The sequence below is a fragment of the Nocardia glycosmidis genome (assembly GCF_052545115.1).
In genome coordinates, this window is sequence record NZ_JBQWRH010000016.1 from 57,672 (window position 1) to 172,668 (window position 114,997).

Genomic DNA, 114,997 nt, shown 5'->3' on the forward strand with positions numbered 1-114,997 from the left:
GGGGGTACGATCTTCGGATCGTTGGTAGCAGAGCATGGCCCTGTGGCGCAGTTGGTTAGCGCGCCGCCCTGTCACGGCGGAGGTCGCGGGTTCGAGTCCCGTCAGGGTCGCAAGTCGGCGCCGGATTTATCCGGCGTTTGACGTATGGCATTCAATTCGGGTGCCTGCGGCCAGGTAGCTCAGTTGGTACGAGCGTCCGCCTGAAAAGCGGAAGGTCGCCGGTTCGATCCCGGCCCTGGCCACTTCACTCATATTCGGCTCATGCTCGTAGCGGGCATGAGCCGTTTTCGGTTCCTACTGTCTTATAGGGTGCCACCCCCAACGGTCCGCCCGAAGGGTTCGCCGCGGACAGCTGAAGCTCGTGATCGCGGTCGGTTCCGATTCGGGTGTTCACGTCATGGTCGATCCGTATCACCCTGCGCGGGCCCCGTTCAGTGGGCTGCGCGTGTCGGACTACGCGCCGCGGCGTGATTGCGAGATGTGACGAATCATACAGTGCGGCAGAGGGCTTCGAGACTGGGCTGCGGGCCTCGGCTCCGCCCCGAGTAGGCTGGCGCCGCCATGTCGATCCTTCTCCTCGCACTGGCGGGATTCGCCTTCCTCGATTCGCTGGACGTGCTGCTCATCGGTGTCACCACGGCCGTCGTCTACGACAGTCGGCTGGCTCGGCGCTCGCCGCTGGTCGGCGGTCTGAGCTTGCTGGCGGGCGTTTTCGCAGCCACCACCGCCTTCGGTATCTGCACAGTCCTCGGGATCGGCTTTCTGACCGATTTGGTCGACCTCGAGATCACCCCGCTGATGCGGTATTGGGGCGAGCTCATTGTCGGCGCGGCGCTGATCGGCCTCGCCGGCATGCGGATGACCGGACAGACGCACCAGAAGCGGGGAACCGCCATGCGGCGGCAGCCGTGGTTGCTCGCCGTGATCGGCGTGGCGATCGGCGTTGCGCAGGCGCCGACGGCGGTGCCCTATTTGGCCGGGCTCGCGATGATCTCCGCACGTAATCCGCTGCCGTCCCTGTGGCCACTGATCATCGTCGGCTACTGCACGCTCGCATTGCTGCCGCCCTTGGTAATTCTCGGCCTCGCCATGCGGCGCACGGTCGCAGCGCGCCGGGTGTATCGAAAGGTCGTTCGCATTCTCAGCACATATGTGCCGACTTCGGTGCGCATACTCTTCGCCGTGTTCGGTGCGGCTCTGATATGCGACTCGGTGATCCATTATCGGAGTCTTTGGTAGGCCCCGGCCGCGAATTCCGGCCAGGGGCCCGCCGCTATGAACGGCGACCACGAAATGGGGATGGGATGTGCTGTTCGGTGAGATGCTGGAGGCATGGCTGAGCGCTGGTACTACTGCTTGAAGCATAAACGTGCCGAACAAGGTCGCCAGTGCTGGTTCCGCGATCGAATGGGTCCTTATCCGGACCGGGCGACGGCGGAACGGGCGCTGGAAATCGTGCACGCCCGTAACGAGCGTGCGGACGCGCAGGACCGGACGTGGCGGGACGGGGACACCGGCGCATAACTATTGCGTTGTGCGGCAAAGGATTCGGGCAACCATATCGGGATTTGCCGCAGTCGCCGCGCACGCCGTGAAGTCCGCCGGGGCGCGGTGACGGGGCGGCGAAGTGTTCCCCGGATGGAGAAGTTGATCTTGAGCTGCAGGTCGGAGGCTCGAGCGGCATCGCGCCGGGTGCGGCCGCTCGGCCCGCGGTCGGTGCTATCGAGTACGGTTCTGGCAGAACTCGACGAATGCTCGGTGGTCCTGGCGTGGGCTGCGAGCGGACACCAGGATCAGCAGGGAGGGCGACCCTTGAGGGTTACCGTTGTTGTGCCGACCTTCAACGAGCGGGAGAATCTGCCGGTTGCGGTGGAGCGCCTGACCGCGCTGCCCGTGCCCGACCTGCACGTGCTCGTGGTGGACGACAGCTCGCCGGACGGCACCGGCGAGGTGGCGGACAAGCTGGCCGCCGAACTGCCGAACGTGGTCGGTGTGCTGCACCGGACCGAGAAGGACGGGCTCGGTCGGGCATATGTCGCGGGCATCACACGGGCGCTGGACGAGGGCGCGGACGTGGTGATCCAGATGGACGCCGACCTCTCGCATCCCGCCGAAGTCGTCCCGACCATGTTGGAGAAGCTGACGAGCACCGATGCCGGCGTGGTGCTCGGCTCCCGCTACGTCCCCGGCGGCTCCACGGCCGTGGAGTGGAAGTGGTACCGCAAGGCGCTGTCGGCGTGGGCCAACTTCTACGTCAACCTGATCCTGCGCTTGGGCGTCAAGGACGCCACCGCGGGCTTCAAGGCGTGGAAGGCCGACACCCTGCGCACCATCGACGTCGCCTCGATCCGCAGCAACGGATACTCCTTCCAGGTCGAGATGAACTACCGCACGATCAAGCAGGGGATCGCGATCGCCGAAGTTCCCATCCGGTTCGAGGAGCGAACGCTCGGCGCGTCCAAGATGAGCCTGCAGGTGCAGCTCGAGTCGGCGCTCATGCCGTGGAAGCTGCTGTTCGGCCGCGCCGTCTGAGCGTGCGCTCGGCGCCGACCACCGGGATGCGCTAGGGCCAGTTCAGGAGCGTGTCGACGAACAGCTGTCGCACTCGCGCCACATCGTCGTCCATGTCATCCGGGTTCCACCCGCTGACGTCGATGGGCTCGAGGATCGCCACATCCACGGTCCCGGGCCGGGCGACCATCGCATTGCGCCAGCAGATCTCGCCCGCGTTGCGAATGACCACCGGGATCACCGGTACCCCGGCCTGGATCGCGATATGGAACGCGCCCTTCTTGAACGGACCGACCTCGGGAGTGTACGAGCGGGTGCCCTCCGGCGCCATCGCGATCGACAGCCCGCCGCGCAGAGTTTCCACGACCGGTCGTAGCGCCGCCTTCGCCTGCGCGGTATTCGCTCGATCGATGAAGGTCACGCCGACGAAGCGCATCAGCGGCCCGAAGACCGGATTCTTGGTGAGCTCCTTCTTCCCGACGCCGGTCACGCCGCCGCCGAGTACGTGCGGCACGATGATGACGTCGAACTGGCTCTGATGATTGAACAGAAAGACGGCGGGTCGTGGTGACTCGGCATACTCGGCGCCGGTGACTCGCACGTGCACCCCGGCGATGCGCAGCGTATTGCGTGCCGCGTGCGCCATCAGGGCATCGGCCATCTGCCGGCGGTCTCCGGTGGACGCCTTCGACGCGACGCCGCCGAGCGCACCGCCGAGCAGTCCGGCGAATCCGGCGGCGGTGCGCGCGTAATCGCTCACACGCGGCGGTCGGCGCGGTCGAAACGCCAGCTTTCGCCAGCGCCGGCGGTCGGCGATCTCGGCCAGCGCGTCATCGGGATTCACCGCCACCGCATGCCCGACCAGCGACAGCAGGCGCAGGTCGGCAATCGTGTCGGCGTAGGCGTAGCTGCGTCCGAGATCCACGCGGTGGGCCGCGGCGAACTCGCTGACCGCGGCGGCCTTGCCGTCGCGCCACAGCGTCCTTGCGTCCGGGTACCCGGTGAGCGCTCCGTCGCTGGTGGCCATCGGCGTATAGCGCACGTGCGTGATGCCCAGTTGCGTCGCCGCGGGCAGCACCTGGAACCTGGTCAGCGAGGTCACCAGCAGTACCGTGTGCCCGGCTGCCCGGTGGGTGTGGATCAGCTGCCATGCTTCGGGATACAGGTACCCGTAGACGGTGCGCCGGAACAACTTCCGGCCCAGCTCGTCCAGTTCCTGTTCGCGGCGCCCGGCCAGCGCTTCGGGTAGCTGCTGCAGGAATTGGTCGTATCGACTGTCGGTCATGCCGTTGCGGATGCCGCCGAGCAGCACGTCCGCGGGCTTGCGGCGGCGTGACAGGCGTCGCGGCCCTGGCCCGTCGACGACCGTGCCGCCGAAGTCGAACACCGCGGCGACCTCGGGGCCCTGCGGCCCGGAGCGAATGGCGGCGACGGCGGCGGCGAGGTCAGCGCGCGCGTCGGTCATCGAACCTCCTGTGTGGCACGGCATTTCGCGACGATCGCTCACCGGGTGGGTATGTTCGACGGGTCCAGCGCGGCGGCCTGCGCGATGCGGGCACCGATAGCCCGCAGGCGTTCGGCGAATTCCGTTCTGCGCTGGGCCAATTCCACGCGACGTTCGGCCGAGTCGTCCGTAGCCGGCGCCACCAGATCGCGGTTGTCGGCGAGTTTCAGCGCACTGGTGAACAACTCGGTGGAGACCGACTCCGGGCTGTGCAGCCGCTGCTGCAGCATCATCTGCTTGCCGACGGCCACGCATTCGGCGATGAACCTCTTGCGGTCGATCTCGTCGCCCGGGTCCCGCGCGGCGAGCCGCTCCGCCACCACGAGTTGCGCATCGAAGAATGCGCGCAGCACACGGTGGGCCATCATGAATCCGGAGGCGGTGAGTCTCCCCAGGACGTCCGCGCTGTGGGTGTCGCGGCGGGTGTGGCTGTACCAGTCCGGGTCGACCAGGACCATCTCCGCGACGATCTGGTCGGCGAACTCACGGCGCTCCGGGAAGAAGAATTCGAACTTGAGCATGTCACGCAGGCGGAACGCTTCGTCCCAGCCGGCTTCCAGCGCGTCGTCGTCATCGGAGTCGAACCCGGCGAGGATGGACAGCTCGAGGATCGCGCGGTTGACGAACCAGTGCACGGCGCTGTTGCGGTAGAACGCGGCCTCGAGATGCGCGCCCGATTTGATCGAGTACACCGGTTCCAGCCCGCCGCGGTACACCGTGACAACCTTGGCCAAGGAGAGCTGTCCCAGCACGACGGCCAAGCCCTTGTCGTCGCGCAGAGCGTCGAGTTCACCGCCCGGCAGTCCGCGCTCGTCGATGTAGCCCAGCACCGGCGCGAGCACGCTGCGCACCTCGCCGAGGGTGAGGGCGCGCCCGTCCACGCCCAGCAGCGCGAGGGTGACCAACGCGTTGACCGTGATCGGCGTAACCGCGTTGATCCCGACCGCGACGTCGAACGCCAACCGCTGCACGGCTTTGCGTTCCAACTCCGTGGTTTCCGGCGGCTCGTTGTGCTCGGCCGCGCCCGCCTCGGCGCGACGCGGCGGGATCGGCTCGGTCCGGTGCAGTGGGATGCTGAGCGGCGCGACGGTGAGCGGGTCGCCGTGCGCGGCGAGACGCTCACGGGCCGACAGCGGCTGGCCGAAACGCACGTACACATGTCCGGCGGAGTGCTGTTGGCTGCGGATGTAGCGTGCGAGCCAGGCCAGCCCTTCGGGCTTCTTCTTGCCGCCGACCTGTTCGGTGGCAATGGCGCCGAGTTCGTTGAGCCGCTCGTAAGTGATCGAGACCGGGACCAGCATGACGTCGTCGACACGATTCGAGCGCACCGCCGCGGCGAGATAGTTCAGCAAACCGTAGCGCGGCGGGCGCAGCTTGCCGGTGCGGGTGCGGCCGCCCTCGAAGTACCACTCCAGGTTGAAGCGCTTGGCCAGCAGGTAGGCGAAGTACTCCTCGACCACGGCCTTGTACACCTCGTCGTCGCCGAAACTGCGCCGGATGAAGACCGTTCCGGTTCGCCGGGCGATCGGCCCGAGCGGCCAGAAGCTCAGGTTCGCGCCGCCTATCACGTGATTCGGCGGAAAGTCGTTGCGGGCAAGCACGTCACCGAGCACGAACGCGTCGACATACGAGCGATGCGAAGGCAGGAATACCAGTGGATACCGGCGGTTCAGATCGCGCAGCCCGGCGAGCCCGGACCCGTCGCAGTCCACGTTCCAGGTCGAGGCGTGCACCGGCCGCATGGCCTGGGTGAACAGATCCGAGACCAGCCTGCTCTGGGCGGCGACGAGTTCGTTGAGCGATCTCTCCGCACGGCGGTACACCTCGTCCGGGCTCGCCCCGATCTGGTCGGCGATCAGTTCCAGCCGGCGCAGGAAGCCGGGGTGGTCGAGGATTTCCTCGGCGACCAGCCGGGGCACCTTGTACCGGTCGCCGATGATGGTCCGTTCGGCGCGTTCGAGCGCCACCACGGCCGCGCGCACGATGGCGCGGGCCAGTGGCTCGGCGGTGCCCTTTTCGAGCAGCGCCGCCGCCTCCGGCTGGTTGGCTCGCAGCTCGCTGAGCCGGGCGGGCGCGCCGGTCAACACGACGTGCCGGTCCGGCGACTTGGTGAGCAGGCTGCGCTGGGCCAGCCGGTTGGGTTTGCGCGGATTGGTCATCAGGGCCAGGTCGGCGAAGGTGACCCGCCGCACGCCGTCGCGTTCCGGCGGCAGCCACAGCACCCGGATCGGCACCACCAGCGGATCGTCGCGCCTGCTGACCAACTGGGTGGCGACGGCGTCGGTGTCCAGGTCCAACTGGGTAACCGGGGCGTCGGTGCCGAATTCCGCGCCGATTCCGCCATCGGCCAGCCAGGTGCCGACGAGTTGGCGTTCCACCCCCGACGCGGCGTCGATCAGGGCCACCACCGACTTCGGTGTGGTCCCGGGTCGGGCGGTCGCGGGTGCATCGCCGCGGTGATCGATCATCGATGTTCTTCCCTCCGCGTTCTTCTTTCCGCAAATGACGCTCTTTTACTATTCAATCCCCCCGGGTCGATTCCGCGCAGGCAGTCGGCACAGTGAGTTCCGGTCGTGCGGGTGTACCCGATGCGAGGGATTGTCGGTATCCGAGCGCCGCCAAAGCTCTTCGGTCATCGCCCGCGCAGCGATCACAAGCGCGCCACTAGCCGGGTCAGCTGGGCGAGAACTATCGCGATGACGCTGATTGCGTTGTGGCTCAGTGAATTACTGGAATACGGCCTGCTCTGGCGAAGTCGGGCGCACCGTTGACGGGCCCTCGCGGACCGGGCGTCCGACGGCGGAGGAGAGCCGTCGCAGCCAGGTAATGCTAACCTAATTTTTCATTAGTTAGGTCAGGGTAACTCTTGGAGGATCGTTGTCGACCACGGAACGCCTGCGGGTTGAGTATGTGACCGATCCGGCGGCGGCGATGTCCCAGCTGGCGGCGTCGGATCGGTTCGGCGAGTACGTGATGTACGAGCGGCCGGGGGAGTGGGTGTTCGCCGCCGATCCGGTCGGGGGTGTCGAACTGGATGCGCGCGAGTTGCGGGTCACCTGGGCGGGGCAGCGCACCGCCAGCGGCTGGGCGGGCAATCCGGCCGCCGTGATCGACCGCGCGCTCGGCACGTTGCCGCTGGAAGGGCGAAATGCCTACGGCTGGATCGGATTCGAGTTCTGCGCGTGGGCGCTCGACGCGACCGGGCACATCGACCCGAGTGCCGCGCTGGCCCGCCTCATGATTCCCCGCATCGAGGTACGCCTCGGCGAATTCGGTGTCCGGGTGTCCGGCGCGACGCCCGCCGAGACCGGCGACATCCATGATCTGATCGCGCAGTCGCAGAACACCGGACTGCCGACGGCGCATCCGACCGATATCCACGTCGACCCCACCGGCTATCAGGGCCGGGTAGCCGAGGCGATCGGCGAGATCCAGGCTGGTCGGTACCACAAAGTCATCCTGTCCCGAAAGGTCGATCTGTCGTTCCCGGTCGATATTCCGGCCACGTATCGGCTCGGTCGCGCGCACAACACGCCGGCGCGGTCGTTCCTGTTGCGCCTCGGCGGCTTGGCGGCGGCGGGCTTCAGCCCGGAACTGGTCGTGTCCGTGGACGACGAGCGCGTGGTGACCACCGAGCCGCTGGCCGGTACCCGCGCCTTCGGTCGCGGCGCGGCGGCCGATTCGGCCGCCCGCGCGGATCTGGTCACCGATCCGAAAGAGATCGTGGAGCACGCGATTTCGGTACAGACCTCGTTCGCCGAGATCGGGGCGATAGCCGATCCCGGCACGCCGGCGGTGTCGGACTTCATGGCCGTGCGCGAGCGCGGCAGCGTGCAACACCTGGCGTCTACGGTGCGCGGGCGGCTCGCCGCCGACCGGTCCTGCTGGGACGCGCTGGAGATGCTGTTCCCCTCGGTCACCGCTTCCGGCATTCCCAAGCGCGCGGGTGTCGACTCGGTGTTCCGCCTCGACCACGATCCGCGCGGACTGTATTCCGGTGCGGTACTGACTATTTCGCCGACCGGCGCGATGGAGGCGACCCTCGTGCTGCGCGCGGTGTACCAGAACACCGAGGGCGCCTGGCTGCGCGCGGGCGCCGGGATCGTGGGTCAGTCCCGGCCGGAGCGGGAGTTCGAGGAGACCTGCGAGAAGCTCGCCAGCATCGCGCCGTACGTGGTAAAAGCCTGAGCGGCGAAGCGAACGGGCAGGGCGCCGATGCCGCGCTGCCCGCCGGTCTTGCGGCCGGATGCTGTTCACCCTTCGGCGCGCAGCGCTTTCTTGTCGATCTTGCCGACCGCGGTGATCGGCAGCTTGTCGCTGCGACGCAGCACGTCCGGCAGTTTGTAGGTGGCCAGTCCGCGAGCGGCGAGAAAAGTCTTGATCGCGGCGAGGGTCGGCATCTCCCCGTCGACGACCAGGACAGCGCAGACTTTCTCGCCCAGCGCGGAGTCGGGCAGTCCCACGGCGGCGGCATGCCGGACGGCCGGGTGCGCGAGCAGGTGCTCCTCGAGCTCGTCGCAGGAGACGTTCTCGCCGCCGCGGTTGATCACGTCCTTGATCCGCCCGGACACCACGAGATGTCCGCTGGGCAGGCGGCGCACCAGATCGCCGCTGCGGTAGAAGCCGTCCGGGGTGAACGCGCGCGTGTTGTGCTCGGGTGCGCGGTAGTAGCCGCGGATCGTGTACGGACCCCTGGTCAGCAACTCGCCCTCGGCGCCGGGGGCGACGTCGTTTCCCTCGCCGTCCACCACGCGGATCTCGTCGGCGGGCGACAGCGGACTGCCCTGCGTGGTGTGCAGCAATTCGACCGGATCATCGACCCGGGTGTAGTTGAGCAGACCTTCGGCCATCCCGAATACCTGTTGCAGAGTGGCGCCCAGCGCGGGAGTCACCTCCGTCGCGTTGACCTCGGCCAGCCGGGCGCCGCCGACCTGCAGCAGCCGCAGCGTGCTCAGGTCGGCCGCTTCCCATTCGGTGGCGGCGCACCAGAGCTGGGCCAGCGGCGGCACCACCGCCGTGACCGTCACGCCGTGCCGCTCGATGGCGGCGAACGCGTTCTCGGGGCTCGGATCGCTGATGAACACCATCGCGGCGCCGACGCCGACGGCGCCGAGAATGCCCGGGCAGGCGAGCGGAAAGTTGTGCGCGGCAGGCAGTGTCGCGAGATACACGTCGTGCTCGGTCAGTTCGCACACTTCGGCGCTGGCCGTCGCGTTGTAGACGTAGTCGTCGTGGGTACGCGCGATCAGTTTGGGCAGTCCGGTTGTGCCGCCGGAGACCAGCATCAAAGCGATATCACTCGGATCGATCGCAGGCAGCTGACCGCCCTCGCGTGGGATCGAGCTCAGATCTGTGTAGGGGCCCGGCTCGCCGAGCACCAGGATGTGGCGCAGCGAGGGCACGGCGGCACGCACGGTCGTGGCCAGTTCACGGTAGTCGAAGTCGCCGGATCGGTCGGGGACGATATAGCCGACCGCCTCGGAAAGTTCGGCCAGGTGTTCGATCTCGGCGCGCCGGTGCGCGGGCAGGCTCAGGACGGGGATGATTCCGGCTCGCAACAGTCCGAACAGCACGGTCAGGAACTCCGGCACGTTCGGCAACTGGACCACCACCCGGTCGCCGGGGGCGATGCCCAGCGCGAGCAACCCGTGGGCCATCCGATCCGCCGCGGCGTCGACTTCGGCGTAGGTGTGTGCGCCGTTGTCATCGAGCAGCGCCGGCCGCCGCGGATATTTCCGCGCGGAGTGGCGCAGCAGATCGCCGAGTGGTCTTCCGGTCCAGTACCCAGCCTCTCGATATTCTGCGGCGGTGTGCGCGGGAACGGGGACATAGCCGTCGCGATGCGGCGCGGACGGTATCGAAGTCATGGGTCTGCCTCACAAGATAACGAGCCAAGGGTTGCCTTAGGTAGGTTAGGCAACCCTATTTGATGCGATACACTACCGGCCGAGCAGTCTCGAACCGCCGGCTTCGGCGGCGACCAAGGAGTGGCAGCGCCAGATGGAGTCAGCACAGCGACCGGGGGACGGGGCGGGGAATACCGGAAGCGGGGCAGCCGGGCCGGTAGTGGGACGGGACGAAATCCGCGCGGCGATCGCGAGCCAGCTGGATATTCCGGTGGCGACGATCACCGACGACATCGACCTGATCCAGCTGGGTTTGGACTCGATCCGCACGATGAAGCTGGCCGGCGCGTGGCGCAAACGCGGCATCGACATCAATTTCGCACTGCTGGCGGCGCACCCGACTGTGGCGGGCTGGCACGGATTGCTCGGCGCCACGAGCGAGCCGGACGCTGCCGAATCGCGGCCGAGCGAGGCGGAGCCGGACGACGACGTGCCTTTCGCGCTCGCGCCGATGCAGCACGCGTATTGGATCGGCCGCGGCGAGTCGCAAGAGCTGGGCGGCGTCGCGGCCCACCTGTACGTCGAATTCGACGGGACGGGAGTCGATCCCGGGCGCTTGGAGCGAGCGGTCGAAGCGCTGCTGCGGCGGCACCCGATGCTGCGCAGTCGCTTCCGGCCGGACGGCACCCAGCAGACCATGGCCGCGCCGGGGCGCCCGGTCTGGACGCTGACCGATCTGCGCGGCCCGGCGCAGGCGCACGACGCGTTGGCGTCGTTGCGCGAGCGCAGGACGCACCAGCGGATGGCCGTCGAGGACGGTCAGGTCATCGATATCGCCCTGACCTTGCTCGCGGACGGGCGGACCCGGCTGCATCTGGATGTGGACATGCTGGCGGCCGACGCGATGAGCTATCGCGTCCTGATCAGCGACCTGGCGCGCCTCTACCACGGTGAGTCGCTTCCGGATCAGGAGTACACCTTCCGGCGCTACCTCGCCGACCGGCCCAGCGGAACCGGCACCGAACGCGATCGTGACCGCGAATGGTGGCAACAGCGCCTCCACGAGCTGCCGGGCGCACCGGAACTGCCGCAGTCGCAGAGTGTTTCGGGAACGAGCCGGACGGTGCGCTATCACCGATGGCTCGACCCGGAGGCGAAGGAACGGCTGTTCGAGGCCGCGCACGCCCGCGGCGTCACGCCAGCTATGGCACTGGCGTCCGTCTTCGCCGAAACCATCGGAGCGTGGTCGGCGCAGCCGCGTTTTCTGCTGAATCTGCCGCTCTTCCATCGTGAACCGGTGCATCCGCAAGTCGACGGGGTGGTCGGCGATTTCACCTCCTCCGTGCTGCTCGAGGGCGACGTGACCACGTCGGCCACCGTCACCGAGCGGGCCCGTGCCCTGCAGGCGAGTCTGCACGCCGCCGGCGCGCACGCCGCGTATTCCGGCCTCGAGGTGCTGCGGGATCTGGGGCGCCTGCGCGGCGAGCCGGTGCTCGCGCCGATCGTCTACACCAGTGCGCTGAACCTCGGGGAGTTGTTCGCCGACGTCGTCACCGAGACATTCGGCGAGCCGGTGTGGATCATCTCACAAGGCCCGCAGGTGCTGCTGGACGCGCAGATCACCGAGGTGCGCGGCGGGCTGCTGCTGAACTGGGATGTGCGCGAAGCGGCCTTCCCGCCCGGTGTGATCGATGCGATGTTCGCACGGTACATCGATGCGATCACGCGCCTGGCGGGCGAGGACGCCACGCCGGCGGCGGGATGGGATGCCGAGGCGATATCGCGGATTCCGGTCGAACAGGCGGCCATTCGGGCGCGGGTCAACGCGACCTCGGGGCCGGTGAGCGACCGGTTGCTGCACAGCGGATTCTTCGCCAACGCGGCGGCGGACCCCGACGCGACCGCGCTGATCTGGCAGCACGGCACGATTTCCTACGGACAGTTGGCGGCGCAAGCGCTGGCCGTCGCGGGCGCGCTGCGCGAAGCCGGTGTCCTGCCGGGTGATTCGGTCGCCGTGCAGTTGCCGAAGGGGCCGGATCAGATCCTGGCCATCCTGGGTGTGCTCGCCGCCGGATCGGTCTATGTTCCGATCGGATTCGATCAGCCCGCGGCCAGGCGGGCGGAGATTCTGCGCACCGGTGACTGCGTCGCCGCGCTGACCGTCGACGGCGCGGAGATTCCGGGCGTACGGACCGTGGCACTCACCGCGGCACGTCGTCATCCGGAACCTTTGTCGCGTCCGATCTTCGGTTCGCCCGAATGCATCGCGTACGTGCTGTTCACCTCCGGTTCCACCGGCAAGCCGAAGGGCGTGCAGGTACCGCATCGAGCCGCGATGAACACCATCGACGACCTGAACGAGCGGTTTGCCCTCGGTGTCGCGGACCGTTGCCTCGCGCTCTCGGCGCTCGAGTTCGACCTGTCGGTCTATGACATCTTCGGCCTGCTCGGCGCCGGCGGTGCGGTGGTGGCGGTGGACGACGCACAACGCGGCGAGCCCGCGACCTGGGTGGACTTGGTTCGCCGCTATCGTGTTTCGCTGATCAACTGCGTGCCGGGCCTGCTCGACATGCTGCTCGCCGCCGCGGCGGGCGCGCGCCTGGACTCGCTGCGCACCGTGCTGCTCGGCGGTGACTGGGTGGACGTCGGCCTGCCGAGCCGATTGGCGGCGGTGGCGCCGGACTGCCGGTTCGTCGCGCTGGGTGGCGCCACCGAGACTGCGATCCACTCGACGATCTGCGAGGTGGTCGGCGCGGATGTTCCTGCGGACTGGACCGCCGTGCCGTACGGCACGCCCCTGCGCAATGTGCGGTGCCGGGTGGTCGGCGCGACCGGACACGACTGCCCCGACTGGGTGACGGGCGAACTGTGGATCGGCGGCGACGGCGTCGCGGCAGGCTATCGCGGCGATTCCGAGCGCACCGCCGAGCGGTTCGTCGTCCACGACGGTATGCGCTGGTACCGCACCGGCGATCTGGCTCGGTATCGTCCGGACGGTTGTCTGGAGTTCCTCGGCCGCGCGGACCATCAGGTCAAGATCCGCGGTTACCGGGTGGAACTCGGAGAAGTGGAGAGCGCCTTGCGATCCGTGCCGGGTGTGCGGCACGCGATCGCCGCGGTGGTCGCGGCCGCGGCACCGAAGCTCGCTGCCGTTGTCGTATTCGAGACCGGCGTCGAGTTGACCGTGGCGGCGGTGCTGGAAGCCGCCGCGGATCTGTTGCCCGCCTACATGATTCCGGCCCGCCTCGCGATCCTGCCGCAGCTGCCGCTGACCGCGAACGCCAAGCCGGACCGCCAGGCGATTTACGCGCTGCTGGCGGGCGGCGACGAGAATGTCGAATTCGCCGCTCCTCGAACCGATCTGGAGCGGGCGCTGGCGAACCTTGTCGCGACGGTGCTGACCACCGAACGGGTCGGCGTCACCGACGACTTCTTTGCCCTCGGCGGCGATTCGGTGCTGGCCACTGCCGTGATCGCCCAGGTGCGGGAATGGCTGGACGCGCCCGATACGGTCGTCGCCGACCTGTTCGCGGCACGGACGGTGGAGGGTTTGGCCGCACGCATGACCGCTCGGGAACGCGAGCGGGGAACGACCGGGCGACTCGCCACGGTAGCCGCGCTGTACCTGGAGGTCGCGGCGATGCCGGACGACGAAATCCTCGCCCTGACGTAGTGCCGCCCGCGGTGTCCGAACCCCTCGCTCGGCCGTGGTGCGGACTAGACTTTCCGCTATGACCAGGTGGGACACTTCGAATCTTGCCGACCAGAGCGGTCGGACGTTCATTGTGACCGGCGCCAATAGCGGCCTGGGTGCCGAGACGGTGCGCGCGCTGGCCGCGGCGGGTGCGGAAGTGGTGCTCGCCTGCCGGAATCTGGCGAAAGGCGAGCAGGTAGCCGCCGGACTCAGCGGTCGAGCCCAGGTGCGCAAGCTGGACCTGGCCGATCTGGCTTCGGTGCGCGAGTTCGCCGCGGGCGTCGACCGGGCCGACGTATTGATCAACAACGCGGGCGTGATGGCGGTGCCGCAGGGGCGCACCGCTGATGGATTCGAGCGGCAGATCGGCACCAACCATCTCGGCCACTTCGCGCTCACCGGGCTGCTGTTGGACAAGATCGCCGACCGGTTCGTCACCGTCTCCAGCGGTGCGCACCAGCTCGGCACGATCGATCCGGACGATCTCAACTGGGAGCGGCGCAAGTATCAGCGCTGGCCCGCCTACGCGCAGGCCAAGCTGGCCAATCTGATGTTCGCCCGGGAACTGCAGCGCAGATTGACCGCGGCGGGTTCGCGGAAGATCTCGGTGGCCGCGCACCCCGGCTACGCGTCGACCGAGCTGCAGTCGCACACCGAGTCGATCCAGGACAAGCTGATGTGGTTGGGCAACCGGCTGTTCGCGCAGAGTGCCGCGATGGGCGCGCTGCCGACGCTGTACGCCGCGACCACCGACGTCGAGCCGGGCGGCTACTACGGCCCGACCGGGTTCGGCGGCATGCGTGGCTACCCGGGACCGGCCGACTCGTCGAAGGCATCCAGGGATGAGAAGGTGGCGGCGCAGTTGTGGGAGCTGTCGGAGAAGCTGACCGGCGTCACCTACGACTTTCCGAAGTAGCAGACTTTCCGAAGTAGCCGACTTTCCGAAGTAGCCGAGCGTCCGTCTCCGCCCGCGCATCTCGACTGTGTGATGTAGGTCTCATCGCAAGCTGTCACACGTCGGCGCACCGCGTCGTCATCTTTGTGAACCCAACGGTACGAGCAAAGGACGGAACATCATGGAACACCGCTTCGACCTCTTCGAGAACCCGGTCGCAGTCAGCCTCGTCAAACGACTCACCATGGCTTCCAAGGTGGTCAACGAATCCACTCTCCCTGCTGCCACCCACGAGCTGGTGAAGATCCGGGCCAGTCAGATCAACGGTTGCGGCTACTGCACCGATATGCACACCAAGGATGCCGCGCATGCCGGCGAGACCTCCGTGCGCCTGAACCTGGTCGCCGCCTGGCACGAGGCCACTGTTTTCACCGAGGCCGAGCGCGCCGCTCTCGCGCTCACCGAAGAGGCCACCCGCATCGGCGACGGTCGCGCAGTCAGCGACGCGGTGTGGCAGGAGGTCCGCAAGCACTACGACGACGACCAGATCGCCGCCCTGATCGCCGCCATCGCGGTGATCAACGCCTGGAATCGGGTGAACGTCATCGCCCGCACCCCCGCGGGGGATTATGTGCCCGGGCAGTGGGGATAAGACCGGCACGCGAACGTGGTACTGTGCCGAACGTGCAGCGCGTGTATTTCTGGTTTAGCAAGCCGGCCCTGGGTGGGCTGGTCTGCGGCAACCGCGCGCGCTGACAACATTCCACCCCGAGCCGGATGATGGACCGGCTCGACGGGTACGAACGTCCGTGGGTCGGCCTCGAGAAAAGGACACCCACGACATGACAACCGCAGCCGACGTCGACGCTCGGCATTCCGATCTGGACGATCAACGCACCCGCAACATCAGCCCGCTGCGCTCGCCGGCGGAGGTGCGTCGCGTGCATCCGATCACCGATGCCCTCGCCGACACCGTCCGTGCGGGTCGCAAGGCCACCGTGGACGTGCTGAACGGGACCGACGATCGCCTCATGGTGATCGTCGGTCCGTGTTCGGTGCATCACCCCGCCGCCGCCCTGGACTACGCCCGCCGTCTCGCGGCCAAGGCCGCCGAACTCGGCGATCAGCTGCATGTGGTGATGCGGGTCTACTTCGAGAAGCCGCGCACCAGTCTGGGCTGGAAGGGTTTGATCAACGACCCGCACCTGGACGGCTCGTTCGACGTCAACACCGGTTTGGGCTTCGGTCGCAAACTGCTGGTCGACATCACCGCGCTCGGGCTTCCGGTGGCATGTGAGTTCCTCGACCCGATCACCCCGCAGTACATCGCGGACCTGGTGTCCTACGGCGCGATCGGTGCGCGTACCGCGGCCAGCCAGGTACACCGCCAGCTCAGCAGTGCGCTATCGATGCCGGTCGGCATCAAGAACGGCACCGACGGCGATGTCCAGGTGGCGGTGGACGGGGTGCGCGCCGCGGCGGCGAGCCATGTGTTCCCCGGCACCGACCTGGACGGCCGCTCCGCGCTGATCCGCACCACCGGTAACCCGGACTGCCATGTGATCCTGCGCGGCGGCAGCAACGGCCCGAACTACGACGCGGCATCGGTCGCCGAGGCATGCATCCGGCTGGAGAAGTCGTCGCTTCCGCAGCGGATTGTGGTGGACGCCAGCCACGGCAACAGCGACAAGGACCACAACAAACAGGTGGACGTGGTCTCCGACCTCGCGCGGCGGCTGGCCGCGGGCGAGCCCGGTGTGGTCGGTGTGATGCTGGAGAGCTTCCTGGTCGCCGGACGTCAGGACCTCACCCTCGGCCGCGCCACCGAACTCACCTACGGCCAATCCATCACCGACGCGTGCCTGGACTGGGATACCACGGCAGCGCAGCTGGACCGGTTGGCCGACGCGGTGCGGCAGCGTCGCGCGCGCTGAGGCGCATCGGCTTGCTTTCCCGCTTCCCGATGGTGGGTAGCGCGCGGACGCGCTAGTCAGGTCGGCCCGGAGCGATCACCCGATCTACGACATACCGGCACCAGACCGACGTCGTAATAGGCGATGCGCGGGCCGACCAGCTCGCGGGTGAGGATCGGATCGAGTACCGCTCTTCCCGGCGAAGTGCGACTGCGCAGTGTCCATTTCGTGGCCCGGCTCGCGCCTGAGCGGCCTGTCATATCCGGCTGCACTATCGCCGGGTAGTCGCTCAGGCGCGGTCACCTGGTGGCCGCGAATACCCAGCGCGACGATCGACACTGTCGAACTCGGCGGGCCAGCCATCGGCCGGGCCAGGAGGGTCGGTACGCAGCCGGGCGGCGGACCAATGGTCGCGGCGGCGGCCACGCTGCGTGCTGCCCAAGCGGGACATGCCCTCGTACCGGAAGCCGGCGCGGCGCGCGACGGCCGCGGAGGCATAGTTGCCGACGAACGCGCGCCAGCCGATCCGCTCCACGGCCAGTCCGTCGGCGTGGAACCCGAACTCGCACACCAGGTTCACCGCCTGGGTCATCAGGCCGCGCGAGCGTTGAGCCGGGCTGAGCCAGAATCCGATCTCGGCCCCGCGCTCATCGCGTTGGCTGAGGCCGATCATGCCGACCACCGGTCCGTCGGGTCGCCGCCGTAACGCCCAAGTCGGGCTTCGATCCGCCCAGCCGGGGACGACCATCTCCGCGATGAAGGCCACGGCGTTCTCCCGCGTGTACGGCACCGGGATGGTCACCCATTCCCCGATGGACGGCTCCTGGCAGCATTCGGTGATGGTGTCCAGGTCGTCCATCGTCGGCGCTGACAGCCAGATCGTTCCGTTCGACAGCACGTGATGGTCCATCGGGCCATGGTGTCACCTATCGCACCGCCGGATCATCCGGTTTTCCATCGCCGACCCGGATGCCGCGCGGGAGCGTTCCACCATAGGACCGTAGACTTCGCTGTGATGGTTGCCGCGTTGCTTTCCGGCTTGTTCGAGTCACATCGGGCGCATTTGCTCTCGGTCGCCTATCGGCTGACGGGCAGCGTCAGCGATGCCGAGGACGCGGTTCAGGAAAGCTGGCTGCGCCTGGCGGGCGCGCGCCAGTCCGAGATCGAGGACCTGCGGGCCTGGCTGACCACCGTCGTGAGCCGGATCTGCCTGGACCGTTTGCGTAGTGCGGCGGCGCGCCGGGAAATCTATGTCGGCCAGTGGCTGCCCGAACCCGTGGTCACCGCCCGCCCGCCGTCGGCCGCGGCCGATCCGCTGGAGACGGTGGTCCGTAACCAGGAGTGCCGGTTCGCGGCGCTGGTCGTGCTGGACAGCCTGACGCCGCCGCAGCGGGTCGCCTTCGTGCTGCACGATGGACTTTCGGTGCCGTTCGACGAGATCGGCGCCATCCTCGACATCTCCGCCGACGCCGCACGCCAGCTGGCCGTGCGTGCCCGAAAGACGGTGGCGCGGACGCCGCAGCCGGTGGCGGACGCCGAGCACGACGCGGCGGTGCGGCGTTTCCTCGCCGCGCTGAGCACGGGTGACGTCGCCGCCGTCGCCGCGGCGCTGCATCCGGACGCGGTGATGGTCGGCGATGCCAACGGCACCACCGCCACCGCGATCAATGTCCTGCACGGTGCGGATCGCATCGCCCGCTTCTACGTGGGCCTGGTGCGCAAATACCGGCTCGAGGACGCCGCGCAGGTGTACACATTCGTCTCGGTGAACGGGCAATTGGGTCTCAAAGTCGCGGCGCGTCCGGCGGTGGTGGGCCGGGACGGTTATCCCACACGGGTCGTCGGCTTCACGGTTCGGGACGGATTGATCTGGGGCACTTACGATGTGGCGAATCCGGCCAAACTGGGGGGTGTCCGGCTGGGTTGAGCCCGGCCGGGCTCGGTTCACGGTGCCGACGAGCCGAACCAGTTCCCAGTGGCGGACCTCGCGCCCGGGGCGAGGAACGAAGCCATGGGAAAGGTAGCAACTCGCTATCGCGAGGCAACGATTTGGACCGCTGGACTAGTCTCCGATTATGCCCTCGCGACACCCGACCGTTGCCCGTCTGCGCCCCTTCGCGTCCACCATTTTCGCCGAGATGACCGAGCTCGCCGTCCGGCATGACGCGGTCAACCTGGGCCAAGGGTTCCCGGACACCGACGGGCCCGCGAGCATGCTGGAGATGGCCCGCCGTGCCATCGCCGAGGGCTTCAACCAATACCCGCCCGGGCGTGGGGTGCCGCTGCTGCGCCAGGCCATCGCTGACGACCGTGCCAAGCGCTACGGAACCGGCTACGACCCGGAAACGCAGGTGCTCGTGACGGTGGGTGCGACGGAGGCGATCAGTGCCGCGGTCCTCGGCCTGGTGGAGCCCGGCGAGGAGGTCGTGCTGATCGAGCCGTACTACGACTCGTATGCCGCGGCCGTGGCGCTGGCCGGCGCCCGGCGGCGCACGGCGCGGCTGGTGACCGACGGGGATCGGTTCGTTCTGGACCTGGACAGTCTGCGTGCGGCCATCACCCCGGCGACCCGGATGCTGATCGTCAACTCGCCGCACAATCCGACCGGCACGGTGCTCGGGCGCTCCGATTTGCTCGCGATCGCCGAAATCGCATGCGAACACGACATTCTGGTGCTCACCGACGAGGTCTACGAGCACCTGGTCTACGACGGGGCCGAGCACATCAGCCTGGCCACTTTGCCGGGCATGGCCGAGCGGACGGTCGTGGTGTCCAGCGCGGCCAAGACCTTCAGCGTCACCGGGTGGAAGACCGGGTGGGCGTGCGGGCCCGCCGACCTGATCGACGCGGTGCTCGCGGCCAAACAGTTCCTGACCTTCGTGGCGGGCGGGCCGTTCCAACCCGCCGTCGCGCATGCGATCAACCACGAGTCGGAGTGGGTCCGCAAGCTGCGGGAGACGTTGTCGCAGAAGCGGCTTCGGCTCTCCGCCGCCCTTGCCGATACGGGTCTGCGGGTGTATCCGAGCGCGGGCGGTTACTTCGTCGTCGCCGATATCACGCCGCTCGGCGCCGCCGACGGCCTGACGTTCTGCCGTGAGTTGCCGAAGCGGCTCGGCGTGGCGGCGGTGCCGGTCAGTGTGTTCGCCGACGACACGGCCGGCTGGAGTCATCTGGTGCGGTTCACCTTCTGCAAGCGCGACGAAACGCTCGAGGAGGGGGTCCGCCGGTTGCGTTTGGGCTGAGTTGCCAAACCCTGCCGTGAACTTCGAGTTCGCCGGCAACGACAGCGGTATCGGCGACCGTCGCGAGGCCGGACGCCGATACCCGTCACGTCAGGCCGATGCCGCGCCGGCCCGGCCGAGATGCCGAGCGAAGAACCGGGGTCGTCCTGTCGACCTCGAACCTGGGCACATCGCAATGTCCGCCCGCGTTGGCGTGGTTCTACGCCGGTCAGGCGGGCCCAGGCCGGGTGCGGTCGCTAGCCAGTAGGGCGGCGATGGCAGCGAGCATGGTGCCGGTGATGGAGCGTTGCGTGCGCAGCCACAGGGGGCGCTTGGTGAGAAAGGTCGAGAGGCCGCCCGCGCCGAGGACGATCAATCCGTTCACAGTGAGCGCCACGGCGATCTGCACAGCCCCCAGGCACAGGCTCTGCACCCACACCTTGCCGTGCTCTGGCGTCACGAACTGCGGAATCAACGCCATGTACATGATCGCGATCTTCGGATTCAGCAGGTTGGTGACCAGCCCCATCGTGAACAACCGCCGGGTGGGGTCCGCGGACAGTGCCGTGGGGGTGAAGACCGAGACACCGCCCGGCCGCAGCGCCTGCCAGGCCAGCCACCCCAAGTACGCGGCCCCGGCCAACTTCACCGCCAGGTACAGGCCGGGGACCACCGCGAACACCGCCGTGATCCCGGCCGTCGCCGCCGCCAGATACACCCCGAATCCCGCCGCGACCCCCGCCAACGAGACCAACCCGGCCCGCCGCCCTTGTGTCACCGTCCGCGATACCAGATACATCATGTTCGGTCCCGGCGTGACCACCATCCCCAACGCCGCCACCGCCACTCCCACCACCGCTGCCATCTCGATCATGCTCTCGATACTCACCTGCTCTGTTCCGCGTCGTCTCGGTCCAGTTGACGGTTGCTGGTCGTCTTCCGGGATAAGACCTCGCGAGGCATCGCTGTCTTGCGGTAGAACTCGGATGCGGAAATCCGCGGCGGTGGACCGAGCGAGGACTCTCCGCAAGGTGTGCGAGGACGAACATGACGACGCCCGAACCAGTTTCGACCGAGAGGTAACCTGCGATGGCTGATCACGAGTCCATGGATGACCTGCGGCGCGAGCGAGTTGATCGTTCCGATTTCAACGTCGCCGAGTACAGCGCCGGCCGTGCGGAGGCGCGACAGGAAATCGAGGGATTCGGGTCTGAAACCAGCCCATCGGCGGTCCCTTCCATCTGAACGCCGCTACCTCGAGCCATGATCGGAAAACGCCTCCGAAAGCAGGCCGCTTCGGCGAGACCATGGCGCAAATCGCCACCCGGTCGCTCCAGCGTGAGGGATTGGCTGTCGATCTTCTATTCCGCGAGGTCGGTAGGGCCGAATTTCAGTAGAACCCTCTCCCGGAATTGAAGCGCCGTCGTCTCCGACGAAGAGGTTGAATACGGACTGCGCGAGAGAGTTCGCGGGTTTGCGCCGTGGTCGAATTCGCCTATGACGCCCGGGTTGGATGGTCAACTGTATCGGCAAGTGTAATTGCACGGTGGTTTCTGACCTGGGTGTATGGCGGGCGGCGAGTCGGCGCGACATGGCGGGCGAGGCCGGTGACAATGCTGGCCATGACGGCCACGGTCAGCGGGTTGCGAAATCGGCGGGTGGACCGGTTCGGCGGTGCGTCGCCCAGAGCAGGATTTCGGGCCGATATCGAGGGAATGCGGGCGGTGGCAGTTCTGGCCGTCGTCCTTTTTCATGCGGGGGTGCCGGGGGTCGGCGGTGGATTCGTCGGTGTGGATGTCTTTTTCGTTATTTCCGGCTTTCTCATCACGGGAATGCTGTACCGGCAAGCGGCGGCGACCGGCACTGTCGAGTTGGTGCGGTTCTACGGCGCGCGTGCGCGCCGACTGTTGCCCGCCGCGGGCGTCGTCCTCGTCGCCACGACTATCGCCACGGCTGTCCTGCTGCCGCCGTTGCAGGCTCGCGAAGCTCTCGGCGACGGCATCGCGAGCGCACTGTATGCCGGGAACCTCCGGTTTGCACTGCACGGCACCGATTACCTCGCCGCGGATGCGCCGCCCTCACCGTTTCAGCACTTCTGGTCACTCGGCGTAGAGGAGCAGTTCTACGTGCTGTGGCCTGCGCTCGTCATCGTGACGGCCTGGCTCGTGCGGCGGCGGCGAAGCGGTGCGGCTGCTCCGCTGCCGTATCTCATGGTCCTCGCAGTCGTCGCCGCGCTCTCCTTCGCGGTCGAGATGACCTGGACTCGGACCGCGCCACCGTGGGCGTTCTTCGCGCTGCCCGCGCGGGCCTGGGAGCTGGCGGCCGGTGGCATGGTGGCGCTGTCGGCCGTTCTCTGGTCCCGGTTGCCGCGATCGGTATCCAGCTGCGCGGGGTGGGCGGGGGCCGGATTGATCGTCGTGGCCTGCGTCCGGCTCGACGAGAAAACCCAGTATCCCGGCATCGCGGCGCTGCTACCCGTGCTCGGCGCGGTTCTGGTCATCGCAAGTGGCTGCGCCGGAACATGTTTCGGGGTGGGCAAGCTTCTGGCAGTGCCCGAGATGCAGGCCATCGGCAGACTGTCCTACTCCTGGTATCTCTGGCACTGGCCGGTGCTGATCCTGGCCCCGCATGCGCTCGGCCGTCCCCTCGGGTCGGTCGGTGCACTGGGCGCGGTCGCGATGGCCGGTGGGCTCGCCGCTCTCACCCATCTGCTGATCGAGAATCCCGTCCGCTTCGCCGCCCGGCTGCGCGGTTCGGGCAGGCTCAGCCTCGCCAGCGGTGGTGTGAGCACCGCGCTCGCCATCGGTGTGGCGCTCGCGCTGCTCGTGGTGGTGCCGGCTCCGGTCGGGCGCGGCGCGGCGGCGCAGAGCCTCACGCTGACGACGCCGGTCGCGCCGGCCACTTCCACCGCCGACCCCTACGATGCGGCGGTCGACCAGTTGACAGCGCAGACCCGAGCGGCCGTCGCCGCATCGGCAGAGATCCGTGCCGTCCCGTCCAACCTCACGCCTTCGCTGTCGAACGCGCGCGGCGACAGGGCGGAGGTGTTCGACAATGGTTGCTTCCGGTCCTGGTCCGACGTGGGCCAGGGCGAGTGCGCCTCCGGCGATCCGGATTCGGCCAGCACGGTCGCGTTGGTCGGCGACTCCCACGCGGCGATGTGGCAACCGGCGTTCGAGAACCTGTCCGTCGCGCACCATTGGCGGCTGGAGACCATGGCTAAGGTCACCTGCCCGCTGCTCGATCTGCCCATCACCAGTCCATACCTGGGGCGGACCTACACCGAATGCGAGCAGTGGCGCGGGCAGATCATGACCAGGCTGCGGCACGAGCGGCCCCGGCTGATCGTGGTGGGCATGTCCCGCCGCTACGGCGGCGACTTCGGCTTCGTGACCTACGACCCGGCGTGGATCGATAGCGTGCGTCGTCTGGTTGCCCAGCTACGCGAGCTGGGCGCGGCGGTCCTCGTGCTCGGCGGCGTCCCCGATCCCCATGCCACCGTGCCCGCGTGCGTCGCCGAGCACGTCGACGACGCCTCGGCATGCGCCCCCACCCGGGCGGTCGCGGTCGACGCCGCGGGCATCGCCGCCGAGCGCGCGGCCGTGACGGCGGGCGGCGGCCAGTACGCCGACCTGACCTCGCTGTTCTGCACCGCCGCCCGCTGTCCGGTCGTCGTCGGGAACACCCTCGTCTATCGCGACGACAACCACATCACGAGCAGTTACGCCAGGACGCTCGGTCCGGTGATCGGTGCGCTCGCCGATCGCGCGCTCGCGCACGGCTGAGCCGGCCGGGCTCGTCGCCGCCGGGAAGACATGGCACTGTTGCGGTGTTGCATCCGATCGCGGCGTCGCTGCTGCGCCGCTCGGAATCCCAGCCACGCCCGTATGGTGCGGAGAAGCTGCCGGTAACCTGCGGGGTTGTCGGTCGGGTCGGGGACAATGGCGGGGAATCGATACGAGGAGGGACTGTGACCGACGGTCCGCTGATTGTGCAGAGTGACAAAACGCTGCTGTTGGAGGTCGACCACGAGTTGGCGGATGCGGCGCGGCAGGCGATCGCGCCGTTCGCCGAGTTGGAGCGGGCGCCGGAGCACGTGCACACCTATCGGGTGACGCCGCTGGCGCTATGGAACGCGCGAGCGGCCGGGCACGACGCCGAGCAGGTGGTGGACGCGCTGGTCAGTTTCTCCCGGTACGCCGTGCCGCAGCCGTTGCTCGTCGACGTGGTCGACACGATGGCGCGCTACGGCAGATTGCAGCTGGTCAAGCATCCCGCGCACGGGTTAATGCTGGTCAGCCTGGATCGCGCGGTGCTGGAGGAGGTACTCCGGCACAAGAAGATCGCCCCCATGCTCGGCGCGCGCATCGATGACGACACGGTGGTGGTGCATCCGTCCGAGCGCGGTCGGATCAAACAGATGCTGCTGAAGATCGGCTGGCCCGCCGAGGACCTCGCCGGCTACGTCGACGGTGAGGCACACCCGATCGAACTCGACTACGTGACCGACGGCTGGCACCTGCGCGACTACCAGCAGATGGCCGCCGACTCGTTCTGGGCGGGTGGGTCGGGCGTGGTGGTGCTGCCCTGCGGGGCGGGCAAGACCATGGTCGGCGCCGCCGCGATGGCCAAGGCGAAGGCGACCACGCTGATCCTGGTCACCAACACGGTGGCGGGTAGGCAGTGGCGCCGCGAACTGCTCGCGCGCACCTCGCTCACCGAGGACGAGATCGGTGAGTACTCCGGTGAGCGGAAGGAGATCCGCCCGGTCACCATCGCCACCTATCAGGTGATCACTCGCCGCACCAAAGGTGAGTACAAGCACCTGGAACTGTTCGACAGCCGCGACTGGGGCCTGGTCATCTACGACGAGGTGCATCTGCTGCCCGCCCCGGTCTTCCGGATGACCGCCGATCTCCAGTCGCGCCGCCGCCTCGGCCTGACCGCGACCTTGGTCCGCGAGGACGGTCGCGAAGGCGACGTGTTCTCCCTGATCGGCCCGAAGCGCTACGACGCGCCGTGGAAGGACATCGAGGCGCAGGGGTGGATCGCCCCCGCCGACTGCATCGAGGTCCGGGTCACGCTGACCGATGCCGAACGGATGACGTATGCGACCGCCGAGCCGGAGGAGCGCTACAAGTTGTGCTCCACCGCGCACACCAAGATCGCGGTGGTCGAGTCGATTCTGGCCCAGCACCAGGACGCGCCGAGCCTGGTCATCGGCGCCTATTTGGAGCAGTTGGACGAACTCGGCGCCGCGCTCGACGCCCCGGTGATCCAGGGTTCGACGAAGACCAGGGAGCGGGAGGAACTCTTCGACGCGTTCCGGCGCGGGGAGATCCCGGTGCTCGTGGTGAGCAAGGTCGCGAACTTTTCCATCGATTTGCCGGAAGCATCTGTGGCCGTGCAGGTCTCGGGCACTTTCGGTTCGCGCCAGGAGGAGGCGCAGCGTCTCGGCCGGTTGCTGCGGCCGAAGCACGATGGCGGCCAGGCCCATTTCTACTCGGTGGTCGCACGCGACACCCTCGATGCCGAGTACGCCGCCCACCGTCAGCGGTTCCTCGCTGAGCAGGGGTATGCCTATCGCATCACCGACGCCGACGATTTGCTCGGTCCCGCCATCGGATAACCGGAGGAATGCCCTCCGCAAACTGTGCTAGGAATGAGAGCGTGCGACGCTTCGAATTCGCGGTGGACCGCAGACATGCCCATGCGGTCAACGAAGTCTTCGCCGACCTTCGACGCCTGCGCCTCATGGCGATCGCCGCCGCGGTGGTCGCGGCGGCCGCCACGGCGTTGCTGATCTGGCTGAACCACCCCTGGGCGTATCTGCTCGCGATCGCGTTCGCGCTCGGCGCGGTGACCGCGCTGTGGGTGGCACTGTGGACGCCCAGGCATTCCAGCATCGACAAGCTCTATGCGGACGGCGAGCTGGTCCCCGCGGTGGTCTCGCAGACCTGCCGGTCCGGTGTCGTGCTGCTCGCCCTGGTCGACGTGTCCACGCCGGACGCCCCCGATCCGCGCTACGCCCTCGTCACCAGGAAGGTCCGCACACTGCCCGGCCATCAGGCCAAGGCGGGCGAACGGGTGCCCTCGGTCGCGGTGCGCACCGACCGGGCGCCGCGGCAGGTCGGCGAGCGCTGGCTGTCGGTGAACGCTATGCCGATCGCCTGGGGCACCACCGACGGTTCGGTCATCGAACGCGCCCGCGCCGCGATCAGCGAGGTCGAGTGGCGGCTGCTCACCGACAATCTCACCCTCGCCGACAAGGTGCGACGCACCACCACGAAACGGCTGCTGCTCGATCCGCACCAGCTGCCCGGTGGCCTCGGTTCCTGAATCCGGCTGCGAAGCCCGGGTTTTCCGGTTGTGCGCGGGCATACACTCGGAAGATGGTCCCAGCGTCCAATTTGCTGGCATTCGTCGTGGCCGCGATCATCATCATCGTGGTGCCGGGTCCCGGCGTGCTGTTCACCGTCGGTCGCGCGCTCACCCTCGGTCGGCGGGCGGCGCTGTTGTCGGTGCTCGGCCATTCCGTGGGCATCTACGTGGCGTTGGTCCTGGTCGCGATCGGGCTGGGCGCGCTGCTCACGGCGTCGGCGCTGGCGCTGGCCGTGGTCAAGTTCGCGGGCGCGCTGTATCTGATGTATCTGGGAATTCAAGCAATTCGCCGACGCGGGGCGTTGCGTGCGGCGCTGGGCGCCACGATCGAGCCGACATCCGATGCGCGGGTACTGCGCCAGAGCGCGATCGTCGGGCTCACCAACCCCAAGGCGATCGTTTTCTTCTCCGCGGTGCTGCCGCACTTCGCGGACCCGTCCGCGGGCTCGTTGTCCTGGCAATTCCTGCTTCTCGGTACGGTCTTCCTCGGCATCGCGCTCGTGTCCGATAGTGCGTGGGCGCTGCTCGCCGCCTCGGCCAGGTCCTGGTTCGCCCGGTCACCGCGCCGGCTGGAGGCGGTTGGTGGCGCCGGCGGCGTGATGATCTTCGGTGTCGGCGCGTCCGTGGCGTTGACCGGCAGCGCCGACTGAACCGGCTACGCTCCTGCGAGGCCGGTGCGTCGGCATCGAAACAGGGCGGGTAGAGGGGTGGTTGTTCGGATGAGGTTGTCCGGCTGGATGTGCGCCGCGGTCGCCGGTGCGCTCGTCGCCGTGTCGCCGACGCCCGCGAACGCGGACGCGCCAATTGACCCGCTGGTCGGCGCGCCGGGCCTGGGCGACCCCTACTATCCGCTGGATGGCAACGGCGGCTACGACGTCCAGCACTACGACGTCGCCATCGACTACGACCCGCCGACCCACTGGCTCACTGGAACCACCAAGATCTCCGCCACGGCCACCCAGGGGCTGGCCAGGTTCAACCTCGACTTCGCGGGGCCGCAGCTGCGCATGGTGACGGTGAACCAGCTGCCCGCCGCGTTCGAACGCAACGGCGAGCACGAGTTGACCGTGACGCCGCTGCTCCCGCTGCTGCCCGGCCTGCCGTTCATCGTCACGGTCGACTACGCGGGTCCCGCGGTGAACACCGAAGGCGAGGGATGGACCTTCGCTCCCAGCGGCGGCGCATTCGTCGCCGGCGAGCCGCACTCCGCGACGAGTTGGTACCCGCTCAACGACACCCCGCTCGACAAAGCCACCTTCGCGCTGCACGCCACCGTTCCCGCGGAATGGGAGGTGGTGTCCAACGGTGTGCGAACTGAGAACGTGCTGCGCGGGGACAAGCGGGCGGTCAGCTGGGTGAGCACCAAACCCGTGGTCGGCTATCTGACCACCGTCGCGATCGACAAGTTCGACTACCTCGAGCAGCGCCGTGCCAATGGCACCCCGCTGGTCAGCGCGTTCGCACCGGACGCGCAAGAGCAGCGCGAAACCGAGCAGCGTCTGCCGGAGATCCTCGACTTCATCGAAAGCCTTTATGGCCCCTACCCATTCGATACCGCCGGCGGCATCTACCTGGACGCCGATATCGGATTTTCGCTGGAAACCCAGACGCGGCCGCTCTACGCGCCGATGATCGACTTGCAGACCGTCGTGCACGAGATCGCGCACCAGTGGTGGGGTGACTGGGTGTCGGTGCGCCACTGGTCGGACATCTGCCTCAACGAGTGCTTCGCCAGCTATACCGCCGATTACCTGTGGCCGGAGCGGATGGCGGGCAGGAACGTCGACGACGACTACCGCGAGACCATCCGCAGGTCCCGCGACAATGCGAAATTCTGGAGCATTCCGCTGGAAAACCCCGGCGCCGGAAACGAATTCACCTCGGTCTACTACCGTGGCCCGCTGTTCCTGCACGCGCTGCGCAAGCAGATCGGCGATGCGGTGTTCTTCCCGGCTGTTCGAGATTTCCTCGCGGCGCATGCCTATGGCAACGCTTCCATGCCGGAATTCCGCGCGTTTGTGCAGTCCAGGTCGCCCATGAATCTCGTCGGCTTTTTCGACGCGTGGCTCAACCGCACCGAACTACCGCCGGAGGAGTATCTGTTCCCGGGCTGGTCCGCCTCTCCGGGTCTTTAGGCCGTACCGGTCAGGTGGGGTGGGTTCGCGTTCAGGTCCTGCGTGGGGTGGTACTCGGGTTTTGGGCGTTCCCGGTGAGTTACCCATGTACTTCTGAGATCAGTTGTCACGTGGAGCAAACATGTCCGGCTCGTGGCGGAGTGTGTGGCTCGGGTGGAGTTGGTGGCGTCAGCGATGTTTGCGTTGCCGAGTCGTGTGTCCCGGGGCAGTGGTGATTACTCGCCGTCGAGGTGCTGACTGGCCTTTGTCATGCGGCGTTCGGCGTGATCGAGCCGGCGCCGCGCGGCGTGCAAATGCTCCTTCGCCGACCGCTCGGCGGACTTGCGGAACTGGCGCTGCTGCTCGGCGTGTGTGAGTTCCTCGCGCAGTGCCGCTATTCGCGCGTCGATGTCGGCCAGTGCCCGCGTCGCGTCATCGACCGCCTGCTGAGCCGAATCTCGTTCCGCCTGAGCGGCTTCGAGTGCTTCCTCCGCGTCGTCCAGCTCTCGGCGCGCGGTGTCGAGCGCCGTCGACGGCGCTCGATGCGGCGTCGACGGTCCGGGCACGGCGAGTAGATGCGGTCCGCTCGGCCCGAAGCCTTCGTAGCTCGCCGCCGTGGCGAGCGTGCCGGTGCGCAGTCGCTCGGCCACGTCCGGCTCGGCGAGGGCCGCCGTCAACGTCTGGCCCACCTCCCGCAGGACGCCCTCGCCTACCGGGTTTCCGTGCTCGGCGGCCAACGCTCCCGCCTTCTTGGCCAGCGCTGTGACCAGCTGCTGCCGCTGGGCGGTGAGGCTGCGCAGCTGCTCGCCGGACAGCTCCCGCTGTGCCGCGGCCAGCGCCGCGCCCAGCCGCAGCAGCGCGGCTACGTCGTCGGGCGCCGCGCGGGCGAGCAGATTCGCCGTCCATGCGGAGAGGGTGGGTTTACGCAGTTTGCCGATTGCGGCTGCGAGTTGCTTATCGCCCGCCTGCTTCGCCGCGGCGACCCGGTCGGCGCGCGCGGCGACGAACTCAGCGGGAGCGAGTCCGTACAGGTCATGCGCGACGTCCTGGACCTTCATACCGGCCAAGCCTAACGACTCGGGCTGGTACGGCGACAGCATCCGGGTACTGGACAAACGTCCATTCCGTAGGGATGCGAAAGGCGTTGCCAGTGAACTGTAGCGAACCTCACCGCTTCGAGAAACTTGACTTCGCGACCCGAACATCGACGGCGCCACGTGCTGCGACCCGAGCAACGCAGTCGGCTCGAGCACGCAACAGCTGATCTCAGAAGTACATGGGTAACTCACCGGGAACGCCCAAAACCCGACTACCACCCCACGCAGGACCTGAACGCAAACCTACCCCCACCTGACTGATACGGCCTGAAGACCCGGAGAGGCGGAGGGTATCCTCACCGCGTTCACGAGCCCGTGAACGTGTTCGGTGAGAGAGGTTTACAGGTGAAGTTTCCAGCAGCGAGGCTACTGGCGCGGGTTGTGCTCACCCTCGTCGCGGCGGCCGCGGCGGTGGTCGCGGTGGCCGGATGTTCGTTGATCCAGGACGCGGGCAAATCCGACACGGCCAAGGCCAAGGCCGGCGACTGCATCAATGTCATCGAGGGCTCGACGGTCGATTCCAAGACCGAGCCGGTCGACTGCTCGTCGGACAAGGCCGTGTACACGGTCGCACAGTCCTACGACAAGAAGACCGACTGTGCCGCCGACTACACCTCCTACGAGGAGACCCTGGCCGGCGGCACCACTGCGTTCTTGTGCCTGGCGCCGAACTTCAAGGAAGGCCGCTGCTACAACGAGAGCAGTGCGACCGGTTACAAGCACGTCGACTGCGGTTCGTCGGAGGCGACTTTCCGCGTGCTCAAGCGCATCGACGGTCAAGCCGACGAATTGCTGTGCGGCGCGGACGCCGATGGCTTCCGGCTCATCGAAACCGATCCCAAGGCGACCTTCTGCACGGCGAAGCCGAAGAGCTGATCACTCCAGCAGCGCAACCGACGCGATCCGGTGCAGGGTGAAGTGCCGGACCGCGCCGGTCACCGGGTCCAACGCGTCCAACTGACCGTTGCCCACCTTCAACGGCTCCACCACCCGCTGGGTGGCGACACCCTGGGCGTCGACGTATCCGATGTTCACCGATCGTCGCACTCGCGCCGCCAGCTGGAGCAGGGCCAGCGTCGCCGCGGTATTGGTCCGGGTGCCGTCCGGCCGCACCGCCTGACCCGAGCGGGCGCTCGCGGCGCGTTCGCCCGCACGCAGTTCCGCCACCAGCAGTTCCAGCTGCTCAGCGCTGGGCGGTGTCGGGCGATACGGCTGCCGCGCGGCGGGCCGCACCGCGATCCGTGCGCCGCGTGGGCGCAGATCGACGATCGCGCCCGCGGAATCCTCGCCCGCGGGCGCGAAACCGGCCGCCCGTAACTGTTCCAGCACTTCGCTCAGGGGCGCCTGGGCAATGGCCACCGTCGGCGCGATGGACCGCAGCGCCAACGCGTTCGCGACCGGCGCGGAGAGCACCTGGGCGAGCAGCGCCGGGTCGTCGGTGCGGAGGAACGACTGTGCCATACCCGCTCGCAGCTGACCGTGCCGCCGCGCCACGTCATCGATCAGGTAGCTGAGGGCCTGCGGGATCGGCGTCCGGGAATGCTTGGCGAACAAGGCGTGCAGCTCTGCCGCGGTCAAGCCCGCGTCGAGGGCGCGGCGTACCGAGGACTCGCTGATCCGATACACCGTTGCCGCACCGGCCGATTCGACGTCCCCGACGAGAGCGATGCCATGCTGCAGGTCGGTTGTCAGCGGGCCGGGGGCGATCACCGTCAGATCCGCTTGGACCAGGACGTGGTCGACCGGTTCCGGCAGCGCCGCCTCCATCTGCGCCTCGGCGGCGGTCAGGTCGGTCGCCGCCCCGTGCAACAGCGCCCGCGCTGGTGAGCCGAGTGCGCCGCGGCCGACGAAGCCGAGGGCCGCTGCCTCGGCCAGGGTCTGCTCGACCACCTCCGGCCGGAAGTTGCGGCGGCGGCGCGGCTGCCGCCACGCCAGGACCCGGCCGATATCCGCGGGGTCCAGCGCAGTGCCGGAGGGGTGCTCCGCGAGCAGGCCGAGGATGGTGCGCCGGTCCGGCGGTGCGTGCGGGGTGCGCAGCTCCAGCGACAGTGCCGCCAGCGGCTTGTCGTTGGCGTCGCGCATGCCGATCATCCACGGCATCCGGTCCAAGTCGAGCCAGGCGCGGGCGAGGGTGGCCCAGCGCCGCGCCGGCGGCGCTTGCAGCCAAGCATCCACCGCGGGGGTCGGCGCCCAGAAGTCGTCGGTCGAGTCGAACTCCGGTGGTGGGTCCGGCAAACCCTTCTCCAGAAGTTTCGCCGCCGCCAGAAGTTCGACCAGCAAACCGGCCCTCGGCTCGTCGACGCCGGCCTGTTTGGCGATGCGGCGCAGCTCCCGCACACCGAGTCCGCCTGCGCGCAACGCCGGCGCGGGAGCTTGGCCGAGCACGTCGAGCACGCCGGCGCAGTGCCGCAACAGCTCGCCTACCTCGCCCGCGGCGACGGCGTCGACCTCGGCGGGCGAATACTCGGCCGGGCGCGGCTGCGGCGGGGTCAGCGCATGCGGGTGGGTGACCGGTTCCCGGCGCAGCACTTGGCCCACGGTGACGGGCAATTCGACCGTCTCATCATCGATCCAGTGCAGCAGCCTGCTCGCGAGCAGCCGCTGAATCGGGCGGTCGGCGGACGTGCCCGGTGCGGCGTCTCGGGTACGTCCGCGGGGACCGGTCCTGGCCAGCTTGTCCAGCAGGGCGAGTTCGGCGGGCGCGAGGTCGGCGAGGGCGGTGACAACCTCGGGTTCGGTGAGCGCGTCGGGAATCTCGGTCGCGCTGCCGATCGGCCACGGCAGTGCCTCGGCGGCTGCCGGGATCAGATGCCAGCGCTGCTGGTCATCGAGCCACATCAGCGCGCGTGCGGTCAGGCGCTCGAGTGCGTCATCGATCGCGGCGGCGGGCACCCGTTCGCTCAGCCGCGCGTACAGCTCGTCGCCGTGCAGCGGGCCACCGCCCGCGGTGTGCGCCGCGCCGTGCAGCGCAAGGGTTTCCAGAATGGCGAATTCGAGTGTGTTCAGTTCCTCCGTGGTGCGCAGCACCGACGCGCGCTGCTCGGTACGAGCGGCGAGCACAGCCATCGAGGAGGGCAGGGGCACGGCCAGGTCGGGCCGAAGTTGCAGCAGCGTGACGAGCTGGGCATCACTGCGGCCACCGAGCCATCCGGCGAGGGAGTCGGTCGCGGTCATCTCATCTACCCTACGACGCCAGGGCCGGGCGATCGGATCCGTCACGCCACACTTGATTTCGCAAGTACCTGGGCGGCTCGCCGGGAACACCCGAAACCCGAGCTCACCCGACGTACGACCGGCGGTGCGTCTCATGTCACCTGACCAGTACGGCTTGCAGGCCCGCAGAGGCCGGGAAGCTAGCATGGGCCCGTGGTGAACAAATCGAAGAAACCCTATGTCGACAACGGCTGGCCGAAGGTCGCCGACGGTGACCACGCGGTCACCGAGCTCTCCTCGGCCCGCTCCGGTGGTCTCTCGCCCTACGGCGAGGACACCGAGTTTCCGCTCCCCGCCGAGCAACTGCCCTACATGCACCCGAACACGGTGATCAACCGCTGAGCGCGCGATCGGAACGTTCTCGACTACAGCGTTCTCGAGTACGACGTTCTCGAGAACGAAGAAGGGCCCCGCATCCTCGATGCGGGGCCCTTCTGCATGAGCGTGATGGTCAGGACGGGAGCAGACCCTTGTTCGTCTCGTAGAAGTTCACGATCGCCGGGTCGATGATTCCGCTCGCCTTGGCGGCGTTGACGAAGTCGAGGGCCTCCTTGGGCACCTGCACGCCCTGGGCTTGCACGACCTCGAGGGCGCGGTCGACCGCGGTGAAGAGTTGCTGGGTACTGTCCTGCGGCGCGGCCTGCGCGGCCTGCGGGGCGGCGTTCCAGCTCGGGGTTTGGGTGGCGGGTGCGCTGCGCTGGGTGGGCGCACTGCTCAGGCCGAGCTTGGACGAGCAGGCGGGCCAGGCGCCCCAGCCCTGTGAGGCGAGCACCTTCTCGGCGACGGCGATCTGCTGCTCGCGGCTGGCCTGGTTGGCGGAGGCGGCGTACTCCTGGCCGCCGTGGGCGCGCCAGGTGCTCGGCGAGAACTGCAGCCCGCCCTGGAAACCGTTGCCGGTGTTGATTCCCCAGTTGCCGCCGGCCTCGCACTGAGCGAGTTGATCCCAGTCGGAGTCGGGTGCCGCGCTGGCGTTGCCTGCGAACGCTACACCGGCGGTGCCGATGATGGCGCCGGTGACGGCAACCTTGGCTACCGTGCGACCGGTCGAGCTTGGCTTGCGATGGCGTCCACTCATATCTGGTTCGTCTTCCTCTCGGCGCACCTGCGACGTCTTCGGTTCGGGTTCGGACTGAGAGGTCGTCCGTTCCGCCCTCGCCCCTACGTTTCCGTTGGGGTTCCGGTTCCCGCGGGGCGAGGCTCGGTGCGGCGGGCCGGTGGTAGCCGGGTGTCCCGGCTGGGTAAGACGGTACGACGATCGGCGGGAAAAATCACTATTTGGTAACCGGCGTGTACGAACGGGTCTCGACCCGATCTCGAACGCTCGGAACGACTTAGGCGCAGCTAGGCGAGCCGCAACAGCATCAAGTCTCGTACTGTCATTACTTTGTGACCTTCTCGTTATGTGACTAGGATCACAAGACGTCGTGGGTGGGCACCGATTGTTTCGGCTGCTGGTTGACGGGCGGCGCCACACGCCGACCTCCGCGTCAGCGCGATCGCCGACCGGAGCGGAGCGCGAAAAGGAGGGCGAGTATGAATCCCAGCGGCGCGAGCAGGGCGCCGAAATACAGCCACAGCCCCGGTTGGCCGTCGGTCAGCACCGGCGTGGCGAAGATGACAATGATCGCCAGTAATCCCAGTGCGAACAGGCAAACCGCGAGCCGCAGCAACCAATCGCCGGGGCGCCGTTGCCCGCCGCCGGACGGAGTCGGAGTGGAAGAGTTCGTCACGGCTCGACGGTAAAACTCATGTGCTCGCGCTATTCGCGCCGGGGTAGACTCGATGGGCAATCGCGTCCCGCAATCGTGCTGGGCGCGTTCTTTTCGCACAAGAAACGGACTGGTCGCGGCGCCATCGCGGGACCGGACCAGCAGACGGATGTGCTCGGGCCGTAGGGGTCCGAGTTTTCGATGATGAACGGGTGAGCGCAGTGCCGACCGGCAGGGTGAAGTGGTACGACGTCGAAAAGGGCTTCGGCTTCCTTTCCCAGGACGAGGGTGAGGACGTCTATGTCCGCTCGTCCGCACTGCCTCAGGGCGTCGAGGGCCTCAAGCCCGGGCAGCGCGTCGAGTTCGGTATGGCGGCGGGGCGGCGCGGCCCGCAGGCGTTGAGTCTCAAACTGCTGGAGGCTCCGCCGTCGGTGCGGCAGGGCCAGGAACGCAACGCGCGCAAGGAACCTGCCCCGCGCAGGCATACTCCCGACGAGTTGCACGGCATGGTCGAGGACATGATCACCCTGCTCGAAGCGAAGGTGCAGCCCGACCTGCGCAAGGGCAAGTACCCGGATCACAAGACGGCACAGCGCATCTCGGAAGTCGTCCGCGCGGTGGCCCGCGAGTTGGACAGCTAACTGTCGCGACGGTCGAGGTCACCGTCGCAGTGGCGGCGTTGACCCAGCGATGTGCCTCGCGGCCGCCTTACGCCGTACTGATCGACCAGGTGGCGTGCGGGAGGTAGAACTCCTTGCCCGTTTCGTCGCGCGCGAGGATCGGGAGCTGGAATTCGACACCGACGAGGCGCAGGTCGGGCTCGGGTTTCGACTCGATGGTCAGCGCGAGGGCCCGGTCGGGGTAGTCGTTGCGGCTGATCACCCGGTCCACCTTCTCGCCGGACGGGAGGATGTAGACGAGTTCCGCGAGCCAGGGAGCGTCGGCGACCTCCTTCGGCAGCGACAGTTGCAGCGGGTAGCCGGCGGGGACCTCGAGTTCCACGGTGCGGCCGCGGTGGCAGTCCGGGGCATCGGGGGCACAGGGCAGGGTCCCGAAAAGCGTGCCTGCCGCGGTGTCCTCGGGCAGGATGCGGCAGTCCTGCATGGTGACCGCGCAATAGCTGAACGGCCGGACGGTGACTGTCTTGCCGTGCGCGTAGGCGGTCAGGGTGACATCGGGCTGCTCGGCATTGCGGATCAGCACCGCCAGCACGCCTACGAAGGCGACGGTGAGCACGAGCAGTGCGGCCGCGATCAGCGCGACGATCGTGCGTGCGTTGAGCTTGCTCACCAGAGCGGGTCTCCTTGCCCTCGTTGGATGCGTGTGGTGTCGCTGCGCCGCGACGCGTAGCCGTGCCTACGGGGTGTGCTCGCCGGGTGCACGTGTGGCCGGGGCGCCGGAACCTCTTGCTCCGCATGTTGCGGACGGTTGCCGCCGAGGCCGGGCAGCAGCGAGTGCCCTCGGAAGCTGACGAAAGTCTGCACCAAGCCGATCACGACTATCGCGGTGATCACCGCGAAACCCTTCCAGTACGTGGTCGGCAGCAGTACGCCCGCCGCCCCGCCGACAACCCAGCTGAGCTGCAGAACGGTCTCCGAGCGTCCGAAACCGGATGCGATCGACTCGGGCGGCAGATCGTCCTGGATCGAGGCGTCCAGCGACACTTTGGCCAGCGCGCTCATCGCGGCCGCCACCAGGGCGGCGACCGCCGCGCCCAGCAGATTGTCGGTGAACGTCGCGAACAGCGCGACGAACGCGCACGCCGCGGTGCAGCCGAGCACGATCAGCGCGGGCCTGCCGAGTTCGAGGCGCGCACCGGTCGCGTTCCCCGCGAAATTGCCGACGGCCGCTGCGACGCCGACCACCCCGAGCATGGCGGCCTGCTGCACCGGACGATGCTCGGTCGCCTTGGCGACGAACGCGATGTAGAAGGTCAGGAACCCGGTGAGCACGCGGATGGCGCCATTGCCCCATAACCCGGTCACCACCGCACGGCCGAGCGGCTGCCTGCGCTTGCGCGGCGGCACCGCCGACTCTTTGCCGGAGGAGAGCACCTCGGTGTGCGCGTCGGGGCCGTGATAGCTCAACGTCGCGGGGACTTCGCCTTCGGTGACTTCGACCCACGACGGTATGCGCAGGCTCAGATACGTGCCGGCGCAGGCGATCAGCATCGCGAAAACCAACGCGCCGCTGGAGTCCGCGATGACGGCGGCGAGCCCGGCGATCGCGCCCGCGCCGATGGTGCCGCCGACCAGACCGAACACCGTGAGCCGGGAATTGGTGCGGACCAGGTCGATATCGGGCGGCAAGACGCGGGGCGTCACCGCGCTCTTCAGCACGGCGAACGATTTGCTGCCGATCATCATGCACAGGGCGAGCGGGTATAGCGCCCACGTGTCGAACTCGATGATCAGGACCACCGCGACCACCGCGCGCAACGCGAACGACGTGGCCAGCGCGAGTCGGCGGCCGCGCTGCAGACGATCGAGCATCGGGCCGATCAGTGGTGCGATCACGGCGAACGGCGCGATTGTGATCAGCAGGTACAGCGCGACTTTCAGCTTGCTCTCCGCGGTGGCGCTGGCGAAGAACAAGGTGTTGGCCAGTGCCACCGCGATGGCGGCGTCGAGGGCGAAGTTCGCCATGGTCGCGTAGGTGAGCGCCGTGAGTCCCGACTTGTCCGCGCCGTCGGCCTTAGCCGCGCGCTGGAAGGTCGCGATGCCCTTTTCGGTGAGTTCCCTGCCGCGCATAGCGGCGACGCGGGTAACAGTGAGCTTGCGGGGGACGCGTTGCCGGCCGGGCGGAGCCGAGGTCTCGGGTGGTTCGACCTGGTCCTGGACGAGGGTCTCGGGATGGTCGGGCCCCGGGCGGCGCGGCGGTTCGGTATCACCCGGCGGTTGCGGGCGAGGAGGGAACACGCGACCGGAGGACTTCGGCTGATCGCTGTCGTTTCCGCGCGGCAAGCGTTCGGCCTCCGGATGGTCCGGCGCCTGCTCGCCTCGACCTGGCGCCGGGGATGCCGGTTGGCCGTAGCGACCGGAGGCGCGTCGGGTATCCGTCTCCAGCGGTGGCAGCGGCCTGCGGCGACGCGGCGCGTTCGGTGGCGGGTATCGGTCGAAACCAGGGTGCCGTTCGAACGGCATGGACTCCTCGCGTTCCCACCGATCACGGTCGGGACCCGAAGGTTCGCGGGGAGTAGTCACGCCTTCAATTCTGGCGTACTCCTGTCCTGGGCGTTCACCCGCGCTCCGCGGCAGCGCGCCGGATCCGCTATCGGGTCGCGCTCAGGCCGGAGTGAAGCGGACTTCGAACATGGTCGGCCAGTTCTTGCCGGTGATCAGGAACCGGTCGGTGCCGGGCAATTGGGCGAGGCCATTGAGCGCGTCGGCGCCGGCCCGCACGGTCGCGGGGAGCAAACCGGCGGCGTCGATGGCCGCCAGGACGCGGCCGGACTGCGGGTCGATGCGCAGGATGGTGTCGGTGGGCCAATCGTTGGCGTAGACCGACCCGTCCGCCGCGCATTCGAGTTCGTTGAGGCGCGCATTGTGCCGGCTGGTCAGCGTGACAGTGCCGGTTGGTGCGAAGGTGACCGGATCACGGAAGGTGAGCCGGTCGGTGCCGTCGCTCATCACGAGTCGCCCATCCCGCGAGCACACGCCCCAGCCCTCGCCGTCGTAGCTTGCCCTGCCGCGTTCGGCGAGCGTGGCCGGGTCCCTGGCGATCGCTACGCCGTCCCGCCAGGTGAGCTGCCAGACGGTAGCACCGGCGAGGGTGATGCCTTCGCCGAAATAAGGCGCGGGTAATTCCACCCTGGCCAGCTCCTCGCCCGTGGCGAGCCGGTACGCGCGCACGCTCGACACGCCGACGAGGCCGGTGCTTTCGTAAAGAATGTCGCCGTCGACCTCGAGTCCCTGGGTGAACGCCTGCCGATCGTGTGGTCTGGTGCCGACGACCTCGACCTTCATCCTGGGCGTCGGGTCCTCGGGGGCGCCGCATCCGCTCCCAACGAGCAGACCGACCAGCACACCGGTGGCCAACCGACGCCGATTGCGTTCCATACGGCAAAATGTAGGCCGTGAGCGCAGTTTCTGTTTCGGAGTCCGGCGTGCGGCCGATTCTGGCTGATGCCGTAGACCTGGCCCGCCGTGCGCTCCTGGAGTTGGAACCGGTGGCGGTTGGGGTACACCTGGGCGTGATCGCCGAGGACGAGAGTTCGGCGACGCACAGGTTCGAAGCCACGTTGCCCGGCTATCGCGGCTGGCAGTGGGCGGTCGTGGTGGCCGCGCCGCCCGAGGCCGAGTACGCGACGGTCAGCGAGTCCGCGCTGCTGCCCGGCCCCGAGGCCTTGGTCGCACCGGATTTCGTGCCGTGGGAGCGCCGCATTCGCCCCGGTGACCTCGCGCCCGGAGATCTGCTGGCGCCGGCCGCCGACGACCACAGGTTGGTGCCCGGTTATCTCGCGACCGGCGATCCGGTGGTCGACGAAGTCGCCTATGAGGTCGGCCTCGGCCGTACCAAGGTGATGAGCAGGGAAGGCCGCGAAGGGGCCGCCGAGCGTTGGTACGCCGAATACGGCCCCGATTCCGAGATGGCCAAGGCGGCAGCGGGAACCTGCGGGACCTGCGGCTTCTATCTGCCGTTGGCCGGGTCGCTGCGTGCCGCGTTCGGAGTGTGCGCCAACGCCATGGGCGCCGATGGGCACGTCGTGCATGTCACCTACGGCTGCGGTGCCCACTCCGACACCGTGGTGCCCAGCGGCAGCGGGTCCCCGCTCTACGAGGCGTACGACGACTCGGCGATCGAGATGATCTCGCTGGAGCCGGAGCGGGCCGAGCCCGCGTCTCGCGTCACCGAGCACGATCCCACCGGGCCCGCGGCGGATGCGGGCGCAGATCCAGCCGTGCGGATCGCGAGCGAGGTGTCCGCCACCGTCGCCGAGCAGGCCGGAAAGCTGTCGAGCCCAGCTGCGACCGCGGGAGTTGCGGCCACAGCTGAAGGCGAGACGGCTGATACGGCGGCGTCGACCACCGCGCTCGCTTCCGGGGCCGGATCCGGCGCTGCCGAGACTTCGGTCGCCGAGCCGGTCGGCATCGAGGAGTCCGGTGCCGCCGACGCGAGGCCGGAGTTCCCGTCATCGCCGCGGAGCTGACCGAGGCCGCCGATCCGTTCGGCACTGCGACGTTGCGGGCGGCAGTGCTGGCCGCGTGGCGTGATTCGCCGACGCGGTTGCGTGAGGACGCCGCCACCGAGAACGACTTGGTGCGCGCGGGTTATCGCGACCGGTTGCTGACCGAATTGGCGCAGAACGCGGCCGATGCCGCGGGCAAAGCGGGTATCGCCGGCCGCCTGGTCGTCCGGCTCGACGGCCGGGACCTGTATATCGGCAATACCGGTGCGCCGCTGGACATTTCCGGCGTACACGCGCTGACCGCCCTGCGCGCGTCGGCAAAGGCCGAGACCGGCACGGTGGGTCGGTTCGGTGTCGGATTCACCGCGGTGCTCGCGGTGAGCGACGAGATCGAGGTGCGCTCCACCTCGGGCTCACTGCGATTCTCTCGCGAGCGAACCACGGACGCCCTGTGCCGGAACGAGATCCGGGTGCCCGCCGTCGAAACGGGGGAATTCGCGCCGCCGGTGCTGAGGCTGGCTTGGCCGATCGAGGCGGGACCTGCCGATGGTCTGGACACCGAGGTCGTGCTGCGCTTACGCGCGGAGGTGGACGCCGATGCGCTGCTGGCCGCGATGCGCGAGGAAGCTGTCGATTTGCTGTTGGAACTGCCTGCCTTGCAGCGGGTCCGCATCGGCGCCGACGAGTTCGTCAGCAGTGCCGAGGACCTGGGCGACGGCTTGCGCGAGGTGTATGTCGACGGTCCCGGGAACGAACAGCGGACCTGGTGGCAGTACCGTACGCGGCGCGCCCGTTGGCTGCTGCCGGTGCACGACGGCACACCGGTGGCCGCGGCCGCGGATGTGCTTCGCGCGCCCACCAGGTCCGATGAGGAACTGTCGCTGCCCGCGCTGCTCATCGCCGACATCGCGATGCAACCGGATCGGCGCAGGCTGCTGCCCGGCGCTCGGCTCAGCGCGCTGGCCGAAGGCTACGCGGATTTCGCCCGCGCCCTCCCGCCACGCGACCGCCTCCTACTCGTCCCCACGCCGGGATTCGCCCGCAGCGAAGCCGATGGCCTGTTGCGCGAAGCTCTGATCCGCGAACTGCAAACCCACCCTTGGCTTCCGGTTGTGGCCACCGACGAGCCCGCAGACCCCGGCCGGGCGGACTCGACCAGCTACCCGGCCGAGCTGACCCGAGATCGCCTGGCTGCGGCCGAGCGTTTTGCCGAATTCGGCGGCGGGCCTTCCGTCACCGTCACTCCCGGCGAAGCACTGTGGGATGGCGCGGCGTCGGTCACCGAACCGCATGACGTATGCGGCCTGGCTGTCGAATCGGGCGCGGGGCCGCGTGGTGAGCCGGATCCCGCTGTCGGATACGGACTGGAGCTGCCATCTGGCGCCGGACCGGACGAGGTGCCGTTCGAGCCGGATGACCAGCCGAGCACCGGGCTGGACGCGGCCGAGCGCACGGGATCGCATCCCGGGGCTGAAATCGGCCTCACCGCGCCGACCGGGCGGCGGGCCCGCACCATCGATATCGCTGTCCCCACCCGCGCATCCGTCTTCACCGGTCTGACCGCGGAATTGGCCGCACTGCTCACGGATGTAGTGGGCACATTGGTGATCCCCGACCTCTCCGGGGCAGCGCAGGCCGAGGCCATGGGCGTGCTGGACGTGCACCGGATCGGATTGGCCCGCCTCGCGGAGCTGTCGAGTGGGCTGGAGCGATCACCGGCTTGGTGGCGGTCGTTCTACGCGGCGCTGGAACCCTTCGTGATCGACCCGCTCACAGCGGAAGAACTGGGCGCACTGGCGGTTCCGCTGGCCGACGGCAGGCTCGTCACCGGTCCGCGCACGGCGGTGCTGGACGACCAGCTCGAGGTCGCGATCCCGGTGCACTGGGCCAGGCTGGTGCACCCCGAGGCGGCGCATCCGCTGCTGTCGCGGCTTGGTGCGCGATCGGCCACCGCGGAGGATCTGCTGTGCGATCCGGGCCTGTACGCCGATCTGGAAGATCATCCCGGCGATCCCGACACGGCCGACGCCGTCCTGCGTCTCGCGCCGTACGCCGACCCGGCCGCGTTGCCGTCCTGGCTCGGGCTGCTCGAATTGCCCAGCCTCGCGGGGGACGCGCTGCCCGCCGACGAGCTGCTGCTGCCCGGTGCGCCGCTGCGCGAGCTGCTGGTGCCGGACGCGCCGTTCGGGACGGTCGACCCCGAGCTGGTCGATCGCTACGGCGCGGACGCCTTGCGCGCCATCGGTGTCGGCTGGGATTTCAGTGTGATCGTCGAGGCCGATCCGACCGGACCGGAGCACGATCTGGACGACGAGCATCGCTGGTGGTCGTCGCTGCCGGACGATCCGCCCGAGCTGGCCGCGGTCCGCGATCTCGACCTGGTGGACGACGCCGCGTGGCCGCAGGCACTGCGACAGCTGGCGGCAACGCCGCGAACCCGGCGCCTGCTCGGCGACGCCGACGGCTACACCGCGTGGTGGCTGCGCGCAAACGCGCGGATCGACGGCACCCCGCTCGGACTGTTCCGGCATCCCACGGACACCGAATTCGCGGGACTGCTACCGGCTTTCGCCGTATCGGATGTCGATGCCGACGCTTTCCGCGTCGCTCTGGCCGACCCGAACGCGATTACCCCCGAACTGGCCGCCGCACTGCTGGACGCGCTCGCCGACCCAGCCAAAAGTCCGGTACCGGAGGTTGTTTCGCGGACACACGCCCGCTTGTCCGCCGCGGTCGCGGCGGATTTGCTGGATGTCGCCGACTTCGATCCGCCCGATCGCGTGCGTGCGCTTTCCGGTGCCGTCGTCGATCCGGGCGAGGTGTTCGTTCTCGACCAGCCCTGGTTCGGCTTGGCCGTGCCGCCGGACCGCTTGGTGGTGGGTGATACCGAAACCGCCGCGTCCCTAGCGGCTTTGCTCGATCTGCCCATGGTCTCGGAGTCCGTGACCGCCGAGGTCGTCGAGCCGGGTCGTCGGACGACCTGGGCGGCGGAGCCGCTGGGCGTCGTGCTGCGCCAGCTGTTCACACTGCCCGTGCAGGAAGGTGAGCTGGCGCTGCACGACGATCTGCTGGTGCGGTTGAGCGGCGCGATCGAAGCCACGGTCGCCGTGCCTTGGTGGCGCGTCGGTTCGACCGTCCACGTTCGCGCGCCGCGTCCTGGACGCTGAGTCGCGACCTACTCTTCGGCGTAGCCGGTGATCATCTCGCTGAGCAGATCCAGCTGCCCGCGTACGCTTTCGCTGTCGTTGTCCACCAGCCAGCGCAGCACGACACCATCGATGACGTTGAGGGTGAACCGGCTCAGCGTCCGCACCGGGACCGACCACCGGGTACTCGTCGCGTCGCGTGCGTGCTCCAGGACGTCGGCGACGGTGGAGTCGTTGAAGCTGTACTGTTCGCGCGCGATCGCGAGTTTCGCCGGTGTCTGCTCGCCTTCGCGCAGCGCGTAAGTGGTCGTTTCGTACGTGAGCAGCTGTCGTTCCGGAGTGGCTTCTATGTTGCGCCACACGAGTTCCAGTCCGTCACGGACCAATCTTTGAAGGGATTCTTTTCCACTTTCGACGCCCTGCCACACCGCTTCGTTCGCGTCGACAGAATCGCGCAATTCCATAGACAACGCTTTGACCAGCTCGGTCATCAGCGCGTCCTTATTTTCGAAACAGTAATGCACCACACCGAGCGATACGCCGGCCGCCTGAGCGACATCGCGCGTGGTCACGCCCGCAACGCCCTTTTTCTCGGCAAGGCCGATCGCGGCCTCGATAAGGTGGGCCCGTCGTTCTTCGACGCTCAATCGGGAGGACACCCAAGGGAGTTAAGCGCGCACGGCGCGCACAGTCAATTCGCGGGCCGAAAATTCGTACTCGACCAGCAGCCCGTTTCGGTCTCGACGCCTACGCTGCACTGTTCACCGGTACCACCGACGAATTCGATGTGGGTGGACCGTAACCCCGGCCGGCTACAGACCGGTCTGGGCGCCCTTGTCGCCGCGCCGCGCCCCACGGCGCTGGACCAGGTAGATCACGAGGGCGATCGCGCCGACCACGAGGCCCATCAGACAGATCGGGCGTGCGGACGCCCAGCGCTCGCCGGCCACCCACACCACCACTGTGGCCAGCAGCCACAGCGCACAGCCGATCGCGAGGACGGGGCGCGGATCGGTCAGCCGCGGCGGAATTTGCGGGACGTTCTGCGTCACGCGTCCAGCCTAATGGGCGCGGACGGGACGACCTCTTTCCGTCGCGCGGCGCCGGGTCGAACGACAGCCGTGCCTGTCGACCGAAGCTGAACGGAATGGGCGCCGGACCCAGTCCGTTTGTGGTTCTCGCGCTGGACCGTGCAACGGTGAGTAGCCGCTGGCGGCGAGCAGCCGCGTCCGCCGTGCGGCGTATCGTTTGCCACTGTGACAACGCCCTCGGATCTTCGAGCACTCGCTGGTGACCTCTCGCTGGCGGTCGTTCGATTGACGCGACATCTGCGCGGCCGTCGTACCGACTCGCAGGTCTCGCTGACTCAGCTTTCGGCGCTCGCGACGCTCGCGCGGGAGGGCGCGATGACGCCGGGAGCGCTGGCGTCGAAGGAGCGTGTGCAGCCGCCGTCGATGACCCGCGTGATCGCGTCGCTCACCGATCTCGATCTGGTGGTGCGCGATCCGCATCCGACCGATGGCCGTCAGATCATCGTCTCGTTGTCCGCGGCCGGGCGTGCGCTCATCGCCGACGAAACCAGCGCGCGCGAGGCGTGGATGACCGAACAGCTGTCGACACTCAGTGCGGAGCAGCTCGTCGTGCTCAGCCGCGCCGTCGCGATCATGAAGCAGATCGTCGCGGAATCCGAATAGTCCGCACGGCCGCAACGAGATTCGTCGTTGCCGCGACGTCGAGTCAGTGCCCGGTTCGGATGAGCCGGACACTGGTCCTGGTGCCCCACCACAGCAGCCGGGCCGTGGTGGCCAGGTAGACGGCGAACGCCGGATAGACGAGCACGCCGTAGTCGTCGGACCACTCTGGCAAATGGGTGAGCTGGGTGCCCGCGGCTACGAGCAGCAGGAGCCCGAGCACCACCGCGATCGGCGCGAGGGGCGCGGTGTCATTGTCGGCCGGTGGCGCTGGGCGGTCGATCATGTGGACCCTCCTGATGCGGTCGGCTCGGCGCTCCGTCGGGCGCGGGCCACTGGGCCATTCAGTTACCTTCTAGCTAACTTTCGCACGGTGAGGCATTTTCGTTAACAAGTTGTGATATAAATCACTCCCGTGTCGAAATGGAGACAACTCGCGTTCGACCGTCTCCGCGCCGGAATCGGCAGACCGCCGACCTACCGAGCGGCGAACGGCTGGTCGCTGTCCACGATTTCGCGCCCCAGCGGGAACAGTGAGATCGGTATCAATTTGAGGTTCGCCCAGCCGAAGGGAATGCCGATGATCGATACGAACAGCGGAATGCTCGTCAGCAGGTGGCCCAGGGCCAGCCACCACCCCGCAACGATGAACCAGATGATGTTGCCGATCAGCGAACCGGCACCCGCGCCGGGCTTGTCCACCGTGGTCCGGCCGAACGGCCACAGCACGTAGGCCGCGATCCGGAAGGACGCGATCCCGAACGGGATCGTGATGATCAAGATGAAGCAGATGATCCCGGCCAGGATGTAGCCCAGTGCCAGCCAGAATCCGGCGAAGATGAGCCACAGGACGTTGAGAACCAACTGGATCGGCTTCATGACACCAGCATGCCAGCCCAGCGCCGATTCGGACATCGTCTCCCTTTCCCGCGGCGGGGCGGGTGGCCGCTGGTCAAAAGAACCAGCCGAGTTCCGCGTCCCGTTCGGCGCGGAAGGCGTCGTCGAACGCGCGCAGCTGAGCGGAATCCTTGGCCCGCAACCGGTTCGCCGCGGCGAACAGCCGGGCTGGATACGCCCCGAAGTACAGGCTGCCGAGGACGTCGATGCCGAGTTCGATATCGGCGGCACGGTCGGCGCGTTCGCAGACCGCCTGCCCGTCCCGCACCCGCAACGCAAAGATGCCCCCCGCGTCCCGGAAGGGGTCGGTGACCTCCAGCACCACATCCAAGTCGCCCGCGTAAGCGCGGGCGGCCAAGGCGGCGGGAACATCGATGAGGCGCAGCCAGAGTCCGTCGTAACGGGCTGTCGTACGAACGAGCCGCGGGTCGGTGAGCAGATAGGGCAGCGGGTCGTGGTCGGTGAGCACGGCCTCCACCTGCCGCACCAGATCCAGTCCGAGCAGGGCCCGCCACAACGCGGCGTGTGCGTCCGGGGTGACCGCGCGCAATTCGACGACCTCGACCGTTCTCGTCCGCTGCGCGGCGTGGAAGCGATACAGCGCGTAGCCGTCGGCGTGCAGCAGCGCGAACAGGTCGGTGCCGCCGTCGCGAAAGCGTTGCGGGTCGTCGAAGAGGATGTCCCAGCTGGCAGTCGGACGCACCTGCGCACCCGGCACCAACCTGCGCCAGCGGTCGTAAATCGTCTCCGCCGCAGCGCGCATGTCGTGCGGCGCGGGCAGCGCAACGCCGCCCGGGTCCGGTGCCGACGGCAGGAATTCGGCGAATCTGCGATCAATGGTCACCGCGTTCTGCCGTGTCGCCGGGCCGTAGCCGAAGCGGCCGTAGATGCCGCCCTCGCTGGCGGTGAAGACGGTCAGCGGCAAGCCGGCCGCCTCGATGCGCCGATGCTGTTCGGTGTACATGGCGCGGAGAATGCCCCGGCGTCGATGCGTCGGTGCCACGCCGACGCCGGCGATGCCGCACGCCGCGGCGGTCCGTTCACCGGGCACGGTCACCGTCAGGGTGGTGGACTGCACGTGCCCGACGATCTGGCCGTCCGCCACCGCCACGATCGAGTTCCGTAGCGGAAACAGCAGCGGAATCCGGTCCAGTTCCGCCGGGTCGTAGCGGGTGCCGAAGGAGGTCTCCACCAGCGTCGTGATCGCGGGCGCGTCGTCGTCGGTGGCGGAGCGAATCGTGATTCCCGCTGGGGTCATGCCTCGACCATCCCACGCTCGCACACCCGAACGCACCGGATTTTCTTCGGCCATCGCGGCTGTCGAGCGAGCGCCGGTTCGGTGGTGATCGCAGGCGCCCGGCAGGATGGACCAGTGGCCGAAGTGATCGATATCGATGACCCCGCCGACCCCCGGGTCGATGACTTCCGCGATCTCAAGTCGGCCGACCGCAGGCCCGATCTGCCCGGCCGTAAGGGGCTGGTGATCGCTGAGGGCGTCGTGGTCGTCCAGCGGATGCTCGACTCGCGATTCGCCCCCACCGCGCTGCTCGGTGTGGAGCGCAAGCGCGCCGAACTGGCCGTCGACCTCGATGCGGTCGATGTCCCGTTCTACCGTGCCTCGGCCGAGGTGATGGCCGAGGTGGTCGGCTTCCATCTCAATCGCGGCGTGCTCGCGGTCGCCCGGCGGCCGGCGGAACTCGACGTCGCCGAGGTGGTCGCGACGGCGCGGACCGTCGCCGTGCTCGAAGGCGTCAACGACCACGAGAATCTCGGCGCCATGTTCCGTAATGCGGCCGGCCTCGGAGTCGATGCGATCCTGTTCGGCGAACGCTGCGCCGATCCGCTCTACCGCCGCGCTGTGCGGGTGTCGATGGGGCACGTGCTCCGGGTGCCGTTCGCGTCGGTGCCCGAGTGGCCTGGTGGACTGGATATACTGCGGCGCAAGGGTTTCCAGATCGTCGCGCTCACGCCGAATCCGAAGGCGGCGACGCTGGCGACGGCGCTGACGGGGGAGCGGGTGGCCGTGCTGCTCGGGGCCGAGGGGCCGGGACTGACCGAAGAAGCCATGCGGGCTACCGACGTCCGGGCACGCATCCCGATGTCGTCCGGCACCGACTCGCTCAATGTCGCGACCGCGGCGGCGATGGCGTTCTACGAGCGGGTGCGGACCGCATGACCGGTCCGGATCGTGCGCACCCGTCCCACCGGGACCCGACGCCGTGGGGCGCCGGGCTCACCGTGGCGATCATGGTGGCGCTGCTGTCGGCGGCCGCGGTGTACTCTTTCGGCGCCGCGCTGGTTGAGGTGCATCCGCTGCTCGCGGTGGCGGTGAATCTGGTCGCGGCGGGCGGCGCCGCGCCGACCGCGTGGCGGTGGCGCTTCGCCCCGGTGATCCGGTGGGTGGTCGGCGGCATCGTGGCAGGTGTGCTGCTCGGATGGACGATGCTGCTGTTCGGCGTGCTTGCTGTTTGAGGGCGCAGCCGAATGGTCTGTCCGGTGTTGCGCACCGAGCCCGGTGCGGAGTGCGGCAGGCGCCCGACGGTACGGATCGAGGACGGGCTAGCGGACGCGGTCGGGTCCGCGCAGCCAGCTGAACAGCCCTCGCTTGCGCGCAGCGGCGTCCGCGTGGTCATGGACCCGTCTGGTGGCATCGGTCGCGCAGCTTTTGGGGGAGAGCGCGAATCCGCACACCGCGATGTCGCCGGGCACGAGCGCACCACCCGCGGCGGGCGCACGGTAGTGGAAGCCGAGCCATTCGTTATTGGCGGCGTCGGCGAAGTCCGGCGGGTCGAACGGCAGGGTCTGCGGGTCGGGTAACTCACCCGCGCGCCACTGGACCGGATGCTCGCCTGCCCAGTACGGCCGCTCCCATACCAGCGGGAGTCCCTCGTCCTCCAGGATGTTCACCCGGGTCGAGCTGAACGACCTGCGGAGTTCGCCGCGCTCCCAGTGCGCGAACGCGCCCCAGCCGTGTCTCACGTCGAAGGACACCAGGTAGCTGTGTTCGGAGGCCAATGGCCGCACCAGCAACGCCGGGATCGCGGTCGGATGGGCCCGCGCGACCTGCGCCGAACACAGCACGGTCACCCCGGGATAGCAACCGATGTACACCTGGTCGGGTTCCGGGCCCGCGCAACTGGCCAGCGTACCGACCATGATCGGCCGAACATCGCAGTCCGCGTGCAGTTGTTTCGCCAGTGCCAGCGCGGCGTCAGGGTCCGGGTCGTGGTTCGCGCGCAGTACGGCCAACGGGTCGGGTGCATCGACATACCAGAGTGACGAAGCCTTCGAAAGCATGTCCGGCACCTCCCGATAGTCGCACGAAAATCAACTCAGCGAACTTCGAGCAACGTGCGGTGACGCCGTCCGGACCCCGCCGAGGTGACCTACCGGCGTCGACGCACGTCGTCGACCACATCGCAAACGTACTCGCTCTCCGCCGCCTCTCCAGGGCTTTGGGCGGTGTTGGTCAGGAGCTGTGATCGAGGCTCGATCGCCCTCGGGGTGCGCCCCTTGCCTGCACCGGCACGCCGAAAGGGTTAGCGCAAACCTCGGGTTCAGATCCTGGCGTTGCGTCAACACAGGAGCTGAACGAATCGCACACGAACAGGTACGGCCTGGCGGCCCGGGGGAGGCGGAAGACCTGGAGGCTGCCTCAGTGACCTGAGCTACGCACCCCGAGCAGCACGTCCTCCCAGGACGGCATCGGGGCCTTGCCGCGCTTGCTGCGGCTGGGCTTCGCAGGGGCCTTGGGAGCAGGCTTGGCGGGCTCCTCGGCGGCAGCGGGTGGCGACACGGCGGGCGCGGAGGGGGCGTTGTCCGCGGGGGTCTTGTCCGCAGGTGCCTTGTCCGTGGGGGTCTTGTCCGCGGCGGCGCTGGATGACGCTGTCGCGGCGCTGTTGGTGGGCGCGGCGTTACCCGCGGCGGGAGCCGCCGTGCTCGGCGCGGCGGGTGTCGCACCCGTGCCCGCCGTGACAGGCGTGGAACTTCCACCGGCTGCCACAGCGCGCTGTTCGTAGTACTCGTCCAGGGTGGGCTGGTTCTGGCGGTTCGCCGGACGCGAGGGCGGTGCGGCCGGGGCCGGGCGGGCTTGCGCCGCCGGCTCTGGTTGCGGTGCGGCCAATTCCGGCTCGGGCGGCAGGATCGTCGCCAGCCCGCGCAGCGCGCGGCCGAAATCCGGATCGATCAGATCGGCGGCCGGGTCATCGAGTGGGGACACCGAACCGCCGTGCGCGTCCGGCTGATAACGCCAGTGCGCGGCGATCTCGGAACGCCCGTTCTGCCACTGCAACTGGGCGACCCAGTATCCCTTCTCGTCCTTCCACGCGTCCCACTCGGCGCCCTCGATATTGTGCCCGCGCGCGGTGAACGCGGCGGTGACCACGTCGAGGAGCGTGTCCACCGCGGGGCCGTCGGGACGCACGGGGTGCGCCTTCTGGGCGAGCTCGGCGGCACGGGCTCGCTCCAGCAGAACCGGATAGGCGAACCGCTCGACACGGCTGGCCGCCATTCCGGATTCTTCGGTGACCTGTTCCACGGAGGCCCCAGCGCGAATACGGGCCTGGATATCGCGGGGACGCATAGTTGCTTCCATTTCGATCTCAATCTGGCCGAATCGGGCAAGGTCTCCGCGCGCGGCGGCTCGCAGTTTGTCATCGGCGGGAAGCCGGAACTTCTGACCGGACTCGGTGTCGATACACACGATATGCGTGGAGTCGGGCGTCACCCCGATCACCCGAAGTTCACGCACCGTTACCTCCTTATCGCGTCGACTCGCGACACCGCCCACTTTTCGAAACAGTAGTGCACATCTGAGATTCGTGGGGCAGGACACGCGGCACGGAAATCTCCGGTGAGACTTCCGTGCCCCGCTAATCTGCTCTATTCGTCCTGCCGCGCCCCGTAATTGGGTGTGTCGATCTCGGGCGTGTCGAGTCCGTCAGGATGAAATGCGCGGCGGTCAGCCGAGATTCTGCACGACCCAGTCGATGGAACGGGTCAGCTGGCTGACGTCGTCCGGATCGATCGCGGGGAACATGCCGATGCGCAGCTGGTTGCGGCCGAGCTTGCGGTACGGCTCGGTGTCCACGATGCCGTTGGCGCGCAGCACCTTCGCCACCGCGGCCGCGTCGACCGAGTCGGCGAAGTCGATGGTGCCGACCACCTGCGAGCGGTGCGCCGGGTCCGCCACATACGGGGTGGCGTACTCGCTCGACTCGGCCCAGGAGTACAGCCGCGACGAAGAGTCCAGCGTGCGCTTGACCGCCCAGTCCAGGCCGCCGTTGGCGTTGAGCCACTCGATCTGGTCGGCGAACAGCAGCAAGGTGCCCAGGGCCGGGGTGTTGTAGGTCTGGTCCTTGGTGCTGTTGTCGATCGCGATCGGCAGGGACAGGAAATCGGGCGTCCAGCGGCCCGACGCCTTGATCTCCTCGACCCGGGCCAGCGCGGCCGGGCTCATCAGCGCGACCCACAGGCCGCCGTCGGCGGCGAAGCACTTCTGCGGTGCGAAGTAATAGACGTCGGCATCGGTGATGGTCACCGGGAGACCGCCGGCGCCGGAGGTCGCGTCGATGGCGATCAGTGCGTGCTCCGAACCCGCCGGGCGCTGCACCGGGATGGACACACCGGTGGAGGTCTCGTTGTGCGCCCAGCCGATCAGATCCGCCGACGGATCCGACACCGGCTCCGGCGCGCTACCCGGCTCGGCCGAGACCACGATCGGGTCGGCGATGAACGGATTGCCCTTGGTCACGGCGGCGAATTTCGAGCTGAACTCCCCGTTGGTCAGATGCAGCGAGCGCTCCCGGACCAGGCCGAATGCCGCGGCATCCCAGAACGCGGTCGTGCCACCATTGCCGAGCACCACCTCGTAGCCATCCGGCAGACCGAACAGCTCACGCAGGCCGGAGCGAACCCGCGCCACGACGTCCTTGACCGGCTTCTGCCGATGCGAGGTTCCGAACACCGAGGCGCCGACGTTCACCAGCGTCTGCAACTGCTCCGGGCGCACTTTGGAGGGGCCGCAACCGAACCGTCCGTCGGCGGGCTTGAGATCGTCGGGAATGGTCGGCAACGCAGAGGTCATGGCGAACAGGGTAGTCGGTGGTGTTGCTGTGGCGCTGCCCACACTCCAGCTAACGTAAATGCCCATGAGCATGCCGTCGGCGAACTCGGGGTGGCGACTGCGCGCGAGACTGCGGAATTTCCGCCTCCGCGGCGCGACGGTCTCGGACGCGATGCGGCGGGAGTTGCTGATTCGTGGGACAACCGGGTCGGCGACAGTCCTCGGCGTGCGTCCGCGCCGGGCCGAGCCCGGCCACGTGTTCTGGGTACGGGTGCAACTGGACGGGGAGTTCCCGTACGAGGCCCGGGTGCGGCAACGGGTGGCGGAATCCGATCTGGAATCGATGCGGCCGGGCGATGTCGTGTGCTGCCGGGTGGACCCGGGTGACCGCGGGTGTCTGGTGCTGTATGTACCCGATATCGAGGAGTCGGGGCGGGCCGGCATCGCGAAGATTCTCGCCGACGGTCGCCGCGCCGACGCCACCGTCCTGGCGGCCGCGCCGGTCGCGGCCGACTACTCCGGTCGCGACGACCCCGTGCTGCGCCTCGAGCTCGAACTGCGGGCCTGGGACGAGCCCAAGCCGTGGCGGGTCCGCCTGGTCCAACCGGTGCCGCTGACCGCCATCGGTCTCGTCGACCTGGGCCAGCACCTGGAGGTCGCCTTCTTCGAGGTGGACCGGGGTGAAACCGTCGCGGTCGACTGGGCCGCCTCGCTCGAAGAATGACATTCTCGCTCGAATGACATTCTCGCTCGAAGAACGCGCTCGGCGCATGAACCGGCCGAGCATTACCCGGTACCTACAGATGCACGAAGCTCAAACCCATGGCGCGGATCTTCGGCAGCGCCGCGATCATGCCGGCCGCGGTTCCGGATTGTGGCCGGTGCATATGAGCGAGTGAAATAGCGCCCGGCGCAGCGGCATTCATCGCCGATTGCACTTTTGCCGCCGAGGCGGTCGCGCCGAAATCGGCATTGATGCTGAAACCGACCGGGGTTTCGCCTAATTCGTGCACGATGGCCACGGCGACGTCGTCGTAATGCGCGGTCCCCGCACGGAAGAATCGTGGCGGTGTGCCGGTCAGCGAGGTGAGCAGCTCATGGTTGGCCCACACTTCGTCGGCGGCCTCCTGCGCCGAGCCGGTGCCGGCGATGCCGTAGGCCTGCCGCCCGTCCACTGAAAGTGGTTTATGCGCGACACCGTGATTGGCCAACTCGAACAGCGGGCTCATCGCCAGCTGTGCGGCACGTGACCGGTTCGCGTCGATCCAGCGTTTGTTGAGGAAGAGTGTCGCCGGGATCTGTTCGGCGATCAGGAAGTTCAGCAGCGCTTCGTCGATGTCGTTGTTCCCCGGGCCGCCGCAGGCGTCGAAGGTGAGTGCCAGCTGTTTGTTCGTGGCCGGGAAAGTGCTCGTGATGCCGGGCATCTCCACACCCCACCGCAGCGGGAGCGTTCCGGCGTGCCGGGCGGCGACCGCGCTCGGCGTCACGGCGGCGGGAGCAGCGGGGACCGCCGAGACCGGCACGTTTCGTGCGATCGGATCAGGGGCCGCTGCCCGGGTCGACGTCCCGAGCTGCGTCGTGGAGGTGTTCTGTGTCGTGCCGCACCCGGCGGCCGCGAACCCCACGGCGAGCGCGGCGCCGAACATTCGCCGCCGAGATATTCCTTTGTCCAGCATCCCTATTTCCTCATGACCATATCCCCGGGGACATGGCCCGTGAGGCGGACGCGACTGCAAGACAAGCGCGTCCGCCGTAACGCCTAACTCCGGCTCGTACTGCTGTCGACTACCGGTGGGCGATCGCCGCCCAGCCCTCGACGGCCTCGGGCTTGCGGGGGCTGGGTCCGGTGTAGATGGCGGCCGGGCGGACCAGCTTGCCCAGTTGCTTCTGCTCCAGGATGTGCGCGCACCAGCCCGCGGTGCGGCCACAGGTGAACATGGCGGGCATCATGTGCGCGGGCACCTCGGCGAAGTCCAGGATCACCGCGGCCCAGAACTCCACGTTGGTCTCGATGGCGCGGTCCGGACGCCGCTCGCGCAGCTCGGCGAGCGCGGCCTGCTCCAGCGCGGCCGCGACTTCGTAGCGCGGGGCGGCCAGGCGCTCGGCGGTGGCGCGCAGCACCCGGGCACGCGGGTCCTCGGCCCGGTACACCCGGTGGCCGAAGCCCATCAGCTTCTCCTTGCGGTCCAGGATGCCCTTGACCAACGCACGGGCGTCGCCGGTCCGCTCGACCTCTTCGATCATCGGCAGTACCCGGGCGGGCGCGCCGCCGTGCAGCGGACCCGACATGGCGCCGATCGCGCCGGACAGCGAGGCCGCCACGTCGGCGCCGGTCGAGGCGATCACCCGCGCGGTGAAAGTGGAGGCGTTCATGCCGTGCTCGGCGGCGGAGACCCAATAGGCGTCGATGGCTTCGGTGTGACGCGGGTCGGGGTCACCCTTCCAGCGGGTCATGAACCGAGCGGTGACCGTGGTGCACTCGTCGATCTTCTTTTGCGGGACCGCGGGCTGGTAGATGCCCCGCGCGGACTGCGCGACGTAGGACAGTGCCATCACCGAGGCGCGGGCCAGGTTCTCCCGCGCGGTCTCGTCGTCGATGTCCAGCAGGGGCTGATAGCCCCAGATCGGCGCGAGCATCGCCAGGCCCGCCTGCACGTCGACCCGTACGTCGCCGGTGTGCACGGGCAGGGGGAACGGTTCGGCGGGCGGCAGGCCCCGGCCGAACGATCCGTCGACCAGCAGCGCCCACACATCACCGAAGGTCACCTGACTTCGCACCAGGTCCTCGATGTCGACGCCACGGTAACGCAGGGCGCCGCCGTCCTTGTCGGGCTCGGCGATGTCGGTGGTGAAAGCAACCACGCCCTCGAGGCCGCTGACGAAATCGCTGGGGATGGTGGTCTGCCCAGCAGAGACCACGGGGCTGGTAGTCATGTTGCGACTCTCCTTGTACTCGGTTCGCAGCATTTGGTTCGCACGTTCTCATCGATGAAAAGGTGTCGGATTCGACGAGCACATGCCGATCACCCAAACCATAAACCCCCGCTACTGCGGAGTAACGTCTGGCCCATGCGTGACCTGGACAGTTCACCGCGCAGACCGGAAACGGCCGGCTTTCCGCTGCCGCGGGATCTCGCCGCGATGCGCGTCGACTACGGCGGGCTGCCGCACGGCGGCAACGAAGACGTCGACTTGGACGAGACCTGGCTGGCCGGCGGCTGGGAGCCGCTGCTGCGGCACTGGATCGAACAGGCCGCCGCGGTCGGCATCGCCGAACCCAACGCCATGGTGCTGGCCACGGTTTCGGTTGTGGACGGTGCGCCTCGACCGGTCGCGCGAACCGTGCTGTGCAAAGGTCTCTCGCCCGAAGGTGTGATTTTTTACACGAACTACGACTCGGACAAGGGCGCCCAGTTGGCCGCCGTACCGCATGCGGCGGTCACCTTCGTCTGGCCCGCGCTGGGTAGACAGGTGCATCTGCGCGGCCCGGTCGAGCGGGTGCCCGCCGAGACGACGGCGGCCTACTGGCGTTCCCGGCCGCGTGACTCGCAGCTCGGGGCCTGGGCGTCACACCAGTCCAAGCCGATCGGCTCACGGGCCGAACTGGATCGCACACTGGCCGAGGCGACCGCGCGATTCGCCGCCGTCGACGAGATCCCGGTGCCGCCGCACTGGGGTGGATTCCTGCTGCGCCCCGACGAAGTCGAGTTCTGGCAGGGGCGCCGCGGCCGGCTGCACAACCGGATCCGGGTGCGCATCGCGAACGGCACGGGCACGGCGGAGCGCTTGCAGCCCTGATGTATTCCCGCCGCAGGCGTGAGAATTCTCCCGTCGAACAGTAATACCAGTAATAACGGACTGAATTACGCTCCGGCCGGTGAAACTGCTCGCCGACACCACTCCGCTGCGCGATTCCGATTTCCGGCGCTTGTGGACCTCGGGGATCGTCACCATGATCGGCTCGCAGTTGTCGATCGTCGCGGTGCCGCAGCAGATCTTCCAGATCACCGGCAGCTCCGGCTATGTCGGCCTGGCCGGGGTGTTCGGCCTGGTGCCGCTGATCGTGTTCGGTCTGTGGGGCGGCGCGCTCGCCGACGTGCTCGACCGCCGGAAACTATTGCTGATCACCAGTTCCGGCACCGGCCTCACCGCGCTCGCCTTCTGGCTGCAAGCGGCCGCCGGAGTGGACAACGTGTGGATCGTGCTCGGCCTGTTCGCGGTGCAGCAGGCGTTCTACGCGGTGGACCAGCCCACCCGCAGTGCCACCATTCCGCGCCTGCTGCCGGAAGATCAACTGGCCGCGGCGAATGCGCTGAACATGACGGTGTTGCAGTTCGGTGCGATCGCCGGACCGGTTCTGGCGGGTGCGCTCATCCCGCTGGTCGGCCTCGCCTCGCTCTATCTGATCGACGCCGTTGCCCTGCTGGCCACGCTCTGGGCGGTCCGGCGGTTGCCGGTCCTGCCGCCGACCGTAACGGCGCGCCGCGCGGGGTTGCGCACGGTGCTGGAGGGTTTCGGATACCTCGCGACCCAGCGGGTACTGCTCGCGTCGTTCGCGGTGGACGTGGTCGCCATGGTGTTCGGCATGCCGCGCGCACTGTTCCCGCAGATCGCGCACGAGACCTTCGGCGATCCCGCCACCGGCGGCGTCGCGCTCGGATTGCTGTTCGCGTCGATGTCGGGGGGCGCGGTGCTCGGCGGCGTGTTCTCCGGCTGGATTCCGCGTATCCGGCGCCAGGGCTTCGCCGTGCTGGTCTGTATCGCGCTGTGGGGTCTGGCCATGGTCGGATTCGGGGTCGTCGTCGGCTTGACCGGGCACGGGCTCGGTCTCGGCGCGGGGCTGTGGATCGCGCTGGTCTGCTCGGCCTTCGGGGGCGCGGTCGACATGGTCTCGGCCGCGTTGCGGGTCACCATGCTGCAGACCGTGGCCACCGACGACCTGCGCGGGCGGCTGCAAGGGGTGTTCACCGTGGTTGTCGTGGGCGGGCCGCGTATCGGTGATGTTGCCCACGGTTTTGCGGCGGCGAGCCTGGGTACCGCTGTGGCCGCGGCGGGCGGAGGTGTGCTCGTCGTGGTGGGCGTGTTGATCGCGGCGATCGCCTTCCCCGCCTTCACGCGTTACCGTGTCGGCCGCGTTCCTGCCGAAACCGTCGTCTGACCCGTACCGCGAACGTCCGGCGACCCGCCGGCGGCCGCCGCCGAACCCGCACCGCGCCAGCGATGTGTTTGTGAGCCGACCCAGGACTACCCTCCGGTATTGTCCGGGTCGGTGAACGGCTAGCGTTGAGGCAAGCGCGTCGTGCGCCGACCGCGCCCGGTGCCTGTGGTTCTAGCCTGAGAGGGATCCTTCCGTGCCCGCTGAGAACATCATCAACGTCGACGACGACGCCAAGCCGGTCCTTTCCTATCCTGGCGGGGAGTTCCCGATGACGGTCGAGAGGGCCGCCGAGGGCAACGACGGTATCGAGCTGGGGAAGCTGCTGGCCAGCACCGGGTACGTGACGTACGACCCGGGTTTCATGAACACCGCCCCCACCAAGTCGGCCATCACCTATATCGACGGTGAGGCGGGCATCCTGCGCTACCGCGGCTACCCGATCGACCAGCTCGCGTCGGCATCCACCTTCATCGAGGTCAGCTACCTGCTGATCTACGGCGAGCTGCCCACCCAGGCCCAGCTCGAGGACTTCACCGACCGCATCCGCCGCCACACCCTGCTGCACGAGGACCTGAAGCGGTTCTTCGACGGCTTCCCGCGCAACGCGCACCCGATGCCGGTGCTGTCGTCGGCGGTGAACGCGCTGTCGGCCTACTACCAGGACTCGCTGGACCCGCGGGATCCCGAGCAGGTCGAGCTGTCCACCATCCGGCTGCTGGCCAAGCTGCCCACCATCGCGGCCTACTCGTACAAGAAGTCGGTCGGCCAGCCCTTCCTCTACCCGGACAACTCCCTGAGCCTGGTGGAGAACTTCCTGCGGATGACCTTCGGTTTCCCGGCCGAGCCCTACGAGGTCGACCCCGAGGTCGCCGCCGCACTGGACATGCTGCTCATCCTGCACGCCGACCATGAGCAGAACTGCTCCACCTCGACGGTGCGGTTGGTCGGCTCGTCCGACGCCAACCTGTTCACCTCGGTGTCCGGCGGCATCAACGCGCTGTGGGGTCCGCTGCACGGCGGCGCCAACCAGGCCGTGCTGGAGATGCTCGACAGCATCAAGGCACACGGCGGCAACGTCAAGGAGTTCATCCGCAAGGTCAAGGACAAGGAAGACGGGGTGAAGCTCATGGGCTTCGGACACCGCGTCTACCGCAACTACGACCCGCGCGCCTCGATCGCCAAGAAGCACGCCGATGCCATCCTCAGCAAGCTGGGCGGCGCCGACGAACTGTTCGAGATCGCCCAGGCACTGGAAGAGGCCGCGCTCACCGACGACTACTTCATCCAGCGGCGCCTGTACCCGAACGTCGACTTCTACACCGGCATCATCTACAAGGCGATGGGCTTCCCGACCCGCATGTTCACCGTGCTGTTCGCGATGGGCCGGCTGCCCGGCTGGATCGCGCACTGGCGCGAAATGCACGGTGAGCCGTTGAAGATCGGCCGTCCCCGGCAGATCTACACCGGCTACGGCGCCCGCGATTACCGCGAGATCACCAACCGCTGAGGCGAGTTCCACCCACTATCTATCTGCACCCACTATCAATCGAAGGGGATACCGAATGACCAAACCGGAGATCGAGTTCCAGGCGGGGCCCGCGCCCACCGAGCTGGTGATCAAGGACATCATCGAAGGCGAGGGCAAGGAAGCCGTGCCCGGCGGCACTGTCGAGGTGCACTACGTGGGCGTCGAATTCGAATCCGGCGAGGAGTTCGACTCGTCCTGGAACCGGGGCGAGTCCATCACCTTCCCGCTGCGCGGGCTGATCCAGGGTTGGCAGGACGGCATCCCAGGCATGAAGGTCGGCGGCCGTCGTCAACTGACCATCCCGCCGGAGCTGGCCTACGGCCCGGCCGGTGCGGGTCACCAACTTGCCGGCAAGACGCTGGTCTTCGTGATCGACCTGCTCAACGCCAACTAAGTTTGGCAGCGCCTGCGGCGCTGCGTGTTCGTGGCCCCTGCAAGGCTCGCGTCCCCGCGGCGCCGCTGGCGCTGGAAATCAGGCCGAGCCGGACAGATCCAACACCAAGCGAATACCGCCGAGCGCGCCCTCATCGAAATAGGCTCGGCCGCCATGTAATTGAGCCTGCTGGGCGACCAGGGCGAGACCGAGGCCGGAGCCGCCCTTGCCGGCCTGGCTGCCGCGGAAGAAACGGTCGAAGACCGCCTCGCGCTCCTCGGGCGGGATGCCGCGGCCGTTGTCGTCGATGGTGATGACGATGTGCCCGCCCGGCGTTCGGTGCGCGGACACCAATGCTTCGGTGGCGCCACCGTGCTTGACCGAGTTGGCCAGCGCGTTGTCCACCGCCAGCCGCAGCCCGGCGGGCAGACCGCGGGTCACCAGTTCGGCGTCGGACTCGATCCGCACGGTGAGGCCGGGGAAATGCCGCATGGCGTCGTGCGCGGCCTGGTCGCACAGGTCGCCGACATCGGTGGCGACGTGGTCGCGTTCGTTGGTCAGGTCGCCGCCGGCCAGCCGCTCCAGCGCCGCGAGTGTTGTCTCCACCCGGACCTGGCTGCGCTGCAGATCGTGCAGGATCTCCGCGCGTTGCGCCTCGTCGAGATCGAGAGTGCGCAGCACTTCCAGGTCGGTGCGCATCGCGGTGAGCGGGGTGCGCAGCTCGTGGGCGGAGACGGCGGCGAAATCGCGCGCGGTCTCCAGCGCGGCGGCGGTCTCGGCCTGGGCCTGATCCACGCGCCGCAGCATGGTGTTGACCGCGTCGGCCAGTTTCTCCGCCTCGTGCACGCCCGCGCCCTCCACCGGAGGCTGCGGATCGCGCGGATCGGGGAAGGCGCTGCGTGCACCGACCTGCCGGGTCAGCCGAAGGATCGGGCGCACCGCAGCCCCCGCGAGCACCCAGCCGAGCGCCGCCGCGGCTGCGATGGACAGCAGGGCCCCGGCGAGCACCCATCGCTGTTGCTCCGCGGTGGCCTGGGCCGCGGCCGCCGCCGGGATACCGAGCGACACCACACGTCCCGCGGGCTGATTCTCGGTGGTGGTGAGAATACGGTAGGGGGTGCCGCCGACCGCGGCGGTGCGCGAACCGGTGGACAGCGCGGGCAGTTCGATAGTTGTACTGGCGACGACGTCGCCGTTGTCGCGGACGGTCACCGCCAGGTCGTTGTTCAGCCCGGTCAGGCTGATGAATCGGACCGCGATCTGCGGCTCGATCAGCACGATCCGGGCCGCGGTAGCGAGTTGCTGGTCGGACTGCTGCACATTGTTGCGCTCGATGGCGCGGATGCTGAGCAGACTGATCAGCGTCACGATGACGATCGCGCCGGCGGCCGCGGCGCCCGCGACCCGGGTACGCAGCGAAAACGACCGTCGCCGTCGGGCTTTCGGCGCTCCGGTGGCGGCACCGGGCGTGGTCATTTCGGCGCTCGCAGCACGAAGCCGACGCCGCGGATCGTGTGCAGCAGCCTGGGCGTGGCGCCCACCTCCAGCTTGCGGCGCAGATAGCCGACGAAGACGTCCACCACGTTGGTGTCGGCGGCGAAGTCGTAGCCCCACACCAGTTCCAGTAGGCGTTCCCGGCTCAGCACCACGCCGACATTCCTGGCCAGCGTGGACAGCAGCTCGAATTCTCGCTTGGTGAACTCGATCTCGCGGCCGTGCAGCAGCGCGCGGTAGCCGGCGACGTCCACTTCCAGCGGGCCGACGGTGATCGCGCCGGGTGTGGCCGGGGCGGGTGGGTCGGACCGGCGGCGCAGCAGGGCCTTGATCCGCGCCACCAACTCTTTGAGCACGAATGGTTTGACCAGGTAATCGTCCGCGCCGGACTCCAGTCCGGAGATGCGATCGTCCACGGACGCGCGGGCGCTGAGTACGCAGATCGGCACCTCGTTGCCCATCGCGCGCAATGCCGTGACCACGCCGGCGCCGTCGAGCACGGGCATGTTCATGTCCAGCACGACGGCGTCGGGCGTGTGTTCGCGCACGGTGCGCAGCGCCTGCGCCCCGTCTCTGGCCACCAGCACGTGGAAACCGGACAGCCGCAGCCCGCGCTCGACCGACACGAGCACGTCCTCGTCGTCGTCGACGACGAGGACGGTCGGGCTCGAAGTCGTCACGGCTGTCCGCCTCTCCGGGTGTTCGGGCCGTACCAGTGGGTTGCCGGGGGCTCGGGTTCAGGTCCTGTGCCGGGTTGCCGAGCGAGTACTGGGCGTGCCCGGTGAGCTACCCATGTTCTCGCGAAATCGGTCGGTCGGCTAGTAGTTGTGGCAGGTCTCGGCCACGGCCCGGATGGTGTCGCGCAGCTGTGCGGTCCGCGGGTCGTTCTGCGCCTCGCGCACGGCGTCGGGGTTCTCGTCGATGGCCCGCCGCAACTCGGCACGTCGCTGCTCGACCGGCTGATCGAACTTGCGCCGCAGCTCGGCCTTCTGGCTGGGGTTGGCGTCGAGCATGGCGGCCAGCTGTGGCGCGTTGGCGTGCAGTGCGGCGTCGACCTGAGCGAAAGAGCAGTCCGAGATCAGCAGCGGCTCGGCGAAATCCATCGGGCCGGCGGTCGCGATCGCGGGCCCGAGGAACACCGCGAGCGTCGCGAATCCACCTGCGGCGAGCGCGGTGACGGTGCCGCGGCCTACGGAACGCTTCATGAGAATTGCCTCCAGATCATCGAGTGGTTGCGGTACGGTCTCGAGGCTATTTCGATCGGATGGCACCGCGATGAAGGTCCTCTGTGGAAACTCTGAGGACGCGTACGGCGCCGCAAAGTCAGGACGGCGCAACCGGATCCACGTCAGGGGCGACCACGTCTGGGGCAACCACCTGGTCGGGGTCCTCGATGCTGTCGTGTGCCGGTAACCGCCAATCCGGTCGCGCCGCGCGAATCTGCTCCTCCAGCGCCGCGAGCACCCCGGGATCGTCGATGGTGCGTGGCACCTCGAACGTCGCGCCCGAAGTGATCTGCCGGATGGTTTTGCGCAGGATCTTCCCGGAGCGGGTCTTGGGCAGCGCCGAGACGATGATGACCTGATGCAGGGTGGCGATCGCGCCGACCTGGGTGCACACCCGGTCGACCAGTTCGTCGTGCAGCTGCCCCGGATCGATCTCGACCCCGGACTTGAGCACCACGTAGGCCACCGGCCGATGGCCCTCGAGCTCGTCGGGCAGGCCGATGACCGCGCATTCGGCGACCGCGTCATGACCGGCTATGGCGGCCTCGATGCTGCCCGCGGAGAGCCGATGCCCCGCCATGTTGATGACGTCGTCGCTGCGACCGAGGACATACAGATAGCCGTCCTCGTCGAAGTAGCCGGAGTCGCCGGTGAGGTAGTGGCCGGGATAGGCGGAGAGATAGGAATGTTCGTATCGGGCGTCGTTGCGCCACAGCCCGGTCAAAGTGCCGGGCGGCAGCGGCAATCCGATGACGATATTGCCCTCGGTGTTGGGCGCCACCGGGTTCCCGGAGGAGTCGAGGACACGGAGCCGATAGCCCGGCACCGGCATCGAGGCCGAGCCCGGTTTGATCGGGAGTTGCTGCAGACCCAGCGGGTTCGCGCAGATCGGCCAGCCGGTCTCGGTCTGCCACCAGTGATCGATGACCGGGCAGTCGGCGCGGCCGGCCAGCAGGATCTCGTCGGCCCAGGCGTAGGTGGTCGGGTCCAGCCGTTCGCCCGCACAGAACAGCGCGCGCAGCGAGGACAGGTCGTGGGCGCGGGCCAGCTCCGCACCGGGGTCGGCTTTACGGATGGCGCGCAACGCGGTTGGGGCGGTGAACACCACGTCGACCTTGTGTTCGGCGACGACCCGCCAGTACGCGCCCGCGTCCGGTGTGCCGACCGGCTTGCCTTCGTACAGCAGCGTGGTCGCCCCGACCAGCAGGGGCGCGTAGACGATGTAGGAGTGGCCGACCGCCCAGCCGACATCGGATGCCGCCCACATCACCTGGCCCGGGTCGACGTTGTAGATATTGCGCATCGACCAGACGAGGGCCACCGCGTGCCCGCCGTTGTCCCGGACCACGCCCTTCGGCCGCCCGGTGGTGCCCGATGTGTAGAGGATGTACAGCGGATCGGTCGCCGCGACCGATACCGGCTCGGTCGCGGGCGCGTCGCGGATGACGTCGTCCCAGTCGAGCCACTGCGCCGCCACGGCCTCCGTCGCACGCGGAGAGTGCTCGGTGGCGGGTTGCGGCGGCGCGAAATCGATGGTGTCGAAGGTGCCGAACCCCGGTCGCTGCTTGACGATCACCGTGCGCGGCGCGGTGGTCGCGGCCAGTTCCAGAGCTTGCACCACGATCGGCGGATACTCGACCTTCCGGCTCGGCTCCAGCCCCCCGGATGCTGTGATGATCAACACCGGCTCCGCGTCATCGATGCGTGCGGCCAGCTCCGGCGCGGCGAAGCCGCCGAACACCACCGAGTGCACCGCGCCGACGCGCGCGCAGGCCAGCATCGCGATCACCGCCTCCGGGATCATCGGCAGGTAGATCACCACGCGGTCGCCGCTCGAAACACCGAGCCGCAGCATCGCTCCCGCGAAACGGGACACCGCTGCGAGCAGCTCCGCGTAGGTGTAGACGCCCCTGGCGCCGGTCATAGCGGAGTCGTATATTAGTGCGGGTTGATCGGCGCGACCGGCATCTGTGGGGGCAGTCGGATACACGTGCCGGTCGAGTGCGTTGTAGGAGGTATTGAGGCGGGCATCGGGAAACCACCTGGCCGCTGGGCGAGCGTTGGTGTCGACGATCTGAGTCGGTGGTACGTCCCAATCGATCGCTTCGGCCGCGTCGGCCCAGAACTCGGCGGGATCCACCAAGCTGGTCTGATAGGCCGGTCGGTACTCCTGCCACACGTTCAAACCGTGACTCCCTAGCCTCGCCTCGATAGATCCGGTTGATTGTGGCAGACTTCACGCGACGCCCGGACGGGTGCCGCGACCTTCGGTTTTGCCTGAAATTGGCAGGTCAAGGATTGCGGCATCACGCCAAGCCACCCAAGAAGTTATTGATCCGTTAGAATCTGATGTCACTTATTTGGGCCGTCGTAGGACGTTTCTCGGGCCAGCCGCAGTTCTCGGCCAGCTCCACCTGTCGAGCCATGCATACGATCGTGGAGGCTCGGCTGATGGTGCTCGGCAGAGGCCAGTTTGGAAAGTGAGTGGGACATGCGTGACGCCGCTAGGTCCGGCAGTAAGCGCTGGGCGCTCGGCAACTGGGACCTGCGCTGGAAGGTGACGGCGGTGCTCGCCGTGCCACTCGCGGTCGCGGTCGGGCTCGGTGTGTCCAGGATCTCATCGGAGTTCGGGGAATCGAGCCGACTCGCCGACATCAGCGAGAACGTGGCCGCCATCCCTGTGGTCACCGGGCTCAGCGCGCAAACCGCCACCACCGCGGCCTCGCAAATGATCTCGCTGGGGGCCAACCAGTCCGTGGTGACCGACCAGAATCTCACGGATCTGGACAAGGCGATCGCCGATGTCGAGAAATCGATCGGCAAACTCGAGAGCGTGCCGGGCGCACGCGAGGCCCTCGACAGCATGCTCACTCAGGCCAAGGGTGTGCGTGCCCAGGGCAAAGCGGTCACCACCGGCCCGCCATCCGGCACCCTCGCGCTGATCGACCGCGTCCGCAACGACAGCGTGCACATCGTCGAGGCCACGGTCGGCCAGGTCAGCGATTCCGGGGTGGACGTCGCCAAACTGCGGCTGGTCGATTCGGTCAACACCCGGGCCGCCCTGGTCAACGAAGTCGCGGCCCTCCCGGAGGTGCTGCGCAGCCCGCAGGCCGGCGTGCAGAGCTTCCTGATCGCGTCCAGCACCGAGCGCGCACTGCTCAACGTGCTGGCGCACCGTTTCCCCGACGGCGACACCTCGATCGCCGACCTGCGCGCGGGCGTCGACACCAGGATCGCGCTGCTGACCAGTCCGCAGTCCCAAGCGGGCCAGCTCCCGATCGGTGACCTGAAGAAGTCGATGACCGACAGCCTCGCCGTGTACGAGCACGTCGTCGGCAAGGCGACCAAGGACATCGACGCCGCGATGCAGTCGCTGGTGTCCACCGCGCAGGGCGGGGCATGGACCTACACCGCGGTCGTCATCGCGACCATCCTCGCCGCACTCCTGCTCGCGGTGTTCGTCGCCCGCTCGATGATCGTCCCGCTGCACCGGCTGCGCTTGGCCGCGTTGCGCGTCGCCGAGAGCGATCTGCCGCAGGAGGTTGCGCAGCTGCGCAACGGTGCCTCGCCGGAAGAGGTGCCACTGGAACCGATGCCGGTGCGCAGCACCGAGGAGATCGGTCAGCTGGCCCGTGCGGTCGACGACATCCATGGCCAGGCACTGCGTCTGGCGAGCGAGCAGGCGAAGATTCGTTCGCAGGTCAACGACATGTTCGAGACCCTGGCGCGGCGGTCGAAGTCGCTCGTCGACCATCAGCTCACGCTCATCGAGGCGATGGAGTACGACGAGAAGGACCCGCGTCTGCTGGAGAACCTGTTCCGGCTCGACCACCTCGCGGCACGTATGCGCCGCAACGGGGACAACCTGCTCATTCTCGCCGGCACCAGGCAGCGCCGCGCCAAGTCCGCTCCGGTCGAGATCGGCGACGTGCTGCGCGCCGCGATCTCCGAGGTCGAGGACTATGAGCGCGTGAAACTCGGCGCTACGCCGCGCGGTTCGCTGAAGGAGCCGGCCGCCTCCGACCTCGCGCACCTGTTCGCCGAGCTGTTGGACAACGCGTTGCGCGCCTCGCCGCCGGAGACCGACGTCAAGTTCACTTTCGCGCAGGCGCATGACCAGGGCCTGCTCATCGAGGTCGCCGACCGTGGCATCGGTATGCCGCCCGCGGAGATGGCCGACATCAACCGGCGCCTGGAGCAGACCGCCGAGCCCGGGCCCGACACCGCTCGCCACATGGGTCTGTTCGTGGTCGGCAGGCTCGCCGAGCGACATGGCCTCACGGTGCGGTTGCGACCGACCTTCGACACCGCTCGCGATCCGGGCGTGACCGTGACCGTGCACGTGCCGGTCGGGTTGATCGTCGCGGGTAAGCCGATCGCTGGGCAGCCCGTCACCCCGCAGCCCGCCACCCCGCAGCTGGCCACACCGCAGCGTTCACCGGCGGCGTCGTCCATGCAGATGCGGGCGGTCACGCGCACCCCGGGTGGGAATGTCATGGTCACCGTAGATCCCGGGGTGAGCGGCCCCATTCCGGTCACCGACTCCGTGGGTTCCGCGTCCATCGCGCCGCCGAGCGCTCCGGCTCCCACCGGTCCCGGCGGTCTTCCGCAGCGGCAGCCCGGCACGGCGATGTCGTCGGGTCTGCGTGCGGAGGGCCAGCAGTCGAGCACGAGCCTGCGCCCCGCGTCGGGGCAGTCCGCGAACAGCCCGCAGCGCGGCAAACTCGCCGCGGTCAACCTCCCCAAGCGCACCCTCGCGCCCGGCGGTCCGCCGCCGCGTCAGCCGGGTGTTCCGGCCGAACCGACCGCCGCGGGTCTGCCACAGCGGGACCCGAACTCGGGTGGACTGCCGCAGCGGCAGCCGGGCGCCAATGGCGTGCCACAGCCGAGTGTCGGTCTGCCACAGCGTCAGGTGGGATCGAACGGCGTTGCGCCCCGCGACCCGTCATCGAACGGCCTGCCGCAAGGCGAGCCTGGGGCAGGTGGTCTACCGCAGCGTGAGCCGGGCGCCACGGACCTGCCGTCGCGTCAGCCGGGCGGCACCGGCTTGCCGCAGCGTCAGCCAGGGATGAGCGGTGTGCCGCCGTATGAGTCGGCACTTGGTGGTCTGCCGCAGCGCGAGCCCGGCGTCACCGGCCTTCCGCCCCGACAGCCCGCGCCGAACCTACCCCAGCGCGACGCGACGCCCAGCGGTTTGCCGCAGCGCGATTCCGGTGCTCATAGTCTCCCGCAGCGTGCGTCCGGCGATGGTTCGCCGCCGCGTGAGCCGGGTTCCGGTGCTTTGCCCTCGGTAAGTGGTCTGCCGCAGCGGGATTCAGCTGCTACTGGTTTGCCGCCGCGTGATTCGGCGTTGGGTGGTTTGCCGCAGCGTGCGTCGGGCAATGGTTTGCCGCAGCCGGATTCCGGTGCGCATGCGCTGCCGCAGCGTGCGTCCGGCGATGGTTTACCACAGCGCGAGCCGGGTTCCGGTGCTCTGCCTTCGGTGGGTGGTCTGCCGCAGCGGGATTCAGCTGCTGCTGGTTTGCCGCCAAGTGATTCGGTATTGGGTGGATTGCCGCCGCGTGATTCGACCGCTACGAGTTTGTCGTCGCGTGATTCCGGTGCGCACAGTCTTCCGCAGCGTGCGTCGGGCAATGGTCTGCCGCAGCGTGATTCCGGTGCGCATGCGCTGCCGCAGCGTGCGTCCGGCGATGGTTTACCACCGCGTGAGCCGGGTTCCGGTGCTTTGCCCTCGGTAGGTGGTCTGCCGCAGCGGGATTCAGCTGCTACTGGTTTGCCGCCGCATGATTCGGCCTCAGGTGGTTTGTCGTCGCGTGATTCCGGTGCGCACAGTCTTCCGCAGCGTGCGTCGGACAATGGTTTGCCACCGCGTGAGCCGGGTTCCGGTGCTTTGCCCTCGGTAAGTGGTTTGCCGCAGCGGGACCCAGCTGCTACTGGTTTGCCGCAGCGGGATTCAGCTGCTACTGGTTTGCCGCCGCATGATTCGGCCCTAGGTGGTTTGCCGCAGCGGGATTCCGGTGCCCATAGTCTTCCGCAGCGTGCGTCGGGTAACGGTTTGCCGCAGCGCGAGCCGGGTTCCGGTGCTCTGCCCTCGGTAGGTGGTCTGCCGCAGCGGGATTCAGCTGCTACCGGTTTGCCGCCGCGTGATTCGACGCTGAGTGGTCTGCCGCAACGTGATTCGACGCTGGGTGGTCTGCCGCAGCAGGCGCCCACACCGCCGAGCCCGCCGCAGCGGGAGGGTGGGCTCACCGGCTTGCCGCAGCGTCAGCCGGGCGCCCAGGCGCCGCAGCGGCAGCCTGTGCCGCCGGGAGTCGCTCTGCCGCAACGGGACCGCGGTGGCCAGCACGCCGCGAGCGCCGAACAGTCGGAAAGCCTGGCTGGACGCGATCCCGGCAAGCACAGCTTTCGGTCCAACCCGGCGAAGACGGCCTCGTTTTTCCAAACCAGGTTGCAGCCCACGGTGGAGCCGGAGCCGGTGATGGGCGGGACGCCGATCTTCGCCGAAATGATGTCGGCGTGGCTGTCGGACCCCAACGCGGATCGCTCGCAGGCGGCCGTCGGCTTCGATTCGCCGGGCGACGAAGGGTGGCAGGCGGCTCGCCGCGCGAGCGAGGCGCAATCCGAGACGAGGACGGCCGCGGGTTTGCCCCAACGCAATCCAGGCGGGAGGCTTGTTCCGGGTGGCGTCAGCGGTGCGGCCGATCGGGCGCCGCGTCGCGACCCAGAAACGATCAGGTCCAGCTTGAGTCGTCACCAGCAGGGCGTCCGGGATGGCCGCGCAATGAGAGCAATGAACCTAACCGGAGATAAAGGAGACCGATGAACCCCGATCTAGGTGGTACGAACCGTCAGCTGGATTGGCTGGTTTCGAACTTTGCCAACGAGGTTCCGGGTGTGGCCCATGCTGTCCTGGTCTCGGCTGACGGCCTACTCATGGCCGCGAGTGCCCAGTTGCCCGTCGATCGCGCCGAACAGCTCTCGGCCGTGACGGCTGGTCTGGCCAGTCTGTCGGTCGGCGTCTCGAATCTGTTCGAGGGCGGCACCGTGTTGCAGTCCGTCGTCGAGATGGAACACGGCTACCTGCTACTCATGGCTGTTGGCGACGGCTCCTATCTCGCAGTGCTGACCAACACCTCGTGTGACATCGGTCAGGTCGGTTACGAGATGGCTTTGTTGGTCGAGCGTGTTGGTCAGACTGTTCAGGCCACGCCACGCGTCACGATGGGTTCCTGATGGTCGGATGGATATAGAAGATCACCGCGTGGGAAGCGCCGAGCCGAGCCTCGTACGCCCGTACTCACTGACCGCGGGCCGGACCAGGCCCGCGGTCGAACTGGCGTTGGAAGCCCTCGTCGCATCGCATCCGGTTGCCCTGGAACGGCAGTTCGAACTGACCAACATCGAGACGTCCATCGTGGAGTTGTGCAGAGAATCGCCGTCCGTTGCCGAGGTAGCAGCCCGACTGGGTATCCCTATTGGGGTAGCCCGCGTGCTCGTCGCCGACCTGATCGAGGCCGGACACGTACGCGTTTCGGCGACTTTGAAAGACGATTCCAGCGACGATGAACGTCGCGAGCTGATCGAAAGGGTTCTCAGTGGACTCCGGCGTATTTGATTCGACGGCACAGGTCGACACCCGTACCAGCAAGCCGACATCGGCGAAGATTGTGGTCGCGGGTGGTTTCGGCGTGGGGAAGACCACGTTGGTGGGTGCCGTCTCGGAGATCGTTCCGCTGCGCACCGAGGCGTTGGTGACCAATGCCAGTGCCGGAATCGACAACCTGACCGGCATTCCGATGAAGTCGACCACCACGGTGGCGATGGACTTCGGCCGAATCAGCCTCGCCGATGACCTGGTGCTGTATCTGTTCGGTACCCCTGGCCAGTATCGATTCTGGTTCATGTGGGACGACCTGATTCGCGGCGCCATCGGCGCCGTGGTGCTGGTGGACACGCGCAGGCTGGAGGAGAGCTTCGCGGCCGTCGATTACTTCGAAGCGCGGGGCCTACCGTTCCTGGTGGCGCTCAACGAATTCGACGACTCGCCGCGGTACCCGATCGAGGACATTCGGCAGGCGCTCGCCGTGCCCGCCGATGTGCCGATCATGTCCGTCGATGCCCGTCGGCGTGAGCCTGCCAAGCAGGCGCTGGTCGCGCTCACCGAGTACGCCCTGCGCAAGGTTATGCAGGGCTACTGAGTGCTGGTGCGGCACGCCGACGCTCTGGGTAGGGCCGGATAGGCTCGCCCGGTGCGTACTTCGGCGCGGGCGCTACTCGGGCAACTGCTGGACGCGGACTCGTTCATCAGCTGGGACCGGCCACCGGTGACGGTGGCCGCGGCCCCGCGGTATCGCGAGGCCTTGCGGAAGGCGGCGGTGGCGGCGGGTACCGATGAATCGGTGCTCACCGGGGAGGGGCGGCTGCGCGGTACTCGCGTGGCCGTGATCGCTTGCGAGTTCGGGTTCCTGGCCGGTTCGATCGGCGTCGCCGCGGCGGAGCGAATCGTTGCCGCGGTCGAGCATGCCACCGCGCTCGGTGTACCGCTGATCGCTTCACCGACGTCGGGCGGCACCCGGATGCAAGAAGGCACTGTCGCTTTCGTGCAGATGGTGAAGATCGCCGGTGCGGTCGCGGCGCACAAATCGGCCGGCCACCCGTACCTGGTCTACCTGCGCAATCCCACGATGGGCGGGGTCTTCGCCTCGTGGGGCTCGCTGGGCCACATCACGTTCGCCGAGCCCGGTGCGTTGATCGGCTTTCTCGGGCCGCGGGTCTACGAGGCTTTATACGGCACGCCGTTTCCGGAAGGCGTGCAGACTGCTGAGAACCTCTACCGCCGGGGCGTCATCGACGGGGTGCTGCCGGTACCTGTTTTTCGTCGCATCGCCCACCGTGCGCTGAGCGTGTTCAGTGGTGTCCAGCTGCCCGATCCCGCCGCGGTGCCAGGTGTCGGCACGCAGGCCACGGTTGCCTCTGCTGCGCAACGGACGTCGCGGCAGCCACTACCAACGGCGCCCGCGCAGGGGGCTCGCGCCCGTGATTCGAACGTCGCCGCGACGAACAACTCTGAGGACAATCCGGTCTGGCAGTCGGTCCTGATTTCGCGCCGCCCGCAACGACCGGGACTGCGCGAGCTCTTACGTCAGGTGACGCAACGGGTTCCGCTCAGCGGCACCGGCCAGGGCGAATCGGACCGAACGGCCATCCTCGCGCTGGGACGTTTCCGTGGGCAACCGTGTGTGGTGTTCGGGCATGACCGGCGCGGCCAACAAGGCGAGAACACCATGGGGCCGGCCGCTCTGCGCGAGGCGCGGCGCAGTATGGCGCTGGCCCAGCAGTTGCGGCTGCCGCTGGTGCTGGTCATCGACACGGTGGGTGCGGCGCTGTCGAAGGAAGCCGAGGAACGCGGTCTCGCACCCGAAATCGCCCGCTGCATAGCGGATCTGGTGACGTTGGACACCCCGACGGTCTCGGTGCTGCTCGGTCAGGGCACCGGCGGCGGTGCGCTGGCGCTGCTGCCGGCCGACCGGGTGCTCGCCGCCACGCACGCCTGGTTGGCTCCGCTGCCGCCGGAAGGTGCCAGCGCCATCGTGTTCCGCGACACCGATCATGCCCCGGAACTCGCTGCGGCCCAGCGAATCAGTTCCGCGGATCTGCTAGCCGACGGTGTGGTCGACCGCATCGTGCCCGAGCTTCCCGATGCCGCGGACGAGCCGGTGGACTTCGCCCGCCGAATGGTCGCCGCGATCGCGAACGAACTCGCGATGCTGCGCGCCCGGCCGGAAGCGGAGGTGCTCGCAGCGCGGCAGTTGCGTTACCGGAGGTTGGGACTTCCCGTCTGACGCGGGCTGAGCGCCGCGCTGCCGCTGGCACATTCGGTCTGTCCGGCAAATTGTGAGTCAACACGCCCGAAGGCGTAATTGACGGTTCGCCGCCGCGCTTCTACGGTCGGAAGGTGACCTTCAGTAGCGAGACCAACACCGCTCCTCCGATCGTGCTCAGCGATGGGAACGTGATCCCGCAGCTCGGCTTCGGTGTGTTCCAAGTGCCGGACGACGACGTCTTCGCGGCGGTCACCACCGCGCTAGAGGTGGGTTATCGCAGCATCGACACCGCCGCGATCTACGGGAACGAGGAGGGCACGGGTCGTGCGATCCGGGAATCCGGACTGACCCGGGACGAGATCTACGTCACGACCAAGCTGTGGAATTCCGAGCAGGGCTACGACTCCACGCTGCGCGCCTTCGACGCCAGCATCGCCAAGCTCGGCTTGGACTACCTCGACCTCTACCTCATCCACTGGCCGGTGGCCGCCGCGGACCGGTTCATCGATACCTTCCGTGCCTTCCAGGCGCTGAAGTCGCAGGGACGGATCAAGTCGATCGGCGTCTCGAACTTCACGGTCGCGCACCTGCAGCGGCTGATCGCCGAAACCGGTGAGATCCCGGCGGTGAACCAGATCGAGCTGCACCCCAGGCTGGCGCAGCGCGAGCTGCGTGAGTTCCACGCCGCGAACGGGATCGCCACCGAGGCGTGGAGCCCGCTCGGTCAGGGCACCGTGCTCGATGACAGCACCATCACCGCGGTGGCGGCGGCGGTCGGTCGCACTGCGGCGCAGGTGATCATTCGCTGGCACCTGCAGCTGGGCAATGTCGTCATCCCGAAGTCGGTCACACCGTCGCGGATCGCCGAGAATTTCGACGTGTTCGACTTCGAGCTCACCCCGGAGCAGATGAACGCGATCAGCGCACTGGACAGCGGCTCGCGTGTCGGTCCGGACCCGGAAAGCTTTACTCTGGGTCTGATCAACTGATCTCGCGCTCGGCCGTCAGCGCAGTCCGAGATGCTCGGTGAGTTCGACGGGGGCCGCGTCGCGTCCCGCGCGATCGGCGCCGACCGTGCTCGCTGACGGCCCGTAACCGACCAGCGTGGGTCGGCGCCTACCTGTGTGGCCAGGCGCCTGGTCGTGGTGACCCCTCCGCCTGGTCCGCGCAGTCGCAGTGGCGCCGTCGCCGAGCCGGGCGGCAGTGTTTCCGCGAAGGGCATACCGGGCAGATCGTGCACGCCGTTGACCCTTTCCAGGGGCAGCGCGGGCCCGCGGAACTGCCAGGCACCGCCGGGGCCGGGGCGCGGTCGACGAGCAGATAGTGCCGCTCGGGGCGCAGCCCGAGGCGACGCAGGTGACAACCGGCCGACAGCCCCGCCTGACCAGCGCCGATCACCAGAACATCGAAGTCGGTCGGCGCAGCTGGTGATGGTGTCGCCTGCCGGGGAAAGGGCGGTCGGCTGTGGCAGAGTGAAGAGATCGGAGAGATCGTTCAGTCGGGGAGGTCGGATGCTCGGCGTCAGCCGCGATGGTGAGGTGGTCACCATCGAACTTCAGCGGGAAGAGCGCCGCAACGCGCTCAACCACGAACTGGTGACGCTGCTGCGCGAAGCCGTCCTCGCTGCCGTCGCCGAGCAGGCCCGGGTCATCGTGTTGACCGGGCACGGCTCGGCATTCAGTGCGGGAGCCGATCTGTCCGGGGTGCACTCCGGCGATTTCCTGTCCGGGTTGCTGGAGACTTTGCACACCATCGAATCGGCCCCGATCCCGGTGATCTCGGCGATCAACGGTCCCGCGATCGGCGCAGGCGTGCAACTTGCCCTTGCCTCGGACCTGCGGGTGATCTCGCCGGAGGGATATGTCGCGATTCCCGCGGCGAAGTTGGGCATCACGGTGGATCGGTGGACCGTCCGCAGACTGGCGGCGCTCATCGGCGGCGGTCCGGCCAGGACCGTGCTGCTCGGGGCGGAGCCGATCTCGGCCGAGGACGCCTACCGCTTCGGGTTCGCCAACCGGATCGGCGGGCTCGCCGACGCGCAAGCCTGGGCGAAGCAGATCGCGGCTCTGGCCCCGCTGTCGCTGCGCCACATGAAGCTGGTGCTCAACGACGACGGGACGCGTGATCCGGAAACCGCTCAGCAGCGCGCGGCGCTGGAGGCGGCATGGTCGAGTGAGGATGCCAAGGAGGGACGTTTGGCCAGGCAGGAAAAGCGCGCCGCGAAGTTTGTGGGGCGATGATGGGTATTCGGCGCATCGTGGGCGCCGCCGCGGGCGCGCTCGGCATCACGTGGGTGGTCCGGGCGGTGTGGGGTATCCCATCGGCGATGGGCGCATCGATTTCGGCGATCCAGCCCTACGCCGTGGGCGCTACGAGCTATCGAAATCGGCAGTTCCACAACACCGAACCCAGTAGTCAGGTGGTGGTGGGCTCGGCACCTTCGCTGTTGATCTCGGCGCTGACCCAGCGGAACGTGGGCAGGCCGCGCGGAACCATTCCGCTGGCGCCGCCCCGGCCGCCGAGTGCGGCGTCCGCTCTCGCGGTCACCTGGTACGGCCATGCCACGACGCTGATCGAGGTCGACGGGTACCGAATTCTCACCGATCCGGTATGGAGCGAACGGGTTTCGCCTTCGGCGGTGGTCGGGCCCGCGCGCCTGCATCCGGTGCCGCAGCTGTTGTCCGAGCTGCCCCCGGTCGACGTGGTGGTCATTTCGCACGACCACTACGACCACTTGGACAAGGAAACCGTCCGGGAACTGGTGGCGCGCCAGAGCGCGCCGTTTCTCGTGCCGCTCGGCATCGGCGCGCATCTGCGGCATTGGGGTGTCCCGGAGCATCGGATCATCGAATTGGATTGGGGCGCTTCGGTATCGCTGGCCGATCTCGGCCGGGATCGGGACGGTGGGGATCTGACGCTGACCTGTACCGAGGCGCGGCACTTCTCCGGACGCGGCCTGCTGCGCAACACCACCCTGTGGGCTTCGTGGTCGATCGTGGGTCCGACGCGTCGCGCCTACTTCGGCGGCGACACCGGGTACACGAAGGCGTTCGCCGCGGCGGGCGCGGCGCTCGGCCCGTTCGACCTGACGTTGCTGCCCATCGGCGCTTACGACGCGCGCTGGCCGGACGTGCACATGAACCCCGAAGAGGCGGTCCGTGCGCACGCCGATCTGTGCGGCGGCGACCCCGGCTACGGCCTGTTCGTGCCCATCCACTGGGCGACGTTCAACCTCGCCTTTCACGGTTGGTCCGAGCCGGTCGGACGGATGGTGGCGGCGGCACGGGCGGCGGAGACCGCCGTCGCGGTACCGATGCCGGGTCAGCGGGTCGATCCGATGAGCACGCCACCGGGGGATCCCTGGTGGGAGAATGTTGGTTGAACGATTCCGGCTGGTTGGCGACAGGAAGGATGGACGGCGATGAGTTTCGCGGACACGCTCAAAGGTCTGGTCGACAAGGGGAAGGACGCGGCGGCCAAAAACGCCGACAAGATCAACCAAGCGGTCGACAAGACCGGTGACTTCATCGACCAGAAGACGCACGGCAAGTACACGGACAAGATCGCCAAGGGCAAGGAGGCCGCCAAGAAGGTGGTCCCGCCGGATCAGTCCGGGCCGCACGCCTGAGCCGGGGGCGCAGGCCGTCGTGCGGTCTGCGCCGCTGGACTGCGAAGATCGTGACCCGCCGAGTGTTCGGTGCTGTCGAGGTTGAGCTGAGCAACCTCGACAAGGTGCTGTACCCGGCGACCGGAACCACCAAAGGCGAAGTCATCGCCTACTATTCGGCGATCGCGCCGGCGATGCTCCCGCACATCGCGGGACGGCCGGTCACCCGCAAGCGCTGGCCCAACGGGGTCGACGAGCCGTCTTTCTTCGAGAAGAACCTCGCATCGCACGCGCCGTCCTGGATCGCGCGTCGCACGATGCGCCATTCCGGCCGCAACGTCGTTTATCCACTGATCGATGACGAGGCCGGTCTGGCCTGGGCCGGCCAGCAAGCAGCGCTGGAAATCCATGTGCCGCAATGGCGTTTCGATGACGATCGGATGGGTCCGGCGACCAGGTTGGTCTTCGATCTCGACCCGGGCGAAGGAGCGGGGCTCGCCGAATGCGCCGTGGTGGCGCTCGCGGTGCGCGACATGGTCGAGGGAATCGGGTTGCCCGCGTTCCCGGTGACCAGCGGAAGCAAGGGCATGCACCTCTACGTGCCGTTGGATCGGGAACTGAGCCCGGGTGGCGCGTCCACGGTCGCCAAGCAGGTGGCCACGAATCTGCAACGGCTGCACCCGGATCTGGTCACCGCGACAATGGCGAAGTCGGCTCGCGGCGGCAAGGTCTTCCTGGACTGGAGCCAGAACAACCCGTCCAAAACCACTATCGCGCCCTACTCGCTGCGCGGGCGCAGGCAGCCCGATGTCGCCGCGCCGCGTACCTGGAAGGAGATCGAGAACCGGAAGAAGCTGCGGCAGTTGCGGTTCGATGAGGTGCTGGCCAGGTACCGGGCGCGGGGCGATCTGCTGGCGGAGGTGGATCCGCCTCTTTCGCAGGGCGGCTCGGCGCGGTCGGGTTCGGACGCGCTGACGAGATATCGCTCGATGCGGGACCCGTCCCGTACCCCCGAGCCGATACCGGTCGAGTCCCCGGAGCCGGGGGCGAACAACCGCTATGTGGTGCAGGAACACCATGCGCGGCGGCTGCACTGGGACGTGCGGCTGGAGCGTGACGGTGTGCTGGTGTCCTGGGCGGTGCCGAAGGGACCGCCTACCGCACCCGATCAGAACCGGCTCGCGGTGCACACCGAGGACCATCCGCTGGAGTATCTCGAGTTCCACGGCGCCATCCCGAAGGGCGAATACGGCGCCGGTGCGATGACGATCTGGGATCACGGCACCTACGACACCGAGAAATGGCGTGCCGACGAGGTTATCGTCCAGTTCCACGGCACGCGGCTCACCGGTCGGTACGCGCTGATCCAGACCAACGGAAACCAGTGGCTGATGCACCTGATGCGCGAGCAGAGCGGTGCCGAGGAACCCGGCGCCGGGACGGCCGCCGGCTCTGGCCGCGTCATCCGGCCACCGAGTACCGCTTCGCGGCTTCCGCGCGGGCTGGCGCCGATGCTGGCGACGCCCGGAAACGTCGCGGACCTCGGCGCCGACGACTGGTGCTTCGAGACGAAGTGGGACGGGTTCCGGTTGATCGCCGAGATCGATTCCGGTGCGATCACCTTGCGTAGCCGGGCGGGCAACGTGGTGACCGATCGCTATCCCGGGATCACGGTTCTGGCCCGGGAACTCGCCGGGCACAGCGTGGTGCTGGACGGGGAAGCGGTGGTCTTCGACGATCACGGTGTTGCCAATCTCGGTCTGCTGCAGGCCGGGGCGGCGCGGGCGGTGTTCGTCGCCTTCGACGTGCTGTTTCTGGACGGCACGTCGTTGCTGCGCAAACGATATGCGGATCGGCGCCGGGTGCTGGAGGCACTGGCCGCGAACGCCCCTTCGCTGCTGGTGCCGCCACGACTGGACGGTCCGGGCGCCGAGGCGATGCGCTACAGCCAGGAGCACGGCCTGGAGGGTGTGATCGCGAAGCGCGAGGATTCGGTGTACCTGCCGGGCAAGCGGGGGCACGCGTGGGTGAAGCAGCGCAATTGGCGTACTCAGCAGGTGGTGATCGGGGGATGGCGGCGCAGTGCGGCACGGAATTTCAAATCCTTGCTGGTCGGCATTCCGCACGACGGGCAGCTGTACTACGTCGGGCGGGTCGGCACCGGGTTCAGCGAGCCGGACCTGCGGGAGCTGGCGGCGCAGTTACGCAAGTTGGAGCGAAAGACCTGCCCGTTCGACAACGAACTCACCGCCGAGGAGCGCAAGGAGGCGGTGTGGGTGTCCCCGAAACTCGGCGGCACCGTGCGATTCATGAATTGGACGGAGGCGGGCAGGTTGTGGCACCCGGCGTGGCTCGGTGCCGCATCGGCGGCGCCGCACACTGGGTAGAGTGCGTCCGTCGGCGCGAAAACCAGGAGTGCACGGTGGATTTCAAAGACCTCGCCGGTAAGGCGTTGGAGTTGGCCCAGAACAACGCGGACAAGGTGGATGCGGTCATCGACAAGGTGGGCGATCTCGTCGACGAGAAGACCGGTGACAAGTTCGCGGGCCAGGTGGACGCGGCCCAGGACGCGGCGAAGAAGGCGCTGCGTCAGCAGTGACGTCGACCCGCGGACGACCGCGGCGACGGGCGTGACCTCCGATCGACCCGTTGCCCGGGCCGATCCCACGGCAGTACCGTTGATAACCAGAGGTGGGAGTGGGTCGGCGCCGACGGCACCCGCGCACTGCGGCCTCGCCGGAGTGGGGAGGCCTTGATGAAGCAGGCGCGTCATCGAACTGTGGTCGCGGCCGTTCTGCGTGCCGTCCTATCGGCCCTGACCGTTCTGATTCTCGGCGTGGCCGGTGCTCCCGTGGCAGCCGCCGAGCTGCCGCCCCCGGACTACGACCCGTTCTACGCGGCGCCCGCCGACCTCGACTCGTCCTGGAACGGCGCTGTCCTCGATGCGCGTCCGATCGCGTTGTTGGGGCTGCCGCTGCCGATCTCGGCATGGCAGGTGAAATATCGGACCACCGATTCCAGCGACCGCCCCGCGGCCGACGTGGCGACCGTGCTGGTGCCGATGCTGCCGTGGTTCGGCCCTGGCGCTCGGCCGTTGCTGTCCTACCAGGTCCCCGAAGACAGTCTCGGCACGCGCTGCGCGCCGTCGTACGCGCTGCGCGGAGGCTGGGATACCGGCGCGGTCAACACCCTGATCGATACGCCGTTCATGGCGGAGGCGCTGCGCCGCGGGTGGGCCCTCGTAGTCGGTGACTATGAGGGACCGCAGTCCCGGTTCCTGGACGGAGTCAACTCCGGACGGGGTGTGCTGGATGGCATCCGGGCCGCCCGCGACTTCCCGGCGGCCGCACTCGGACCCGGGACTCCGATCGGCGCCTGGGGATATTCCGGCGGCGCCTTTGCCACACTGTGGGCCGCGCAGATCCAACCCGAGTACGCGCCGGACGTTCGCTTCGCCGGGATCACCTCCGGTGGCGTTCCGGCGGATTGGCCTGCTATCGCCCGCCACGCGGACGGCACCGCGCAGGCCGGGCTGGCGTTGCTCATCGTGTTCGCCATCGCCCGCAACGATCCCGGCGCGGGCGTGCTGGAGCTGCTCAACGATCGTGGCCAGGCGGCGCTGATCGAGAACAGTGCGGCCTGTGGGTCCGACCTCGTGCCCAAATATTTCGGGGCGCGCGTCGACGACTTCGCCACCGTTGCGAACCTGCTGTCGCATCCGGCCTTTCGCGCCGCGACCGCCGCGCAGGAACTCGGCAGCAGCGCGCCGACCGCGCCGACGTACCTCTACCACAGCATCACCGACGATGTGATTCCCGTGGCGGGGTTCACCGACCTGCTCGGCCGTTACTGCGCGCAGGGAGCGACCATCACGTCGGTGCACTCGATGCTGCCCAGCCACAATCCGGCGGCGATCGGCGAGGCGCCGGCGGCGATGAACTTCCTGGCGGACCGGTTTGCTGGGGTCCCGGTCGCTCCGGGGTGCCATGCGCGCTAGGTACACACCCGGTGCCCGGGAGAGCGCACCGAATCGCAGGTGATCCGGTGCGTATCGCGGCCCCGGCGCGGATCAGTTCTGCGGACGGCCGGTAGCGTCCGTCCACTTGGTCGTGCCCGGTGCGGCATTGAGGGTGCTGAGCAGGTCGATCCCCGCGACGATCAAGGTCGGTCCACCGGCGACGATGGTGCCGATGACGGCGCCGACGCCCGCACCCGTGATGACGCTGGCGACCACGGTGGGACCGCCGACGATTCCGGTGAGCCCGACCAGCGCGCCGATGACTGTGCCGATGAACCCGCCGACCGCGGTGGCGATGCCGAATTGCGAAAGGAACGACTGCATGGCGAGCTGGTTCTCCGACGGCGAGGCGATCGGCGTGGCGACCGGGTGCGCCTGTGCCGCGTCCTTGACGACCGTCAACTCCAGCACCCGGCCGTCGTCGCGCACGGCGTACGGCATCGGGTACTCGAGCCCGTCCTGACGAAATGTGAGTGGCAAAGTGAGCGCGACGTTTCCGGCTTCGTCTTTGATGCCGACGGCGTCGCCGTGCACGTCGAACGTGCCTGCGGTGAGCGTCGTGACGATCCGGTTCTCGATCAGGTGCGCCTCGTATCCGATATTCGGCACCGGCGGCGTGGCAGGTTCCGCGTGCGCGGCGCCCGCACCTACCGTGAGCGCCGCGACGAGGGGCACAACTGCGGAGGCGACTTTCCGGAGAATCATTCCCTGGTTTCCAATCTTCATCAGGTCTGCAGCATTTGAGAACGCGGCACGCACCGGGATTCTTTCCCCCATCGGCGCGTACATCCGTGATGTGATTCAGGAGACAGCTACTTCCGGGTGATACTGTACTGCGGCCAGAGGGGTTTGGATCACCAATTGAGCGGGTAATCTTTTCTCTTCGGCGCTTGTGATGGGTTATAGCTCATGGCTATTCGAATGTCGCGGTGTTTTGCCCAGCACCGGTCGGGCCGCTCTGGCACAGCGGAGTCGTCTCGGTGGCCCGTGCTATCGGCCTGGTCCGCGGCGGATCGGCGGACGTCGGCTCCACAAAATTTCGCCAGGATGGGATCGGGCTAGCAATCAGTTGGCAGCCGGCATTGACCAGCTCAGACCAGCAGGTGCCCGGCGACTGCGCCGAGGCAGGCTGCGACGACCACGACCAGGGCGAAGGCATCGCGACGGCCCGGCGAGCCCGGATCGGCGGTGAGCTGTCCGGTCCCGCCACGTGCGGTGATCGCCTCGCCGAGCTCACCGGCGCGGCGGGTGGAAACCGCCATGGCCGCGGTGAGGATATCGATCAGGGGGTTGTCGGCGGCGCGATAGAGGAGGTTGTCTTTGGGGCGCAGGCGACGGGCTGCGCGCAGGACCCGGATTTCCTCGATGAGCAGGGGAAGGCCGCGCAGGGTCAGCGCGACGACGACGGCCCATTCGTCCACCGGCACCCGAAGTTTGCGTAATGGCGCGCCCAATTTGGCCAGCGCGGGTGCGATCTCACTCATCGGCGTGGTCCACGCGATGACGAACGAGGCGGCTACCAGAATCAAGCCGAACGCCAGAACCTGCGCATAACGCAGTACCGCCGCGCCGCCGACCGGCACGTTGATCAGGGCTCCGACCGCGAGCAGCGCCCAGAACCACCACGGCAGCCGTGGCAGTGTGCCCAGCGGCAACCGGGCGACCACGCCGACGAAGAGCAGGAAGACGATCATGATGCCGAGCACCGGCCAGGACGGCAGGAACATCAGCAACAGGCTGATCAGGAAAACCCCGATCATCTTGGTGCCCGCCCACAGTCGGTGCACCGGACTGTCGACGGGGACCTGGCGCAGCAGCACAGTGCTCATGCCATCGCCTCCCCGGTGCTCCGCTCGATCATGACTACCGGGATATCCGGGTCGATTGTCAACTCGCTCATCGGGGATCTCCGTGTTCGAGGCGCCATGCCGTATCGCCGGGCGGGCGCAAGGCGGTGGACCGGGAATCGGCGGTTGCGCCGCTCGGGATGGCATCCCGCGCGGACTCGGTCGCCAGAATGCGTCCCGCCTGCAGCCGTACCGTACGGTCGCAGACCGCTGCCATGTCGGCGACATCGTGCGAGATGACGATCAGTGTCAGTCCGGAATCACGAAGCCGCGCAAGTAGTTCCACGATATCGGCCCGCCCCTCCGGGTCGAGCCCGGCAAGCGGCTCGTCGAGCACGACCACCTGGGGATGGCTGGCTACGATAGCCGCGAGCACCACCCGTTTCGCTTGGCCGCCACTGAGTTCCTCGATGGAGCGGGCAGCCAGCGACCGGTCCAGCCCCACCGCGTCCAGCGCTCGACCGACCGCGCCGGAACCGGTCGCCCGTCCGCCCCAGTCCGCGATCTCGGCGCCGACGGTCTGTTTCTGCAACTGCAGGCGGGAGTGCTGGAATGCCAGCGCGACCTGTCCGGTCTGCTTGGTGATCGGCTTCCCGAACAGTCCACAACGACCGGAACTCGGCTCGATCAGCCCGGCCATTATCCAGGCGAGGGTGGATTTGCCCGATCCGTTGCCGCCGACGACCAGCAGCGCTTCGCCGCGCCGAACCGAGAGGTCGACACCGTGCAGGGCAGCCGCTTCCCATGGCGTCGCGTGGTTGTAGGTGTGCCGTACGTCGCGCAGCTCGAGGATCGGCTCGCCGATCGGCCTGCGCCGCGCGTCGCGTACCGGGCGTGGCCACGCGGGCAGGTGCGCCACCGAGCGGCCCGCAGCCAAGTGGACGACCCGGTCGGCCGCGGTGGCGTCGGCTTCGTGATGGGTGACCAGCACGACGGCCATCGGGTGTCGCTTCGGCAGTGCCGCGAGCAACTCCACGAGCTCACGGCGCCCCTCGGGGTCGATCATCGAGGTCGCCTCGTCCGCGATCAGCAGCGCGGGCCGGCGGGCCAGCGCCGCGGCGACCGCCAGGCGCTGTTGCTGCCCTCCGGACAGCGTGGCGGTCTCCGTGGCGCCCTTTCCGCCGAGCCCGACTTCGCCGAGCAAGCCCGCCACGTCCACGTCGGCGGCGAGTTCGGGAGGCAACCCCCACACCACGTCGTCGGCGACGAGAACGCCCAAGGTCTGGCTTTCCGGCCGCTGCATCACCAGCGCCGTTCCACCCAGGCGCCCGAGCCCGGCCGCACCTGGGCGCTGCACCGATCCCGCAGTGGGCGCGAGCCCGGCGAGCAATCGCGTCAACGTCGACTTGCCCGATCCGTTGTGACCGACCACGGCGACGAACTCGCCGACGTCGATGGTCAGGTCGATGTCGCGCAGGGCGTCGTGGGTAGCGCCGGGATAGCGGAATCCGGCGCCGCGCAGCGTGACCGGTAGCGGTGCGATGGGCCGGTCGTCGTACGGCGCGTCGAGCCGGTCTCGTCCGGGCAGCCACGCGAGCCGGTCCAGCACCGAACCGAGCACGTACCAGGAGAACACCCCGGTGGCGACCATCCCGAACGCGACACCGCCGCCGACCCACACCCACCACCAGCGCAGCACCGAGTCGGCCAGATCGGCCGCGGCCTGCCCGAGCGGTTCCAGCTGCGGCTGCCGCGCCGCGAGCTCCTGGAGGCCGTGTGCGGCGTTGCGGATGTTGTCGAACAGCAGGTCGCGCGTCGCCGAGAGCAGCAGCAGCGATCCGACCGCGAACGCCGCCCAGACCAGGCCGGTCAGCAGCGCGAGGCCGAACACCGCGACGACACCGCCGCCGCGCCGCTTCACCGTGCCGATGATGCCGCCGATCGTCGCCGAGGCGACCAATCCGGTCGCGGTCACCACACCGGCCGCGACAAAGGTGACCAGCGTCGCCGCGATGGTCGCGGTGATCAGCGCGCGCAGCCGGTAGCGGTGCGCGATCAGTCCCATGGGCACAGCGGCGACCAGTTGCAGCGCGGCCGCGAACGGAATCACCGATCCGATGGTGACCAAGCCGACGGTGGCCCCGCCGAGTACGGCGCCGGTGGCCAACTCGATCGGGCGCAATGGTCCCCGTTCAGCTGGTTCGCCCGCATGGGCCAGTCCACTCACAGCACAAGTCTGCCAGCCGGCGCGCGGGACAAGGCCGCGTCGAGTTCGCCCGCTTCGGCGGTGCGCGGTTGATCAGGAGGCCGGAATGAGGGTGTAGTGCGCGGGGTCGAGGTGGCGGATGCGGCGGCGGTAGCTGGTCTGCGTCCCGGGCCAGTTGTTGGTGATGCGGCCCGCGGAATTGCGGTACCAACTCGCACAGAAGTTCCACGGCGTGCGGGCGAGGCGTTGCTGGAGGGTGGTGTTGTAGTGCTGCTCCAGATCCGCGCGCACATCGAGGCACTGGCCGGGGTGCTCGGCGAGCAGTTGGACGGCCTCGCGGATGTAGCGGGTCTGCGACTCGATCATGTAGATGATGGAGCCGGTGCCGAGATTGGTGTTCGGGCCGTAGACCAGGAACAAGTTGGGGAAAGCCGGCACCGTGATGCCGTAGTAGGCATGTGCGCCGTCGGCCCAGGCGTCGGCGAGTTCGCGGCCGGCGCGACCACGGATCCGCATCGGCCAGAGGAACTCGGTGCCCTTGAAGCCGGTGCCGTAGATGATCACGTCCACCTCGTGCACCGTCCCGTCGGCGGTGCGCAATCCAGCCGGGACGATCTCGGTGATCGACCTGGTCTCCACCTGAACGTTCGATCGGGTGAGCGCCGGGTAGTAGTCGTTGGAGAACAGGACACGCTTACAGCCGATCGGGTAGTCGGGAGTCAGTTTGTTGCGCAGGAATGGGTCGTCGACTTGTCGGGCCAGGTGCTGGCCGGCGACGCGGGCCGCGAACCGGGTGATCGCCGGCACCTCGACCAGCCCGAGCGAGAGAAATTCGGTGATCGACCACCAGCCGAACCGTTCGACCAGCAGCGCCCCCGGCACGCGGGCGAACAGGTTGTGCTGGACCGGCGTGTAATTCGTATCGAATTTCGGGACCACCCAGGCCGGCGTGCGTTGGAACACGGTCAGGTGAGCGACCCGCGGCTGAATTTCCGGAATGAACTGAATGGCGCTGGCCCCGGTGCCGATGCAGGCTACGCGTTTGCCGGTGAGATCGACCGCATGGTCCCACTCGGCCGAATGGAACGACGGGCCCGCGAAGGTGTCGGTGCCCGGGATAGCGGGAACAGCCGGGCGAGACAGCTGGCCGACCGCCGAAATCAGCACGTCGACGGTCCGGGTGCGCCCGTCCGCGGCACGGACCGTCCACTGGCCGGCGGCCTCGTCGAACTCCGCGTCGGTCACGGTGGTGTCGAAGTGGATCGCTTCGAGCACGCCGCGCCGCTCGGCGACGCCGCGCAGATAGTCGTGGATGGCGGTCTGCCCCGAGTATCGTTGCGGCCAGTCCGGCTTGGGTTCGAACGAGTACGAGTACAGGGGAGACGGCACATCGCAGGCCGCACCGGGGTAGGTGTTCGCCCGCCACACGCCACCGAGGTCGGCCGCGCGCTCCACAATGGTGATGTCATCGAAACCACAGCGGCGTAATTCGATCGCCATACCGATGCCGCCGAAGCCGGCGCCGATGATCAGGATTGATGGCCGATCGTTCGCTGTCATTCGGCATCAGCCTCCTTACTCCGACCGCGGCTATCTCCACTGTAGGAGTTCGACGCTGCCTGCATCGGTTATCGCGCGGCCTATCGTCGCGAACGCGCCGCGCTGTGCTGAACCCCTTCGCCACGGCCGCTCCGGCTCCCGATGTAGGCCAGTTCGCGGATCCTTCCGACGGCTTTGGGGACCAGTTCCACCTCCGCCGGGCGATTGAGCATCGGATCGAAATAATCGGTACGGTGCTCGGCCGACTCGGCATGCCGCAGGGTGAGTTCGGCCAGCCGCGCTCGGGGCCCGCCCAGGCGGTCGGCCGTCAGGGTGAAGCCGACCACGTGCTCGTCCAGATGGGCGTCCATCGCCGCGAGCGAGGCCGAGGCGGGTTGGTCGCCGTCCGGCTCCGCGAACAACCAGGTCGGCGCCGAATTCCCGATCCGGTAGGGCATCAGGCAGCCGTAGCGAGCGCTGGCCCACCCCCGCGCGGGTGTGAACACCAGTCGGCCCAGCAATCCTCGGCCGGTGGTGGACAACGCGAAATCCCATGGTTCGTCATCGCGGTCGAGCACCCGGAACGCGAACCCGAGCACATCGGGTAGGGCACCTGGCAGGCCCGCTCCCTTGGACAACCGTGCGATCACCGCGCGCTCGCCGCTCCCGAAGAGCGGCTCGAACTCGGGTTCCGCGTGCAAACGGCCGGACAGATGCAGGCCGTTCGGATGGAACACCCGAGCATGCCGGATCCGCGCTCCGGTCGCGAACGCGCCTTTCACCATTGCGGCTGGTAGGTCGACCATGGCGGTGCCTCCGAGTAGACGTCCGTTGTGTCTCCCGATTGCCCCGGCACGAAGGGGGTAAACCGCGCTCAGCCCGGTTGGACGCCGATCCGGCCACCCATCGGGACCGTTCGGAAATGGGTGGTCAGGCGGTAATCATCATCGATGGCGTGCAGTGCGACCGCAGGGTCCGGCGCGTAGTCCATGACGTGGTCGGGCAGGTCGAGTTCCCATTCTCCGGCCAGTACCGAGGCGGTGCTCGGCGCCACCAGCAGCGGACGCCCGGCGAACATGGTCGTCGCAGCGCAATGCGCATGCCCCGCGAGCACGGCGACGATCCGCTCGTCGGCAGCAACCAGATCGGTGAGCCGCTGCGGGTCGTCGAGTGCGATCTCGTCGATGATCGGGCTGTGCAGACGCGCCGGCGGGTGGTGCAGTGCGAGCAGGATCGGCTTGGCGGTGGGCGACGCCGCGAGCACGTCGCGCAACCAGTCGTAGGTCTCGTCGCAGAGTCGTCCGCCCGCCGCACCGGGGACGCTCGAATCGAGCAGAACGATGGTGAGATCACCGATCCGATGGACGCGGTTGATCGGCCCGCCGGAGGTGGGCTCGCCGAGCAAAGCGGTGCGGAAGCCCTCGCGGTCGTCGTGGTTGCCCGGGATCGCGTACAGCGGGATCTCGGTCTCGAAGGCGAGCTTGGCCTCGGCGTATTGCTCGTACTTCCCGGAATCGGTGATGTCCCCGGTCACCAGAATGACATCGGGTCTGCGGCGTAAGTCGGCGAGGAATGCCAGCACCCGCTGTGCACGTTCGACGTTGCGGGTGCCGAGATCGAAATGGGTGTCGCTGACCTGAGCCACCAGGATCATCGGCATTCGCTTTCGCTAGGGTTCGCTGCATTGCGTCAGAAATGTGCCCACGTCGCATCCGCGGCACCTCAACAGGCTAGTTGACCTGCGTATTGCCCGTCGTCATGACGCTCGCCACCGCCGCGGCGTGCTCATCGCTTTGTGTCCGCAGTCACAGTGTCGGTTCCCGTCTCGGCCGGACTGCGACGCTCCGCATGGCGTTTCCCGCTCCGCCGCGGCGGCGAGGCGAAGCGGAGCGGCATCTCTGGCTTTCAGCCGCGTCGAGAGTCGCTACCGGATCGTGCGGAGCAGTTCGGCTGCGTCTACGAGGTGCGCCCGTTCGGCGGATCCGCCTGCGGGAAGCCAGAATTCGGCATCGGGCTCGGCGGTCAGCGTCAGGCGCGGCGGCGTCCGCCAGGAGGCGGTGAGGCCGAGATGCCAGGAGTGCAAGTAGGTTCGCTCGTGCTTGCCGGACCGGTCGAACAGGGGGTCGCCGACGATCGGATGTCCGGTCCAGGCCAGGTGGACGCGGATCTGATGGCGCCGCCCGGTGATCGGGCGCAGGGCGAGCACGGTGTGCGCTGGGGTGCGCAGGACGGTCGCGAAGTGCGTGAGCGACGGGTAGTGCTTGCCGCCGAGCAGATCGGCGTCATCGACGAACCACCGCCCCGCCGCATACTGGATGCGTTCGCGGGGCGCCGCGATCCGCACCCGGTTCTTCCGTCCCACGCTGAGCGGAAGATCGATCACGCCGGTGTCGGGAAGTCCGGTGGCGGCGACGACGGCCAGGTACGCCTTGTCAGCGGTCTGCTTGTTGAATTGCCTGGTCAGCTCGCCATGTGCGCGGAGCTCCTTCGCGAACAGGATCAGGCCGGAGGTCACTTTGTCGATCCGGTGCACCGGATACAGCGTCTCGCCCGCCGCGGCGGCCAGTTCGACGATGTCGGTGTCGTGGCGTTCACCGGTCACGGAGATCCCGGCCGGCTTGTGCAACGCGAGAATCGCGGCGTCCTCCTCGACCAGAGAACGTGCCCGCAGCTGCGACCAGTCCGTTTCCACCGGACGAGCATAGAAGGGATGACCCCGCACCACCTCTGCGGAGCCTTCAGCCCATGTGGGTCATGCCCGCCGCGACTACTCGGGCGATGTTGAGCACTTCGTCGGCGCTGGGTAGCGGGATGTTGTCGAGCGTGTGCAGCCGGTCGGTGCTGGCGATGGCGAACATCGCCGAGACCCACGCCGCCGCGCAGGCGCGCAGGGTGCCCGGTCGGACCGGGACCGGCGCGCTCGCTTGGAGCACCTTGGCGGTGAGGTCCAGCATCTGGTCGCGCAGGCGGCGCAGCTGGCGTCGCACGTCGGGATGGGTGTCGGCCTCCCGCCACATGATCACCCGCAGCACCGACGAATGATGGTCGCGCAAGTTCAACGCGGCATCCAGGTTGACCAGACTCGTCGCCGGATCGCCCGGCGCCACCACGGTGCCGATGTCGTCGATCGGCTGCGGGGGCACTCGCTCGGACATCAGCGTGGACAGAATCGAATCCTTGGTGGGGAAGTAGTAGAAGACGAGTCCCTTCGGAACGCCGGCCGCGGCGGCGATGGACGCCGTCGCGGTCGCGTCGAATCCCTGTGCCGCGAAAAGCTTTTCCGCGGCGTCGAGAATGAGCTGCCGGGCGTCACCGTCGACTTTCGCGCTACGGCGGCGCCCGGCGCGCCGGGTTTTCGGCATCTGCATCAGTGATGCGGAGCCATGTCGTGCAGACGTCCCGACACCATCGGCAGCGCCGCCACCGCGACCACCGCCGTTACCACCCCGACTACCCATGCGGTCCAGGATGCGGCCCGGTACGCGGTGAAGTCCATGACCCAGGGGGAAATGAACAGCAGTACGGCGCACAGGCCCATCGCATAGTCCGTCGCCGCCATCTCGGGGCGGGCCATCTGGGCGAGGCCGGTGAGGGCGATGAGGGCGCCGAGCACGATCAGCGACCACATGGCGTTGTTATTCGTGTCCACCCAGATGGGTGACAGAGCGGTGAAGACCCCGAGCGCGACAGCCAGGAAATCTTGCGCGCGGCTCTCGGTGAACATTGTGTGCCTCCTCGGGCTGTGGATTGTGTCCTAGTTCTCGGTATAGCCCTGATTGACCGCCCGATCAATATCTGTGCGGCTACGATTTCGCCGCTGCGACGGCCGGTTCCGGCGTGCTGGTCCGCACCCCATGGACACCAAGCAAAAGCTAGGGTGGCTGCGTGTTCGCCGACCGGCTCACCGCATCGTCGGCCGGTTGCAGGGAAGGGATAACCGCATGATTGCGCCGATCGTGATCGTCGGAGCAGGCCTGGCCGGTTTGCGCACCGCGGAGGAACTGCGCCGCGCGGGCTATGACGGTGAGCTGGTGCTCGTCGGTGACGAGGCGCGATTGCCCTACGATCGTCCACCGCTGTCCAAACAGTTCGTGCGTGGCGAAACAGACGACACAACGTTGCGGCCGAACGAGTTCTATGCCGAGAAACGCATCGGGGTCCGATTGGGCTGCGCGGCCATCGGGGTCGACACCGATGCGCGCCGTGTTCGCCTGGCCGACGGCAGTAGCCTGGACTACGACCAGCTGATCATCGCCACCGGCCTGCGTCCGCGTCGCTTGCCCGGTTTGCCGGATCTGCGGGGCGTGCACGTGTTGCGTGGCCACACCGACGCGGTCGCCCTGCGCGCCGATCTGGCCGACGCCGCGACCGCGCTGGTGGTCGGCGCGGGATTCATCGGCTGCGAGCTGGCCGCGAGCTTCCGTGCGAACGGTGTCGGCGCCGTTCTGGTCGAACCGCAGGCGACTCCGCTGGCCTCGGTACTCGGCGAAGTGGTGGGCGAACTGGTCGCACGGATGCACCGTGCGGAAGGGGTCGATCTACGCTGCGGCACCGGCCTGGACACACTCCACGGCGATGACGCGGGCCGCGTCCGCGGCGCGCGGCTATCCGATGGCACGGAGATCGCCGCCGACCTCGTCGTGCTCGGAGTCGGCTCGACACCGGTGACCGAGTGGCTGAGCGACTCCGCTATCCCACTCGCCGAGCCGTCGGCGGGTGGCGGCGTACTCGCCGACGAGGTCGGACGTACCTGCGTGGCCGGGGTGTGGGCGGTCGGTGACGTCGCAGCCTGGCTGCACGACAACGGCTTGCACAAGCGGGTCGAGCACTGGACCAGCGCAGGCGAACAGGCAAAACTGCTGGCCTGCGCCTTGCTCGGTGCCGCGCCGCCCACCGCTGCCCGCGTGCCGTACTTCTGGAGCGACCAGTACGACGTCAAGATCCAGGCCCTCGGCACCCCGAACGCCACCGACGACGTCCACCTCGTATCCGATAACGGCCGCAAATTCCTCGCGTACTACTCGCGGGCGGGCGCCGTCACCGGCGTCGTCGGCGCGGGCATGACCGCCCAGGTGATGAAGGCCCGCGCCGACATCGCCGCCGGGACCCCGATAACGGAGCTACTCACGCCGAGCTGATCCCTCGCTCGGTGCGCGATCGTCGCCCAGCGGTACACGGTCGGGTGCTGCGGATCGAAATATCCTTGCGAGGGCACGATACGGCGCGAGCGCGCCGGACGGCGCTGTCGACGACAGTGCGGCGAAGTCGGGCACCTGGTCATCCAGTGGTCGAGCCGGTCGAGTGCGGCGAGGTAGCGATCGCCCGCGCCGTAGGGTCGACGCCGTCGACGTGATCGATGATCCGGTCACGAACCACCTCGACCGCCCTTTCCGATCGAAATGTGGCTCGCAATTGCTGATTTCGTAAGCACATGGTAACTCCATGTACTCACATCGAAATAGTCTGCGATTGGTCTCGTTGTCAAGGGCGGACCGTACTGGATGTAGTTTGTTTCATTGGGCCGCTGAGCTGCGGATACATTGAATCCCATCTAATTTCGGCTGTGATATCGATTGCTAGCGTTGACGGGGGCGAGCGTCGTTGGTTGACGTCAGCCATTAAATGGCGGGTTTGATGACAAGCGGCTATGGCTAGCCAGCAACCACGCCGGCGGCCGAGCGGATCGCGCAAGGCATAAATGTGGATACCGAATCCGTGCTCCTCTGCCCCGCGCACGCGGGGATGGTCCGCCACAATCCCAACCACAGCAGCCCCCGTCGTTGGTGCTGAGCCAGACACTTGGAGCGTCTAGGCGTAGGTCACCGGAGCTACCAACGAGCGCAAATACGTGAACTTGGACAGGTATCCCGCCACGGCCGAGATCCGTTGTGCAGCTAGGTAGTCAGCCGCCCAGGTCTTGAGATCGTCCAGTTCGATGATGATCTCGGCGCGGCACTCGCGGGCTGTGCCACGGGATCGGAGATATTCGATCTCGAGCTGCTGTAATGCGTGGTGGGGTGTGGCGAATTCACATCGGTCGGCCATCACGGAGTAGATGTGTCCGGTAACCGTGCTCTCGACGTTGACGTCGAAACGCGTTCGGAGGAACTGACCCAGATAGTCAGTCCTGAGCCCGAGCCCGGTGAGGAATTCGCGCATCTGTGCTGTGGACGTCAATTCCTCGGGCACGGCCAGTTTCGACTCGAATCGTGCGAAGCCATCGGTCGCGAACTGATTGCGTTTGAGGATGTATCCGCCTGCCCTGCGGGGTATGAATGATGCGTAGCCTCGGTCATCTGTGGTGGGACCGGTGACTTCGAACATGTAGTTGTCGAACTGCCACATCTCGAAACTGTTCCCGAACTCGGGGCGCAGGTGCGCGAGGCGCCCGGACCCGATCTGGTCGGCGATCCTGCGGGTCAGGGCATAGATGTCGGCACTCTGGGGCAGGGTGAACTTGTGTTCGTACTCGATGCCGGGATCTTGGGTGAAGTACCAGCACTCGTGGCTACCGATTTCAGCGGAGAACTCCGGCAACCGCTCGATGATCTGAGCTAGCACCGTGGCGCTCGGCCTCTCGCCGGCAGTTTTGCCGAGGTCGGCCACATGATGAAACAGACCGGCATCGTCTGTGATTCGGGAAGGGAGGTACACCGCCCACCGCTGCTGATGTTCGGCGAGCAGGGCTAGCGGCATCACGGTGTGTTCGGCCGGTGCTGCCGGTTCTCGGGAACCGGCAGCGGGACTCACCAGAGCGGGCATTCCGTCTTCCGCGACCACATACGGATCGCCTGGCTCGCCGACCCGATGCCAGGCGATTGTCTCCGTTCTGGGGCCAGGCTCGGCGGCCACCGGGGCGAGCTGAAACACTGTGCAGTTCGTGCTGTTTGTGGTCGTCTGGTAACGCGCGGACCAGGGGCCGCTGAGCAGCCAGGTGTTGTTGCGCGTCATGGCTGTTGGTGCCGGTTGGTGATTCGGCGGATGGTGTTGAGCGCGACGAGGGCGGCCAGTCGCAAGCCGAGGAACGCGGTGGCAGCGGGCAGCAGGACACGTCGCCACCCGGTGCGGGTGCGCGCATAGAACAGGACTGCGCTGCGGTGATGGTGCCACAGGGAGCGGTTGCGTCGGAATCGGCTGGATTGGCCGCCGTGGTGGATAACCCAGGCAGGGCCGGACAGGACGGTGCGGTAACCCTCCTGGCGGAGACGCCACGCCAGGTCGGCGTCTTCGAGATACATCCAGTAGCGGGGATCGAAGCCGCGCACGTGCTCCCACAGGGGGCGGCGAATCATCAGGCAGCAGCCGGATACCCAGTCTACGATTTGGTCGGCGTCCGGGCGTCCTATCGCCGGTCCGAAGTAGTCGGTGCTGGCCGAGGTGTCGCCGGGCCGCAGGATGCTCATCAGGGCGTGTCGGGCGGCGACGGTGGTGGAGGGGAATCGGCGGCCGTTCGGGTACGGGTCTCCCTGCGGGGTAACGATCCGGGTGCCGACGACGCCGACGGTCTGGTCGGCGAGGGTGGCGACCATGGCTTCGAGGCACTTCGGGTCGCCCAGTTCGGCGTCGGGGTTGAGCAGGGCGACGTAGTCGCTGGTGGTTGCGGTCGCGGCCTGGTTGATCGCGGCTCCGAAGCCGATGTTGTGCGGGTTGGCGATCGGGGTGAGGCCGAGCTCGTGAGCGACGTCGAGGGTGCGGTCGGTCGAGGCGTTGTCGATGACGGTGATGGTCACCTCGGCGCTGGTCTGCGCTCGCACCGACGCGACAGCGGCGGGCAGGAGTTCGGCGCTGTTGTAGGTAAGGATGATGACGTCGATGCTGCTCATCGCGGGGTGGCCTCTCGCTGTTCGGTGCCGGTGATGTGCGGGCTGGACCCGGCGGACGGTATCACTGCCGGTGTCGGTGGGGGAGTTGCGATCAGCGAGCGCACCGGCCCGCGTGAATTGCGGTAGCGACCGCAATAGCGCAGTGGGCGACCCTGCATCGGCCAGAACGCGATCTTGCCGATGACCATCCCCGGGTACACCCGGACCGGATGGACGGCGCGGAGCTCTAATGTCCAAGCGATCACCGCGCCGCAGTGGCCCAGCGGTGCGGAGAGCTGAATCCGCAGGCCCAACGAGGACACCGACCGGCACGCGTGCAGAGTGGCGGCGTACCGGAGCCCGCCGACGGATTCTTCAGTTGCTCCGAGGTAGAGCACGCCCGGGGTGAGGACGACACCATCGCGCGGGATGACCGAACGGTGAACGCGTGCGTCTTGGTGCGGGTCGAGCACAGTCTCGTCGGGGTATCGCAGAAGCTGGTCACCCAGGCGGAAAGCGACGCTGTTCGCGCACACGAGCTGGTCGTCGAACGGTTCTATAACCAGGTCGCCGCGTTCACGCGCAGACCGGATCTCTGCGCCGGTCAGCACGACAGCACCTCATCGACTACCGCGGTGACCTGTAGCGCGAGTGCACGCAGATCGCTGTCGTTGGAGATCTCGAAGTCCACGCTCAGATCGTCTACACCCTCGGTGCTGGCGTCGGACAGAGTCAGAAATCCCCGCGCGGCCAGGCGTTCCTTGCGGACAACGGGGTCGGTGACGATCCGGATGGTGACCCAGCCTTGCTCACGCAGGCGAGGCAGGTCGTACTGATAGGAGCGCACATCATCGTTGACCACGACATCGGCATTGCTCGCGGCGACGCGGGCGAGGAAGTCACGAATCATGAAGTCCGGGTCTCGGAACCGCAGGCACCCGGCCAGGGCCTCCATGAGTTGCTGGTCCTGCTGGTCGACATCGAGGTCGCGGCCCATCCGGGCGTAGAACGCCTGCTGCAGGTCATACAGTGGCGCAGCGACTTTCACTACTGTACTGGTGAGGCCGCGGGCGTCGGCGGCGTGGCGGATCAGTGCCGACGTCGTCGACTTGCCGGTGCCTGAATGCCCAAGTAGGCACAGCCGGATCGGGGTGGTCGTCATGGTTTCCTCCTGTGGTCCAGGACGGTTCCGTGGTCGAGGGTGAGCAGGTCGCCGTCGCCAGCCCGGTGCACGACAGCGGGCAGGCGGCTTTCGCGAATGACGATGCCCAGGTGGCACAGGCGCGATCCGAGGTCGAAGACGAAACCGTCGACCAGGCCGACGAGAGCGGCCAAGACCGCGTATGGACGGCTGGCCGACACGATCACGGGGTCACCATTGGCGCGGACCTTGTTGATTCGTGCAACGAGGTCGGCCACAGCGCGGTGGCGGACGACGTCGACGGCTTCGCCGGTGACGCTGATCGCGGCTCCGATCGAGAGCTGTTGCAGCGCGTCGTCGTCGTGGGCGCGCACGACGCGGCCAGTGCACCGGCCGGGCCCGATCATGCTCGGAGCGGCATCGTTGTCGTGCGCACCGGTGCCGAGCACGGTGTGGTCGATGTAGAACAGAGTGTTCTCGCTGATCACCCACTCCACTGCGACCTGTCCGAGCATCGCGTCGAGGTCGTGGGTGAAGGTCGCGATCAGGGTGGCGGTCACGCTGCCGAACAGGTCGTGGAGCTGGGCGGAATCGAGTTCGGACGTTTCGGCGAAACCACGGTTCATCGCGAGTAGGCCATCGACCGATGTTTCGGCGATGAGTTCTCCGTTGCCCGCGCTGCGGGTGATGAGGGCTCGCTGCCCGGTCACGTAGTCACGTACCAACACGGTCAAGGGCTCGGCCGGCGGGGTCGCTGACCGTAACCGTTGCAGGTGATGGGGCAATTCGTCAGGTGCACAGACGATTTGCCGCTCGAACGCACTGACGTCGATGATCACCTGAGGCCGGGTTGTCGCGCGGTCGAGCAACCCGATTACTTCCTGGACCCAGCCGGGCTCCGGCTCGGGCGGGATATAGACCAGGAGTGCCTTGCCGCGGGTGATGCCGAGGTCGGCCGCGCGGCGCATGGCGGGTCCACGTTTGGTCATGAAGTGCGTGGCGGTGGGTGCGAGCGGTCCCAGTGGAATGTCGGGTGGGAGCGGTTGGTCGTAGAACGGGTGCACTGTTACCTCGTTGCGGATCGTTCGGTCCCTGGCCGCTGAGGTGTTGGGTCGTGCTTGCACCAGTGACAGGACGCCGTCGGCGAGCACCCATTCGACATCTACACCGGAGCAGCCCAGAACCTCGCCGGCCGAGTGCACAGCTTCGCTGATCGCCGCGCGAACCGTGTGGGGAAGCACTGCCACGTCGTCGGGAACGGCGACTCCGGCGGCGAGCGCGTCAGCGCGGCCTCCGATCGCTTCGATGTGCAGGTGGTCGGGGTCGTGAAGATCGAGACCGGTCATCGCGATTCCGGCAAAGTCGGGTTCGACCATTGCCTGCACGATCACTGCCATCCTCGGTGTCGGATCGAGGTCGCCGGCCCGTAGCCGAGCACTCACCGCAGTGAGCGAGTAATACGACCGCCACACGACAGCGACAGCGGCAGGGACGTCTTCGAGTGCTACGCCGAGCAGCGACTCGTAGGCGCCAGCGAACGACGCTGTCGCGGAATCCTCGCCGACAGCCGAGGATCGGACAGCGAATCGCGTGCCCTCGGGAAAGCAGACCTGCAATCGGGTGGCCAGCAATTCGCCCGCAGTCCGGCTCATCCGCACCTCGCGCAGGACATCTGCCACCCGAGTGACATGACTGTTCACGTCGGCACCGACGGTGACTTCGAGGTCGGTGAATGCTGCTGCGAGGGCATCGCTCGTGGTCGAGGGCATCGCTTCCTCGAACTCACCGACCGGGACCGCGACCAAGGTCGGCACCGGTACTCGTTCGGCGAGTTCGACCAAGCGCGCACACTTCGCGCCTACCAGCGCGGCGTTTATCCCGGGATCGCCGATGCTGGGGAAGCGGCGTCGACCGAGGTCGTGTGCCAGCCCGACCCATGCCTTGCTGGTCTGAGGCCCCTGTGAGTGTTGGTATTTGCCTTTATAGCAGGCGATTTCACCGACTGGCGTCCACCACATCATCTGCCCGATCTCCATTCCGGCGTATACGCGAACGGGTTGGGTGGCGACGAGTTGCAGGGTCCACTGGCCTTCGAAACCGATGTCGCCCAGGCCCGATGACAGGTGGATCGACAGTCCTAGCCGGGCGATGCTCGACCGGGCGGCGAACGTCGGAGCGAACCCGGTCCCGCCGAGAATCTCGGCGGTGGTCGCGAGGTAGAGCTGGCCGGGTTGCAGGATCAGCCCGTTGGTGGGGATCGTGATGTCGGTGCTCGGGTTGTCGAGGCGGGAGTCCAGAACGGGCACGGTGTAGGCCCGCACGCGGGGGTCGAGGGTGAAGTTGTAGCTGTTCGGGTTGAGCCGCTCGGGTTCGAAGGGCTCGATCGTGATCGCCCCAGCTTCGCGCTGGCGTTGGATCTCGGCTCCAGTGAGGATCGTCATCGCCGGCTCCCGGGCGCGAGCAGAATCGAGTGGTGCAGGCGTTCGGTGTCGGCGACCGACATCAGCAGGTGCACCCGGTCGACGGTGCCAGCGTTGAATGCCGTGTGTCGGGTCCGAGTGTCGAACACTCGCAGCCTGCCGTCGGCGGGGATGTGGTGGCCGTGGCCGTCGGGTCCGACCAGGTAGGCGTCCGGATCGGTGTGGATGGCCAGGTGCGCGCGTTTGGTGGCGTCAGCGTGCATTCTGTAGACCGTGCCCGGTGTCATGATCATCAGCCGCATTCGGCCGATCGGCATGAGTGCGGAGACGGCCCGATGTACCACTGCGAAGTAGGTATCGCTGAACATCGGGTTGAGACAGGAGAATTCGCGCTCGAGGTAACCCATGATCCCGCCAGGGGTGAACTGGCTGACCAGTCCGTCGGCGAGTAGATCCTCGGCGTGGGGACGGTGCGTCATGGGTATGCATCGGAGTGGTTCGCCGTTGCGTTCGGTGTTCATCGGCGCGACGAGGTCGAGCACGTCGTTGTATGCCTGCCGCAGCAGAGATACGTCGAAAATTGCGTCGGTGGGGCCGTTATAGAACTGTTCCGCGCCGGTTTCATCGGGTCGGTTAGTGGGCAATGTCATCAATTTGCTTCTCCTGACACGCATAGTGGTACGGGCGAAATGCGGGGCCGATGTCGAGCCGCTCGGCTTCCGATCCCTTGCTAGCGGGGTAGTTGTCCGATGGCGGTGCAGGCGCTTAGATCCCAGGGCGCGGGGTATAGAGGCCGGAGTGCGTCGCGGGCAGTCGGAATGCGCACGGTGCGCGGGTCACGGCACCAGGTAGAGGCGTTCGTTGGGCAGGCGGGGCAGCCCGGCACAGTGGCCGGGGTATACGGCGACGGTTCCGGGGCGGCGGTCGGCCACGTCGCAGACGAACACCAGCGCGGCGGTCAGGCATGCGGCGAAATCCATCCGCACACTGGAAATCAGGACCGAGAGACGCACGTCGGGTTCGTACGGGCACGGTGACCGCCTACCGCAGTTGTTCATCGCCCGGTCTGGCCCGATAGGCAGGCTCGCGCGCATTCGATCACCACCGCGCCGGACGGGCGGAACACCCCAGTCGCCGGGGATATCCAGGTGCGCACCATCAGTGGGTCCGACACCGGGGACGGCAGTGCGATATCGCCGTCGCGGATCACCACCACCCGCGCCCGCCACAGTTGCGCTATTACAGCGGGGGCACCGATGGGTCGCATATCGGCTCGCACCAGGAAGGTCCACATGTCGGCGCGGGGGTGACCGATGATCGACAACGGCGCGACTCCACGTATGTCGAGGCTGGTTTTCACCCGTCTTGCCAGCTCAGTCGGCATCATCACCGCCCCGACCAGCCCGGCCTGCATCGTGATCCGTCCGGTAGCCGGATCGACCACGGTCGGCAGGGAGCAGATGCGGCGGTAGAACTCGCAGCGTGTCCGGGGGGTTTCGTAGTACGTCTGGGCAGGTGGGCTGGTCTGCGTCATCCGAGCTCCCCAGGAAACCCGGTGACAATGCCGGGCCCGGTGGCGATCGGGGCGGATTCGGCAGGTGCTGTTCGAAGCCACCCAGCTTCCGTCATCGCCTCGAGGGACTTCACGAGATCGGGCAGAGAATGGTCGAACGTGTGGGGTACCTCGACATCGGTGAGGGGACTGACCGAGGGGCTTCCGTCGCCGGGTTGGTCATGCCTCGCCGCGGACGGGTGCGAGTTCAGCTCGTTGAGATCTCTCATGCGCGGGCCTCCCTGATAACGCTTCCAACAAACGAGGAGAAGCCGTCCGGTGGCACTACTTGCCACGGCTTCCCCGAAACGGGCTTTCTGGTGAAAATCGTGGCCTGCCAGCGGTATCGGAAGGAACCGCGCGGTGGTGGCCTGGCGTGGGCGTACCGTAGGTAGGTATTTCCCAGTTCAGGAGCTGGAAGTAGGGGCCGCATGATATGAGGGCGGGATTGGACCGGCTTCGAAGCCGCCGCGCTCCAAAAGGCGAATGTTCAGACGGTCGGGATGCTGCACTTGCAGGCATCGTTGGCGACAGCGGCCACCGGCGGCGATCCCCGCGATCACCTGGAACATGCGGCCGAGTACGCCGCACGGCTCGACCGTCCCTACGAGAATCCGCTGTCGCTGCGGCACCTGGCACTATCTGCAAGGATCGGTGAGCATGGCTGAGGTACAGGCAGGACTGATCGTCTGGGATGTCGACGGCACACTGATCCCCGCGGACTTGCGTTGGCTACAGCGAGCCGTGGCTCGCACTTACGCCATCGAGGAGTCTGCGGTCGTTTTCCCCGCTTCGCGTGTGCACGGCTACACCGATGAGTCCATCGTGGTTGATACGGCCATCGCCTCTGGAGTCACCAGCGAAGCCGCCGAAGAAGGCTTCAGCCGCTACGCCGACGTACTGATGGAGGTCATGGTGGAGGGCGAGGCGGAACTGGCCCGCGCCCAGCCTGCATATCCGGGTGCGGCTCACACGATCGCCACCTTGGCAGAGCATGGGTACGTACAGACCGCACTCACCGGAAACCTGCGGGTCTCGGCTGAATTCAAGCTGGCGGTTGCGGGCCTCGAGTCACACCTGGACCTCGACGTCGGCGCGTTCGGCTCAGACGCGCGGGAGCGATTCGACCTGCCTGCGTTCGTCGCCGACCGGTTTCAGGCGAAGTACGGACACCCGATCGATCCTGCACGAACCGTCATTATCGGCGATGCGCCGAACGATATCGCTACCGCTCGACACGCTGGATTCGCGGTCGTTGCCGTCGCTCACAGGTTGACTCCCGAAGAGCTGTCACGGCACTCGCCAGATGCGATCGTGAACGAGCTCGACTCGGACAAGGTGTTGGAAGCCGTCCGTTCAGCGCAGGCTATCCAGGCAGCTGTGCGGATCGAACATTAGGCGGTGATGCTGCGTACCCGCTCCATCAAGGCGAGGACCGGCCGTTCATTCTGCCAGGGGGCGATCCTCTCGATGGCTCGTTGTGCGCGTTCGATTCCGCGCTGGTTACCCATGGTCGCCAGCGCTTCGTAGGTCTGGCCGAGAACGGTGCAGCCTTCTTCGAGCTCGCCCGATAGCGAGTAGGCGCTGGCGAGGTCTACGCGGGCGGCCAGGGCGACGTTGGGGCTGTCCATCTCGGGCGAACTCAATGCCTTATTCAGCGCAGTAATTGCGCGCTTCGGCTCGCCGAGAAGAAGTTGGCACGTGCCGACATAGACCTGGATGCGAGTGGAGTTCCAGTCGCTGAACAGTCCGGAACGGTCGTTCTCATCGATGTCCTCGGCGGCGCGTTGTGCCCGAGTCAGTGCTTCCTCGCATTCGTCCCGCAGGTCGAGCACTGCATAGGCTTGCGCTTGTTCGGCGCCGATCCGTGCTCGCGCGGCAGGCGGCAGGAAGGCGGAGAGGCCGGCCGCCTCCTTGAGTATCCGGAGACCGATGACGACGTCACCATCCGAACTGATCAACGTTGCAGCATCCGACCGAAGGTTGCTCTCGAAGATGCGCGCGATCCCGCCCATCGTCTTGTCCTGGAGTTGGTCGGCGAGCTTTCGGGCGAACGCGCAATGTGTTAGTGCCATCGGCCGGTCACCGATGGCACTCCACACCCTGCTCGCTACGACGGATGTCTCGCCCAGCAGTGCCCCGGCCCGCTGCTTGATGCGATCGTTGGTCGCAGACCGGAACAACGAGGCGACAGCGTCTCGATGGGCTTCTATCGGGCCGATCAGCGCATCGGGTGCGATTCTTTGGCGCTGGCCTGCCAGTAGATCGGTGACGGCGGCATAGCTACCGAGCGAACCTTCCGACGCTGCTCGCGATCGCATCAGCGACGAGGCCGTGCTGCCCTCCAACACATCGACCGTTCCCCGATCGCTCGCCACTGGCAGATAGCTGCATATTGGCGTGGCGGTGAGGGCCGTACCCGATGGTTTGGGGGACCCGCGCGAGGTCGCGGAACGGCGGCTTCTCCATGCGGCCTCGCCTTCTGCAACGATGTGTTCGAACCGCGCTCTGTCGTCGGGGGTAGCACGTTGTGCGTAGGTGGTATCCAGGATCGCTTGTGTTGCAGGCCGGAGTGTCACAGAGCTCAGCCGCGAACGCCAGTTGTTGATCGTTGTCGTCTCGACACCCAGCAGATCGGCGAACTCTCGTATCGACCTGCGCATCGCCTCCTGAAGCGCAACCGCCTCGAAGCCGGTCCATTCCCGCCCTCGTATCACCGCCGCCCCTACTTTCCAGCGTGTGCCTGGGAAGCACCTACGTTACCCCAGCCCTGCCGAGCTTTGCCGCTGCTATTTGGCTGCTGGATTTGAATCGGAATCCGGTACAAATATTCGCTTCTCGGCGATTGCCTCGCCGAACATGTTGTGACAGAGACCAACTGCGCGGTGAGATCCTCCCCCGTCCTCGAAAGGGACTGTAATTTCTTCGGCTCTGTCACATTTTCGGTGGTAGGGACTACCGGCTTATCCGAGGAGGATTCGGTGCCGCGTTGCGGCGGGCTGGAGCCGTCGTAGGTAAGTGGTAGGAGTCGGTGACCGTGGGGTGCTCGACGAGATGCCCGACGGAGTCGTCTTCGGCATCGAAGCCATTCCCGAGCCCCTCACCGTGTACGCGCCGAGACTGCTGGCCCTGGTCTTGGGTGGTGACCACGTCGGATATCTCGACAGCGAGATCGCCGAGGGGTTGCACCCGCTGATCGTGCAGGCCAACTCGATGGGATTCGTTGTCCGGATGAGAGCGAGAATGTACTCGGCGGGCACGCAGGACAGACGCCTCGAGCTGATAGGACCTGCATGCGAATCCCGCGCCACCTAACTGGTACGGCCTGAAGACGCGGAGGGGCGCAGGAGTGAGGCGGGGGACCCGGAGCGCGACTGTAATACGGTGGTCCGATGATCGTCGCGCTCATCGACTCGGGTCTGGGATTGCTGCCCACCTCCGCTTGGTTGCGTAAGTTGCGGCCGGATGTGGATCTGCTCCTGCAATTGGACCCGGATGGCGCGCCGTGGGGGCCGAAGCCGGAAGAGTGGGTGATCGAGCGGGTGGTGGACGCGGCCCGGACCGCCCTGCGATCGGGCGCCGAGGTGATCGTCCTACCGTGTAACACCGCCAGTGTCACGGCGCTGGAGCACGTCCGCGTGGAAGTTGGCCCGGACGTCCCGGTGATCGGCACCGTGCCCGCGATCAAGCCCGCGGCCGCGGTGTGCGGCTCGGTAGCGGTCTGGGCGACCGCCGCGACCACGGCGAGCCGGTATCAGGCCGATCTGATCGCGAAGTTCGGCGGCGATGCCGAGGTGGTCGGCGTCGCGTGCCATGGATTGGCAGACGCGATCGATCGCGGCGATTTGGCGGCAGCCCACGAGGCGATCGCGCGCGCCGCCGGGCAGACGCCGGCGGGTGTCGAGGGCGTGGTGCTCGGCTGCACGCACTATCCACTGGTGACCGACGCGATCGTGGCAGCGCTCCCGGACAGCGTGCGCCTGTTCGACAGCGCGCAGGCCGTGGCCGCGCAGGCCGTTCGGCGCATCGAGGCCCTTGGTCGCCCGAGCACCGGGAACGGCGAGGTCCGGGTACTGACCAGCGGCAGACCGGGCGCGCTGCCCGCCAGCGCGGCGGCCTTCGAGTCGGGCCGCCTGCTGGGTGCGCTGGGCTGAGCGGTTCTCCGGACGCACAGCCGTTCACCTGGCGCGGGCAAAACCGAATGACGGTTCGCCGGTCGCGTGGCCGGGCTGCGAGCGGAGCCGGTTGCGGCAGGATGAAACGAAGGACTGTTCGATGACCGAGATAGCGATGAGCGCGGCGGATGTGCAGGCGGCTCTGCGGGCGATCGCGAACCCAGCCGACGCGGTGCACTCGCAGCGATTCTTCAAGACCGGGCCGGGGGAGTACGGCGAGGGCGATGTGTTCATCGGCGTCCGGGTGCCCGCGAACCGAGGTGTCGCGAAACGGTTCGCGGGGCTTGCGCTCGACGAGATCGACCGGCTGCTCGACAGTGCGGTGCACGAAGATCGCTTCGCCGGGCTGGTCATCCTGAACGCGCGATTCGCCGCAGCGTCCAAGCCGCGCACCTTCGACGACGTCGCCCGCGTGGCAGTGGTGGAGCTGTACTTGGCGGCCGTTCGCCGTGGCCGGGTGAACAACTGGGATCTGGTCGACGTGTCGGCCGAGAACATCGTCGGCCCGTGGCTGCTCGACAAACCCCGCGACCTGCTGTTCGAACTGGCACAGGCTGATTCGCTGTGGGAGCGGCGGGTAGCTCTGCTGTCCACATTCGCGTTCATCAAGGCGGGCGATGCCTCGACCACCTTCGCGGTGAGCGAATTCCTGCTCGATGACCGGCGCGATCTGATCCAGAAGGCGCTCGGCTGGATGCTGCGTGAAATCGGTAAGCGCATCGACCGAGCGCTGCTGATCGGCTTCCTCGACCGGCACGCGATGGGCCTAGGGCGTACCGCGTTGAGCTACGCGACCGAGCATTTACCGCCCGAACTCCGCGCCGATTACCGCGCTCGATAACCAGCGGCGCCGATTACCGCGCTCGATAGCCGGCCGCGAACGGCTGGCCGATGGCGAACGCGTACCAGAGCCGGGCCGGCTCAGAACTGGATCTTCAGGTGATCGGTCACCGGATGTGCCTGGCAGCCGAGGATGTAGCCGTTCTCGATGTCTTCCGGATCGAGGATTTCGGCATTGTCCATCTCGACCTTGCCCTCCAGCACCGTGCACGCGCAGGACCCGCATTCGCCTTCCTGACAGGAATAGGGCACGTCCAAACCTTTGGCCAGCATGATGTCCACCAGCGTCTGTTTGCGCGGCCAGGTCAGCTCGTGCACCGTGCCGTCGAGTTCCACCTCGACGGTCGCCGCGTCGGCAGCCTCCGCGTCGGACACCTCGACCGGCGCCTGGTCGGCGAACGGGTCTCCGGCAAGCGAGTTGAACACTTCCGCGTGCGTGCGCGAGCGCGGCACGCCGAGTTGCGCGAGCGCGTCGTGCACCCGGTCCATGAACGGCTTCGGCCCGCACAGGAACGCGTCGTAGCCCCGATACGGCGCGACGAGCGTGGCCAGCGCGTCGGCCGTCGGCAATCCCTGCAGATTTTCCAGCCAGTGGATCACGGTGAGCCGCTGCGGGTGCTTGTCGGCCAGCTCGCGCAGCTCGCCGGCGAAGATCACCGATTCGTGGTCGCGGTTGGCGTAGACGAGCACGATGCGGCCGCTGCCGCGCGCCAGTGCCGATTTCAGGATGGACATCACCGGTGTGATGCCGCTGCCCGCGCCGAACAGCAGCAGATCGTCGTCCAGATTGTCGGGCGTGAAGACACCCGAAGGTGGCAGCACTTCGATCTGGTCGCCCGCCCGCACGTTGTCGCACACCCAGTTCGACCCGTAGCCGCCGTCGGTCCGCTTGATGGTGACCTTCGGGCGATCGTCGGTGTAGGGCGAACTGGCCAGCGAATAGCATCGGGCTACCGAGCCGGTTCGGTCGCTGGGGATGCGCAGTGTGAGGAACTGGCCCGGCTGGTAGCGCAACTTCTCGGCCAGTTCGTGCGGGACGTCGAAGACCAGCGAGCAGGTGTCCGGCGTTTCGGCGATCACCGCGGACACCCGCAGCACGACCGAGCGCGAGCCGTGCGGAACCTCGACAGTGGTCATGTCGCCCTCTCGAACCAAATCTAGAACGTGTTTCAGTTTCATCGTAGGTCGGTCGTCGCCTGCCGGACAAGCTGGGCTTCCAGGCCGGCGATCAGTACGTCCATGCCGAAGTCGTACGAGTACGCCCCGCGCAGATCGCCGAGGTACCGGTTGGCCCGCTCGACGATGGGTGGCAGGGTGACGTCGGTCGGTGCGGTCCGGTCGCGCGGGTTCACGCGGCGACGGCCGAAGAGGTATGTGTGGATGGTCGCGTAAGCGGCGAGCACGTTGCGGTCGGCGAAGCCCGCTTCGGCCAGGATATCCATGACCGCGGCGATCAGGTCCAGCTGTTTGCCGAGCATCTGCTCGATCAGAATGTCGCCCAGGCCGGGATATTTGCGCAGCTTTTCGTCGATCTGGTCGACGAGGTCGCGCAGCCGGTGCTGCCACGGCCCGGATTCGGGTGGTGGCGTGCGTACTCCGGTGAGTGCCGCGCTGGCGACCAGGTCGAGCAGCTCGCGCTTGTCGGCGACGTAGTAATACGGCGCCATCGGGGAGACGCCGAGTTCGCGGGAAAGTCGCCGCATCGACAGTTTCGCCACGCCGTCCTGGCGGACCACCTGCAGGGCGGCCTCGACGATTTCGGACTCCGACAGTGCTTGATTCGTGGCGGTCCCGGACTCTCCGTGGCTACGCAAGCTGCTGCCTCCGGCCCGGACGCTCATACCGCGGTGTGCTGCCGCCCCCGTTCGCCTGCATTCGTCCGACTCCCATTCCACCTCGACCGCTATCGGGCATACGATGCCCGTCGCATTCTGTTCCCTGCCTGTCATTCGCAGTCTAGATCGCGGGTTTCGGCCCCGGTCGCCGCGCGTTCGACTCGGCGAATGTCCGGATCGTTCGGTCGTCCGGGTGGGTTGTGGAGCTTCGTCCGCGACTTCGCGGATGGTGTCCGGTCTTGTTGAGCCCGGGGGCGGTCTCGCTGAGCCCGGGGGCGGTCTCGTTGCGTCGAGGCATTGTTCAACGAGGCGAACCCGCCATTCGCCGGCTCGTGCTGCCGATGCGCCGCAGGCGGGCGCCCGTGGGTTGCCGCAACTTCGATGAGACCGGACGACTGGGTGAAACATGTTCCAGCCCAGCCGCTGCCGGGGTTCCATTTTGTCATCTGATGACGTTATTGTGTGGGCGCGGGCTCACCCCGATCGCCTCGCATACGGATCGCTCCCTCGGAGGTAGGCATGCCGGAATACGGATCCATCGGACACGCCGACAACGGCAACACTGGACGGCTGGAGACTGCCGCCGCGCGCTCTGTCGAGGAACCGTCGCTGATCGAAGAAAGCCTCATCGAAGAGGTGTCCATCGACGGTATGTGCGGCGTCTACTGACCGGGCCGACGACAATGCTCGATCTCGAGAGCCGCTGGCAACTGCACCAGCGAGTGGCGCTGCGCCAGGAACCGTTCGGTGCGTTGCTCTACCACTTCGGCACGCGCAAACTGTCGTTCCTGAAAAGTCCGCGGATCGTCGAGATAGTGCGGTCGCTGCCGGAACACGACTCGGCTCGTGCCGCCCTGCGCGCCGCGGGTGTACCGGAGGAAAGTGCCTCGCCGTACGTCGAAGCGCTCACCCAACTGGCCGATTCGGACATGATCGTCGGTGCGCGGACCTGCGGAGCGCCGCCCGCCGCGGAGCGTCGACCAGTGCATCGAGGACACGGCACATCAGTCGCGCCGAGCGGGGTCGAGCGGCAGCCGGACGCGGTCGTCGGTGCGGCTGCGGCGGCGCGGGTGGTCCCGCCGGCGGACCGGGCGGTACGCCTGGTAGACCGCTTCGAATCCGGCCTCGCGGCGCCGATCTGCCTGACTTGGGAACTCACCTACGCCTGCAATCTGTCCTGCGTACACTGCCTGTCCTCCTCGGGCCGTAGGGACCCGCGCGAGCTGAGCACCGAGCAGTGCAAGGCGCTGATCGACGAGTTCGAGCGCATGCAGGTGTTCTATGTGAACATCGGCGGCGGCGAGCCCACGGTGCGCCCGGATTTCTGGGAGCTGGTCGACTACGCGACCGCGCATCACGTGGGTGTGAAATTCTCCACCAACGGGGTTCGGATCACGCCGGAGATCGCGGCCCGGCTCGCGGCAAGCGATTACGTCGACGTGCAGGTTTCGCTGGACGGCGCGGACGCGGCGGTCAACGACGCCGTGCGTGGGCCCGGCTCTTACGACACGGCCATCCGCGCGCTGGAAAACCTTGCGGCGGCTGGCTTTCGGGACGCGAAACTGTCGGTCGTGGCGACCAGGCACAATATCGGCCAGCTCGATCAGTTCCGGGCGATCGCCGACCGGTACGGCGCCACGCTACGTCTGACCAGGCTGCGGCCGTCCGGGCGGGGCGCGGACGTGTGGGACGACTTGCACCCCACGCCCGACCAGCAGCGCGTGCTCTACGACTGGCTGCTGCGCAACGGAGAGGGCGTGCTCACCGGCGACTCGTTCTTCCATCTGTCCGCGTTCGGTCAGGCGCTGCCGGGACTGAACATGTGCGGCGCGGGCCGCGTGGTCTGCCTGGTCGACCCGGTCGGCGACGTCTACGCCTGTCCATTCGCCATCCACGACCGGTTCCACGCGGGGAATGTGGTGACCGACGGGGGTTTCGGCGCCGTATGGAGGTCCTCGGAGTTGTTCGCCGAGTTGCGCGAACCGAGCGGCGGCGGCGCGTGCGCCTCGTGCGGTCACTACGACGCCTGCCGGGGCGGCTGTATGGCGGCCAAGTTCTTCACCGGGCTCCCCGCGGACGGACCGGACCCGGAGTGTGTCCAGGGGTATGGCGAGGCGGCGCTTGCCGACACCGCACGAATGATCCCACGCTCGTCGGTCGACCATTCTCGCCGGGCGGTACCGCGTGCGGAGGGGCGCGGGACCGGACCGATCCCGCTGACCCTGAGTGCGACGCGCCCGGCCGCCTACGCGCCGGAACGCCGACCCGCGCGAGCGTGCGACGAGAGTCCACTGGCCTGATGCCATGAGGTTGCTGAAAGTATGCTGAAAGTGCGTTTGCCGCTGTCACGCAGTCTGCGACCGGGCGATAGCCATTATGTTGCCGGATGCTGGAGAACGCGCGCAGGAGACTCGTCGGCATCGCGCGCGGTGCGCGATGCCCTCCGCGGCGGGACGGTTGGGCCCGGAATTCTGCCGATTTTTCCGGACTGATGATGTCCGCGCGTGAATCTCCGCATAGCATGCCAGGAATGCGCCATGATCGCCTGCCCGATGGATTCGGGGTGCGGATCGATCCTCGGGTACGCGCATACTCCGGCGGGCGGGTTCTGATCGGCGGTTCACCGGCTCGGTTGCTGCGGCTGGCCCCGGAGGCCGCCGAGATGATCGGCGATGGGTACCTCGAGGTGACCGACCCGAAGTCCGCCGTCGTCGCCAGACGGCTGCTCGATTCCGGCGTCGCCAATCCGCGGCCCCGACTGCTGCCTTCGCCGGACGATGTCACCGTCATCGTGCCGCTGCACAACAACGCCGAGGGCCTCGCGCGGCTGCTCGCCGCGCTGCGCGGACACAACGTCATCGTGGTGGACGATGGTTCGGACCAGCCGGTGCGCATTCCGCGCAACCGCGGCACCCGCTGCCGGGTGACGGTACTGCGGCACGACCGCAAGCAGGGCCCGGCGGCCGCGCGCAATGCCGGTTTGCGCGCGGCGACAACCGACTTCGTCGCGTTCCTGGACTCCGACGTGGTGCCGCGCAGCGGCTGGCTGGAGGTGATGCTCGGCCACTTCAGCGACCCGGGGGTGGCGCTGGTCGCACCGCGGATAGTCGCGCTCGACCCGGAGTCCAACGCGCTGGCGCGGTACGAGCACACCCGCTCCTCGCTCGATCTCGGCAGACGCGAGGCGGCGGTGCACTCGCGCGGGCTGGTGTCCTACGTACCGAGCGCGGCGCTGCTGGTGCGTCGCCGGGCGCTGCTGGCGCAGGGTGGCTTCGATGAGTCGATGCACGTCGCGGAGGATGTCGACCTGTGTTGGCGGCTGGAACGGGCGGGCTGGCGACTTCGCTACGAGCCCGCGGCACATGTGGCGCACGATCACCGGGTCTGCTTTCGCGCGTGGTTCGGCCGGAAGCTGTTCTACGGCACGGGCGCCGCACCGCTGGCCGAGCGCCACGCGGGGATGGTCGCGCCGCTGGCGGTGCCGTCCTGGACGGTGCTGGCCGCGTTCCTGTTCGCCACGCTGACCAGGTGGGGATCACTCGGCGCAATCATCACCCTGATCACCGCGCTGGCCCGCCTGCGCCGGGTTTTCGCCGAACTGGACAACCCCACCCGGATCGCCGCGATCTACCTCGCTCGTGGCTTCTTCGCCGGACTCTGGCGGCTCGCCTCGGCCATGTGCAGGCACTACTGGCCGATCACACTGCTGGCGATGCTGCTCTCGCGGCGGATTCGGCGGATCGCCGTCACGATGGCCCTCGCCGACGGGCTGGCCGATTGGTTCACCCACCGCGACGCGGGCGGACTCGATCCGGTGCGATACGTGGCCTACAAGCGGATCGATGACATCGCCTACGGCACCGGCCTGTGGCTGGGTGCTTTCCGTGCCCGCAGTGTAGAAGCGCTGAAACCTACGACGCCCCGCTGATCGAACCCGCGATTATTGATTCGTCGGCACCTGGGTAACTCACCGGGAACACCCAGAACCCGAGTGACCGATTGGTACGGCCTCGAGACCCGGGGAGGCGGAGGATTATGGTCGACACACTCATTGTCGGGGGCGGTACCGCCGGGTGTGTTCTGGCGGAGCGGTTGAGCGAGGACCCGGCGCATACCGTGCGGCTACTCGAGGCCGGGCAGCTGTGGAACGACTCAGCCGCGATCCCTGCCGAATTGCTCGACGCGACCGCTATGCCACTGAGCCCGGGGGCGGAGTGGTTGTGGCACTACGAAGTCGTCCTCGCCGACGATCCGCCGGTGCCCGCGACCATCGTGCGTGGCAAGGTGATCGGCGGATCGAGCGCGATCAACGGCGGCTATTTCGTCCGGGCCGCGACGGCGGATTTCGACGCCTGGGACCGGGTGCTCGGTGGCTCGGCGACCTGGTCGTTCGACGCTGTGCTGCCGATGTTCCGCCGCACCGAGCGCGACCTGGATTTCGCTGATCGCCCGTGGCACGGCGACCGCGGGCCGGTTCCGGTGCACCGTACCAAGCAGCCGGCCCCGATCAGCGCGGCGTTCACCGTGGCGTGCCTGGACGCCGGTTTCGCCGCGGTGCCCGATCTCAACGCGCCGGACTGTGGTGACGGCGTCGGCGTGGTGCCGTGCAATTGTGAGCAGGGCAGGCGGACCGGCACGGCGCTCGGCTACCTGTTGCCCGTGCTGTCGCGCCCGAATCTGAGCGTCGCCCCCCGCGCATACGCCACCCGCGTCCGCTTCGACGGGTCGCGGGCGATCGGAGTGGACTGTGTCCGCGACGGCCGGGCCGATACCGAGTGGGCCGATCGCGTGATACTCACCGCCGGTGCGATCGAGTCGGCCGTCCTGCTGTTGCGTTCCGGTATCGGCGACCCGGAACAGCTTCGCGCACTGGGCATTCCGGTGGTGCATCCCGCGCGGGTCGGCGCCGGGTTCACCGACCATCCGGAGATCGGCATCTCCTACCAAATCGACTTGGAAGGTCGGCCGAGCGTTCCCCTGGAATCCGTGCTGGGTATCGATGATATCGAGATCCGGCCGTACGCTGTGTCGTTCACGCCGGGCGTGCGCCGGCTCGGCGTCGCGCTGATGCGCCCGCGCTCGTGCGGTGTCCTGCGCCTGCGCTCGGCCATGCCCGGTGCCGCGCCGCTGATCGACTACCGCTACCTCACCGACGAAGAAGATCGCGTCCGCCTGCGCGACGCGGTGTCGACCGCCGCCGACGTGCTGCGCCGGATGGGCGCGCGTCCCGTCGATGCCATTCCGATGCGGTCGCATCTCGATCCCTGGTTACGCGCGAATCTGGCCACCTCGCAGCATCTTTCCGGAACCTGTCCGATGGGCCGCGCGGACGACGCGGCAGCCGTGGTGGACGAGACGTGCCGGGTGCGCGGCGTGACCGGATTGTCCATTGTGGATCTTTCCGTCGTGCCGGTGCCGCTGGGGCGCGGACCGCAGGCCACCGTGGTGATGCTGGCGGAGAAGGCGGCCGCGCACCTCGCCTCGTAAGTCGGGATCGGTTGGTCTCCATCGGCATGGTCTCCGATCGGCATCGCCTGCGCCGGAATGGGATCTGGCGGATAATTCCGTCGGCCGTCGCCGCTCGCGGGATTCGGGTGGCACGAGACGGAATGACCGGCAAGATGGATGCCGGGCCCAATTTTTTAGAGGAAGTGGTTCCTTTTTATGTGCGGACCGCTTACAGTTCGCTCTGCGGGATCATCCGTGTGCGATAGCTGATAGAGCCGTGGTGCCCACGGCCATACGTTGGAGGAATGATCACACGCTAGGCCAGTCCGTCCGGGGGCGCGACCTCACGCCATGACGGTGACCACCGGTTGCCGATCTCTGCACACAATCTGTCGCGACTCCGTGCGCATGCGGTCTGGCCGCTGGCGTTTTCGTCGAATCGCACGTGGTGAAAACGCCATGCGTCCCGGTGGGCAGCCGGGCGCGGCGGCTTGTCCATGCTGCCCAAAAGCATTCGGACGGCTGATGTTCGGCCGAGGAGGAGGCTCGGGTGCGGGGTACGGAGCTTGTCGGCCGGCCGGTCGCGCGCCGGAACACGCCGGTGCTCGCTCCGGGGGCGGCATCGTATGTCGCGCCCGCCCAGAAGCTGCGAGAGTCGATCGGCACCGATAGTCTCTCGGTGCCGATCGGCGCGCCGGCGGTCGAAACTCGGCACTACGCGCGCGGTTCCCGGTTGCGGCCGGTATCGGTGGCGGCAGGCGAGCTGTATCTGTCGGGGGTACAGCTCGCCCAGCGCGTCATCCCGCGAGCGGGATCGACGGCGGCCCGCCGAGGCGATCGCGGTCGAACTGTCCGAACTGTCGGTGTCCACCAGTACCCTGGACACCGGAGTGACCGCGCTGGATCTCCAGCTCACGGTCACCGAAAATCCCGCCGGTGCCGGACTCGGGGAAGGTTCGGCACCGGCGGGAATTCGAGCGGATTCCCGCTACCCACGCATCGTGTCCGTACGGCCACCGACAGATGCCGCGCGCATCGACCGGTCGGCTTTCCGTGCGCGCTCATCCCGCATCTCGCCCTCGGGCCGGTCAGCCTGTCGCGGCTGCGCACCGCGCTCGTTTCTCGGTGGCCGAACCGGCGGTCGTGCTCACCACCGTGCGGGATGCGCCGCAGTTCGGGCGCATGTCCCGACATCGCGAACCGAACGGTTCGAGTGCCGGCCCACCAGGCACCTACCGCGGTCGCCCGGTCGGCCGGCGACATCGCCCGCATGGCTGCCTCGAGCCCTGACCCGAGCAGGAAGAAGGAAAACGAATGAACAATCCGTTCGACGACGATGACGCCAGGTTCTACGTCTTGATCAACGAGGAGGGGCAACACTCGCTGTGGCCGGTCTTCGCCGTCGTTCCCAAGGGCTGGACCATCACCTTCGGCGCCGCCAACCGCAAGTCCTGTCTGCAGTACGTGGAGAACCACTGGCTGGACATGCGTCCCAAGTCGCTCATCGAGGCCGCTTCCAACGAGGCGAACTGACCAACTGAATACGCGGGGCGCGCTGGTCCGACCTCCGCCGTGCCGACCGGCGCGCCCCGCCCGGTCTCCGACGGGGTTTCACGCGTCGGCGCGAGCGCCGAGCACCGCGCGAGCCTGTTGCCGCCACTGCGCGACGGCTCGCGTGTGCAGGCCGCCCAGCGCCGAGTCGAACTGCTCGGCGCGCTGGGTGACGGTGAGCCCGACGTAGGTGCGTGGATCGGTGATCGCGCCGCTCGCCACCGCGCAGGCTTCATCGACCTCGCCGGAGGCCAGCAGCGCGGTAGCGTGCTCGAAGCGGACCAGGGCGGGTTCCATCGTCTCCGACGGGTCGTACAGCGCCATCGCGCGCGCCGCCGCCGCGGCGGTTTCCTCGGCCCGGCCGAGGCGGGAATATCCGATCGCCTGATAAAAGGCGAGTTTCTCCGGTCGGAAAGAGAAGATACCAACCGAAAGGTCTTCCGGTCCCACGTCATCCAATGCCGCTGCCGATCGAGCGATACAGCGCGCGAATTCATCGGCGTGGCCGAGGCCGGCATGTGCGCGTGCGGCCATTCCCCACAACCATGCGGCGGCCGCGCTGTGCGACGGATTTTCTTGCAAACGACCGTCGAGCAGCTGCAAAACTTCCTTCGGTTTATCGCTATAGGTCGGCAAATACGCTAGACCGGCCAGGGCGATATCTTCCGAATATCGGTCACCGATGTCCTGCGCGGCGTGGATCGCGGTGGTGTACCACATGCGGGCTTGGCCGAGATGGCCGTCGTTGAACAGGATTTCGCCGACCACGTTCGCGAGCCTGCCCGCAGTGCGCACCAGCCGGACCTGCTGATGGGTGGGTTGCCGTGCGCCGAGACAGCCGCGGACTATCCGGAATTGCTCCACGCTGGCATGCAGCAGGTCGTGCGGCGGCACCTGCACCACCCGGGTGCCCAGTACCTCGGCAGACTGCTCCAGAAACACCAGTCGCCGCTCGCCGATCGACCCGGCGTCGAGGGTTGCGAGCATCCGCTCCGGTTCGCTTGCCACCAGGTCCGCCGCCTGGCCTGCCAGGCCCGCGCCGATGCAGGCCAGCAGTTCTCGCCTTCTCACGTCCGCTTCCTCGACTTCCTTGTCGAGCCCGATTACCCTACCGAGCTTGGTAAATCCTTCGGGTGCCGGATCGGCGCTTTCGCCGATGGATTCCGACTCCCGGAGCGCTGTTATCGCCCGCTCGAATCGCGTGACAGCTGCTGAATCGGCTTGCAACAGAACCCTATCGAGCAGTCGCTGGCTAGCGGCCTGCATCCGGGTTGTCCGACCGTTCTCCCACAGGGCCACAGTGCGCGGGGTGACGCCCACCAGACGCGCGAATTCGTAACGGCTTCGCTTCATCGCCGTGCGGAGCGCGAGTACGGCTTCGCCCGTCCAGTCGACCTCCACCATAGGTCTCACTTCCGTGCTCCAGGACGATACGAACGGAAAGTACTCGCAATTACTACATTAGGGACTGTTATCCACCGAACCGCCACGCGCACTGTTGAATCTGCACCCGGCATCGGGGGTCACGCCCAGACCCTGTGGAGGGCGCCTCTTGCCCGGAACCCGGCGCACGGTCCCGACACGGCCCGATCCATCCGTGTCGAGCGCGGTTGCGGTGGCGCCTACACGGTGCCGGGTGCACCTACTCATGGAGGTGAAGAATGGAAGCATTGCCCATCGACGGTCTGAGCTACGACCGCGCGCGCTTCGTCCGTGCCGTCCCCGGTGGGCACGGTGCGAGCTGCCGCCGGCACCTAGATGACTGGTGTCGAACGGGCCTGTTGGAGCCGTGATGGCGCCGGATTTGGGGTGTGGTCGGTCGATAATGGCTGGCGGGATGACTCGTGTCTGTTGTTTCGGGTTGTGCCTGTGGTGATTGGCCTGTCGATGCGATGCGCCGGGAGCGCTCAGGCGGGGGTCACGGTCCAGCCTCCGGTGGTGTAGCCGATCCCGAGGACCGCGAGGCGGGCGAGGTTGACCGCGGCGGCAAGCAACCCGAAATCGGCGCCGATCTTGACTTGACCGCGGACTCTGGCGCGGCGTCCGCCGTGGCGGCGGCGCATCAGGTGCCCAATTTTGCGTTCCACCTTGGGCGGGTCATGCGGTAGGAGGCCTTCCAGTCCGGATCGTGCTGACGTTCGCGGGCGGTGGCCAGGTATTTCTCGTGGGCGCCGACGGTGATCGCGCGCCCGCCGGCCGCCGAGGTGCACTGCGCGCGCAGCGGGCACTCGGCGCAGGCGCCGCCGAAGTAGGCGGCACCGGTGTGGCGGCCGGTGCGGGCGGCGATCGTCGCGGTGACCCGGCCGGGCAGGTCACCGTCCGCGCGTCCAGATCGATCGTGAAGCGGTCCTTGAGCGAGCCGATCGTCGACGAGATGCTGCACCGCATCGACCGATCTGAAGGGCAACAGCCGCCGGCTTTCACTCGTCGGTCCGGAGCCGGGGGTGCACCCGAGCCCTGGGGCACCGATGGGGGCCTTGTAGAAAGCGATGTGCTATCGCGATACATAACGTTACGTGATACCTCGCATCACGTTACGTGATACCTCGCATAACGTTACGTGATACCTCCCATAACGTAAGTCGCTCTTTTCCGATCACGTGATAGCCGTTACACTCGGCCAGGTGATAAGGCCGGGTCACTGGCCCGGCTGTTATCGCAGAGGGTAGGAGAGAAATGACAGAAATTCTAACGGGAGCCTCTGCCCGAAGCGTCGACCGACTCGCTCAAAGCCTGGACCGCGGACTCGTTCCGGTAGCCGTATTCGGTGACGAGCAGATTTATCGTGAAGAGTTACGAAAGATCTTCGGGCACGCGTGGCTTTTTCTTGGTCTCGAAGAGGAGGTGTCAGAGGTTGGCGACTACGTTCTCCGCCGAATGGGTGAAGACGAAGTAATTGTTTCGCGTGGCGACGACAACAATGTGCATGTCCTCCTGAACAAGTGCCGCCACCGTGGAGCGGTCGTGTGCCGAGAAGATAGCGGGAACACGTCGAACTTCATGTGTCCCTACCACGGCTGGACCTATGGGAACGACGGGTCGTGGACCGGCGCGCCAAAGCGACCGCGGGCCTATCGGCAACTGGACCGGACATCTTGGGGCCTCATAAAGGCTCCGAAAGTTGAGGTCCGCTGGGGCCTCATTTTCGCGTGCTTGGACCCCGATGGTCCCAGCTTTGAGGAGTACGCTGGAGACGCGCTCTGGTATCTGAGAGGTTTCTTGGGGGCCGATTCCCGCGGGCTTCACGCACTGGGGGACCCGAATCGATGGATCACCAGGACCAACTGGAAGTCGGGATCAGAGAATTTCGGTGGCGACAACTACCACGTCGCGACACTGCATGGTTCGGTCAGTGAAATCGGTGTCCTACCCGACTTTCGGGATGCGAACGAAGGCAACGCTCAATTCGATGCGGGAAATGGCCATGGATGCACAGCTTCTGCGAACTACGCGCCGAGCCTTGGTCTCACACCGTTTGGGTTTTCCCAAGAAGTATGGGATAGCTTCGACAAATCAGACCTCGACGATGACCACTTCAAGTTCCATGAAACACATTTGCTCCTGACCTTCAATTTCTTCCCGAACTTCAGCGTTCTCAGGTTTTTGGGTGCGCCCGATCCTGACACCGGACACGTTCCGAACTTCCTGATGGTTCGGACATGGCAACCGGTGAGTCCCAGCCAAACAGAGGTGTGGAACTGGATGTGTGTCTACAAGGCAGAGCCAAGTGAACACTATGCGGCGGCCTACGCGACCGGGATGCAAATGATGGGGCCTGCGGGGCTGCTTGAACAGGACGACATGGCGGTCTGGGAAGGAGCGGCTGCTGCGGCAACAAGCGTGATGGCGGATATGAATGGTATGGAGTACAACTACCAACTCGGCTTGGAAGGCATGTCTGCCGGTGGACCTGCCGACGACCTCCCGGGACCGGTCTTGGGGAGACACAAGAGCTACAGCGAAGAGAATCAAAGGAGCTTCTTCAAGCAGTGGCGGAAGATGATGGTCGAGGAGGCTTGAGTGACCAGCACGTCAGTACCCAGCAACACCGAGAATCTTCAGCCGGCCGAGGGCGGTCACGACATCCGTAAAGTAACGCCAACGCGCGGATACGAACTCGATGACGAAAAGCTGACGTTTCTCTCGGCGGCCCGAGCATTCCTAGATCACGAGTCGACGTTGTTGGACAGCCCTAAGCGGTTGTGGGAGTGGTTCGACCTTCTTTCGGCCGACTTCTACTATCACATCCCGGTGCGTATTTCGCGGGAGCGTCGATCTCGGTTGGGTGAGTTCTCAGAGCACGGTTATCACATGCTCGAGACGCTGGAATCCATACGACTGCGCATTGAGCGCCTCGATACAGAACATGCATGGGCAGAAGAACCTCCTTCCCGCCTGCGTCGAGTGATTTCGGGTGTGGAGGTTCTGGAACAACGATCGTCAACCGAC

The 114,997-nt window shown here is 67.6% G+C and carries 101 protein-coding genes, 3 tRNA genes and 2 pseudogenes (2 of these 106 only partly in view); 56 read left to right on the forward strand and 50 right to left on the reverse strand.

Translation table 11 applies throughout. The features are described 5' to 3' along the window. From ACT86A_RS20220 to ACT86A_RS20240, 5 genes are all read left to right on the forward strand, one after another. Positions 1–7 (forward strand) — tRNA-Glu (locus ACT86A_RS20220) (it extends 66 nt beyond the left edge of the window). A 29-nt stretch (positions 8–36) separates the two neighbouring features. After that, positions 37–110: transfer RNA gene (locus ACT86A_RS20225), tRNA-Asp, on the forward strand. Positions 111–168: 58 nt separating this feature from the next. Beyond that, positions 169–242, forward strand: a tRNA-Phe gene (locus ACT86A_RS20230). Between the two features lie 319 nt (positions 243–561). Beyond that, positions 562–1,239, forward strand: a complete 678-nt coding sequence (locus tag ACT86A_RS20235; RefSeq protein ID WP_445093732.1) for a GAP family protein — start codon at positions 562–564, stop codon at positions 1,237–1,239. A 573-nt stretch (positions 1,240–1,812) separates the two neighbouring features. Continuing rightward, positions 1,813–2,532 (forward strand): polyprenol monophosphomannose synthase, encoded by a 720-nt coding sequence (locus tag ACT86A_RS20240; RefSeq protein ID WP_445093733.1) that lies wholly within the window; start codon positions 1,813–1,815, stop codon positions 2,530–2,532. Positions 2,533–2,563: 31 nt separating this feature from the next. Here ACT86A_RS20240 and ACT86A_RS20245 read toward each other — a convergent pair whose 3' ends face one another. Beyond that, positions 2,564–3,976: an HAD-IB family hydrolase gene (locus ACT86A_RS20245; RefSeq protein ID WP_445093734.1), complete on the reverse strand. Its 1,413-nt coding sequence runs from the start codon at positions 3,974–3,976 to the stop codon at positions 2,564–2,566. A gap of 38 nt (positions 3,977–4,014) precedes the next feature. Then, positions 4,015–6,483, reverse strand: coding sequence for a glycerol-3-phosphate 1-O-acyltransferase (locus ACT86A_RS20250; RefSeq protein ID WP_445093735.1), 2,469 nt, complete (start codon positions 6,481–6,483; stop codon positions 4,015–4,017). A 409-nt stretch (positions 6,484–6,892) separates the two neighbouring features. Between ACT86A_RS20250 and ACT86A_RS20255 the strand changes: the two genes are divergently transcribed. Then, complete coding sequence (locus ACT86A_RS20255; protein ID WP_445093736.1) at positions 6,893–8,203, forward strand: salicylate synthase; 1,311 nt, start codon at positions 6,893–6,895, stop codon at positions 8,201–8,203. Between the two features lie 65 nt (positions 8,204–8,268). Here the strand turns inward: ACT86A_RS20255 and ACT86A_RS20260 are convergent, their stop codons facing one another. Further along, positions 8,269–9,882: a (2,3-dihydroxybenzoyl)adenylate synthase gene (locus ACT86A_RS20260; protein ID WP_445093737.1), complete on the reverse strand. Its 1,614-nt coding sequence runs from the start codon at positions 9,880–9,882 to the stop codon at positions 8,269–8,271. Positions 9,883–10,015: 133 nt separating this feature from the next. Between ACT86A_RS20260 and ACT86A_RS20265 the strand changes: the two genes are divergently transcribed. The 4 genes from ACT86A_RS20265 (at position 10,016) to ACT86A_RS20280 (ending at position 16,384) form a co-directional block, all read left to right on the forward strand. Then, entirely contained in the window at positions 10,016–13,534 is a 3,519-nt protein-coding gene (locus ACT86A_RS20265; RefSeq protein ID WP_445093738.1) for a non-ribosomal peptide synthetase, read from the forward strand. A gap of 58 nt (positions 13,535–13,592) precedes the next feature. Further along, positions 13,593–14,471 (forward strand): oxidoreductase, encoded by an 879-nt coding sequence (locus ACT86A_RS20270; protein ID WP_445093739.1) that lies wholly within the window; start codon positions 13,593–13,595, stop codon positions 14,469–14,471. A gap of 160 nt (positions 14,472–14,631) precedes the next feature. After that, positions 14,632–15,102 carry a carboxymuconolactone decarboxylase family protein gene (locus ACT86A_RS20275; protein ID WP_445093740.1) on the forward strand — a complete coding sequence of 157 codons (471 nt, stop codon included), beginning with the start codon at positions 14,632–14,634 and terminating at the stop codon, positions 15,100–15,102. A gap of 190 nt (positions 15,103–15,292) precedes the next feature. Next, entirely contained in the window at positions 15,293–16,384 is a 1,092-nt protein-coding gene (locus ACT86A_RS20280; RefSeq protein ID WP_445093741.1) for a 3-deoxy-7-phosphoheptulonate synthase, read from the forward strand. Positions 16,385–16,652: 268 nt separating this feature from the next. Here the strand turns inward: ACT86A_RS20280 and ACT86A_RS20285 are convergent, their stop codons facing one another. Further along, the gene (locus ACT86A_RS20285; RefSeq protein WP_445093742.1) at positions 16,653–17,273 is read right to left on the reverse strand and encodes a GNAT family N-acetyltransferase; all 621 of its coding nucleotides are present in this window, start codon (positions 17,271–17,273) and stop codon (positions 16,653–16,655) included. 105 nt (positions 17,274–17,378) lie between these two features. Here ACT86A_RS20285 and ACT86A_RS20290 point away from each other — a divergent pair, with 105 nt between their 5' ends. After that, positions 17,379–18,290 (forward strand): sigma-70 family RNA polymerase sigma factor, encoded by a 912-nt coding sequence (locus ACT86A_RS20290; protein WP_445093743.1) that lies wholly within the window; start codon positions 17,379–17,381, stop codon positions 18,288–18,290. Positions 18,291–18,438: 148 nt separating this feature from the next. Further along, positions 18,439–19,605 carry a pyridoxal phosphate-dependent aminotransferase gene (locus tag ACT86A_RS20295; RefSeq protein WP_445093744.1) on the forward strand — a complete coding sequence of 389 codons (1,167 nt, stop codon included), beginning with the start codon at positions 18,439–18,441 and terminating at the stop codon, positions 19,603–19,605. A 208-nt stretch (positions 19,606–19,813) separates the two neighbouring features. On the opposite strand, the gene ACT86A_RS20300 is transcribed toward ACT86A_RS20295, so the two are convergent. After that, entirely contained in the window at positions 19,814–20,458 is a 645-nt protein-coding gene (locus ACT86A_RS20300; protein WP_445093745.1) for a LysE family translocator, read from the reverse strand. A gap of 748 nt (positions 20,459–21,206) precedes the next feature. On the opposite strand from ACT86A_RS20300, the gene ACT86A_RS20305 reads away from it, so the two are divergent. The 5 genes from ACT86A_RS20305 to ACT86A_RS20325 all read left to right on the forward strand — a co-directional run bounded on the left by ACT86A_RS20305 (position 21,207) and on the right by ACT86A_RS20325 (position 28,100). After that, entirely contained in the window at positions 21,207–23,369 is a 2,163-nt protein-coding gene (locus tag ACT86A_RS20305; RefSeq protein ID WP_445093746.1) for an acyltransferase family protein, read from the forward strand. A gap of 185 nt (positions 23,370–23,554) precedes the next feature. Next, a complete protein-coding gene (locus ACT86A_RS20310; protein ID WP_445093747.1) occupies positions 23,555–25,213 on the forward strand; it encodes a DNA repair helicase XPB in 1,659 nt (552 codons plus the stop codon). Between the two features lie 41 nt (positions 25,214–25,254). Continuing rightward, on the forward strand, positions 25,255–25,923 hold the full coding sequence (locus tag ACT86A_RS20315) for a DUF3239 domain-containing protein (protein WP_445093748.1): 669 nt from the start codon (positions 25,255–25,257) through the stop codon (positions 25,921–25,923). Between the two features lie 53 nt (positions 25,924–25,976). After that, complete coding sequence (locus tag ACT86A_RS20320; protein ID WP_445093749.1) at positions 25,977–26,615, forward strand: LysE family translocator; 639 nt, start codon at positions 25,977–25,979, stop codon at positions 26,613–26,615. A 69-nt stretch (positions 26,616–26,684) separates the two neighbouring features. Next, a complete protein-coding gene (locus ACT86A_RS20325; protein ID WP_445093750.1) occupies positions 26,685–28,100 on the forward strand; it encodes a M1 family metallopeptidase in 1,416 nt (471 codons plus the stop codon). A gap of 215 nt (positions 28,101–28,315) precedes the next feature. Here ACT86A_RS20325 and ACT86A_RS20330 read toward each other — a convergent pair whose 3' ends face one another. After that, the gene (locus ACT86A_RS20330; RefSeq protein WP_445093751.1) at positions 28,316–29,137 is read right to left on the reverse strand and encodes a hypothetical protein; all 822 of its coding nucleotides are present in this window, start codon (positions 29,135–29,137) and stop codon (positions 28,316–28,318) included. Positions 29,138–29,521: 384 nt separating this feature from the next. Between ACT86A_RS20330 and ACT86A_RS20335 the strand changes: the two genes are divergently transcribed. Beyond that, on the forward strand, positions 29,522–30,052 hold the full coding sequence (locus tag ACT86A_RS20335; protein ID WP_445093752.1) for an LppU/SCO3897 family protein: 531 nt from the start codon (positions 29,522–29,524) through the stop codon (positions 30,050–30,052). On the opposite strand, the gene ACT86A_RS20340 is transcribed toward ACT86A_RS20335, so the two are convergent. Further along, the gene (locus ACT86A_RS20340) at positions 30,053–32,350 is read right to left on the reverse strand and encodes a helicase-associated domain-containing protein (RefSeq protein WP_445093753.1); all 2,298 of its coding nucleotides are present in this window, start codon (positions 32,348–32,350) and stop codon (positions 30,053–30,055) included. A 192-nt stretch (positions 32,351–32,542) separates the two neighbouring features. Between ACT86A_RS20340 and ACT86A_RS20345 the strand changes: the two genes are divergently transcribed. Next, the gene (locus ACT86A_RS20345; protein WP_445093754.1) at positions 32,543–32,731 is read left to right on the forward strand and encodes a hypothetical protein; all 189 of its coding nucleotides are present in this window, start codon (positions 32,543–32,545) and stop codon (positions 32,729–32,731) included. Positions 32,732–32,840: 109 nt separating this feature from the next. Here the strand turns inward: ACT86A_RS20345 and ACT86A_RS20350 are convergent, their stop codons facing one another. Together ACT86A_RS20350 and ACT86A_RS20355 are read right to left on the reverse strand one after the other, a co-directional pair. Next, entirely contained in the window at positions 32,841–33,464 is a 624-nt protein-coding gene (locus ACT86A_RS20350) for a resuscitation-promoting factor Rpf1 domain-containing protein (RefSeq protein WP_445093755.1), read from the reverse strand. 412 nt (positions 33,465–33,876) lie between these two features. Further along, complete coding sequence (locus ACT86A_RS20355) at positions 33,877–34,119, reverse strand: hypothetical protein (protein ID WP_445093756.1); 243 nt, start codon at positions 34,117–34,119, stop codon at positions 33,877–33,879. Between the two features lie 200 nt (positions 34,120–34,319). Here ACT86A_RS20355 and ACT86A_RS20360 point away from each other — a divergent pair, with 200 nt between their 5' ends. After that, positions 34,320–34,739, forward strand: a complete 420-nt coding sequence (locus ACT86A_RS20360; protein WP_445093832.1) for a cold-shock protein — start codon at positions 34,320–34,322, stop codon at positions 34,737–34,739. 67 nt (positions 34,740–34,806) lie between these two features. Here ACT86A_RS20360 and ACT86A_RS20365 read toward each other — a convergent pair whose 3' ends face one another. From ACT86A_RS20365 to ACT86A_RS20375, 3 genes are all read right to left on the reverse strand, one after another. Further along, positions 34,807–35,388, reverse strand: coding sequence for a DUF2771 domain-containing protein (locus ACT86A_RS20365; RefSeq protein ID WP_445093757.1), 582 nt, complete (start codon positions 35,386–35,388; stop codon positions 34,807–34,809). After that, the gene (locus ACT86A_RS20370; RefSeq protein WP_445093758.1) at positions 35,385–37,301 is read right to left on the reverse strand and encodes an MFS transporter; all 1,917 of its coding nucleotides are present in this window, start codon (positions 37,299–37,301) and stop codon (positions 35,385–35,387) included. Before ACT86A_RS20370 ends, ACT86A_RS20365 begins: the two co-directional genes overlap by 4 nt. Before the next feature lie 81 nt (positions 37,302–37,382). Beyond that, entirely contained in the window at positions 37,383–38,156 is a 774-nt protein-coding gene (locus ACT86A_RS20375; protein WP_445093759.1) for a glutaminyl-peptide cyclotransferase, read from the reverse strand. Positions 38,157–38,173: 17 nt separating this feature from the next. Here ACT86A_RS20375 and ACT86A_RS20380 point away from each other — a divergent pair, with 17 nt between their 5' ends. Together ACT86A_RS20380 and ACT86A_RS20385 are read left to right on the forward strand one after the other, a co-directional pair. After that, positions 38,174–39,247: a DUF3027 domain-containing protein gene (locus ACT86A_RS20380; protein WP_445093760.1), complete on the forward strand. Its 1,074-nt coding sequence runs from the start codon at positions 38,174–38,176 to the stop codon at positions 39,245–39,247. A gap of 32 nt (positions 39,248–39,279) precedes the next feature. Further along, a complete protein-coding gene (locus tag ACT86A_RS20385) occupies positions 39,280–42,393 on the forward strand; it encodes a sacsin N-terminal ATP-binding-like domain-containing protein (RefSeq protein ID WP_445093761.1) in 3,114 nt (1,037 codons plus the stop codon). Between the two features lie 8 nt (positions 42,394–42,401). On the opposite strand, the gene ACT86A_RS20390 is transcribed toward ACT86A_RS20385, so the two are convergent. Beyond that, positions 42,402–43,031 (reverse strand): TetR/AcrR family transcriptional regulator, encoded by a 630-nt coding sequence (locus ACT86A_RS20390; protein ID WP_445093762.1) that lies wholly within the window; start codon positions 43,029–43,031, stop codon positions 42,402–42,404. 153 nt (positions 43,032–43,184) lie between these two features. Further along, on the reverse strand, positions 43,185–43,424 hold the full coding sequence (locus ACT86A_RS20395; RefSeq protein ID WP_445093763.1) for a DUF2530 domain-containing protein: 240 nt from the start codon (positions 43,422–43,424) through the stop codon (positions 43,185–43,187). Between the two features lie 204 nt (positions 43,425–43,628). Between ACT86A_RS20395 and ACT86A_RS20400 the strand changes: the two genes are divergently transcribed. Further along, positions 43,629–44,066 carry a MarR family winged helix-turn-helix transcriptional regulator gene (locus tag ACT86A_RS20400; protein ID WP_445093764.1) on the forward strand — a complete coding sequence of 146 codons (438 nt, stop codon included), beginning with the start codon at positions 43,629–43,631 and terminating at the stop codon, positions 44,064–44,066. 43 nt (positions 44,067–44,109) lie between these two features. Here ACT86A_RS20400 and ACT86A_RS20405 read toward each other — a convergent pair whose 3' ends face one another. The 3 genes from ACT86A_RS20405 to ACT86A_RS20415 all read right to left on the reverse strand — a co-directional run bounded on the left by ACT86A_RS20405 (position 44,110) and on the right by ACT86A_RS20415 (position 46,218). Then, a complete protein-coding gene (locus ACT86A_RS20405) occupies positions 44,110–44,349 on the reverse strand; it encodes a hypothetical protein (protein WP_445093765.1) in 240 nt (79 codons plus the stop codon). Between the two features lie 191 nt (positions 44,350–44,540). Beyond that, a complete protein-coding gene (locus tag ACT86A_RS20410; RefSeq protein ID WP_445093833.1) occupies positions 44,541–44,942 on the reverse strand; it encodes a YccF domain-containing protein in 402 nt (133 codons plus the stop codon). 73 nt (positions 44,943–45,015) lie between these two features. Next, entirely contained in the window at positions 45,016–46,218 is a 1,203-nt protein-coding gene (locus ACT86A_RS20415; RefSeq protein ID WP_445093766.1) for a GNAT family N-acetyltransferase, read from the reverse strand. A gap of 114 nt (positions 46,219–46,332) precedes the next feature. On the opposite strand from ACT86A_RS20415, the gene ACT86A_RS20420 reads away from it, so the two are divergent. Both ACT86A_RS20420 and ACT86A_RS20425 read left to right on the forward strand, forming a co-directional pair. After that, positions 46,333–47,136: a TrmH family RNA methyltransferase gene (locus ACT86A_RS20420; protein WP_445093767.1), complete on the forward strand. Its 804-nt coding sequence runs from the start codon at positions 46,333–46,335 to the stop codon at positions 47,134–47,136. Beyond that, complete coding sequence (locus ACT86A_RS20425) at positions 47,133–47,432, forward strand: DUF2537 domain-containing protein (protein ID WP_445093768.1); 300 nt, start codon at positions 47,133–47,135, stop codon at positions 47,430–47,432. The genes ACT86A_RS20420 and ACT86A_RS20425 overlap by 4 nt, the downstream gene beginning before the upstream one ends. An 87-nt stretch (positions 47,433–47,519) precedes the next feature. On the opposite strand, the gene ACT86A_RS20430 is transcribed toward ACT86A_RS20425, so the two are convergent. The 3 genes from ACT86A_RS20430 to serC form a co-directional block, all read right to left on the reverse strand. After that, positions 47,520–48,257, reverse strand: coding sequence for a DUF6928 family protein (locus tag ACT86A_RS20430; protein ID WP_445093769.1), 738 nt, complete (start codon positions 48,255–48,257; stop codon positions 47,520–47,522). Positions 48,258–48,615: 358 nt separating this feature from the next. Continuing rightward, positions 48,616–49,710 carry a septation protein SepH gene (sepH, locus tag ACT86A_RS20435; RefSeq protein ID WP_445093770.1) on the reverse strand — a complete coding sequence of 365 codons (1,095 nt, stop codon included), beginning with the start codon at positions 49,708–49,710 and terminating at the stop codon, positions 48,616–48,618. A gap of 210 nt (positions 49,711–49,920) precedes the next feature. Next, on the reverse strand, positions 49,921–51,045 hold the full coding sequence (gene serC / locus ACT86A_RS20440; RefSeq protein ID WP_445093771.1) for a phosphoserine transaminase: 1,125 nt from the start codon (positions 51,043–51,045) through the stop codon (positions 49,921–49,923). Positions 51,046–51,109: 64 nt separating this feature from the next. On the opposite strand from serC, the gene ACT86A_RS20445 reads away from it, so the two are divergent. Beyond that, complete coding sequence (locus ACT86A_RS20445; RefSeq protein WP_445093772.1) at positions 51,110–51,748, forward strand: hypothetical protein; 639 nt, start codon at positions 51,110–51,112, stop codon at positions 51,746–51,748. A 73-nt stretch (positions 51,749–51,821) separates the two neighbouring features. On the opposite strand, the gene ACT86A_RS20450 is transcribed toward ACT86A_RS20445, so the two are convergent. Next, on the reverse strand, positions 51,822–52,700 hold the full coding sequence (locus ACT86A_RS20450) for a polysaccharide deacetylase family protein (protein ID WP_445093773.1): 879 nt from the start codon (positions 52,698–52,700) through the stop codon (positions 51,822–51,824). A 109-nt stretch (positions 52,701–52,809) separates the two neighbouring features. Beyond that, the gene (locus tag ACT86A_RS20455) at positions 52,810–53,958 is read right to left on the reverse strand and encodes a citrate synthase 2 (RefSeq protein ID WP_445093774.1); all 1,149 of its coding nucleotides are present in this window, start codon (positions 53,956–53,958) and stop codon (positions 52,810–52,812) included. A gap of 135 nt (positions 53,959–54,093) precedes the next feature. On the opposite strand from ACT86A_RS20455, the gene pdxH reads away from it, so the two are divergent. The 4 genes from pdxH (at position 54,094) to ACT86A_RS20475 (ending at position 58,104) form a co-directional block, all read left to right on the forward strand. After that, a complete protein-coding gene (gene pdxH / locus ACT86A_RS20460) occupies positions 54,094–54,822 on the forward strand; it encodes a pyridoxamine 5'-phosphate oxidase (protein WP_445093775.1) in 729 nt (242 codons plus the stop codon). A 79-nt stretch (positions 54,823–54,901) separates the two neighbouring features. Continuing rightward, positions 54,902–56,182 (forward strand): MFS transporter, encoded by a 1,281-nt coding sequence (locus ACT86A_RS20465; protein WP_445093776.1) that lies wholly within the window; start codon positions 54,902–54,904, stop codon positions 56,180–56,182. 193 nt (positions 56,183–56,375) lie between these two features. Then, positions 56,376–57,689 (forward strand): citrate synthase, encoded by a 1,314-nt coding sequence (locus ACT86A_RS20470; RefSeq protein ID WP_445093777.1) that lies wholly within the window; start codon positions 56,376–56,378, stop codon positions 57,687–57,689. A gap of 55 nt (positions 57,690–57,744) precedes the next feature. Further along, entirely contained in the window at positions 57,745–58,104 is a 360-nt protein-coding gene (locus tag ACT86A_RS20475; RefSeq protein WP_445093778.1) for an FKBP-type peptidyl-prolyl cis-trans isomerase, read from the forward strand. 78 nt (positions 58,105–58,182) lie between these two features. On the opposite strand, the gene ACT86A_RS20480 is transcribed toward ACT86A_RS20475, so the two are convergent. The 4 genes from ACT86A_RS20480 to ACT86A_RS20495 form a co-directional block, all read right to left on the reverse strand. Then, positions 58,183–59,559: a sensor histidine kinase gene (locus ACT86A_RS20480; RefSeq protein WP_445093779.1), complete on the reverse strand. Its 1,377-nt coding sequence runs from the start codon at positions 59,557–59,559 to the stop codon at positions 58,183–58,185. After that, on the reverse strand, positions 59,556–60,257 hold the full coding sequence (locus ACT86A_RS20485) for a response regulator transcription factor (RefSeq protein ID WP_445093780.1): 702 nt from the start codon (positions 60,255–60,257) through the stop codon (positions 59,556–59,558). Before ACT86A_RS20485 ends, ACT86A_RS20480 begins: the two co-directional genes overlap by 4 nt. 138 nt (positions 60,258–60,395) lie before the next feature. After that, positions 60,396–60,782: a hemophore-related protein gene (locus tag ACT86A_RS20490; RefSeq protein ID WP_445093781.1), complete on the reverse strand. Its 387-nt coding sequence runs from the start codon at positions 60,780–60,782 to the stop codon at positions 60,396–60,398. Positions 60,783–60,900: 118 nt separating this feature from the next. Beyond that, entirely contained in the window at positions 60,901–62,988 is a 2,088-nt protein-coding gene (locus tag ACT86A_RS20495) for an AMP-binding protein (RefSeq protein ID WP_445093782.1), read from the reverse strand. A gap of 306 nt (positions 62,989–63,294) precedes the next feature. Here ACT86A_RS20495 and ACT86A_RS20500 point away from each other — a divergent pair, with 306 nt between their 5' ends. The 6 genes from ACT86A_RS20500 to ACT86A_RS20525 all read left to right on the forward strand — a co-directional run bounded on the left by ACT86A_RS20500 (position 63,295) and on the right by ACT86A_RS20525 (position 71,616). Continuing rightward, the gene (locus ACT86A_RS20500; protein WP_445093783.1) at positions 63,295–67,626 is read left to right on the forward strand and encodes a sensor histidine kinase; all 4,332 of its coding nucleotides are present in this window, start codon (positions 63,295–63,297) and stop codon (positions 67,624–67,626) included. Continuing rightward, positions 67,623–68,036, forward strand: a complete 414-nt coding sequence (locus ACT86A_RS20505; RefSeq protein WP_011207200.1) for a roadblock/LC7 domain-containing protein — start codon at positions 67,623–67,625, stop codon at positions 68,034–68,036. Before ACT86A_RS20500 ends, ACT86A_RS20505 begins: the two co-directional genes overlap by 4 nt. A gap of 7 nt (positions 68,037–68,043) precedes the next feature. Continuing rightward, positions 68,044–68,418 carry a DUF742 domain-containing protein gene (locus ACT86A_RS20510; RefSeq protein WP_014981573.1) on the forward strand — a complete coding sequence of 125 codons (375 nt, stop codon included), beginning with the start codon at positions 68,044–68,046 and terminating at the stop codon, positions 68,416–68,418. Next, a complete protein-coding gene (locus tag ACT86A_RS20515; RefSeq protein ID WP_445093784.1) occupies positions 68,399–69,001 on the forward strand; it encodes a GTP-binding protein in 603 nt (200 codons plus the stop codon). Before ACT86A_RS20510 ends, ACT86A_RS20515 begins: the two co-directional genes overlap by 20 nt. A 51-nt stretch (positions 69,002–69,052) precedes the next feature. Next, the gene (locus tag ACT86A_RS20520) at positions 69,053–70,645 is read left to right on the forward strand and encodes a carboxyl transferase domain-containing protein (RefSeq protein WP_445093785.1); all 1,593 of its coding nucleotides are present in this window, start codon (positions 69,053–69,055) and stop codon (positions 70,643–70,645) included. 113 nt (positions 70,646–70,758) lie between these two features. Next, entirely contained in the window at positions 70,759–71,616 is an 858-nt protein-coding gene (locus tag ACT86A_RS20525; protein ID WP_445093786.1) for an aldo/keto reductase, read from the forward strand. A gap of 191 nt (positions 71,617–71,807) precedes the next feature. On the opposite strand, the pseudogene ACT86A_RS20530 reads toward ACT86A_RS20525, so the two are convergent. Continuing rightward, positions 71,808–72,028: pseudogene (locus ACT86A_RS20530) on the reverse strand (NAD(P)-binding protein); the annotation flags it as partial. A gap of 110 nt (positions 72,029–72,138) precedes the next feature. On the opposite strand from ACT86A_RS20530, the gene ACT86A_RS20535 reads away from it, so the two are divergent. The 6 genes from ACT86A_RS20535 to ACT86A_RS20560 all read left to right on the forward strand — a co-directional run bounded on the left by ACT86A_RS20535 (position 72,139) and on the right by ACT86A_RS20560 (position 78,231). Next, a complete protein-coding gene (locus ACT86A_RS20535; RefSeq protein WP_445093787.1) occupies positions 72,139–72,867 on the forward strand; it encodes an enoyl-CoA hydratase in 729 nt (242 codons plus the stop codon). After that, positions 72,867–74,009 (forward strand): MBL fold metallo-hydrolase, encoded by a 1,143-nt coding sequence (locus ACT86A_RS20540; RefSeq protein ID WP_445093788.1) that lies wholly within the window; start codon positions 72,867–72,869, stop codon positions 74,007–74,009. Before ACT86A_RS20535 ends, ACT86A_RS20540 begins: the two co-directional genes overlap by 1 nt. Positions 74,010–74,048: 39 nt before the next feature. Beyond that, complete coding sequence (locus ACT86A_RS20545) at positions 74,049–74,255, forward strand: antitoxin (protein WP_445093789.1); 207 nt, start codon at positions 74,049–74,051, stop codon at positions 74,253–74,255. A gap of 50 nt (positions 74,256–74,305) precedes the next feature. Beyond that, complete coding sequence (locus ACT86A_RS20550) at positions 74,306–76,621, forward strand: ATP-dependent DNA ligase (RefSeq protein WP_445093790.1); 2,316 nt, start codon at positions 74,306–74,308, stop codon at positions 76,619–76,621. 35 nt (positions 76,622–76,656) lie between these two features. After that, a complete protein-coding gene (locus tag ACT86A_RS20555) occupies positions 76,657–76,833 on the forward strand; it encodes an antitoxin (RefSeq protein ID WP_445093791.1) in 177 nt (58 codons plus the stop codon). A gap of 156 nt (positions 76,834–76,989) precedes the next feature. After that, complete coding sequence (locus ACT86A_RS20560) at positions 76,990–78,231, forward strand: lipase family protein (RefSeq protein WP_445093792.1); 1,242 nt, start codon at positions 76,990–76,992, stop codon at positions 78,229–78,231. Between the two features lie 72 nt (positions 78,232–78,303). Here ACT86A_RS20560 and ACT86A_RS20565 read toward each other — a convergent pair whose 3' ends face one another. The 9 genes from ACT86A_RS20565 to ACT86A_RS20605 all read right to left on the reverse strand — a co-directional run bounded on the left by ACT86A_RS20565 (position 78,304) and on the right by ACT86A_RS20605 (position 87,508). Beyond that, the gene (locus ACT86A_RS20565) at positions 78,304–78,978 is read right to left on the reverse strand and encodes a DUF8020 domain-containing protein (protein ID WP_445093793.1); all 675 of its coding nucleotides are present in this window, start codon (positions 78,976–78,978) and stop codon (positions 78,304–78,306) included. 365 nt (positions 78,979–79,343) lie between these two features. After that, entirely contained in the window at positions 79,344–80,081 is a 738-nt protein-coding gene (locus tag ACT86A_RS20570) for an energy-coupling factor transporter transmembrane component T family protein (RefSeq protein ID WP_445093794.1), read from the reverse strand. 67 nt (positions 80,082–80,148) lie between these two features. Further along, positions 80,149–82,266, reverse strand: coding sequence for an ABC transporter ATP-binding protein (locus ACT86A_RS20575; protein WP_445093795.1), 2,118 nt, complete (start codon positions 82,264–82,266; stop codon positions 80,149–80,151). 72 nt (positions 82,267–82,338) lie between these two features. Beyond that, positions 82,339–83,805, reverse strand: a complete 1,467-nt coding sequence (locus ACT86A_RS20580; RefSeq protein ID WP_445093796.1) for a flavin-containing monooxygenase — start codon at positions 83,803–83,805, stop codon at positions 82,339–82,341. Between the two features lie 80 nt (positions 83,806–83,885). After that, a complete protein-coding gene (locus tag ACT86A_RS20585) occupies positions 83,886–84,590 on the reverse strand; it encodes a phosphodiesterase (RefSeq protein WP_445093797.1) in 705 nt (234 codons plus the stop codon). 68 nt (positions 84,591–84,658) lie between these two features. Next, a complete protein-coding gene (locus ACT86A_RS20590) occupies positions 84,659–85,438 on the reverse strand; it encodes a metallophosphoesterase (protein WP_445093798.1) in 780 nt (259 codons plus the stop codon). A gap of 270 nt (positions 85,439–85,708) precedes the next feature. Further along, entirely contained in the window at positions 85,709–86,476 is a 768-nt protein-coding gene (locus ACT86A_RS20595) for an RluA family pseudouridine synthase (protein WP_445093799.1), read from the reverse strand. Positions 86,477–86,522: 46 nt separating this feature from the next. Continuing rightward, positions 86,523–87,152 carry a TetR/AcrR family transcriptional regulator gene (locus ACT86A_RS20600; protein ID WP_445093800.1) on the reverse strand — a complete coding sequence of 210 codons (630 nt, stop codon included), beginning with the start codon at positions 87,150–87,152 and terminating at the stop codon, positions 86,523–86,525. Beyond that, a complete protein-coding gene (locus ACT86A_RS20605; RefSeq protein WP_445093801.1) occupies positions 87,152–87,508 on the reverse strand; it encodes an SPW repeat domain-containing protein in 357 nt (118 codons plus the stop codon). The genes ACT86A_RS20600 and ACT86A_RS20605 overlap by 1 nt, the downstream gene beginning before the upstream one ends. A 217-nt stretch (positions 87,509–87,725) precedes the next feature. On the opposite strand from ACT86A_RS20605, the gene ACT86A_RS20610 reads away from it, so the two are divergent. After that, the gene (locus tag ACT86A_RS20610) at positions 87,726–88,922 is read left to right on the forward strand and encodes an NAD(P)/FAD-dependent oxidoreductase (protein ID WP_445093802.1); all 1,197 of its coding nucleotides are present in this window, start codon (positions 87,726–87,728) and stop codon (positions 88,920–88,922) included. A 670-nt stretch (positions 88,923–89,592) separates the two neighbouring features. On the opposite strand, the gene ACT86A_RS20615 is transcribed toward ACT86A_RS20610, so the two are convergent. The 8 genes from ACT86A_RS20615 to ACT86A_RS20650 form a co-directional block, all read right to left on the reverse strand. Next, positions 89,593–90,735, reverse strand: coding sequence for a hypothetical protein (locus ACT86A_RS20615; RefSeq protein WP_445093803.1), 1,143 nt, complete (start codon positions 90,733–90,735; stop codon positions 89,593–89,595). After that, a complete protein-coding gene (locus tag ACT86A_RS20620) occupies positions 90,732–91,607 on the reverse strand; it encodes a glycosyltransferase family 2 protein (RefSeq protein ID WP_445093804.1) in 876 nt (291 codons plus the stop codon). The genes ACT86A_RS20615 and ACT86A_RS20620 overlap by 4 nt, the downstream gene beginning before the upstream one ends. Then, on the reverse strand, positions 91,604–92,197 hold the full coding sequence (locus ACT86A_RS20625; RefSeq protein WP_445093805.1) for a dCTP deaminase: 594 nt from the start codon (positions 92,195–92,197) through the stop codon (positions 91,604–91,606). Before ACT86A_RS20625 ends, ACT86A_RS20620 begins: the two co-directional genes overlap by 4 nt. Then, positions 92,191–92,748, reverse strand: coding sequence for a hypothetical protein (locus ACT86A_RS20630; RefSeq protein WP_445093806.1), 558 nt, complete (start codon positions 92,746–92,748; stop codon positions 92,191–92,193). Before ACT86A_RS20630 ends, ACT86A_RS20625 begins: the two co-directional genes overlap by 7 nt. Continuing rightward, positions 92,745–95,168, reverse strand: coding sequence for a dCTP deaminase (locus ACT86A_RS20635; protein ID WP_445093807.1), 2,424 nt, complete (start codon positions 95,166–95,168; stop codon positions 92,745–92,747). Before ACT86A_RS20635 ends, ACT86A_RS20630 begins: the two co-directional genes overlap by 4 nt. Next, positions 95,165–95,797 (reverse strand): aspartyl/asparaginyl beta-hydroxylase domain-containing protein, encoded by a 633-nt coding sequence (locus ACT86A_RS20640; RefSeq protein WP_445093808.1) that lies wholly within the window; start codon positions 95,795–95,797, stop codon positions 95,165–95,167. The genes ACT86A_RS20635 and ACT86A_RS20640 overlap by 4 nt, the downstream gene beginning before the upstream one ends. 186 nt (positions 95,798–95,983) lie before the next feature. Then, positions 95,984–96,160 carry a hypothetical protein gene (locus ACT86A_RS20645; RefSeq protein WP_445093809.1) on the reverse strand — a complete coding sequence of 59 codons (177 nt, stop codon included), beginning with the start codon at positions 96,158–96,160 and terminating at the stop codon, positions 95,984–95,986. Between the two features lie 41 nt (positions 96,161–96,201). Continuing rightward, the gene (locus ACT86A_RS20650; RefSeq protein WP_445093810.1) at positions 96,202–96,681 is read right to left on the reverse strand and encodes a DNA-directed RNA polymerase subunit beta; all 480 of its coding nucleotides are present in this window, start codon (positions 96,679–96,681) and stop codon (positions 96,202–96,204) included. Positions 96,682–97,202: 521 nt separating this feature from the next. On the opposite strand from ACT86A_RS20650, the gene ACT86A_RS20655 reads away from it, so the two are divergent. Further along, entirely contained in the window at positions 97,203–97,367 is a 165-nt protein-coding gene (locus tag ACT86A_RS20655; RefSeq protein WP_445093811.1) for a hypothetical protein, read from the forward strand. After that, the gene (locus ACT86A_RS20660) at positions 97,360–98,097 is read left to right on the forward strand and encodes an HAD family hydrolase (RefSeq protein WP_445093812.1); all 738 of its coding nucleotides are present in this window, start codon (positions 97,360–97,362) and stop codon (positions 98,095–98,097) included. The genes ACT86A_RS20655 and ACT86A_RS20660 overlap by 8 nt, the downstream gene beginning before the upstream one ends. Here ACT86A_RS20660 and ACT86A_RS20665 read toward each other — a convergent pair. After that, positions 98,094–99,416 carry an NsdA family TPR-like regulatory protein gene (locus tag ACT86A_RS20665; RefSeq protein ID WP_508104367.1) on the reverse strand — a complete coding sequence of 441 codons (1,323 nt, stop codon included), beginning with the start codon at positions 99,414–99,416 and terminating at the stop codon, positions 98,094–98,096. The two genes, ACT86A_RS20660 and ACT86A_RS20665, sit on opposite strands and share 4 nt — an antisense overlap. Before the next feature lie 337 nt (positions 99,417–99,753). Here ACT86A_RS20665 and ACT86A_RS20670 point away from each other — a divergent pair, with 337 nt between their 5' ends. From ACT86A_RS20670 to ACT86A_RS20680, 3 genes are all read left to right on the forward strand, one after another. Further along, complete coding sequence (locus tag ACT86A_RS20670; protein ID WP_445093814.1) at positions 99,754–100,014, forward strand: hypothetical protein; 261 nt, start codon at positions 99,754–99,756, stop codon at positions 100,012–100,014. A gap of 77 nt (positions 100,015–100,091) precedes the next feature. Further along, the gene (locus tag ACT86A_RS20675) at positions 100,092–100,853 is read left to right on the forward strand and encodes a glutamate racemase (protein WP_445093815.1); all 762 of its coding nucleotides are present in this window, start codon (positions 100,092–100,094) and stop codon (positions 100,851–100,853) included. A 121-nt stretch (positions 100,854–100,974) separates the two neighbouring features. Next, a complete protein-coding gene (locus ACT86A_RS20680) occupies positions 100,975–101,715 on the forward strand; it encodes a DNA alkylation repair protein (protein WP_445093816.1) in 741 nt (246 codons plus the stop codon). A gap of 80 nt (positions 101,716–101,795) precedes the next feature. On the opposite strand, the gene ACT86A_RS20685 is transcribed toward ACT86A_RS20680, so the two are convergent. After that, entirely contained in the window at positions 101,796–102,851 is a 1,056-nt protein-coding gene (locus tag ACT86A_RS20685; protein ID WP_445093817.1) for a 2Fe-2S iron-sulfur cluster-binding protein, read from the reverse strand. A 38-nt stretch (positions 102,852–102,889) separates the two neighbouring features. Next, positions 102,890–103,528: a mycofactocin system transcriptional regulator MftR2 gene (gene mftR2, locus ACT86A_RS20690; protein WP_445093818.1), complete on the reverse strand. Its 639-nt coding sequence runs from the start codon at positions 103,526–103,528 to the stop codon at positions 102,890–102,892. Between the two features lie 591 nt (positions 103,529–104,119). On the opposite strand from mftR2, the gene mftA reads away from it, so the two are divergent. The 6 genes and pseudogenes from mftA to ACT86A_RS20720 all read left to right on the forward strand — a co-directional run bounded on the left by mftA (position 104,120) and on the right by ACT86A_RS20720 (position 110,530). Next, positions 104,120–104,218 (forward strand): mycofactocin precursor MftA, encoded by a 99-nt coding sequence (gene mftA / locus ACT86A_RS20695; RefSeq protein ID WP_445093834.1) that lies wholly within the window; start codon positions 104,120–104,122, stop codon positions 104,216–104,218. A 14-nt stretch (positions 104,219–104,232) separates the two neighbouring features. Then, positions 104,233–104,475: pseudogene (mftB, locus tag ACT86A_RS20700) on the forward strand (mycofactocin biosynthesis chaperone MftB); the annotation flags it as partial. A gap of 144 nt (positions 104,476–104,619) precedes the next feature. Beyond that, on the forward strand, positions 104,620–105,849 hold the full coding sequence (gene mftC / locus ACT86A_RS20705) for a mycofactocin radical SAM maturase (protein ID WP_445093835.1): 1,230 nt from the start codon (positions 104,620–104,622) through the stop codon (positions 105,847–105,849). Between the two features lie 230 nt (positions 105,850–106,079). Next, a complete protein-coding gene (mftF, locus tag ACT86A_RS20710) occupies positions 106,080–107,477 on the forward strand; it encodes a mycofactocin biosynthesis glycosyltransferase MftF (RefSeq protein WP_445093819.1) in 1,398 nt (465 codons plus the stop codon). 107 nt (positions 107,478–107,584) lie between these two features. Continuing rightward, complete coding sequence (gene mftG / locus ACT86A_RS20715; protein WP_445093820.1) at positions 107,585–109,036, forward strand: mycofactocin dehydrogenase MftG; 1,452 nt, start codon at positions 107,585–107,587, stop codon at positions 109,034–109,036. 1,275 nt (positions 109,037–110,311) lie between these two features. Further along, positions 110,312–110,530, forward strand: coding sequence for an MbtH family protein (locus tag ACT86A_RS20720; RefSeq protein ID WP_445093821.1), 219 nt, complete (start codon positions 110,312–110,314; stop codon positions 110,528–110,530). 78 nt (positions 110,531–110,608) lie between these two features. Here the strand turns inward: ACT86A_RS20720 and ACT86A_RS20725 are convergent, their stop codons facing one another. The 3 genes from ACT86A_RS20725 to ACT86A_RS27560 all read right to left on the reverse strand — a co-directional run bounded on the left by ACT86A_RS20725 (position 110,609) and on the right by ACT86A_RS27560 (position 112,955). Beyond that, a complete protein-coding gene (locus tag ACT86A_RS20725; protein WP_508104368.1) occupies positions 110,609–111,952 on the reverse strand; it encodes a helix-turn-helix domain-containing protein in 1,344 nt (447 codons plus the stop codon). A gap of 503 nt (positions 111,953–112,455) precedes the next feature. Next, positions 112,456–112,635 carry a transposase gene (locus ACT86A_RS27555; protein WP_508104369.1) on the reverse strand — a complete coding sequence of 60 codons (180 nt, stop codon included), beginning with the start codon at positions 112,633–112,635 and terminating at the stop codon, positions 112,456–112,458. Next, positions 112,611–112,955 (reverse strand): transposase, encoded by a 345-nt coding sequence (locus ACT86A_RS27560; protein ID WP_508104370.1) that lies wholly within the window; start codon positions 112,953–112,955, stop codon positions 112,611–112,613. Before ACT86A_RS27560 ends, ACT86A_RS27555 begins: the two co-directional genes overlap by 25 nt. A gap of 269 nt (positions 112,956–113,224) precedes the next feature. On the opposite strand from ACT86A_RS27560, the gene ACT86A_RS20740 reads away from it, so the two are divergent. Together ACT86A_RS20740 and ACT86A_RS20745 are read left to right on the forward strand one after the other, a co-directional pair. Beyond that, complete coding sequence (locus ACT86A_RS20740; RefSeq protein WP_445093822.1) at positions 113,225–114,568, forward strand: aromatic ring-hydroxylating oxygenase subunit alpha; 1,344 nt, start codon at positions 113,225–113,227, stop codon at positions 114,566–114,568. Next, positions 114,569–114,997, forward strand: partial view of an aromatic-ring-hydroxylating dioxygenase subunit beta gene (locus ACT86A_RS20745; RefSeq protein ID WP_445093823.1) — the 5' portion only. Its footprint extends 180 nt past the window's final position; 429 of the gene's 609 nt are visible here — the first part of the coding sequence; it begins with the start codon at positions 114,569–114,571; its stop codon lies beyond the right edge, outside the window.

What these genes read in the sequence shown, in the direction of transcription:
- ACT86A_RS20680 (WP_445093816.1), top strand. Translation starts at nt 100,975, where the DNA reads ATGACCGAGATAGCGATGAGCGCGGCGGATGTGCAGGCGGCTCTGCGG.
- ACT86A_RS20305 (WP_445093746.1), top strand. Translation starts at nt 21,207, where the DNA reads ATGACGGCCACGGTCAGCGGGTTGCGAAATCGGCGGGTGGACCGGTTC.
- ACT86A_RS20260 (WP_445093737.1), bottom strand. Translation starts at nt 9,882, where the DNA reads ATGACTTCGATACCGTCCGCGCCGCATCGCGACGGCTATGTCCCCGTT.
- ACT86A_RS20600 (WP_445093800.1), bottom strand. Translation starts at nt 87,152, where the DNA reads ATGCAGATGCCGAAAACCCGGCGCGCCGGGCGCCGCCGTAGCGCGAAA.
- ACT86A_RS20285 (WP_445093742.1), bottom strand. Translation starts at nt 17,273, where the DNA reads ATGGACCATCACGTGCTGTCGAACGGAACGATCTGGCTGTCAGCGCCG.
- ACT86A_RS20585 (WP_445093797.1), bottom strand. Translation starts at nt 84,590, where the DNA reads ATGGTCGACCTACCAGCCGCAATGGTGAAAGGCGCGTTCGCGACCGGA.
- ACT86A_RS20245 (WP_445093734.1), bottom strand. Translation starts at nt 3,976, where the DNA reads ATGACCGACGCGCGCGCTGACCTCGCCGCCGCCGTCGCCGCCATTCGC.
- ACT86A_RS20330 (WP_445093751.1), bottom strand. Translation starts at nt 29,137, where the DNA reads ATGAAGGTCCAGGACGTCGCGCATGACCTGTACGGACTCGCTCCCGCT.
- ACT86A_RS20425 (WP_445093768.1), top strand. Translation starts at nt 47,133, where the DNA reads ATGACCGGTCCGGATCGTGCGCACCCGTCCCACCGGGACCCGACGCCG.
- ACT86A_RS20660 (WP_445093812.1), top strand. Translation starts at nt 97,360, where the DNA reads ATGGCTGAGGTACAGGCAGGACTGATCGTCTGGGATGTCGACGGCACA.
- ACT86A_RS20325 (WP_445093750.1), top strand. Translation starts at nt 26,685, where the DNA reads ATGAGGTTGTCCGGCTGGATGTGCGCCGCGGTCGCCGGTGCGCTCGTC.
- ACT86A_RS20490 (WP_445093781.1), bottom strand. Translation starts at nt 60,782, where the DNA reads ATGAAGCGTTCCGTAGGCCGCGGCACCGTCACCGCGCTCGCCGCAGGT.
- ACT86A_RS20340 (WP_445093753.1), bottom strand. Translation starts at nt 32,350, where the DNA reads ATGACCGCGACCGACTCCCTCGCCGGATGGCTCGGTGGCCGCAGTGAT.
- ACT86A_RS20405 (WP_445093765.1), bottom strand. Translation starts at nt 44,349, where the DNA reads ATGATCGACCGCCCAGCGCCACCGGCCGACAATGACACCGCGCCCCTC.
- ACT86A_RS20480 (WP_445093779.1), bottom strand. Translation starts at nt 59,559, where the DNA reads ATGACCACGCCCGGTGCCGCCACCGGAGCGCCGAAAGCCCGACGGCGA.
- ACT86A_RS20445 (WP_445093772.1), top strand. Translation starts at nt 51,110, where the DNA reads ATGAGCATGCCGTCGGCGAACTCGGGGTGGCGACTGCGCGCGAGACTG.
- ACT86A_RS20235 (WP_445093732.1), top strand. Translation starts at nt 562, where the DNA reads ATGTCGATCCTTCTCCTCGCACTGGCGGGATTCGCCTTCCTCGATTCG.
- ACT86A_RS20250 (WP_445093735.1), bottom strand. Translation starts at nt 6,483, where the DNA reads ATGATCGATCACCGCGGCGATGCACCCGCGACCGCCCGACCCGGGACC.
- ACT86A_RS20510 (WP_014981573.1), top strand. Translation starts at nt 68,044, where the DNA reads ATGGATATAGAAGATCACCGCGTGGGAAGCGCCGAGCCGAGCCTCGTA.
- ACT86A_RS20410 (WP_445093833.1), bottom strand. Translation starts at nt 44,942, where the DNA reads ATGAAGCCGATCCAGTTGGTTCTCAACGTCCTGTGGCTCATCTTCGCC.
- ACT86A_RS20430 (WP_445093769.1), bottom strand. Translation starts at nt 48,257, where the DNA reads ATGCTTTCGAAGGCTTCGTCACTCTGGTATGTCGATGCACCCGACCCG.
- ACT86A_RS20640 (WP_445093808.1), bottom strand. Translation starts at nt 95,797, where the DNA reads ATGACATTGCCCACTAACCGACCCGATGAAACCGGCGCGGAACAGTTC.
- ACT86A_RS20275 (WP_445093740.1), top strand. Translation starts at nt 14,632, where the DNA reads ATGGAACACCGCTTCGACCTCTTCGAGAACCCGGTCGCAGTCAGCCTC.
- ACT86A_RS20300 (WP_445093745.1), bottom strand. Translation starts at nt 20,458, where the DNA reads ATGATCGAGATGGCAGCGGTGGTGGGAGTGGCGGTGGCGGCGTTGGGG.
- serC (WP_445093771.1), bottom strand. Translation starts at nt 51,045, where the DNA reads ATGACCTCTGCGTTGCCGACCATTCCCGACGATCTCAAGCCCGCCGAC.
- ACT86A_RS20655 (WP_445093811.1), top strand. Translation starts at nt 97,203, where the DNA reads ATGCTGCACTTGCAGGCATCGTTGGCGACAGCGGCCACCGGCGGCGAT.
- ACT86A_RS20415 (WP_445093766.1), bottom strand. Translation starts at nt 46,218, where the DNA reads ATGACCCCAGCGGGAATCACGATTCGCTCCGCCACCGACGACGACGCG.
- ACT86A_RS20630 (WP_445093806.1), bottom strand. Translation starts at nt 92,748, where the DNA reads ATGACGACCACCCCGATCCGGCTGTGCCTACTTGGGCATTCAGGCACC.
- ACT86A_RS20670 (WP_445093814.1), top strand. Translation starts at nt 99,754, where the DNA reads ATGCCCGACGGAGTCGTCTTCGGCATCGAAGCCATTCCCGAGCCCCTC.
- ACT86A_RS20270 (WP_445093739.1), top strand. Translation starts at nt 13,593, where the DNA reads ATGACCAGGTGGGACACTTCGAATCTTGCCGACCAGAGCGGTCGGACG.
- ACT86A_RS20535 (WP_445093787.1), top strand. Translation starts at nt 72,139, where the DNA reads ATGCTCGGCGTCAGCCGCGATGGTGAGGTGGTCACCATCGAACTTCAG.
- ACT86A_RS20590 (WP_445093798.1), bottom strand. Translation starts at nt 85,438, where the DNA reads ATGATCCTGGTGGCTCAGGTCAGCGACACCCATTTCGATCTCGGCACC.
- ACT86A_RS20295 (WP_445093744.1), top strand. Translation starts at nt 18,439, where the DNA reads ATGCCCTCGCGACACCCGACCGTTGCCCGTCTGCGCCCCTTCGCGTCC.
- ACT86A_RS20290 (WP_445093743.1), top strand. Translation starts at nt 17,379, where the DNA reads ATGGTTGCCGCGTTGCTTTCCGGCTTGTTCGAGTCACATCGGGCGCAT.
- ACT86A_RS20720 (WP_445093821.1), top strand. Translation starts at nt 110,312, where the DNA reads ATGAACAATCCGTTCGACGACGATGACGCCAGGTTCTACGTCTTGATC.
- ACT86A_RS20570 (WP_445093794.1), bottom strand. Translation starts at nt 80,081, where the DNA reads ATGAGCACTGTGCTGCTGCGCCAGGTCCCCGTCGACAGTCCGGTGCAC.
- ACT86A_RS20675 (WP_445093815.1), top strand. Translation starts at nt 100,092, where the DNA reads ATGATCGTCGCGCTCATCGACTCGGGTCTGGGATTGCTGCCCACCTCC.
- ACT86A_RS20565 (WP_445093793.1), bottom strand. Translation starts at nt 78,978, where the DNA reads ATGAAGATTGGAAACCAGGGAATGATTCTCCGGAAAGTCGCCTCCGCA.
- ACT86A_RS20560 (WP_445093792.1), top strand. Translation starts at nt 76,990, where the DNA reads ATGAAGCAGGCGCGTCATCGAACTGTGGTCGCGGCCGTTCTGCGTGCC.
- ACT86A_RS20635 (WP_445093807.1), bottom strand. Translation starts at nt 95,168, where the DNA reads ATGACGATCCTCACTGGAGCCGAGATCCAACGCCAGCGCGAAGCTGGG.
- ACT86A_RS20450 (WP_445093773.1), bottom strand. Translation starts at nt 52,700, where the DNA reads ATGCTGGACAAAGGAATATCTCGGCGGCGAATGTTCGGCGCCGCGCTC.
- ACT86A_RS20350 (WP_445093755.1), bottom strand. Translation starts at nt 33,464, where the DNA reads ATGAGTGGACGCCATCGCAAGCCAAGCTCGACCGGTCGCACGGTAGCC.
- ACT86A_RS20725 (WP_508104368.1), bottom strand. Translation starts at nt 111,952, where the DNA reads ATGGTGGAGGTCGACTGGACGGGCGAAGCCGTACTCGCGCTCCGCACG.
- ACT86A_RS20615 (WP_445093803.1), bottom strand. Translation starts at nt 90,735, where the DNA reads ATGACGCGCAACAACACCTGGCTGCTCAGCGGCCCCTGGTCCGCGCGT.
- ACT86A_RS20620 (WP_445093804.1), bottom strand. Translation starts at nt 91,607, where the DNA reads ATGAGCAGCATCGACGTCATCATCCTTACCTACAACAGCGCCGAACTC.
- pdxH (WP_445093775.1), top strand. Translation starts at nt 54,094, where the DNA reads ATGCGTGACCTGGACAGTTCACCGCGCAGACCGGAAACGGCCGGCTTT.
- ACT86A_RS20475 (WP_445093778.1), top strand. Translation starts at nt 57,745, where the DNA reads ATGACCAAACCGGAGATCGAGTTCCAGGCGGGGCCCGCGCCCACCGAG.
- mftG (WP_445093820.1), top strand. Translation starts at nt 107,585, where the DNA reads ATGGTCGACACACTCATTGTCGGGGGCGGTACCGCCGGGTGTGTTCTG.
- ACT86A_RS20265 (WP_445093738.1), top strand. Translation starts at nt 10,016, where the DNA reads ATGGAGTCAGCACAGCGACCGGGGGACGGGGCGGGGAATACCGGAAGC.
- ACT86A_RS20455 (WP_445093774.1), bottom strand. Translation starts at nt 53,958, where the DNA reads ATGACTACCAGCCCCGTGGTCTCTGCTGGGCAGACCACCATCCCCAGC.
- mftF (WP_445093819.1), top strand. Translation starts at nt 106,080, where the DNA reads ATGCGCCATGATCGCCTGCCCGATGGATTCGGGGTGCGGATCGATCCT.
- ACT86A_RS20320 (WP_445093749.1), top strand. Translation starts at nt 25,977, where the DNA reads ATGGTCCCAGCGTCCAATTTGCTGGCATTCGTCGTGGCCGCGATCATC.
- ACT86A_RS20540 (WP_445093788.1), top strand. Translation starts at nt 72,867, where the DNA reads ATGGGTATTCGGCGCATCGTGGGCGCCGCCGCGGGCGCGCTCGGCATC.
- ACT86A_RS20375 (WP_445093759.1), bottom strand. Translation starts at nt 38,156, where the DNA reads ATGGAACGCAATCGGCGTCGGTTGGCCACCGGTGTGCTGGTCGGTCTG.
- ACT86A_RS20545 (WP_445093789.1), top strand. Translation starts at nt 74,049, where the DNA reads ATGAGTTTCGCGGACACGCTCAAAGGTCTGGTCGACAAGGGGAAGGAC.
- ACT86A_RS20580 (WP_445093796.1), bottom strand. Translation starts at nt 83,805, where the DNA reads ATGACAGCGAACGATCGGCCATCAATCCTGATCATCGGCGCCGGCTTC.
- ACT86A_RS20500 (WP_445093783.1), top strand. Translation starts at nt 63,295, where the DNA reads ATGCGTGACGCCGCTAGGTCCGGCAGTAAGCGCTGGGCGCTCGGCAAC.
- ACT86A_RS20650 (WP_445093810.1), bottom strand. Translation starts at nt 96,681, where the DNA reads ATGACGCAGACCAGCCCACCTGCCCAGACGTACTACGAAACCCCCCGG.
- ACT86A_RS20740 (WP_445093822.1), top strand. Translation starts at nt 113,225, where the DNA reads ATGACAGAAATTCTAACGGGAGCCTCTGCCCGAAGCGTCGACCGACTC.
- ACT86A_RS20605 (WP_445093801.1), bottom strand. Translation starts at nt 87,508, where the DNA reads ATGTTCACCGAGAGCCGCGCGCAAGATTTCCTGGCTGTCGCGCTCGGG.
- ACT86A_RS20685 (WP_445093817.1), bottom strand. Translation starts at nt 102,851, where the DNA reads ATGACCACTGTCGAGGTTCCGCACGGCTCGCGCTCGGTCGTGCTGCGG.
- ACT86A_RS20610 (WP_445093802.1), top strand. Translation starts at nt 87,726, where the DNA reads ATGATTGCGCCGATCGTGATCGTCGGAGCAGGCCTGGCCGGTTTGCGC.
- ACT86A_RS20505 (WP_011207200.1), top strand. Translation starts at nt 67,623, where the DNA reads ATGAACCCCGATCTAGGTGGTACGAACCGTCAGCTGGATTGGCTGGTT.
- ACT86A_RS20280 (WP_445093741.1), top strand. Translation starts at nt 15,293, where the DNA reads ATGACAACCGCAGCCGACGTCGACGCTCGGCATTCCGATCTGGACGAT.